111 protein-coding genes, 11 tRNA genes, 6 rRNA genes, 3 pseudogenes and 2 other annotated features (2 of these 133 cut by a window edge) are annotated in these 115,343 nt (G+C 42.6%); of the genes and pseudogenes, 3 read left to right on the top strand and 128 right to left on the bottom strand.

Annotated elements, in window-relative coordinates; translation table 11 throughout:
- The 96 genes and pseudogenes from rplQ to spoIIE all read right to left on the bottom strand — a co-directional run.
- On the bottom strand, nucleotides 1-104 hold the start of the coding sequence (gene rplQ, locus AC3ZVC_RS03795) for a 50S ribosomal protein L17 (protein WP_214727162.1). It extends 259 nt beyond the left edge of the window; only the first 104 of its 363 coding nucleotides appear in the window; its start codon is at nucleotides 102-104; the stop codon falls past the left edge of the window.
- A gap of 78 nt (nucleotides 105-182) precedes the next feature.
- Nucleotides 183-1,127, bottom strand: a complete 945-nt coding sequence (locus AC3ZVC_RS03800; protein ID WP_159869776.1) for a DNA-directed RNA polymerase subunit alpha — start codon at nucleotides 1,125-1,127, stop codon at nucleotides 183-185.
- A gap of 174 nt (nucleotides 1,128-1,301) precedes the next feature.
- On the bottom strand, nucleotides 1,302-1,691 hold the full coding sequence (gene rpsK, locus AC3ZVC_RS03805; RefSeq protein ID WP_264806442.1) for a 30S ribosomal protein S11: 390 nt from the start codon (nucleotides 1,689-1,691) through the stop codon (nucleotides 1,302-1,304).
- A gap of 21 nt (nucleotides 1,692-1,712) precedes the next feature.
- On the bottom strand, nucleotides 1,713-2,078 hold the full coding sequence (gene rpsM / locus AC3ZVC_RS03810) for a 30S ribosomal protein S13 (RefSeq protein WP_110067561.1): 366 nt from the start codon (nucleotides 2,076-2,078) through the stop codon (nucleotides 1,713-1,715).
- Nucleotides 2,079-2,100: 22 nt separating this feature from the next.
- On the bottom strand, nucleotides 2,101-2,214 hold the full coding sequence (gene rpmJ / locus AC3ZVC_RS03815) for a 50S ribosomal protein L36 (RefSeq protein ID WP_000868344.1): 114 nt from the start codon (nucleotides 2,212-2,214) through the stop codon (nucleotides 2,101-2,103).
- 35 nt (nucleotides 2,215-2,249) lie between these two features.
- Nucleotides 2,250-2,468, bottom strand: coding sequence for a translation initiation factor IF-1 (infA, locus tag AC3ZVC_RS03820; protein WP_066192222.1), 219 nt, complete (start codon nucleotides 2,466-2,468; stop codon nucleotides 2,250-2,252).
- A complete protein-coding gene (locus AC3ZVC_RS03825; protein WP_490066317.1) occupies nucleotides 2,446-2,781 on the bottom strand; it encodes a KOW motif-containing protein in 336 nt (111 codons plus the stop codon). Before AC3ZVC_RS03825 ends, infA begins: the two co-directional genes overlap by 23 nt.
- Nucleotides 2,782-2,797: 16 nt before the next feature.
- Nucleotides 2,798-3,544: a type I methionyl aminopeptidase gene (map, locus tag AC3ZVC_RS03830; protein WP_490066318.1), complete on the bottom strand. Its 747-nt coding sequence runs from the start codon at nucleotides 3,542-3,544 to the stop codon at nucleotides 2,798-2,800.
- Nucleotides 3,541-4,191 carry an adenylate kinase gene (locus AC3ZVC_RS03835; RefSeq protein WP_214727158.1) on the bottom strand — a complete coding sequence of 217 codons (651 nt, stop codon included), beginning with the start codon at nucleotides 4,189-4,191 and terminating at the stop codon, nucleotides 3,541-3,543. Before AC3ZVC_RS03835 ends, map begins: the two co-directional genes overlap by 4 nt.
- Before the next feature lie 59 nt (nucleotides 4,192-4,250).
- Entirely contained in the window at nucleotides 4,251-5,546 is a 1,296-nt protein-coding gene (gene secY / locus AC3ZVC_RS03840; RefSeq protein WP_214727157.1) for a preprotein translocase subunit SecY, read from the bottom strand.
- Nucleotides 5,546-5,986 carry a 50S ribosomal protein L15 gene (rplO, locus tag AC3ZVC_RS03845; RefSeq protein WP_214727156.1) on the bottom strand — a complete coding sequence of 147 codons (441 nt, stop codon included), beginning with the start codon at nucleotides 5,984-5,986 and terminating at the stop codon, nucleotides 5,546-5,548. The genes secY and rplO overlap by 1 nt, the downstream gene beginning before the upstream one ends.
- 32 nt (nucleotides 5,987-6,018) lie before the next feature.
- The gene (gene rpmD, locus AC3ZVC_RS03850) at nucleotides 6,019-6,201 is read right to left on the bottom strand and encodes a 50S ribosomal protein L30 (protein WP_009336598.1); all 183 of its coding nucleotides are present in this window, start codon (nucleotides 6,199-6,201) and stop codon (nucleotides 6,019-6,021) included.
- Between the two features lie 13 nt (nucleotides 6,202-6,214).
- Nucleotides 6,215-6,715, bottom strand: a complete 501-nt coding sequence (gene rpsE, locus AC3ZVC_RS03855) for a 30S ribosomal protein S5 (protein ID WP_026583677.1) — start codon at nucleotides 6,713-6,715, stop codon at nucleotides 6,215-6,217.
- Between the two features lie 24 nt (nucleotides 6,716-6,739).
- On the bottom strand, nucleotides 6,740-7,102 hold the full coding sequence (gene rplR, locus AC3ZVC_RS03860) for a 50S ribosomal protein L18 (protein ID WP_110067556.1): 363 nt from the start codon (nucleotides 7,100-7,102) through the stop codon (nucleotides 6,740-6,742).
- A gap of 32 nt (nucleotides 7,103-7,134) precedes the next feature.
- Nucleotides 7,135-7,671 (bottom strand): 50S ribosomal protein L6, encoded by a 537-nt coding sequence (gene rplF / locus AC3ZVC_RS03865; RefSeq protein WP_144546245.1) that lies wholly within the window; start codon nucleotides 7,669-7,671, stop codon nucleotides 7,135-7,137.
- Between the two features lie 31 nt (nucleotides 7,672-7,702).
- Entirely contained in the window at nucleotides 7,703-8,101 is a 399-nt protein-coding gene (gene rpsH / locus AC3ZVC_RS03870; protein WP_110067554.1) for a 30S ribosomal protein S8, read from the bottom strand.
- A gap of 29 nt (nucleotides 8,102-8,130) precedes the next feature.
- Nucleotides 8,131-8,316: a 30S ribosomal protein S14 gene (gene rpsN, locus AC3ZVC_RS03875; protein ID WP_009336593.1), complete on the bottom strand. Its 186-nt coding sequence runs from the start codon at nucleotides 8,314-8,316 to the stop codon at nucleotides 8,131-8,133.
- Nucleotides 8,317-8,341: 25 nt separating this feature from the next.
- Nucleotides 8,342-8,881 (bottom strand): 50S ribosomal protein L5, encoded by a 540-nt coding sequence (gene rplE, locus AC3ZVC_RS03880; protein WP_144546243.1) that lies wholly within the window; start codon nucleotides 8,879-8,881, stop codon nucleotides 8,342-8,344.
- A 26-nt stretch (nucleotides 8,882-8,907) separates the two neighbouring features.
- Nucleotides 8,908-9,219, bottom strand: a complete 312-nt coding sequence (gene rplX / locus AC3ZVC_RS03885; protein WP_214727154.1) for a 50S ribosomal protein L24 — start codon at nucleotides 9,217-9,219, stop codon at nucleotides 8,908-8,910.
- Between the two features lie 36 nt (nucleotides 9,220-9,255).
- On the bottom strand, nucleotides 9,256-9,624 hold the full coding sequence (gene rplN / locus AC3ZVC_RS03890; protein WP_009336590.1) for a 50S ribosomal protein L14: 369 nt from the start codon (nucleotides 9,622-9,624) through the stop codon (nucleotides 9,256-9,258).
- Nucleotides 9,625-9,664: 40 nt separating this feature from the next.
- Nucleotides 9,665-9,928 (bottom strand): 30S ribosomal protein S17, encoded by a 264-nt coding sequence (rpsQ, locus tag AC3ZVC_RS03895; RefSeq protein WP_214727151.1) that lies wholly within the window; start codon nucleotides 9,926-9,928, stop codon nucleotides 9,665-9,667.
- Nucleotides 9,929-9,949: 21 nt separating this feature from the next.
- Complete coding sequence (gene rpmC / locus AC3ZVC_RS03900) at nucleotides 9,950-10,150, bottom strand: 50S ribosomal protein L29 (RefSeq protein ID WP_009336588.1); 201 nt, start codon at nucleotides 10,148-10,150, stop codon at nucleotides 9,950-9,952.
- On the bottom strand, nucleotides 10,140-10,574 hold the full coding sequence (rplP, locus tag AC3ZVC_RS03905) for a 50S ribosomal protein L16 (RefSeq protein WP_009336587.1): 435 nt from the start codon (nucleotides 10,572-10,574) through the stop codon (nucleotides 10,140-10,142). Before rplP ends, rpmC begins: the two co-directional genes overlap by 11 nt.
- A 1-nt stretch (nucleotide 10,575) precedes the next feature.
- On the bottom strand, nucleotides 10,576-11,232 hold the full coding sequence (rpsC, locus tag AC3ZVC_RS03910; protein ID WP_035332293.1) for a 30S ribosomal protein S3: 657 nt from the start codon (nucleotides 11,230-11,232) through the stop codon (nucleotides 10,576-10,578).
- A gap of 3 nt (nucleotides 11,233-11,235) precedes the next feature.
- Nucleotides 11,236-11,577, bottom strand: a complete 342-nt coding sequence (gene rplV / locus AC3ZVC_RS03915; protein ID WP_009336582.1) for a 50S ribosomal protein L22 — start codon at nucleotides 11,575-11,577, stop codon at nucleotides 11,236-11,238.
- Between the two features lie 18 nt (nucleotides 11,578-11,595).
- Nucleotides 11,596-11,874 carry a 30S ribosomal protein S19 gene (rpsS, locus tag AC3ZVC_RS03920; protein WP_009336580.1) on the bottom strand — a complete coding sequence of 93 codons (279 nt, stop codon included), beginning with the start codon at nucleotides 11,872-11,874 and terminating at the stop codon, nucleotides 11,596-11,598.
- A gap of 60 nt (nucleotides 11,875-11,934) precedes the next feature.
- A complete protein-coding gene (rplB, locus tag AC3ZVC_RS03925) occupies nucleotides 11,935-12,765 on the bottom strand; it encodes a 50S ribosomal protein L2 (RefSeq protein WP_490066319.1) in 831 nt (276 codons plus the stop codon).
- A 29-nt stretch (nucleotides 12,766-12,794) separates the two neighbouring features.
- On the bottom strand, nucleotides 12,795-13,079 hold the full coding sequence (gene rplW / locus AC3ZVC_RS03930; RefSeq protein WP_490066320.1) for a 50S ribosomal protein L23: 285 nt from the start codon (nucleotides 13,077-13,079) through the stop codon (nucleotides 12,795-12,797).
- A complete protein-coding gene (gene rplD, locus AC3ZVC_RS03935) occupies nucleotides 13,079-13,702 on the bottom strand; it encodes a 50S ribosomal protein L4 (protein ID WP_214727147.1) in 624 nt (207 codons plus the stop codon). The genes rplW and rplD overlap by 1 nt, the downstream gene beginning before the upstream one ends.
- A gap of 28 nt (nucleotides 13,703-13,730) precedes the next feature.
- Nucleotides 13,731-14,357, bottom strand: coding sequence for a 50S ribosomal protein L3 (gene rplC / locus AC3ZVC_RS03940; protein WP_490066321.1), 627 nt, complete (start codon nucleotides 14,355-14,357; stop codon nucleotides 13,731-13,733).
- A gap of 39 nt (nucleotides 14,358-14,396) precedes the next feature.
- Entirely contained in the window at nucleotides 14,397-14,705 is a 309-nt protein-coding gene (gene rpsJ / locus AC3ZVC_RS03945) for a 30S ribosomal protein S10 (RefSeq protein WP_009336571.1), read from the bottom strand.
- 676 nt (nucleotides 14,706-15,381) lie between these two features.
- Nucleotides 15,382-16,569, bottom strand: coding sequence for an elongation factor Tu (gene tuf, locus AC3ZVC_RS03950; protein WP_144546235.1), 1,188 nt, complete (start codon nucleotides 16,567-16,569; stop codon nucleotides 15,382-15,384).
- A gap of 121 nt (nucleotides 16,570-16,690) precedes the next feature.
- Nucleotides 16,691-18,768, bottom strand: a pseudogene (gene fusA / locus AC3ZVC_RS03955) (elongation factor G).
- A gap of 51 nt (nucleotides 18,769-18,819) precedes the next feature.
- A complete protein-coding gene (gene rpsG / locus AC3ZVC_RS03960) occupies nucleotides 18,820-19,290 on the bottom strand; it encodes a 30S ribosomal protein S7 (protein ID WP_113885244.1) in 471 nt (156 codons plus the stop codon).
- Nucleotides 19,291-19,331: 41 nt separating this feature from the next.
- Nucleotides 19,332-19,754 (bottom strand): 30S ribosomal protein S12, encoded by a 423-nt coding sequence (gene rpsL / locus AC3ZVC_RS03965; RefSeq protein WP_009336562.1) that lies wholly within the window; start codon nucleotides 19,752-19,754, stop codon nucleotides 19,332-19,334.
- Nucleotides 19,755-19,856: 102 nt separating this feature from the next.
- Nucleotides 19,857-20,105 (bottom strand): 50S ribosomal protein L7ae-like protein, encoded by a 249-nt coding sequence (locus tag AC3ZVC_RS03970; protein WP_490066322.1) that lies wholly within the window; start codon nucleotides 20,103-20,105, stop codon nucleotides 19,857-19,859.
- Nucleotides 20,106-20,260: 155 nt separating this feature from the next.
- Nucleotides 20,261-23,860 (bottom strand): DNA-directed RNA polymerase subunit beta', encoded by a 3,600-nt coding sequence (gene rpoC / locus AC3ZVC_RS03975; protein ID WP_490066323.1) that lies wholly within the window; start codon nucleotides 23,858-23,860, stop codon nucleotides 20,261-20,263.
- Nucleotides 23,861-24,009: 149 nt separating this feature from the next.
- The gene (rpoB, locus tag AC3ZVC_RS03980; protein WP_490066324.1) at nucleotides 24,010-27,573 is read right to left on the bottom strand and encodes a DNA-directed RNA polymerase subunit beta; all 3,564 of its coding nucleotides are present in this window, start codon (nucleotides 27,571-27,573) and stop codon (nucleotides 24,010-24,012) included.
- A 261-nt stretch (nucleotides 27,574-27,834) separates the two neighbouring features.
- Nucleotides 27,835-28,437 carry a class I SAM-dependent methyltransferase gene (locus tag AC3ZVC_RS03985; protein WP_490066325.1) on the bottom strand — a complete coding sequence of 201 codons (603 nt, stop codon included), beginning with the start codon at nucleotides 28,435-28,437 and terminating at the stop codon, nucleotides 27,835-27,837.
- A 222-nt stretch (nucleotides 28,438-28,659) separates the two neighbouring features.
- Entirely contained in the window at nucleotides 28,660-29,025 is a 366-nt protein-coding gene (rplL, locus tag AC3ZVC_RS03990) for a 50S ribosomal protein L7/L12 (RefSeq protein ID WP_490066326.1), read from the bottom strand.
- A 57-nt stretch (nucleotides 29,026-29,082) separates the two neighbouring features.
- Nucleotides 29,083-29,583 (bottom strand): 50S ribosomal protein L10, encoded by a 501-nt coding sequence (gene rplJ, locus AC3ZVC_RS03995; RefSeq protein WP_490066327.1) that lies wholly within the window; start codon nucleotides 29,581-29,583, stop codon nucleotides 29,083-29,085.
- Between the two features lie 33 nt (nucleotides 29,584-29,616).
- Nucleotides 29,617-29,758: a sequence feature (ribosomal protein L10 leader region), on the bottom strand.
- 52 nt (nucleotides 29,759-29,810) lie between these two features.
- A complete protein-coding gene (gene rplA, locus AC3ZVC_RS04000) occupies nucleotides 29,811-30,554 on the bottom strand; it encodes a 50S ribosomal protein L1 (RefSeq protein ID WP_490066328.1) in 744 nt (247 codons plus the stop codon).
- Nucleotides 30,555-30,685: 131 nt separating this feature from the next.
- Entirely contained in the window at nucleotides 30,686-31,111 is a 426-nt protein-coding gene (gene rplK, locus AC3ZVC_RS04005) for a 50S ribosomal protein L11 (RefSeq protein ID WP_009336545.1), read from the bottom strand.
- A 240-nt stretch (nucleotides 31,112-31,351) separates the two neighbouring features.
- A complete protein-coding gene (nusG, locus tag AC3ZVC_RS04010) occupies nucleotides 31,352-31,885 on the bottom strand; it encodes a transcription termination/antitermination protein NusG (RefSeq protein WP_110067537.1) in 534 nt (177 codons plus the stop codon).
- Between the two features lie 148 nt (nucleotides 31,886-32,033).
- A complete protein-coding gene (secE, locus tag AC3ZVC_RS04015; protein WP_110067536.1) occupies nucleotides 32,034-32,216 on the bottom strand; it encodes a preprotein translocase subunit SecE in 183 nt (60 codons plus the stop codon).
- 136 nt (nucleotides 32,217-32,352) lie between these two features.
- The gene (gene rpmG, locus AC3ZVC_RS04020; RefSeq protein ID WP_490066329.1) at nucleotides 32,353-32,496 is read right to left on the bottom strand and encodes a 50S ribosomal protein L33; all 144 of its coding nucleotides are present in this window, start codon (nucleotides 32,494-32,496) and stop codon (nucleotides 32,353-32,355) included.
- A gap of 98 nt (nucleotides 32,497-32,594) precedes the next feature.
- A complete protein-coding gene (gene sigH / locus AC3ZVC_RS04025) occupies nucleotides 32,595-33,317 on the bottom strand; it encodes an RNA polymerase sporulation sigma factor SigH (RefSeq protein ID WP_181396140.1) in 723 nt (240 codons plus the stop codon).
- Between the two features lie 4 nt (nucleotides 33,318-33,321).
- The gene (locus AC3ZVC_RS04030; RefSeq protein ID WP_490066330.1) at nucleotides 33,322-33,831 is read right to left on the bottom strand and encodes an NYN domain-containing protein; all 510 of its coding nucleotides are present in this window, start codon (nucleotides 33,829-33,831) and stop codon (nucleotides 33,322-33,324) included.
- A 2-nt stretch (nucleotides 33,832-33,833) separates the two neighbouring features.
- Nucleotides 33,834-34,577 carry a 23S rRNA (guanosine(2251)-2'-O)-methyltransferase RlmB gene (gene rlmB / locus AC3ZVC_RS04035; RefSeq protein ID WP_490066331.1) on the bottom strand — a complete coding sequence of 248 codons (744 nt, stop codon included), beginning with the start codon at nucleotides 34,575-34,577 and terminating at the stop codon, nucleotides 33,834-33,836.
- Nucleotides 34,574-34,999: a Mini-ribonuclease 3 gene (locus AC3ZVC_RS04040; protein ID WP_490066332.1), complete on the bottom strand. Its 426-nt coding sequence runs from the start codon at nucleotides 34,997-34,999 to the stop codon at nucleotides 34,574-34,576. Before AC3ZVC_RS04040 ends, rlmB begins: the two co-directional genes overlap by 4 nt.
- 3 nt (nucleotides 35,000-35,002) lie before the next feature.
- Nucleotides 35,003-36,406: a cysteine--tRNA ligase gene (cysS, locus tag AC3ZVC_RS04045; protein ID WP_490066333.1), complete on the bottom strand. Its 1,404-nt coding sequence runs from the start codon at nucleotides 36,404-36,406 to the stop codon at nucleotides 35,003-35,005.
- Nucleotides 36,387-37,054, bottom strand: a pseudogene (gene cysE, locus AC3ZVC_RS04050) (serine O-acetyltransferase). Before cysE ends, cysS begins: the two are co-directional and overlap by 20 nt.
- Before the next feature lie 211 nt (nucleotides 37,055-37,265).
- Nucleotides 37,266-37,527 (bottom strand) — a binding site (T-box leader).
- A 251-nt stretch (nucleotides 37,528-37,778) separates the two neighbouring features.
- Nucleotides 37,779-39,236 (bottom strand): glutamate--tRNA ligase, encoded by a 1,458-nt coding sequence (gene gltX, locus AC3ZVC_RS04055; protein ID WP_490066334.1) that lies wholly within the window; start codon nucleotides 39,234-39,236, stop codon nucleotides 37,779-37,781.
- Nucleotides 39,237-39,385: 149 nt separating this feature from the next.
- Nucleotides 39,386-39,901, bottom strand: a complete 516-nt coding sequence (gene ispF, locus AC3ZVC_RS04060; protein ID WP_490066335.1) for a 2-C-methyl-D-erythritol 2,4-cyclodiphosphate synthase — start codon at nucleotides 39,899-39,901, stop codon at nucleotides 39,386-39,388.
- Between the two features lie 50 nt (nucleotides 39,902-39,951).
- The gene (gene ispD, locus AC3ZVC_RS04065) at nucleotides 39,952-40,641 is read right to left on the bottom strand and encodes a 2-C-methyl-D-erythritol 4-phosphate cytidylyltransferase (protein ID WP_490066336.1); all 690 of its coding nucleotides are present in this window, start codon (nucleotides 40,639-40,641) and stop codon (nucleotides 39,952-39,954) included.
- A 93-nt stretch (nucleotides 40,642-40,734) separates the two neighbouring features.
- Nucleotides 40,735-41,823, bottom strand: a complete 1,089-nt coding sequence (locus AC3ZVC_RS04070) for a PIN/TRAM domain-containing protein (RefSeq protein ID WP_490066337.1) — start codon at nucleotides 41,821-41,823, stop codon at nucleotides 40,735-40,737.
- A 238-nt stretch (nucleotides 41,824-42,061) separates the two neighbouring features.
- The gene (disA, locus tag AC3ZVC_RS04075) at nucleotides 42,062-43,135 is read right to left on the bottom strand and encodes a DNA integrity scanning diadenylate cyclase DisA (protein ID WP_490066338.1); all 1,074 of its coding nucleotides are present in this window, start codon (nucleotides 43,133-43,135) and stop codon (nucleotides 42,062-42,064) included.
- Between the two features lie 2 nt (nucleotides 43,136-43,137).
- Nucleotides 43,138-44,517, bottom strand: coding sequence for a DNA repair protein RadA (gene radA, locus AC3ZVC_RS04080; RefSeq protein WP_490066341.1), 1,380 nt, complete (start codon nucleotides 44,515-44,517; stop codon nucleotides 43,138-43,140).
- Between the two features lie 314 nt (nucleotides 44,518-44,831).
- The gene (gene clpC, locus AC3ZVC_RS04085) at nucleotides 44,832-47,282 is read right to left on the bottom strand and encodes an ATP-dependent protease ATP-binding subunit ClpC (RefSeq protein ID WP_490066345.1); all 2,451 of its coding nucleotides are present in this window, start codon (nucleotides 47,280-47,282) and stop codon (nucleotides 44,832-44,834) included.
- 4 nt (nucleotides 47,283-47,286) lie between these two features.
- Nucleotides 47,287-48,366 carry a protein-arginine kinase McsB gene (mcsB, locus tag AC3ZVC_RS04090; RefSeq protein WP_490066347.1) on the bottom strand — a complete coding sequence of 360 codons (1,080 nt, stop codon included), beginning with the start codon at nucleotides 48,364-48,366 and terminating at the stop codon, nucleotides 47,287-47,289.
- A gap of 2 nt (nucleotides 48,367-48,368) precedes the next feature.
- A complete protein-coding gene (gene mcsA / locus AC3ZVC_RS04095; protein WP_490066349.1) occupies nucleotides 48,369-48,917 on the bottom strand; it encodes a protein-arginine kinase activator protein McsA in 549 nt (182 codons plus the stop codon).
- A 28-nt stretch (nucleotides 48,918-48,945) separates the two neighbouring features.
- Entirely contained in the window at nucleotides 48,946-49,407 is a 462-nt protein-coding gene (locus AC3ZVC_RS04100) for a CtsR family transcriptional regulator (protein WP_490066352.1), read from the bottom strand.
- Between the two features lie 626 nt (nucleotides 49,408-50,033).
- Nucleotides 50,034-50,150: ribosomal RNA gene (gene rrf / locus AC3ZVC_RS04105) — 5S ribosomal RNA — on the bottom strand.
- Nucleotides 50,151-50,226: 76 nt separating this feature from the next.
- A 23S ribosomal RNA gene (locus AC3ZVC_RS04110) occupies nucleotides 50,227-53,161 on the bottom strand.
- Nucleotides 53,162-53,470: 309 nt separating this feature from the next.
- A 16S ribosomal RNA gene (locus tag AC3ZVC_RS04115) occupies nucleotides 53,471-55,020 on the bottom strand.
- Between the two features lie 162 nt (nucleotides 55,021-55,182).
- Nucleotides 55,183-55,258, bottom strand: a tRNA-Ala gene (locus AC3ZVC_RS04120).
- Nucleotides 55,259-55,266: 8 nt separating this feature from the next.
- Nucleotides 55,267-55,343 (bottom strand) — tRNA-Pro (locus AC3ZVC_RS04125).
- A gap of 6 nt (nucleotides 55,344-55,349) precedes the next feature.
- Nucleotides 55,350-55,426 (bottom strand) — tRNA-Arg (locus AC3ZVC_RS04130).
- 17 nt (nucleotides 55,427-55,443) lie between these two features.
- A tRNA-Leu gene (locus tag AC3ZVC_RS04135) sits at nucleotides 55,444-55,532 on the bottom strand.
- Nucleotides 55,533-55,539: 7 nt separating this feature from the next.
- Nucleotides 55,540-55,614 (bottom strand) — tRNA-Gly (locus AC3ZVC_RS04140).
- Between the two features lie 7 nt (nucleotides 55,615-55,621).
- Nucleotides 55,622-55,706 (bottom strand) — tRNA-Leu (locus AC3ZVC_RS04145).
- 15 nt (nucleotides 55,707-55,721) lie between these two features.
- Nucleotides 55,722-55,797, bottom strand: a tRNA-Lys gene (locus AC3ZVC_RS04150).
- Nucleotides 55,798-55,839: 42 nt separating this feature from the next.
- Nucleotides 55,840-55,915: transfer RNA gene (locus AC3ZVC_RS04155), tRNA-Thr, on the bottom strand.
- A gap of 7 nt (nucleotides 55,916-55,922) precedes the next feature.
- Nucleotides 55,923-55,998, bottom strand: a tRNA-Val gene (locus tag AC3ZVC_RS04160).
- A gap of 9 nt (nucleotides 55,999-56,007) precedes the next feature.
- Nucleotides 56,008-56,124 (bottom strand): 5S ribosomal RNA (gene rrf, locus AC3ZVC_RS04165).
- 77 nt (nucleotides 56,125-56,201) lie between these two features.
- Nucleotides 56,202-59,136 (bottom strand): 23S ribosomal RNA (locus AC3ZVC_RS04170).
- Nucleotides 59,137-59,445: 309 nt separating this feature from the next.
- Nucleotides 59,446-60,995: ribosomal RNA gene (locus AC3ZVC_RS04175) — 16S ribosomal RNA — on the bottom strand.
- The 16S, 23S and 5S rRNA genes sit together here with 9 tRNA genes alongside, the layout of an rRNA operon.
- Before the next feature lie 441 nt (nucleotides 60,996-61,436).
- The gene (gene lysS / locus AC3ZVC_RS04180; protein WP_490066353.1) at nucleotides 61,437-62,927 is read right to left on the bottom strand and encodes a lysine--tRNA ligase; all 1,491 of its coding nucleotides are present in this window, start codon (nucleotides 62,925-62,927) and stop codon (nucleotides 61,437-61,439) included.
- Between the two features lie 210 nt (nucleotides 62,928-63,137).
- Nucleotides 63,138-64,138, bottom strand: a pseudogene (dusB, locus tag AC3ZVC_RS04185) (tRNA dihydrouridine synthase DusB).
- Nucleotides 64,139-64,260: 122 nt separating this feature from the next.
- Nucleotides 64,261-64,476 carry a helix-turn-helix domain-containing protein gene (locus tag AC3ZVC_RS04190; RefSeq protein WP_144546071.1) on the bottom strand — a complete coding sequence of 72 codons (216 nt, stop codon included), beginning with the start codon at nucleotides 64,474-64,476 and terminating at the stop codon, nucleotides 64,261-64,263.
- Nucleotides 64,428-64,955, bottom strand: coding sequence for a 2-amino-4-hydroxy-6-hydroxymethyldihydropteridine diphosphokinase (folK, locus tag AC3ZVC_RS04195; protein WP_490066357.1), 528 nt, complete (start codon nucleotides 64,953-64,955; stop codon nucleotides 64,428-64,430). Before folK ends, AC3ZVC_RS04190 begins: the two co-directional genes overlap by 49 nt.
- Nucleotides 64,955-65,314 (bottom strand): dihydroneopterin aldolase, encoded by a 360-nt coding sequence (gene folB, locus AC3ZVC_RS04200; protein ID WP_490066361.1) that lies wholly within the window; start codon nucleotides 65,312-65,314, stop codon nucleotides 64,955-64,957. Before folB ends, folK begins: the two co-directional genes overlap by 1 nt.
- The gene (gene folP / locus AC3ZVC_RS04205) at nucleotides 65,307-66,143 is read right to left on the bottom strand and encodes a dihydropteroate synthase (RefSeq protein WP_490066365.1); all 837 of its coding nucleotides are present in this window, start codon (nucleotides 66,141-66,143) and stop codon (nucleotides 65,307-65,309) included. The genes folB and folP overlap by 8 nt, the downstream gene beginning before the upstream one ends.
- Nucleotides 66,144-66,154: 11 nt before the next feature.
- On the bottom strand, nucleotides 66,155-67,009 hold the full coding sequence (pabC, locus tag AC3ZVC_RS04210; protein WP_490066367.1) for an aminodeoxychorismate lyase: 855 nt from the start codon (nucleotides 67,007-67,009) through the stop codon (nucleotides 66,155-66,157).
- A 3-nt stretch (nucleotides 67,010-67,012) separates the two neighbouring features.
- Entirely contained in the window at nucleotides 67,013-67,606 is a 594-nt protein-coding gene (pabA, locus tag AC3ZVC_RS04215) for an aminodeoxychorismate/anthranilate synthase component II (RefSeq protein WP_490066370.1), read from the bottom strand.
- Nucleotides 67,603-69,018, bottom strand: coding sequence for an aminodeoxychorismate synthase, component I (gene pabB / locus AC3ZVC_RS04220; protein ID WP_490066375.1), 1,416 nt, complete (start codon nucleotides 69,016-69,018; stop codon nucleotides 67,603-67,605). The genes pabA and pabB overlap by 4 nt, the downstream gene beginning before the upstream one ends.
- A gap of 164 nt (nucleotides 69,019-69,182) precedes the next feature.
- Entirely contained in the window at nucleotides 69,183-70,112 is a 930-nt protein-coding gene (cysK, locus tag AC3ZVC_RS04225; protein ID WP_490066378.1) for a cysteine synthase A, read from the bottom strand.
- A 230-nt stretch (nucleotides 70,113-70,342) separates the two neighbouring features.
- Complete coding sequence (locus AC3ZVC_RS04230; RefSeq protein ID WP_490066381.1) at nucleotides 70,343-71,221, bottom strand: peptidyl-prolyl cis-trans isomerase; 879 nt, start codon at nucleotides 71,219-71,221, stop codon at nucleotides 70,343-70,345.
- Between the two features lie 33 nt (nucleotides 71,222-71,254).
- Nucleotides 71,255-72,133: an Hsp33 family molecular chaperone HslO gene (gene hslO, locus AC3ZVC_RS04235; protein ID WP_490066385.1), complete on the bottom strand. Its 879-nt coding sequence runs from the start codon at nucleotides 72,131-72,133 to the stop codon at nucleotides 71,255-71,257.
- 62 nt (nucleotides 72,134-72,195) lie between these two features.
- Nucleotides 72,196-72,975: a type III pantothenate kinase gene (locus AC3ZVC_RS04240; RefSeq protein ID WP_490068817.1), complete on the bottom strand. Its 780-nt coding sequence runs from the start codon at nucleotides 72,973-72,975 to the stop codon at nucleotides 72,196-72,198.
- Nucleotides 72,976-73,135: 160 nt separating this feature from the next.
- Entirely contained in the window at nucleotides 73,136-75,172 is a 2,037-nt protein-coding gene (gene ftsH, locus AC3ZVC_RS04245) for an ATP-dependent zinc metalloprotease FtsH (RefSeq protein WP_490066388.1), read from the bottom strand.
- Nucleotides 75,173-75,266: 94 nt separating this feature from the next.
- Nucleotides 75,267-75,812, bottom strand: coding sequence for a hypoxanthine phosphoribosyltransferase (hpt, locus tag AC3ZVC_RS04250; RefSeq protein ID WP_490068818.1), 546 nt, complete (start codon nucleotides 75,810-75,812; stop codon nucleotides 75,267-75,269).
- Between the two features lie 23 nt (nucleotides 75,813-75,835).
- Nucleotides 75,836-77,224 carry a tRNA lysidine(34) synthetase TilS gene (gene tilS, locus AC3ZVC_RS04255; RefSeq protein ID WP_490066390.1) on the bottom strand — a complete coding sequence of 463 codons (1,389 nt, stop codon included), beginning with the start codon at nucleotides 77,222-77,224 and terminating at the stop codon, nucleotides 75,836-75,838.
- Nucleotides 77,225-77,449: 225 nt separating this feature from the next.
- Nucleotides 77,450-78,427, bottom strand: a complete 978-nt coding sequence (locus tag AC3ZVC_RS04260; protein ID WP_490068820.1) for a serine/threonine protein kinase — start codon at nucleotides 78,425-78,427, stop codon at nucleotides 77,450-77,452.
- A complete protein-coding gene (locus tag AC3ZVC_RS04265) occupies nucleotides 78,396-79,136 on the bottom strand; it encodes a vWA domain-containing protein (RefSeq protein ID WP_490066394.1) in 741 nt (246 codons plus the stop codon). Before AC3ZVC_RS04265 ends, AC3ZVC_RS04260 begins: the two co-directional genes overlap by 32 nt.
- An 87-nt stretch (nucleotides 79,137-79,223) precedes the next feature.
- Nucleotides 79,224-81,710, bottom strand: coding sequence for a stage II sporulation protein E (spoIIE, locus tag AC3ZVC_RS04270; RefSeq protein ID WP_490066398.1), 2,487 nt, complete (start codon nucleotides 81,708-81,710; stop codon nucleotides 79,224-79,226).
- A gap of 359 nt (nucleotides 81,711-82,069) precedes the next feature.
- Between spoIIE and AC3ZVC_RS04275 the strand changes: the two genes are divergently transcribed.
- Nucleotides 82,070-82,143 (top strand) — tRNA-Met (locus AC3ZVC_RS04275).
- 141 nt (nucleotides 82,144-82,284) lie between these two features.
- Nucleotides 82,285-82,356, top strand: a tRNA-Glu gene (locus AC3ZVC_RS04280).
- Nucleotides 82,357-82,517: 161 nt separating this feature from the next.
- On the opposite strand, the gene AC3ZVC_RS04285 is transcribed toward AC3ZVC_RS04280, so the two are convergent.
- The 26 genes from AC3ZVC_RS04285 to metG form a co-directional block, all read right to left on the bottom strand.
- The gene (locus tag AC3ZVC_RS04285; RefSeq protein ID WP_214725919.1) at nucleotides 82,518-82,976 is read right to left on the bottom strand and encodes a S1 domain-containing RNA-binding protein; all 459 of its coding nucleotides are present in this window, start codon (nucleotides 82,974-82,976) and stop codon (nucleotides 82,518-82,520) included.
- Between the two features lie 83 nt (nucleotides 82,977-83,059).
- Nucleotides 83,060-83,470 carry an FtsB family cell division protein gene (locus tag AC3ZVC_RS04290; RefSeq protein WP_490066403.1) on the bottom strand — a complete coding sequence of 137 codons (411 nt, stop codon included), beginning with the start codon at nucleotides 83,468-83,470 and terminating at the stop codon, nucleotides 83,060-83,062.
- A gap of 15 nt (nucleotides 83,471-83,485) precedes the next feature.
- Complete coding sequence (yabQ, locus tag AC3ZVC_RS04295; RefSeq protein ID WP_490066406.1) at nucleotides 83,486-84,118, bottom strand: spore cortex biosynthesis protein YabQ; 633 nt, start codon at nucleotides 84,116-84,118, stop codon at nucleotides 83,486-83,488.
- Nucleotides 84,115-84,417, bottom strand: a complete 303-nt coding sequence (yabP, locus tag AC3ZVC_RS04300; protein WP_026583004.1) for a sporulation protein YabP — start codon at nucleotides 84,415-84,417, stop codon at nucleotides 84,115-84,117. Before yabP ends, yabQ begins: the two co-directional genes overlap by 4 nt.
- Before the next feature lie 345 nt (nucleotides 84,418-84,762).
- A complete protein-coding gene (locus AC3ZVC_RS04305; protein WP_214725916.1) occupies nucleotides 84,763-85,029 on the bottom strand; it encodes an RNA-binding S4 domain-containing protein in 267 nt (88 codons plus the stop codon).
- 29 nt (nucleotides 85,030-85,058) lie between these two features.
- A complete protein-coding gene (gene yabN, locus AC3ZVC_RS04310) occupies nucleotides 85,059-86,513 on the bottom strand; it encodes a bifunctional methyltransferase/pyrophosphohydrolase YabN (RefSeq protein WP_490066407.1) in 1,455 nt (484 codons plus the stop codon).
- A gap of 8 nt (nucleotides 86,514-86,521) precedes the next feature.
- Nucleotides 86,522-88,129, bottom strand: coding sequence for a putative polysaccharide biosynthesis protein (locus tag AC3ZVC_RS04315; RefSeq protein ID WP_490066410.1), 1,608 nt, complete (start codon nucleotides 88,127-88,129; stop codon nucleotides 86,522-86,524).
- A gap of 233 nt (nucleotides 88,130-88,362) precedes the next feature.
- Nucleotides 88,363-88,899: a stage V sporulation protein T gene (gene spoVT / locus AC3ZVC_RS04320; protein WP_214725913.1), complete on the bottom strand. Its 537-nt coding sequence runs from the start codon at nucleotides 88,897-88,899 to the stop codon at nucleotides 88,363-88,365.
- Nucleotides 88,900-89,377: 478 nt separating this feature from the next.
- The gene (gene mfd, locus AC3ZVC_RS04325; protein ID WP_490066414.1) at nucleotides 89,378-92,914 is read right to left on the bottom strand and encodes a transcription-repair coupling factor; all 3,537 of its coding nucleotides are present in this window, start codon (nucleotides 92,912-92,914) and stop codon (nucleotides 89,378-89,380) included.
- A gap of 363 nt (nucleotides 92,915-93,277) precedes the next feature.
- Complete coding sequence (gene fin / locus AC3ZVC_RS04330) at nucleotides 93,278-93,508, bottom strand: anti-sigma-F factor Fin (RefSeq protein WP_490066418.1); 231 nt, start codon at nucleotides 93,506-93,508, stop codon at nucleotides 93,278-93,280.
- A 130-nt stretch (nucleotides 93,509-93,638) separates the two neighbouring features.
- The gene (gene pth, locus AC3ZVC_RS04335; protein ID WP_490068822.1) at nucleotides 93,639-94,199 is read right to left on the bottom strand and encodes an aminoacyl-tRNA hydrolase; all 561 of its coding nucleotides are present in this window, start codon (nucleotides 94,197-94,199) and stop codon (nucleotides 93,639-93,641) included.
- A 232-nt stretch (nucleotides 94,200-94,431) separates the two neighbouring features.
- On the bottom strand, nucleotides 94,432-95,082 hold the full coding sequence (locus AC3ZVC_RS04340) for a 50S ribosomal protein L25/general stress protein Ctc (protein WP_490066422.1): 651 nt from the start codon (nucleotides 95,080-95,082) through the stop codon (nucleotides 94,432-94,434).
- Nucleotides 95,083-95,257: 175 nt separating this feature from the next.
- Nucleotides 95,258-96,214: a ribose-phosphate diphosphokinase gene (locus AC3ZVC_RS04345; RefSeq protein ID WP_214725909.1), complete on the bottom strand. Its 957-nt coding sequence runs from the start codon at nucleotides 96,212-96,214 to the stop codon at nucleotides 95,258-95,260.
- A 20-nt stretch (nucleotides 96,215-96,234) separates the two neighbouring features.
- Nucleotides 96,235-97,602, bottom strand: a complete 1,368-nt coding sequence (glmU, locus tag AC3ZVC_RS04350; RefSeq protein ID WP_490066427.1) for a bifunctional UDP-N-acetylglucosamine diphosphorylase/glucosamine-1-phosphate N-acetyltransferase GlmU — start codon at nucleotides 97,600-97,602, stop codon at nucleotides 96,235-96,237.
- 448 nt (nucleotides 97,603-98,050) lie between these two features.
- Nucleotides 98,051-98,341, bottom strand: coding sequence for a septation regulator SpoVG (spoVG, locus tag AC3ZVC_RS04355; RefSeq protein WP_009336662.1), 291 nt, complete (start codon nucleotides 98,339-98,341; stop codon nucleotides 98,051-98,053).
- 545 nt (nucleotides 98,342-98,886) lie between these two features.
- Entirely contained in the window at nucleotides 98,887-99,261 is a 375-nt protein-coding gene (locus tag AC3ZVC_RS04360) for a RidA family protein (protein WP_490066432.1), read from the bottom strand.
- Between the two features lie 119 nt (nucleotides 99,262-99,380).
- Nucleotides 99,381-100,199, bottom strand: coding sequence for a pur operon repressor (purR, locus tag AC3ZVC_RS04365; protein WP_490066434.1), 819 nt, complete (start codon nucleotides 100,197-100,199; stop codon nucleotides 99,381-99,383).
- Between the two features lie 60 nt (nucleotides 100,200-100,259).
- On the bottom strand, nucleotides 100,260-101,129 hold the full coding sequence (ispE, locus tag AC3ZVC_RS04370; RefSeq protein WP_490068824.1) for a 4-(cytidine 5'-diphospho)-2-C-methyl-D-erythritol kinase: 870 nt from the start codon (nucleotides 101,127-101,129) through the stop codon (nucleotides 100,260-100,262).
- A gap of 525 nt (nucleotides 101,130-101,654) precedes the next feature.
- On the bottom strand, nucleotides 101,655-101,828 hold the full coding sequence (locus AC3ZVC_RS04375; protein WP_026582990.1) for a small, acid-soluble spore protein, alpha/beta type: 174 nt from the start codon (nucleotides 101,826-101,828) through the stop codon (nucleotides 101,655-101,657).
- 325 nt (nucleotides 101,829-102,153) lie between these two features.
- The gene (gene veg, locus AC3ZVC_RS04380; protein WP_110067675.1) at nucleotides 102,154-102,417 is read right to left on the bottom strand and encodes a biofilm formation stimulator Veg; all 264 of its coding nucleotides are present in this window, start codon (nucleotides 102,415-102,417) and stop codon (nucleotides 102,154-102,156) included.
- A gap of 310 nt (nucleotides 102,418-102,727) precedes the next feature.
- Nucleotides 102,728-103,612 carry a sporulation peptidase YabG gene (gene yabG / locus AC3ZVC_RS04385; protein WP_490066438.1) on the bottom strand — a complete coding sequence of 295 codons (885 nt, stop codon included), beginning with the start codon at nucleotides 103,610-103,612 and terminating at the stop codon, nucleotides 102,728-102,730.
- A gap of 238 nt (nucleotides 103,613-103,850) precedes the next feature.
- Nucleotides 103,851-104,732, bottom strand: coding sequence for a 16S rRNA (adenine(1518)-N(6)/adenine(1519)-N(6))-dimethyltransferase RsmA (gene rsmA, locus AC3ZVC_RS04390; protein ID WP_490066440.1), 882 nt, complete (start codon nucleotides 104,730-104,732; stop codon nucleotides 103,851-103,853).
- Nucleotides 104,725-105,285 carry a ribonuclease M5 gene (gene rnmV / locus AC3ZVC_RS04395; RefSeq protein ID WP_490066442.1) on the bottom strand — a complete coding sequence of 187 codons (561 nt, stop codon included), beginning with the start codon at nucleotides 105,283-105,285 and terminating at the stop codon, nucleotides 104,725-104,727. Before rnmV ends, rsmA begins: the two co-directional genes overlap by 8 nt.
- A 275-nt stretch (nucleotides 105,286-105,560) precedes the next feature.
- Nucleotides 105,561-106,754 carry a ubiquitin-like domain-containing protein gene (locus AC3ZVC_RS04400; protein ID WP_490068825.1) on the bottom strand — a complete coding sequence of 398 codons (1,194 nt, stop codon included), beginning with the start codon at nucleotides 106,752-106,754 and terminating at the stop codon, nucleotides 105,561-105,563.
- Nucleotides 106,755-107,247: 493 nt separating this feature from the next.
- A complete protein-coding gene (locus AC3ZVC_RS04405; RefSeq protein ID WP_490066445.1) occupies nucleotides 107,248-108,015 on the bottom strand; it encodes a TatD family hydrolase in 768 nt (255 codons plus the stop codon).
- Between the two features lie 391 nt (nucleotides 108,016-108,406).
- Entirely contained in the window at nucleotides 108,407-110,371 is a 1,965-nt protein-coding gene (gene metG / locus AC3ZVC_RS04410; RefSeq protein WP_490066448.1) for a methionine--tRNA ligase, read from the bottom strand.
- 655 nt (nucleotides 110,372-111,026) lie between these two features.
- On the opposite strand from metG, the gene abrB reads away from it, so the two are divergent.
- A complete protein-coding gene (gene abrB / locus AC3ZVC_RS04415; protein WP_026585206.1) occupies nucleotides 111,027-111,311 on the top strand; it encodes a transition state genes transcriptional regulator AbrB in 285 nt (94 codons plus the stop codon).
- 40 nt (nucleotides 111,312-111,351) lie between these two features.
- Here the strand turns inward: abrB and rsmI are convergent, their stop codons facing one another.
- From rsmI to holB, 6 genes are all read right to left on the bottom strand, one after another.
- Nucleotides 111,352-112,227, bottom strand: coding sequence for a 16S rRNA (cytidine(1402)-2'-O)-methyltransferase (gene rsmI, locus AC3ZVC_RS04420; RefSeq protein ID WP_490066451.1), 876 nt, complete (start codon nucleotides 112,225-112,227; stop codon nucleotides 111,352-111,354).
- 158 nt (nucleotides 112,228-112,385) lie between these two features.
- The gene (locus tag AC3ZVC_RS04425; RefSeq protein WP_490066453.1) at nucleotides 112,386-112,649 is read right to left on the bottom strand and encodes a GIY-YIG nuclease family protein; all 264 of its coding nucleotides are present in this window, start codon (nucleotides 112,647-112,649) and stop codon (nucleotides 112,386-112,388) included.
- Complete coding sequence (locus AC3ZVC_RS04430) at nucleotides 112,639-113,379, bottom strand: tRNA1(Val) (adenine(37)-N6)-methyltransferase (protein WP_490066457.1); 741 nt, start codon at nucleotides 113,377-113,379, stop codon at nucleotides 112,639-112,641. The genes AC3ZVC_RS04425 and AC3ZVC_RS04430 overlap by 11 nt, the downstream gene beginning before the upstream one ends.
- Before the next feature lie 324 nt (nucleotides 113,380-113,703).
- Nucleotides 113,704-114,078, bottom strand: a complete 375-nt coding sequence (gene yabA / locus AC3ZVC_RS04435) for a DNA replication initiation control protein YabA (protein WP_214728517.1) — start codon at nucleotides 114,076-114,078, stop codon at nucleotides 113,704-113,706.
- 12 nt (nucleotides 114,079-114,090) lie between these two features.
- Entirely contained in the window at nucleotides 114,091-114,918 is an 828-nt protein-coding gene (locus tag AC3ZVC_RS04440; RefSeq protein ID WP_490066463.1) for a PSP1 domain-containing protein, read from the bottom strand.
- On the bottom strand, nucleotides 114,911-115,343 hold the 3' portion of the coding sequence (gene holB / locus AC3ZVC_RS04445) for a DNA polymerase III subunit delta' (RefSeq protein WP_490066467.1). The gene runs 575 nt beyond the window's last position; the window shows 433 of its 1,008 coding nt (coding positions 576-1,008); its start codon lies beyond the right edge, outside the window; the stop codon is at nucleotides 114,911-114,913. The genes AC3ZVC_RS04440 and holB overlap by 8 nt, the downstream gene beginning before the upstream one ends.

Raw genomic sequence — 115,343 nt, forward strand, 5'->3', positions numbered from 1 at the left:
GCTTCAGTTGTTTCGATGCGCTCATTGATGATTAGATCTGTTGCTAAGTCACGCAGCATAGCTTTACGTTGTGCACTAGTGCGTCCTAACTTTCTGTATCCCATGAAAGTTTCCCTCCTTTGTTGAAGTCATTCAATCTGCTGAAAGCATACATAAATTGATAATTAACTAATGTTAACTTATCAATCGTCTTTACGTAAGCCCAGTCCAAGATCTTCTAATTTATGTTTTACTTCCTCAAGAGACTTTCTGCCCAAGTTTCGAACCTTCATCATATCCTCTTCAGTCTTATTAGCTAACTCCTGAACAGTGTTGATGCCAGCACGCTTTAAACAGTTGTAAGAACGTACAGAAAGATCCAGTTCTTCAATTGTCATCTCAAGTACTTTCTCTTTTTGATCTTCTTCTTTTTCAACCATGATTTCGGCATTTTGAGCTTCATCAGTCAAACCGACAAATATATTCAAATGCTCAGTTAAGATCTTCGCTCCAAGTGCAACCGCATCTTGAGGACCTGTACTTCCGTCAGTCCAAACATCGAATGTTAACTTATCATAGTTAGTCATTTGCCCCACACGTGTATTCTCTACCTGATATGAAATACGAGCTACTGGAGTGTAGATGGAATCGATCGGAATCACACCAATCGGCTGATCTTCTCTCTTGTTTTGGTCAGCTGGTGTATAGCCGCGTCCACGCTTCGCAGTTAAGCGCATGCGCAAGTGGGCATTTGAACCAAGAGTGGCGATATGAAGATCCGGATTAAGGATTTCAACATCACTGTCATGGGTTACGTCAGCTGCTTTTACTACACCTTCACCCTGTACATCTATTTCTAATGTCTTTTCTTCATCAGAGTAGATTTTAAGTGCTAGTTTTTTAATGTTTAAAATGATAGATGTTACATCTTCTACGACGCCTTCAATTGTTGAGAACTCATGAAGTACCCCATCAATTTGGATCGATGTGACAGCGGCACCTGGGAGTGAGGATAAAAGGATACGACGTAAGGAGTTACCCAAAGTTGTACCATATCCACGCTCAAGTGGCTCTACGACGAACTTGCCGTACTTGGCATCATCGCTGATCTCAACCGTTTCGATTTTTGGTTTTTCTATTTCGATCATCAAAATATACCCTCCTTCAAAACGTCGAAACCCCGGCTAGCAATCTCTAACCGAAATTCCCCCATGTATACGTTCCCGTTTTGTGCACAACAACTGGAATAATTGTTCTGTATGAGCTAAAAAATTAGTATCATATCCCATTATAGACAAGGATACAAAATCTATACAGAAAAATTATACACGGCGGCGTTTTGGTGGTCGACATCCGTTATGTGGAACAGGAGTTACGTCTCTGATTGCAGTAACCTCAAGGCCGGCAGCTTGAAGAGCACGGATAGCAGCTTCACGTCCTGCACCAGGTCCTTTTACAGTTACTTCAAGGGATTTCATACCATGTTCCTGAGAAGTTTTAGCTGCAGTTTCAGCTGCCATCTGAGCTGCGAATGGAGTAGATTTACGAGAACCTCTGAATCCAAGAGCTCCGGCACTTGACCAGGAAACAGCATTTCCATGAACATCAGTAATAGTTACGATTGTGTTATTGAAAGTAGAACGGATATGTGCAATACCTTGTTCAATATTCTTTTTCACACGACGTTTACGTGTATTAGTTTTACGAGCCATTTATAGTACCTCCTTTACCGATTATTTCTTCTTGTTCGCTACAGTCTTACGAGGACCTTTGCGTGTACGTGCGTTGTTTTTAGTGTTTTGTCCGCGAACCGGTAAACCACGGCGATGACGTAGACCGCGATAGCTTCCGATCTCCATTAAACGCTTGATGTTAAGTGAAACCTCACGGCGAAGGTCACCTTCAACTTTTAGTTTGTCAATGATGTCACGGATTTTGTTTAATTCATCTTCCGTTAAATCACGAACACGAGTGTCTTCAGAAACACCAGCTTCAGCTAGAATCTTCTGAGCTGTAGATTTACCAATACCAAAGATATAAGTTAATGAGATTACTACACGCTTTTCACGTGGAATATCTACACCAGCAATACGTGCCATTCGTTAGCGCACCTCCTTCATTTTAGCCTTGTTTTTGTTTATGTTTAGGGTTTTCACAGATAACCATTACTTTTCCACGTCTGCGGATAACTTTACACTTTTCGCAGATTGGTTTAACTGATGGTCTTACTTTCATTATCCTAACCTCCTTAATAGTACGGAGTGCAATGATTATTTAAAACGATATGTGATTCTACCGCGTGTTAAATCATATGGAGATAGCTCAACTGTTACTTTATCTCCAGGTAAGATACGGATGAAATGCATACGGATTTTACCGGAAACATGAGCCAGCACTGTATGACCATTTTCTAATTCTACCTTAAACATTGCATTTGGCAAAGTATCAATAACTGTGCCTTCTATTTCAATTACATCGTCTTTCGCCATTGAACGATTCTCCCTTCTTTATATCATATACGAATTCCTTTACATACTTTGCAAGAGCAAAGCGCAACTTTCCGTTTGTTACACGGCCGGTCTCTTTGAGACTGCTCTGAACTTCTGGAGAGATATAATTACGCAATTGCAGATGCTGAATGTTCTTTTTCTTTGGGTGATCGAACTTCTTCTTCTCACCGTCAGCAAGCAAAACAAACCTTTCATCCAACAACCTTATAATTATAGCATATTGACCAGCATCGCGCCCGCGTTTGATCAAAACAATTTGACCAGGCTGCGGATTCGAATCAGAATCAACCAATGGAATCACCTGCACCTTAGGCTTTTGTTAATATTTCATAACCGGATTCAGTGATCGCTATTGTATGCTCAAAGTGTGCACACATTTTACCGTCAACCGTCACAACAGTCCAGTTATCGGCTAACGTTTTCACATAACGACTTCCTGCATTCACCATCGGTTCAATTGCAAGTACCATACCCGGCTTTAAACGCGGCCCTCTGTTGGGCGGTCCATAATGAGGAATTTGGGGGTCCTCATGTAAGTCTTGCCCTACACCATGGCCGACATACTCGCGCACAATGGAAAAGCCATTAGATTCCGCATACGTTTGGATAGCATGGGAGATGTTCGACAAGCGCTCACCCGGTTTTGCTTCTGCCAGGCCTTTATATAATGATTCCTCCGTCACATCCATAAGACGCTGGGCATCCTCATCAATTTTGCCTACCGCATAAGTCCAGGCTGAGTCACCATGATAACCGTTATATTTAGCACCAATATCAATGCTGATTATATCACCATTATTTAATACTCTTTCACCAGGAATGCCATGAACAAGTTCATCATTGACTGAAGCACATATACTTCCGCGGAATCCATTATACCCTTTGAAAGATGGGATTGCATCGTGTCTACGAATAAACATGTCAGCAATTTCATCTAATTCCAAGGTTGTGATTCCAGGTTCAATGTGTTTCTTCAGTTCCTGGTGTGTAAGTGCTACGATCCGGCCGGCCTCACGCATTATTTCAATTTCACGCGGGGTTTTGCAAATGATCATTGTAAGCCCCCGAGCAAAGCATCAAGATCAGAAAATACTTTATTAATATCTTGCTGACCATCAATATTGCGCAGATATCCTTTCGTTTCGTAGAAATCAAGCAACGGTTTTGTTTGTTTAATATTAACGTCAAGTCTATTCTGAACAGTAGCTTCGTTATCATCTGCACGCTGGTACAATTCTCCGCCGCAGCGATCGCACACTCCATCTTTCGCTGGAGGATTGAATACCAAATGATAAGTAGCTCCGCAATCTTTACAAATGCGGCGTCCTGTAAGACGTTCCATTAGAATGCTCTGATCGACATCAATATTAATAACATAATCGATTTTTTTATTCAAATCAGAAAGGATGTCTTCAAGGGCATCAGCTTGGGCTACCGTTCTTGGGAAGCCATCAAGCAAAAAGCCTTTTTCGCAATCATCCTTGCTTAAACGTTCACGGACAATGCCGATTGTAACTTCATCAGGTACAAGTTCACCTTTATCCATGAATGATTTAGCTTTAAGGCCTAGTTCCGTTTCGCCTTTAATAGCCGCACGGAACATATCTCCAGTAGAGATATGAGGGATGCCGTATTTTTGGACGATCTTCTCAGCTTGTGTACCTTTGCCGGCACCAGGGAGCCCCATTAATACTAAATTCACGTCAATTTCCCCCTAGTCTCTAAATGGTTTTAGGGAACACGCTGTCCCCTTCAACCAAATTATTTTATGAAACCTTTATAATGACGCTTAACCAGCTGTGCTTCAAGCTGCTTCATTGTTTCAAGTGCAACACCGACTACGATTAGCAGGCTTGTGCCCCCGATTTGTGCAGATTCAGGCAATCCAGCGATATTAATGAAGAATACCGGCAGAATTGAAATAACTGTTAGGAACAGCGCACCAACAAATGTTAAACGGTATAAGACGCGAGTCAAATATTCCTGCGTGTTATTTCCTGGACGAATGCCCGGAATATAACCGCCCTGCTTCTTCAAGTTTTCCGCAACTTGTTCCGGATTCACCTGAATGAAAGCATAGAAATAAGTAAAAGCAATAATTAATGCACTATAAATGACCATTCCGATTGGAGTCGTATAGTCAAAAATTCTCTGAACCCATAACGTGACATCATTTTGTTCGAAGAAACCTGCAATGGTTCTTGGAGTAATGATAAATGATATGGCAAAGATTACCGGAATTACTCCAGCTGCATTAACTTTTAAAGGAAGATGTGTTGATTGTCCGCCAGCAGAATTTTTTCCTGCTGTCACACGCTTAGCGTATTGAATAGGAATTTTTCTTAATGCTTGCTGGATAAAGATTGTACCCACAACAATAGCAACAACTGCGATTAAGATAAGCAATACTGTCACAATGCGAAGGAATAGCTGTTCTCCTGCATTTTCAAACTGCTGTGCATAGATCTGGTTTACCGTTGAAGGAATACCAGCTACGATACCAGCAAAGATAATGATGGAGATTCCATTGCCTACGCCTTTTGAAGTAATTTGCTCCCCAAGCCACATTAAAAATGCAGTTCCGGCAGTCAATACTACAGCAATTAACAAATATGATCCTATTCCCGGATTCTCAATCAGCATTCCGCCTGCAAGGTTATTAAACCCATAAGACATACCGAGAGCCTGGATAAAACCAAGCACGATTGTAAAGTAACGGGTAAACTGAGCTAACTTACGGCGTCCAACCTCACCTTGCTTAGACCATTCCGTAAACTTAGGAACGACATCCATCTGCAAAAGCTGCACAATAATGGAAGCAGTAATATACGGCATGATCCCCATAGCAAGGATCGAGAAGTTAAGGAGCGCCCCGCCGCCGAATGTATTCAGGACACCGAATACATTAAGTTCATCCTGGGCTTTTAACAGATCAGCATTTACGCCCGGTACAGGAATAAATGTACCGATGCGAAATACGATCAGCATTAAAAGGGTGAAAATAATCTTTCGTCTTATATCACCCACACGCATAAAATTGGAGATTGTCTGAAACATTAAATCACCTCAGTTTTACCGCCGGCCGCTTCAATAGCTTCCTTTGCAGCAGAGGAGAATTTATGAGCTTTTACTGTAAGCTTTTTCTCAACTTTGCCTTTTGCAAGAATCTTGATTCCTGCTTTTTCATTGCTTACTACACCAGTTTCGATAAGAAGCTCAGGTGTTACTTCTGCTCCGTCTTCGAAACGGTTTAGAGCATCAAGGTTCACAACCGCGTATTCTTTACGGTTGATGTTAGTGAAACCGCGCTTAGGTAAGCGTTGGAATAAAGGTGTTTGACCACCCTCGAATCCAGGACGGACACCGCCGCCAGAACGAGCGTTTTGACCTTTATGACCCTTACCAGCAGTTTTACCATTACCGGAACCGATACCACGGCCTTTGCGTTTGCGTTCTTGACGAGAACCTTCTGCAGGCTTTAATTCATGAAGTTTCATGTTGGCACCTCCTTATTTGTAGAAGAATAGAATTATTTTTCTTTTACCACAACAAGGTGAGCAACTTTGTTGATCATTCCGCGGATAGCAGGATTATCTTGATGCTCAACTGTTTGGTGCATTTTACGTAAGCCAAGAGCCTTAACTGTTTCGCGCTGGTCTTGCGGGCGACCAATCACGCTGCGAGTGAGGGTAACTTCTAGTTTATTCGCCATTTGATATCCCTCCTTATCCTAACAGTTCTTCTACTGATTTACCACGTAATTTCGCTACGTCCTCAGCACGTTTTAATTGTGTTAAACCGTTCAAAGTGGCGCGAACCATGTTGATTGGTGTGTTTGTACCTAAAGATTTAGATAGGATATCACCAACACCAGCTAATTCTAGAACCGCACGAACTGGACCGCCGGCGATTACACCAGTACCTTCAGAAGCAGGCTTAAGAAGGATTTCTCCAGCACCGAAATGTCCGATTACCTGGTGAGGAATTGTAGTTCCAACCATAGGCACTTCGATTAAGTTTTTCTTAGCATCTTCAATTGCTTTGCGGATCGCTTCAGGAACTTCCTGTGCTTTTCCTGTACCAAAGCCAACGTGACCGTTTTTGTCACCTACTACTACAAGAGCAGAGAAACGAAAACGACGTCCACCTTTAACAACCTTTGCTACACGATTAACCGTAACTACGCGCTCTTCAAGTTCAAGTTTGTTTGGATCAATACGACGCATCTTTTTGTGTCCCTCCTTTGTCTATTAAAATTCTAAACCATTTTCACGTGCTGCATCTGCTAATGCTTGAACACGTCCATGATATAGATAGCCACCACGATCGAAAACGATAGCTTTAACGCCTTTTTCGACTGCGCGTTTTGCAACTAATTCTCCAACCTTAACTGCTGCATCAACGTTGCCAGTAGCATCAAGGTTTACTTCTTTATCTAATGTAGAAGCACTTGCTACAGTAACTCCGTTTACATCATCAATAAGTTGAGCATAAATGTGTTTGTTTGAACGATACACATTTAAACGAGGACGAGCCGCAGTTCCAGAAAGCTTCGCACGCACACGAGCATGTCTTTTCTTACGAACTGCATTTTTATCAGCCTTCGTAATCATTTCGGTCACTCCTTTCGTTTACCTATGCGGCATTACTTACCTGTTTTACCTTCTTTACGACGAACATATTCGCCTTCATAACGGATACCTTTGCCTTTATAAGGCTCTGGAGGACGAACTTCACGGATGTTGGCAGCTAATGCTCCAACACGCTCTTTGTTAGTACCTTTAACAATGATCTTTGTGTTAGATGGTACTTCAACTTCAAGACCTTCTTCAGGCTCGATTTCAACAGGATGAGAGTAACCAACGTTTAAAACAAGCTTTTTGCCTTGTTTTTGAGCACGGTAACCGACGCCGATAAGCTCAAGTCCTCTTTCAAATCCCTTAGACACACCCTCAACCATGTTAGCAAGAAGTGCGCGAGTAGTTCCGTGCAATGCGCGGTGTTCTTTTGCTTCAGATGGACGGGAAACGTTAATTACGTTTTCTTCCACCTTAATTTCGATATCTGGGTTGAATGAACGTGAAAGTTCACCTTTAGGACCCTTTACAGTAACTGTGTTCTTGTCAAGAGTAACAGTAACACCAGATGGAATTTCGATTGGTTTTTTACCTATACGAGACATTTAATTGCACCTCCATTCATGAAAAACTCTATTACCAAACGTATCCTAAAACTTCTCCGCCGACTTGTTTAGCGCGAGCTTCTTTATCAGTAAGAACTCCTTGAGAAGTAGAAACTAGTGCGATTCCAAGACCGTTAAGTACACGAGGTACTTCATCAGCCTTTGCGTATACACGAAGACCAGGCTTACTGATACGCTTAAGACCAGTGATAACGCGTTCGTTGTTTGAACCGTATTTCAAGAAAATGCGGATGATACCTTGCTTGTTGTCTTCGATAAGCTCAACATCACGTACAAAACCTTCACGCTTTAAGATATCAGCAATTTCTTTTTTGATATTAGAAGCAGGAACTTCTAATTTTTCGTGACGAACCATATTCGCATTACGGATGCGAGTTAGCAAGTCTGCAATTGGATCTGTCATGACCATTGTTTTTACCTCCTTCCCATACTTGGGGTTTACCAGCTAGCTTTTTTCACGCCAGGAATTTGTCCTTTATATGCTAATTCACGGAAACAAATACGACAAAGCTTAAATTTACGGTATACAGAATGTGGACGTCCGCAACGTTCGCAGCGTGTGTATTCTTGTACCTTATGTTTAGGCGTGCGTTTTTGCTTCGCAATCATTGACTTTTTAGCCACGTTTTCGCCTCCCTCTATTTAGCGATTACTTTTGGAATGGCATTCCAAATTGAGTTAAAAGTTCACGAGCTTCTTCATCAGTGTTAGCTGTAGTTACGATAACGATATCCATACCACGAACTTTGCTTACTTTATCGTAATCAATCTCAGGGAAGATCAACTGTTCTTTGACACCTAGAGTATAGTTACCACGGCCGTCAAATGACTTTTTGGAGATACCGCGGAAGTCACGTACACGTGGAAGAGATACAGATACTAACTTATCAAAGAATTCATACATGCGCTCTCCACGAAGAGTAACTTTTGCACCGATTGGCATACCTTCACGAAGGCGGAAACCAGCGATTGATTTCTTAGCACGAGTGATAACAGGCTTTTGGCCAGTAATCAACGTTAATTCCTCAACTGCTTTATCAAGTGCTTTTGCGTTTTGAACAGCGTCACCAACACCCATGTTGATAACGATTTTATCAAGCTTAGGTACTTGCATAACTGATTTATAGTTAAACTTGCTCATTAGAGCAGGAGTAATTTCTTTTACTTGCTTTTCTTTTAGGCGGTTCATTCATTGTACCTCCCTTCTTCTTTAAACTATTTATCTAGAACTTCACCGGATTTTGTTGCTACACGTACTTTTTTGCCATCAACCGTTTTATAGCCTACACGAGTTGGTTCACCAGACTTAGGATCGATAGGCATAACGTTTGATACATGAACAGGTGCCTCTTGGCTGATAATTCCGCCTTGCGGATTCATCTGTGAAGGCTTTGAGTGTTTTTTTACAATGTTCACACCTTCAACAAGTACTCGACTTTGTTTAGGGAACGCTGCAAGAATTACGCCCGTTTTGCCTTTATCCTTACCAGAGATGACCATAACTTTGTCACCTTTTTTCACATGCATCTGTGCGCACCTCCTTAAAGGCAATTTAATTTGTTTTTATAATACTTCTGGAGCTAAAGATACAATTTTCATGAAGTTGTTTTCGCGAAGTTCACGAGCAACAGGTCCGAAGATACGAGTTCCGCGCGGGCCTTTGTCATCACGAATAATTACACATGCGTTTTCATCGAAACGAATGTAAGTACCGTCATTACGGCGAACACCGCTCTTTGTTCGAACTACTACCGCTTTAACAACATCACCTTTTTTAACAACGCCACCAGGTGTTGCTTGTTTCACTGTACAAACGATAACATCGCCGATATTAGCAGTTTTGCGGCCAGAGCCACCAAGAACTTTAATTGTAAGTACCTCACGAGCACCAGAGTTGTCAGCAACTTTTAAACGTGATTCTTGTTGAATCATGTGTGTAACCTCCCTTCGGGATAAAGCTTATTCCGTACAATTAGATAATTACTGCTTTTTCAACAACTTCTACAAGACGGAAGCGTTTAGTCGCAGATAGTGGACGAGTTTCCATAATACGAACGATATCGCCCATTTTTGCTTCGTTTTGCTCATCATGAGCTTTAAACTTTTTAGAGTACTTAACGCGTTTACCGTATAAAGGATGCTTTTTATAAGTTTCTACAAGGACTGTAACTGTCTTATCCATTTTGTCAGAAACGACGCGTCCAGTGTAAACTTTGCGTTGGTTGCGTTCACTCATTGTGCGAACCTCCTCTCAATATCACTTGCTAAAGCCGATTTCTCTTTCACGAATTACAGTTTTCATGCGGGCAATCGCTTTGCGTACTTCACGAATACGAGCTGTATTTTCAAGTTGTCCAGTCGCCAATTGAAAGCGAAGGTTGAATAGCTCTTCTTTTAATGATTTAACTTTTTGTTCTATTTCGGCAGTGGTAAGGTCACGAATTTCATTAGCTTTCATTTGATTCACCACCAATTTCTTCTCGTTTTACAAACTTGCACTTAACAGGAAGTTTGTGTGATGCAAGACGTAATGCTTCACGAGCGATCTCTTCAGATACACCTGCGATTTCAAACATTACTTTACCAGGCTTTACTACTGCTACCCATCCTTCTGGAGCACCTTTACCGGAACCCATGCGGACTTCTAGAGGCTTTGCAGTGTAAGGCTTATGCGGGAATATTTGAATCCAAACTTTACCGCCACGTTTCATGTAACGAGTCATTGCGATACGTGCAGATTCAATCTGTCGGTTTGTGATCCATGAAGCCTCAAGAGCTTGTAAACCATATTCACCGAAGTTCACTTCAGTGCCGCCTTTTGATTGACCACGCATTTTTCCGCGGTGTACACGACGATATTTTACGCGTTTTGGCAATAACATATTATTTGCCTCCTTCCCCAGTTTTCTTCTTCGTAGGAAGGACCTCTCCACGATAGATCCATACTTTTACGCCTAATTTACCGTAAGTTGTATCAGCTTCAGCTGTAGCATAATCGATATCAGCACGAAGAGTATGAAGTGGAACTGTTCCTTCGCTGTATGATTCTGAACGAGCGATATCAGCACCGCCTAAACGACCAGATACCATTGTTTTGATACCCTTAGCGCCAGCGCGCATTGCACGTTGAATAGTTTGTTTTTGAGCACGACGGAAAGATACGCGGTTTTCTAATTGACGAGCAATATTTTCCGCTACCAATTTCGCATCGATATCAGCTCTCTTAATTTCAAGAATGTTGATATGAACACGCTTGCCAGTTAATGAGTTAAGAGATTTACGAAGCGCTTCAACCTCAGTACCACCTTTACCGATAACCATACCTGGTTTCGCAGTGTGGATTGTGATGTTCAGGCGATTAGCAGCACGTTCGATTTCTACTTTAGAAACAGAAGCATCGCTTAGACGCTTTGTGATGTACTCACGAACCTTAAGGTCTTCGTGTAAAAGATCAGCATAGTCTTTGCCTGCGTACCATTTTGACTCCCAATCACGGATGACACCGATACGCAAACCGACTGGATTTACTTTTTGACCCACTGATTATCCCTCCTTCTTTTCTGATAAAACGATAGTAATATGACTAGTACGTTTGTTAATTTGGCTTGCACGGCCCATAGCGCGAGGACGGAAACGTTTTAAAGTTGGTCCTTCGTCTACGAACGCTTGAGCAACCACTAAATTATTAACGTCCATTTCGTAGTTGTGCTCAGCGTTAGCTAGTGCAGATTTTAATACTTTTTCTACGATTGGAGAAGCAGCTTTAGGTGTAAGGTTTAAAATCGCCACTGCTTCGCCTACTTGCTTTCCTCGAATTAAATCTACGACTAAACGAGCTTTACGAGGAGCAATACGAACTGTTCTTGCAACAGCTTTAGCTTGCATTAGAATGCCCTCCTCTCATTAACGTCTTGTTTTCTTATCATCATTGCCATGGCCTTTGTACGCACGAGTTGGAGCAAATTCTCCAAGCTTGTGGCCTACCATGTCTTCAGTGATGTATACAGGCACATGTTTACGACCATCATAAACTGCGATTGTGTGTCCGATGAATTGTGGGAAGATCGTAGAACGGCGAGACCAAGTTTTAGTAACTTGTTTGCTTTCTGTTTCGTTTAGCTTTTCGATCTTTGTCATTAAATGTTCATCAACAAAAGGTCCTTTTTTTAAGCTGCGACCCATGATTGAACCTCCCTTCGTGATTGCTCTACGGTTCTTATGTGGAACCGTAGTACAATCCCGTTATTTTTTACGACGACGTACGATAAATTTATCCGATTTGTTGTTCTTCTTGCGTGTCTTGTAACCAAGTGTTGGCTTGCCCCAAGGAGTCATAGGAGACTTACGTCCGATTGGCGCACGTCCTTCACCACCACCGTGTGGGTGATCGTTAGGGTTCATTACAGAACCACGTACAGTTGGGCGCTTGCCTAACCAGCGTGAACGTCCTGCTTTACCAATGTTAATAAGCTCGTGCTGCTCGTTGCCGACTTGACCAACAGTAGCGCGGCACTCAGCAAGAATCATGCGAACCTCACCAGAGTTTAAACGAACTAGTACGTATTTGCCCTCTTTACCAAGAACCTGTGCAGAAGTACCTGCAGAACGTACTAATTGTCCGCCCTTACCAGGCTTTAATTCGATGTTGTGGATTACAGTACCCACTGGAATGTTGATAAGTGGAAGTGCATTACCCACTTTGATGTCAGCTTCTGGACCAGACATTACTTCCATGCCCACTTGTAAATTCTTAGGTGCAAGGATGTAACGCTTTTCTCCATCTACATAGTTAATTAGTGCAATATTTGCAGAGCGGTTTGGATCATACTCGATTGTGGCAACGCGTCCTGGAATGCCATCTTTGTTACGTTTAAAATCGATTAAACGATATTGACGTTTATGACCGCCGCCTTGATGACGAACTGTCAACTTACCTTGGTTGTTACGGCCGCCTTTTCTCTTTAAAGGAGCAAGTAAAGACTTTTCCGGTTGATTAGTCGTGATTTCCGCGAAATCAGAAACCGTCATGCCGCGACGACCATTAGAGGTAGGTTTATACTTTTTAATCGCCATTTCGTTTCCCTCCTCTTCTAGTTATAGTATTAAGCTTCAAATAGCTCGATTTCTTGGCTGTCAGATGTTAATTTAACGATTGCTTTGCGGCGTTTGTTAGTGTAACCGCCGAATTTGCCCATACGCTTGAACTTGCCTTTGTAGTTCATGATGTTAACTTTCTCAACCTTAACGCCAAAGATTTGCTCTACAGCGTCTTTAACTTGAGTTTTGTTAGCTCTAACGTCAACTTCGAACGTATATTTTTTATCAGCCATAATATCAGTAGAACGTTCAGTGATAACGGGGCGCTTAATGATTTCGCGTGCATCCATTATGCAAGCACCTCCTCTACTTTTTCAACCGCTGCTTTTGTCATGATTAGCTTATCATGGTTTAAAACATCTAAAACAGTGATTCCAGAAGCAGATACAACTGTTACTCCAGGGATGTTGCGAGCAGATAATGCTACGTTTTCATCTAGGTCAGCAGTAACGATTAGTGCTTTTGAATCAACAGAAAGACCAGTTAATACACCTTTGAAGTCTTTTGTTTTAGGAGTTTCGAAAGCAAGGCCTTCTAATACTAGGATGTTTTCTTCTAATGCTTTAGAAGATAACGCAGATTTGATTGCCAAACGGCGAACCTTTTTAGGTAATTTGTAGCTGTAGCTGCGTGGTACAGGACCAAATACAGTACCGCCTCCGCGCCATTGTGGTGAACGGATGGAACCTTGACGAGCACGGCCTGTGCCTTTTTGGCGCCATGGCTTGCGTCCTCCGCCCGCTACTTCAGAACGAATTTTAGTTTTATGAGTCCCTTGACGTAATGAAGCTCTTTGCATAACAACAGCTTCAAATAATACGTGCTGGTTAGGCTCAACACCAAAGATCGCATCATTAAGTTCGATATCACCAACTTTAGATCCGCTTTGGTTAAACAATGCTACTTTCGGCATTCTGTTTTCCTCCTTTCCGGTTTAATTATTATGCTTTTACCGCACTTCTGATTTTTAGTAATGCTTTTTTAGCACCAGGTACGTTTCCTTTGATCAATAGCAAGTTGCGCTCAACGTCAACTTTAACGATTTCAAGGTTTTGTACAGTGATTTGCTCTCCACCCATACGTCCAGGCAATAACTTACCTTTGAATACACGGTTTGGAGCTACAGGACCCATTGAACCCGGGCGACGGTGGTAACGAGAACCGTGAGCCATTGGTCCGCGAGATTGTCCGTGGCGCTTGATAGCACCTTGGAAACCTTTACCCTTCGAGATTCCTGTTACATCAACAGTTTCGCCTTCAGCGAATATATCAACTTTGACTTCTTGACCAACTTCATATTGTCCTAAATCAGCTCCGCGGAATTCACGAACGAAGCGCTTAGGAGCAGTGTTTGCTTTAGCAACATGTCCTTTTTCAGGCTTGTTGGATAGCTTGTCGCGCTTATCTTCAAATCCGACTTGGATTGCTTCGTATCCATCAGTTTCAACTGATTTCTTTTGAAGAACAACGTTCGCAGCAGCCTCAACAACTGTTACCGGGATAACATCACCGTTTTCAGCAAATACTTGAGTCATACCAATCTTTCTTCCTAAGATTCCTTTGGTCATTTCAGTCACACCTCCTAAGTTTCTTTTTCTTATTTATTATTAAAGTTTGATTTCGATATCTACACCAGACGGCAAGTCTAAACGCATTAATGAATCAACCGTTTGTGGTGTTGGGTTAACGATGTCGATAAGACGTTTATGCGTACGCATTTCGAATTGTTCACGAGAATCTTTATACTTATGAACCGCACGAAGAATTGTGTAAATTGACTTTTCGGTTGGCAATGGAATCGGACCAGATACAGCCGCACCAGAACGCTTTGCAGTCTCAACAATCTTTTCAGCAGATTGATCAAGGATTCTGTGATCATACGCTTTTAAACGAATACGAATTTTTTGTTTTGCCATTATTTTCCCTCCTTTTCGCCTATTTTAATATAGACATTCTCCGTGAAAATTTCCCACACACTCGCCATGGCAAAGCGGCCGGGTGTGTCAGCAACCTTTCACATCATCGCAGTCAAAGACCAACATTGTCTATTATACAGAAACAATAAATGAAATGCAACATCAATATGTTATTTCTTTATGTTTCGCACACTTTTACTATTATAACGACTATACCAGAAGTTTTCAATAGGAATAGAAGAAGTCTAAATATTTCATTTAGACACACTGCAGTAAAATGAAATGAATTAATTGGAGAATCTATACTATAGAAGAAACTCGGAAAACCGAGTTATCAAAAGGGAGCAGAAACACCAAATAAATACATTGAAATTCAATAGCATTTTTAATAATTATGAGTTCACCTTACGCTGATCGGAACTATTATCACCAGTTAGTTACCTTAATAACTAAATTCATGTTTCTGCAGGACAAAATTAAACTTTTCATTTGTGTTTAAATACTTAAGTTTTTTCTTTGCAAAATTTTATGCAGGTATGACGCTATTCACGGCTTACCTATGAATCATTTTCCTTCAAGGATGAAACCGAAAATATATCCTCCCTTTCGGACACAGAAATTGTTTATAAGAATGCAAAAAAAAACAGATGGGTCGTCACCCATCTGTTTAATATAATTATTCTTGGATTGTAGCAACTACGCCAGCGCCAACAGTACGTCCACCCTCACGGATAGAGAATTTAGTACCTTCTTCAATAGCGATAGGAGCAATTAGTTCTACAGTCATTTCAATGTTATCTCCAGGCATAACCATTTCTACGCCTTCAGGAAGATTACAAATACCAGTTACATCAGTTGTACGGAAGTAGAACTGAGGACGGTAGTTTGTGAAGAATGGAGTATGACGTCCACCTTCTTCTTTTGATAAAACGTAAACTTCTGCTTTGAACTTTGTGTGTGGTGTGATTGTACCTGGCTTAGCAAGCACCTGTCCACGTTGGATATCTTCACGAGCAACCCCACGAAGAAGGGCACCAATGTTGTCTCCAGCTTCAGCATAATCAAGAAGCTTACGGAACATTTCAACACCTGTTACAGTAGTAGATTTTGGTTCTTCAGCTAAACCGATGATTTCGATTACGTCACCGACTTTAACTTGTCCACGCTCTACACGTCCAGTAGCAACAGTTCCACGACCAGTGATTGAGAATACGTCCTCAACTGGCATCATGAATGGTTTATCAGTGTCACGAGTTGGTGTTGGGATGTACTCATCAACAGCAGCCATAAGTTCTTCAATTTTAGCTTCCCACTCTGCTTCTCCTTCAAGAGCTTTAAGAGCAGAACCTTTGATTACAGGGATGTCATCGCCTGGGAAGTCGTATTCAGAAAGAAGGTCACGTACTTCCATTTCTACTAACTCAAGAAGTTCTTCATCGTCAACCATGTCGCACTTGTTCATGAATACAACAAGGAAAGGTACACCAACCTGACGAGATAGAAGGATGTGCTCACGAGTTTGCGGCATTGGGCCGTCAGCAGCAGAAACAACTAGGATTCCGCCGTCCATTTGTGCAGCACCAGTGATCATGTTTTTAACATAGTCAGCGTGACCTGGGCAGTCAACGTGTGCATAGTGACGGTTTTCAGTTTCGTACTCAACGTGAGCAGTTGAGATTGTAATTCCACGCTCGCGCTCTTCTGGAGCTGCGTCGATTTGATCGTATCCGCGTGCTTCACCGCCGCCCTTCTTAGAAAGAACAGTTGTGATAGCTGCAGTTAAAGTAGTTTTACCATGGTCAACGTGTCCGATTGTACCGATGTTAACATGGGGTTTTGAACGGTCAAATTTAGCTTTTGCCATTTTGAAAAATCCTCCTTTAGATTATAAAAGTTAAGTATTTTATTGCTGCGGAGAGGTTACCCTATCCACAGCACATTTTGCCTACAATAGTAGTTATACTTGATTAAAAAGGTAAAATCAATTATTCACCTTTATTTTTTTTAATGATTTCTTCAGAAATTGATTTTGGTACTTCTTCATAGTGATCGAAATGCATAGAGAACACTCCACGACCCTGTGTGCTTGAACGCAGGGATGTTGCATAACCAAACATTTCAGAAAGTGGTACCATAGCACGAACAACTTGAGCGTTACCGCGAGCTTCCATACCTTCTACTCGACCACGACGGGAAGTAACATTACCCATGATATCTCCCAGGTATTCTTCAGGAATAATTACTTCTATTCTCATAACTGGTTCAAGGATAACTGGGTTACATTTTGATGCAGCATTTTTAAGTGCCATTGATGCTGCGATTTTGAATGCCATTTCAGATGAGTCAACATCATGGTAAGATCCATCAAACAATCTTGCTTTAATATCGACTAATGGGTATCCAGCAAGTACTCCTCTATCAAGTGAATCTTCAAGTCCAGCTTGTACAGCAGGGATGTATTCGCGAGGAACCACACCACCAACAATGCCGTTTTCAAATTCGAAGCCCTTACCTTCTTCGTTTGGAGAGAATTCTATCCAAACATGGCCGAATTGTCCGCGTCCACCTGATTGGCGTGCAAATTTACCTTCAACCTGTGCTGAAGCACGGAAAGTTTCACGGTATGCAACCTGAGGTGCACCAACGTTAGCTTCCACTTTAAATTCACGTCTCATACGGTCAACAAGGATATCAAGGTGAAGTTCACCCATACCGGCAATGATAACCTGTCCAGTTTCCTGGTCAGTATGCGCGCGGAATGTTGGATCTCTTCTTGTAATTTTTGTAGAGCAGTTGTCATTTTATCTTGGTCAGCTTTTGACTTAGGCTCGATAGATAGTTGGATAACCGGCTCTGGGAATTCCATAGATTCAAGAATAACAAGATTCTTCTCATCACATAGAGTATCACCAGTTGTAGTATCTTTTAGGCCTACAGCTGCAGCGATATCTCCAGCGTGTACTTCTGAAATCTCTTCACGGGAATTAGCGTGCATTTGCAGGATACGTCCTACACGTTCGCGCTTTCCTTTAGTAGAGTTTTGCACATATGAACCTGAGTTCAAAGTACCAGAGTATACACGGAAGAATGTAAGTTTACCAACATAAGGGTCGGTCATAACTTTAAATGCTAATGCAGAGAATGGTGCGTCATCGCTAGAAGGACGCGTAACCTCTTCATCTGTATCCGGAAGTGTACCTTTGATAGCTGGTACATCAAGCGGAGAAGGAAGGTAGTCAATTACAGCGTCAAGCATCTTTTGAACACCTTTGTTTTTGAAAGCTGAGCCACAGATTACAGGATAAAATTCAACATTAACAGTACCTTTACGAATAGCTGCTTTAAGCTCATCGTTAGTGATTTCTTCACCACCAAGGTATTTCTCCATTAATTCTTCATCAAGCTCAGCTACCGCTTCAATTAACTTTTCACGGTATTCTTCAGCTTGTTCCATGTATTCTTCTGGAATTTCACGATCTTCGATATCCGTACCTAAGTCGTTACCGTAGAAAGTTGCTTTCATTTCAATTAAGTCAATGATACCTTCGAACTGATCTTCAGCACCAATCGGTAATTGGATAGCTGCTGCATTTGCTTGTAAACGGTCATGAAGTGTCTTCAATGAATACAAGAAGTCAGCACCTAGCTTATCCATTTTATTTACGAATACCACACGTGGCACTCCGTAAGTAGTTGCCTGGCGCCAAACTGTTTCAGTTTGAGGCTCAACACCTGATTGCGCATCAAGTACAGCTACCGCACCATCAAGTACACGCAGGGAACGTTCAACTTCAACCGTGAAGTCTACGTGACCTGGAGTGTCGATGATGTTTACGCGGTGGCCTTTCCACTGTGCAGTTGTAGCAGCAGAAGTGATTGTAATTCCGCGCTCCTGCTCTTGCTCCATCCAGTCCATCTGCGAAGCACCTTCGTGCGTTTCACCGATTTTATGGATACGGCCAGTGTAGTAAAGTACACGCTCGGTTGTTGTTGTTTTACCGGCATCAATGTGAGCCATGATACCGATATTACGAGTATTTTCTAAGGAGAACTCTCTAGCCATTGGGTCTTTCTCCTTCCTAGTATGAGTGTTATTTTAATAAAGCTATTAATCTTACCAGCGGTAGTGAGCAAACGCTTTGTTTGCTTCTGCCATTTTGTGTGTATCTTCACGCTTCTTAACAGATGCGCCAGTGTTGTTAGCTGCATCTAGAATTTCGTTAGCTAAACGCTCTTCCATTGTTTTCTCACCGCGAAGACGAGAATAGTTTACTAACCAGCGAAGACCAAGAGTTGTACGACGATCTGGGCGCACCTCAACTGGTACTTGGTAGTTTGCTCCACCTACACGGCGTGCTTTTACTTCAAGTACAGGCATGATGTTCTTAAGTGCTTGATCGAATACTTCCATTGGCTCTTTGCCAGTACGTTCGCTAATGATATCAAATGCAGAGTAAAGAATTGCTTGAGATTTACCTCTTTTACCGTCAACCATCATTTTATTGATAAGGCGGCTAACAAGCTTAGAGTTGTAAATCGGATCAGGCAATACGTCTCTTTTTGCTACAGGACCTTTACGTGGCATGGATTTTTCCTCCTTTCAACATTCTTTACTATTTAATAGAATTATTTTTTAGCTGCTTTCGGACGCTTAGCACCGTATTTAGAACGGCCTTGCATGCGGTTGTTAACACCAGCAGTATCTAATGCGCCGCGCACGATGTGGTAACGTACACCCGGTAAGTCTTTTACACGACCTCCACGGATTAACACTACACTGTGCTCTTGCAAGTTGTGTCCGATACCAGGAATGTAAGCATTAACCTCGATACCATTTGTTAAACGAACACGTGCATACTTACGTAATGCTGAGTTCGGCTTCTTAGGAGTCATTGTACCAACACGAGTACATACACCACGCTTTTGAGGTGAAGCTACATTAGTTTGTGCTTTCTTGAAGCTGTTGTAACCTTTGTTAAGCGCTGGTGAATTAGACTTCTCAGATTTAGTTTGACGCGGTTTGCGCACTAATTGATTAATAGTAGGCATTTTATTTTTCCTCCCTTCGATTTTGTTTAAGCCCACACATCCAGGTGGTTCATTTTGATGCAAAAACAAAGTTCTTGCAATCTCAATCTACAAAAACAGTTTTTAAAGAGTTATGGCAACAGCTGCCGCACACACTTCAATCCCGCATGCTTTTCCGAGTTTTTTCATCGAATCCACATATAAGATCGGAACATTCATATCATTCGCTGTACTTACCACTTTCGCTGTGACTCTCGCATCAGCGTCTCTGGCAACTACCACTTCTTTGATTGTTCCAGTTTTGAGAGCTTTAACTGTTTGCTTTGTTCCTACAATAAAACTTTTTGCCTGCAATACTTTATCATAAGACATTTAATGTATCCTCCAAAGTATCCGGTGAATAGGAGCACCTTTGCTATAGTAACATCTTCATTTTTTGATGTCAACAAGCAAAACGATTTTTATTTAATTTATTCACTTTAAAATGCGGTGCCTGCTGCAAGTCAGCAAACACCGCAATGAATAATTTACTCAACTGTTACCGTATCTTCTGTTGCCTCTTCATTTGTATAAGGCTCTGCTCTTCTGTAACGCTGCATACCTGTTCCTGCAGGGACAAGTTTACCAATAATTACATTCTCTTTAAGGCCAAGGAGCTCATCACGCTTGCCTTTGATTGCTGCATCAGTAAGAACTCTTGTCGTCTCCTGGAACGATGCTGCAGATAAGAAGGAGTCTGTTTCAAGAGATGCCTTCGTGATACCAAGAAGCACCGGACGCCCTGTTGCAGGCATTTTCCCAGCCAGAAGGGCTTTTTCATTGGCATCTGTGAACTGATGGACATCAAGGAGTGTACCAGGCAGTACATCTGTTTCTGCCGCATCAATTACACGCACTTTGCGAAGCATTTGGCGTACCATAACTTCGATATGCTTATCGCCAATTTCAACCCCCTGCATACGGTATACTTTTTGAACCTCACGCAGCAAGTATTCTTGAACAGCTGTAACATCTCTAACTTTTATTAACTCTTTAGGGTCAATAGAACCTTCTGTCAATTCCTGACCACGTACTACCTCATCGTTAACAGAAACTTTTAGGCGTCCTGTATATGGTGCAGTATAAGTTTTAGATTCCACTTCACCTTGTACCACAATTTCATGCTGGCGGTCACGGCCTTCATTAATGCCGACCACAACACCATCGATTTCAGAAATAACAGCTTGACCCTTAGGGTTACGAGCTTCAAATATTTCCTGGATACGAGGTAAACCTTGAGTGATGTCATCTCCCGCCACACCGCCGGTATGGAAGGTACGCATTGTTAACTGTGTACCAGGTTCTCCGATGGATTGGGCAGCAATGATACCTACAGCCTCACCAACTTCAACCTCTTGTCCAGTAGCAAGGTTGCGGCCGTAGCACTTCTTACATACACCATGACGAGTGTTACAAGTAAATGCAGAACGGATCCAAACCTTCTCAATGCCAGCTGTAACAATCTCATTGGCAATGTCCTCAGTGATCAAACCGTTTTCAGCAACAATCACTTCGCTGGTTTCAGGATGTTTGATATTTCTTCTTGCATAACGGCCGATTAAACGTTCTTCAAGTGCTTCGATTACTTCTGTTCCATCTTTAAGGGAAGCGATCAACAAGCCGCGATCTGTTCCGCAATCGTCATCACGTACGATAACATCCTGCGCAACGTCTACAAGACGGCGAGTCAGGTAACCTGAGTCAGCAGTTTTAAGAGCCGTATCTGCAAGACCTTTACGGGCACCGTGAGTAGAAATAAAGTACTCGAGAACCGTTAAGCCTTCTCGGAAACTTGATTTAATCGGTAATTCAATAATACGTCCAGCCGGGTTGGCCATAAGTCCGCGCATACCAGCTAACTGAGTGAAGTTAGATGCGTTACCACGGGCACCCGAGTCACTCATCATAAAAATCGGATTGGATTTATCCAAAGACTTCATCAGCTTGGACTGAATATTATCCTTCGCTGCACTCCAGATTGAAATAACACGATCATAACGCTCATCTTCTGTAATAAGACCGCGCCTGAACTGCTTCATTACATTATCAACCTTGCCCTGTGCTTCCTGGATAATTTCCTGCTTCTCCCCTAATACCACGATATCGGCCACACCGACAGTGATACCGGCTTTTGTGGAGTGTCTGAAACCAAGGTTTTTCATGCGGTCAAGCATTTTGGATGTTTCAGTAATTTTAAAACGTTTAAATACTTCCGCAATGATATTACCAAGAATCTTTTTCTTAAACGGATCAACAAGAGGCATTTCCTTGATGACAGCTGCGACATCGGTAGCAGGCTCTACAAAGTACTTTTCAGGAGTTTCAATCTCAAGATTTTCTTTTGTAGGCTCATTGATATACGGGAATGTCTCTGGCAAAATCTCGTTGAAAATAAGCTTACCAACCGTAGTTAATAATAGCTTTTTATTTTGATCTTCAGTAAACGTCTGGTTATTTAAGGATCCAGCATGGACAGCTACTCTAGTATGCAAATGAACATAGCCATTCTGGTAGGCCAGTAATGCTTCACTAGTATCATTGAAAATCATGCCTTCACCAACAGCGCCTGCTCTTTCAAGTGTCAGGTAATAGTTACCTAATACCATGTCCTGTGAAGGAGTAACAACTGGTTTTCCATCTTTCGGGTTCAGAATGTTCTGTGCTGCAAGCATTAATAAACGCGCTTCAGCTTGTGCTTCTGCGGATAAAGGTACGTGAACAGCCATTTGGTCACCATCGAAGTCTGCGTTATAAGCAGTACATACAAGCGGGTGAAGACGGATAGCGCGTCCTTCTACCAATGTAGGTTCAAACGCCTGAATACCGAGTCTGTGAAGAGTCGGTGCGCGGTTCAGCAATACAGGGTGTTCTTTAATAACACTTTCAAGAACGTCCCAAACTTCCGGCTGAACTCTTTCGATTTTGCGTTTTGCAGACTTGATGTTATGGGCTAACCCTTTTTCCACCAATTCTTTCATAACAAATGGCTTGAATAATTCCAATGCCATTTCTTTTGGAAGTCCACACTGATACATTTTTAAGTTTGGTCCCACTACGATAACAGAACGGCCAGAGTAGTCAACACGCTTACCAAGCAAGTTTTGGCGGAATCGTCCTTGCTTACCTTTTAGCATGTGTGACAAAGACTTCAACGGACGGTTTCCTGGTCCCGTTACCGGTCTGCCGCGTCGTCCATTATCGATTAGCGCATCAACAGCTTCCTGAAGCATTCGCTTTTCATTTTGGACGATAATGCTTGGAGCACCAAGATCCAATAAACGCTTTAAGCGATTGTTTCTGTTGATTACACGGCGGTACAGGTCATTTAAGTCAGAAGTGGCAAAACGTCCGCCATCAAGCTGTACCATCGGACGAAGCTCCGGAGGGATAACTGGCAGAACGTCTAGGATCATCCAGGAAGGTTCATTTCCAGAACCACGGAAAGCTTCAAGAACTTCAAGGCGCTTAATAGCACGTGTACGGCGCTGGCCTTGTGCAGTTTTCAATTCCTCTTTCAGGGTGTCTACTTCTTTGTTGAGGTCAATATCAGAAAGAAGCTTCTTAATGGATTCAGCGCCCATGGATGCCTGGAACTTGTTTCCGTATTTTTCGCGATATGCGCGGTATTCTTTTTCAGAAAGCAGCTGCTTCTTTTCAAGAGCCGTATCGCCTGGATCAGTTACAACATAAGAAGCAAAGTAAATAACTTCTTCAAGCGCACGAGGGGACATGTCAAGAACAAGGCCCATGCGGCTTGGAATGCCTTTAAAGTACCAAATGTGAGATACAGGAGCTGCAAGTTCAATGTGGCCCATTCTTTCACGGCGCACTTTTGCGCGGGTTACTTCAACACCGCATCGATCACAGACAACACCTTTGTATCTGACGCGCTTATATTTTCCACAGTGACATTCCCAGTCCTTTGTTGGTCCGAAAATGCGTTCGCAGAACAAACCGTCTTTTTCAGGTTTTAATGTACGATAGTTAATCGTTTCAGGTTTTTTGACCTCACCGTGTGACCATGAACGAATCTTATCCGGTGAAGCAAGACCTATCTTCATATACTCGAAATTGTTTACATCTAGCAAGGGGCCTACCTCCCTTTTGATCTCCGGGTTTTACCCTTATTGCTCAATACAGCAGCATGATTGCCGGTACAAATTCCTCTGCGGCTTCGCCTGGATTAGGCGAAGCGCGAAGAAATTTAGGAACTTTGGATTCCATTTTTATATGAAAGTTATTCTTTGGTAACTACTTGCTCTTCATTTTGCGTTTCCGGGGCAATTGTAAGTGATTCAGCCTGCTGAACCTCTTCATCATCCTCCATGTCGCGCATTTCAATTTCCTCTTCATCGCCTGAAAGGATCTTAACGTCCATACCCAAGCTTTGAAGTTCCTTGATTAGTACCTTGAATGACTCAGGTACACCTGGCTCAGGAACATTCTCGCCTTTAACGATTGATTCGTAAGTCTTAACACGTCCTACAACATCATCCGATTTGACCGTTAAAATTTCCTGAAGAGTATATGCTGCACCATATGCTTCAAGTGCCCATACCTCCATCTCACCGAAGCGCTGTCCGCCGAACTGAGCTTTACCGCCCAGCGGCTGCTGCGTAACGAGTGAGTAAGGTCCAGTTGAACGGGCATGCAGCTTGTCATCAACCATGTGTGCCAGTTTGATCATGTACATGACGCCTACTGATACACGATTGTCAAACGGCTCGCCGGAGCGTCCATCATAAAGGACTGTCTTTGCATCACGGGCCATGCCTGCTTCTTGAATCGTTGACCAAACGTCTTCCTCACGGGCACCATCAAATACAGGGGAAGCTACATGAATGCCAAGAGCTCTGGCAGCCATACCAAGGTGAAGCTCGAGCACCTGTCCGATGTTCATACGTGACGGAACCCCTAATGGGTTTAGCATGATGTCTACTGGAGTGCCGTCTGGTAAATATGGCATATCTTCTTCCGGCAAAATACGGGAGATAACACCCTTGTTACCATGGCGCCCGGCCATCTTGTCCCCTTCGGAGATTTTACGCTTTTGAACGATGTATACACGTACAAGCTGGTTCACACCTGGAGGAAGTTCGTCGCCATCTTCCCTGTTGAACACTTTAACATCAAGTACAATACCGCCGCCGCCATGTGGCACACGGAGGGATGTATCGCGTACTTCACGTGCTTTTTCACCAAAGATTGCATGTAATAGCCTTTCTTCAGCTGTTAGTTCTGTTACCCCTTTAGGAGTAACTTTACCAACTAGAAGATCGCCGTCTTTTACTTCCGCACCCGTACGGATAATTCCGCGCTCATCAAGGTTGCGAAGAGCATCTTCCCCAACGTTAGGGATATCGCGGGTGATTTCTTCAGGCCCTAGTTTTGTATCGCGGGACTCAGATTCGTATTCTTCAATATGGATAGATGTATAAACATCATCTTTTACGAGACGCTCACTCATAATGATCGCATCCTCGTAGTTATATCCATCCCATGTCATAAATGCTACAAGAACGTTTCGGCCAAGGGCTAATTCCCCAAGTTCCATTGAAGGTCCATCCGCAAGGATTTCTCCCTTTGTTACACGGTTTCCGACGGCAACAATTGGACGCTGGTTGTAGCATGTTCCCTGGTTGGAACGGATAAATTTAAGCATTCTGTATTTATCAAGATCGCCTTTTACTTCCTGTCCATCTACATTTTGAATGCGGCGCACCCAAACTTCGCGTGCTTCAACATGCTCAACGATTCCTTCATGTTTACAGATGACTGCAGCACCAGAGTCTTTACCTGATACGTATTCCATACCAGTCCCGACTCTAGGCGCTTCCGGCTGCATCAAAGGCACAGCCTGACGCTGCATGTTCGCTCCCATTAAGGCACGGTTGGAGTCATCGTTTTCCAAGAAAGGAATACAAGCTGTCGCTGCAGAGACTACTTGCTTAGGCGATACATCCATGTAATCAACACGATCGCGTTTTACAACAGTGTTTTCACCCTTGAAACGGGCAACTACTTCTTCATCAAGGAATGAACCATCATCACCAAGAAGTGCATTCGCCTGAGCAACTACATAGTTATCCTCTTCATCAGCTGTTAGATAGTCGATGCGGGAAGTAACTTTTCCTGTCTCAGGATCTATGCGGCGATAAGGTGTTTCAATGAATCCAAAACGGTTCACCTTCGCGAAGGAAGATAAAGAGTTAATCAATCCGATGTTAGGTCCCTCAGGCGTTTCAATCGGACACATACGGCCATAGTGAGAGTAGTGAACGTCACGCACTTCAAAACCGGCACGTTCACGAGTCAAACCGCCAGGCCCTAACGCTGAAAGACGGCGTTTATGTGTTAATTCAGCAAGCGGATTTGTTTGGTCCATGAACTGGGACAACTGAGAACTTCCGAAGAACTCTTTAATTGAAGCAATTACCGGACGAATGTTAATCAGCTGCTGAGGTGTAATTGTATTTGTATCTTGAATAGACATTCTCTCGCGGACAACACGCTCCATACGGGATAAACCAATACGGAACTGGTTTTGCAATAGTTCGCCAACGGAGCGAAGGCGTCTGTTTCCAAGATGGTCAATATCATCTGTGTCTCCCACAGAGTGAAGAAGATTGAAGAAATAACTGATTGAAGCAATAATGTCTGAAGGTGAAATGTTCTTCACTGCTTCTTCAACATAGGCATTGCCAATCACATTGATGACCTTTTCTCCGTCTTCGTTTGGCGCGTAAATTTTGATGGATTGCAGCAATACATCATCATCTACTACTCCGCCTAAAAGGCTAACTGTTTTAAAACCGATATCTTTCTCCAAATTAGGAAGAATGCGGTCCAATGTACGGCGGTCAAGAGTAACGCCTTTTTCCGCAATAATTTCGCCTGTTTCTGGATCCACAAGTGTTTCAGCCAGTTTCTGGCCAAATAAACGGTTTTTAATATGAAGCTTTTTATTAATTTTGTATCGGCCGACATTAGCTAAATCATAGCGTTTAGGATCGAAAAATCTTGAAACAAGCAAGCTTTTCGCATTTTCGACTGTCGGAGGCTCACCCGGACGAAGGCGTTCATAAATTTCAAGCAACGCCTTATCCGTGCTTTCGGTGTTATCTTTTTCGAGAGTATTGCGAATGTACTCGTTGTCTCCAATCAAATCGATGATCTCTTGATCAGAGCCGAACCCAAGTGCACGCAAAAGAACCGTAACGGGCAGTTTCCGAGTACGATCTATTCTGACGTATACGACGTCTTTGGCATCAGTTTCATACTCAAGCCAAGCGCCGCGGTTCGGGATTACGGTTGCGGTATATCCTTTTTTCCCGTTTTTATCAAGCTTTCCACTGAAATATACGCTCGGTGAACGTACAAGCTGGGATACAATGACACGTTCCGCTCCATTAATAACGAACGTACCTGTCTCTGTCATAAGCGGGAAGTCACCCATAAAGACATCCTGGTCTTTAACTTCGCCTGTTTCTTTGTTTACAAGACGCACTTTCACACGTAAAGGTGCAGAATATGTAACATCTCGTTCTTTCGATTCCTCAACGGAATATTTTGGTTCGCCAAGGCTGTAATCAATAAATTCAAGCGACAAATTACCAGTAAAGTCTTCAATCGGAGAAATATCATGGAACATTTCTCGTAAACCCTCATCAAGAAACCATTGATAAGAAGAGGTTTGGATTTCGATTAGATTTGGTAATTCTAAAACTTCACTGATTCGTGCGTAACTTCTACGTTGGCGGTGTCGTCCATACTGAACTAGTTGACCTGTCAACTGATTCACCCCTCAAATCAAGCGTTATTGTTGCTAATAGCAATTTATTATCATCCTATAAGAAAAGCGGGAACGTAAGCCAAACATCCATTCTTATAAGACAAAAAGAAAAAGGGTTTTCACTTCAAAAACCACATTTTCACAATACGACTATTATTTTGTTAGCTTTCCCATTAAAACCAAATTTATACAACTATTAGTTAAATTTAGTTATAAATAGAAATATAATATGTTGGCATTTTACAATACTATCATAGCGAAAAAGTCAAGTCAATCTTTTTTTGCTTTTAAAATAAAATAGCCTTTTTTCTTTTCTACAGTCTCAACCTCGCCAAACAGCTCTTTCAGTTTATCAATGGCAGAAGGCGCTCCCTGCTTTTTCTGGATGACCACCCATAGATCCCCTCCAGATAGCAACGCTTCAAAGCTTTGCTCAAAAATATCATGAACAACTTTTTTACCTGCTCTGATCGGCGGGTTTGTCAGGATTGCAGCGAACTTATTTCCTTTTGTATTTTCAAGGCGATCGCTTTCATAGATTGACACATTTTTGATGCAATTTAACTCAGCATTCTCTTTTGCCAACCCAAGCGCCCTCTCATTTACATCGACCATATGTATAGTCCGTTCCGGCATAAGCTTCGCTGCTGTCAGGCCGATAGGCCCGTACCCGCACCCAACATCAAGAATGTTCCCCTCGACTTCCGGGTGTTCAAAGGTTTCAATTAATAGTCTTGAACCAAAATCCACTTCATTTTTTGAAAAAACGCCATTATCTGTTTTAAAGCGGAATGATTGATCCTTCAGGGTATAACTCCAGGTTTTGGGACTGCTTTCGACTTTTTGTGTTTGGGAATAATAGTGTTCGGACATGAAATCACCTCCATAGGAGAATATCAATTGAAGAATTTCGGAGAACAACAATAAAGTGTTTTCGAACGAATTATAAAGGATTGCTTTTTAAAAAGCAAAAATCTTAAGACCTTATATTAATAGAGATAGAAATCAGAAGGTTTGAAAATATAAAAGTATATACTTTTCACTTGATTGCAAAATAAAAAGCCCGCCTAAGCAGCGGGCCTTTCATCAATTATATTACTTAACTTCAACGCCAGCTCCAACTTCTTCAAGCTTAGCTTTAACTTCTTCAGCATCTTCTTTAGAAACGCCTTCTTTAAGAGCTTTAGGAGTGTTATCAACAAGTTCTTTCGCTTCTTTAAGTCCAAGACCTGTGATTTCACGAACAACTTTGATAACCTTGATTTTTTGGTCGCCTGCAGAATTAAGAATTACGTCAAATTCAGTTTGTTCTTCAGCAGCAGCGCCAGCAGCAGCTCCACCAGCCATTGCTACAGGAGCAGCAGCAGTTACACCAAATTCTTCTTCGATTGCTTTTACTAAGTCGTTTAGTTCTAAAACAGTCATAGATTTAACTGCTTCAATGATTTGTTCTTTAGTCATGATAATGTTTCCTCCTTATATTTGGTTAGAGTCTATTAGTTTAACGCTAAAATTAACTTACGCGCCTTGTTCTTCTTTTTGGTCTGCAACAGCCTTTGCAGCAAGAGCAAGATTGCGGATAGGTGCCTGAAGTACGCTGAGTAGCATAGATAGTAAGCCTTCGCGTGATGGTAGTTCAGCAAGAGCTTTAACATCTTCTACTGAAGCGATATTCCCTTCGATTACACCTGCTTTGATTTCAAGTGCTTCATGCTTTTTCGCGAAATCATTTAAGATTTTCGCTGGAGCAACTACATCTTCTGTGCTGAACGCAATTGCGTTAGGACCAGTTAAAGAATCGTTTAAACCGGATAGTTCAGCAGCTTCAGCAGCACGGCGAGTCATTGAATTCTTGTATACCTTGAATTCTACGCCAGCTTCACGAAGCTGTTTACGAAGTTCTGTAACTTCAGCAACAGTAAGACCGCGGTAGTCGACAACAACTGTAGATAAACTTGATTTAAATTTATCAGCAATTTCTTCTACGATTTGTTTCTTTTGTTCGATAACGCTGCTCATCCTTACACCTCCTGTAGAATTTCTACATTCATACCGTCCAATAAAAAACCTCCACACCTTAGCAGACATGGAGGAAGTATACAATAGCAAGTTAAACAAGCATTCTATCGTAATACCTCGGCAGGAAATTAAGCTTTGCAGCACCTGCTGTCTACGGCACAAATGTTATTATATTTTCACAACAAAATACATATTACTATATGCATATTACGTTGTCAATTGTTTTTTTATTTTACTGCAACAGATGAAGGATCTACTTTTACGCCAGGTCCCATAGTAGAAGTAACAGAAACGTTCTTCATGTAAGTTCCCTTAGCAGCTGCAGGCTTAACTTTCATCATTGTATCGAAAATAGTGTTGAAGTTTTCAACAAGCTTTTCGTTTTCGAATGATACTTTACCGATTGGCACGTGGATGTTTCCGGCTTTGTCAACGCGGTATTCTACTTTACCTGCTTTGATTTCGTTAACTGCTTTTTCTACGTCAAAAGTAACTGTACCTGTTTTAGGGTTAGGCATTAAACCTTTAGGTCCCAATACGCGGCCAAGTTTACCAACTTCACCCATCATGTCAGGTGTAGCAACGATCACATCAAAATCGAACCAGCCTTGGTTGATTTTGTTGATGTATTCTGAATCTCCTACGAAATCTGCTCCAGCAGCTTCTGCTTCTTTCGCCTTTTCACCCTTAGCGAAAACAAGAACGCGCTGAGTTTTACCAGTTCCGTTTGGAAGCACAACTGCTCCACGGATTTGCTGGTCAGCTTTCTTAGGGTCAACTCCTAAACGGAATGCTACTTCAACAGTTGCATCAAATTTAGCAAAATTAGTTTTCTTCGCAAGATCAATCGCTTCGTCGATTGGGTAAGCTTTTGAAGAGTCGATAAGCTTTGCAGCTTCTACGTACTTCTTACCTTTTTTAGCCATTTTTATTTCCTCCTTGAATGTGGTTTTAGCGGAATAACCTCCCACGAATAAAGGTTGCGAGTGAAACCAAATTCAGCGTCGCAACCTCAATCATAAACAGAAATGCGTTAAAATTTCTGAAGCTGGACAGTTGTCCAACATTCAAAGTGCACACATTATAAATTTACATGCATGGATTAGTCTTCGATAACGATACCCATGCTGCGTGCAGTACCTTCAACCATACGCATTGCAGCTTCAACACTTGCAGCGTTTAGGTCAGGCATCTTTGTTTCAGCAATCTCGCGTACCTTGTCACGCTTGACTGTTGCTACTTTATTACGGTTTGGTTCACCAGAACCAGACTCGATTCCAGCCGCCTTCTTAAGAAGAACTGCAGCAGGAGGAGTTTTCGTAATAAATGTAAATGAACGGTCTTCAAAAACCGTGATTTCAACAGGAATGATTAAGCCAGCTTGTTCAGCTGTACGAGCGTTAAATTCCTTACAGAATCCCATGATGTTAACACCCGCTTGACCTAGTGCAGGTCCTACTGGTGGTGCAGGGTTAGCTTTACCTGCAGGGATTTGTAACTTAACAAGTTTGATTACTTTTTTAGCCACGAGACACACCTCCTTAAAGTCCGTGATGTGGTAATAGGGAAATTCCCTCCCACTCAACTTATAGTCTTTATATTAAGATAAAGAACTTGACAAATGTCCAGCCTCATTGTCGAGACATACTGACCTATGAAATATTATCACTTTTTAAAGACGATTTCAAGTTTTTTTACAAAGATCTATAAAAGTACTTTCACAGAGCAAGCATTATCCAACCAATGCATCAAGCATTTTGGCAGTTTCCTACAGCTTTTCAATCTGTGAAAAATCAAGTTCTACCGGAGTATCACGGCCAAACATGTTTACAAGCACTTTGATCTTTGCCTTATCTTTATCAATATCTTCAATGGTACCTGTGAAGTTTGCAAACGGGCCTTCTTTGACTTGAACCGTTTCACCGATTTCAAAGTTAATATCGAATCGTTTTTCTTCAACACCCATATGCTTAAGAATGTTTGTCACTTCTTCCGGCAATAATGGAGTAGGCTTTGAACCTGAACCCGCAGAGCCGACGAAACCAGTTACGCCAGGAGTATTCCTTACAACATACCAGGAATCATCTGTCATAACGATTTCCACTAGTACATAACCAGGGAAAACCTTTCGCTTTACTACTTTCTTCTTGCCGTTTTTCAATTCTGTTTCTTCTTCTTCCGGAACCACTACACGGAAGATTTTGTCTTGCATACCCATAGATTCAACACGTTTCTCCAAGTTGGCTTTTACTTTATTTTCATAGCCAGAGTACGTATGAACAACATACCAATTCTTTTCCATTCAAGAGGACTTGATCGTCCTTCCCTCCCTGTATTAAACAAATTATTTACCATCACAACATAACTTTTTGACCAAATGAAAAAACCCGTTTCCGGGCTTTGCAAATGTTTCCTGTGTTATTCTCCATTATACCATGGAAACTCAGGGGTTATTCAAGAATAAAACGAATCAATTCAGAAATACCCAGGTCAAGCACTGCAAAAAACAAAGCAAAGAATGTAACTGTAGCAAGAACCGTCACAGTATAGTTTGTTAATTCTTTGCGTTTAGGCCAGCTGACCTTTCTCATTTCTCGTCCAACTTCACGGAAAAAATTCACGATGCGCTGCATTTCGTAACCCCCAACTTTCAAGAGATATATCCTTCAACAGAAAAGCGTAAACGGCATCATAACATACTCCTAGTCCGCAAGACACCATTAAGCTTTCTGGCTATTAAAAGGGTACTTCTTCTAATCTATATCTAAACTACTTTGTTTCTCTATGGATCGTATGAGTACTGCATGTACTGCAAAACTTCTTCAGTTCCAGCCTTTCAGAATCATTCTTGCCTGCCGTGGAGTAATTTCTCGAACCGCAAACAGAACAGGCCAAAATTGCTTTTTTAGTCATATTCCCACCTACTAGTCTCTTTACGCCCTTAAAACTTTAACACGCTCCCTAAAACATGTCAATAACTGCAAAAAGAGTGCGGGTTTGGAAGATAATGTCTATAATGAAAATTCACGCACTTCCAAATATCTTTCCAGCTTTCTTTTTACACGCTGCAAGGCATTGTCAATTGATTTAACATGGCGGTTGAGTTCCTCGGAGATTTCCTGATAAGACTGCCCGTCCAAATATAAGGCAAGCACTTTTCTTTCCAGATCGCTCAGAAGCTCGGACATTTTTATTTCGATATGGTCAAACTCTTCCTGGTTAATAATAAGCTCTTCAGGATCCATGACCTTTGCACCTGAAATTACATCCATTAAGGTTCGGTCAGATTCCTCATCATAAATAGGCTTGTCCAAAGAAACATACGAATTCAGCGGAATATGTTTTTGGCGCGTCGCCGTCTTGATGGCCGTGATAATCTGCCTGGTAATGCATAATTCGGCAAATGCTTTAAAGGAGGATAACTTGTCCTCTTTAAAGTCACGAATTGCTTTATATAAGCCAATCATTCCCTCTTGCACAATGTCTTCTTTATCTGCGCCAATTAAAAAATAGGATCTTGCTTTTGCCCGCACGAAATTGCGATACTTATGAATCAGATAATCCAGTGCTTCACTTTCTCCTTTATGCACCAGATCAACTAACTCTTCGTCCTCAAGCTGAATAAAGTCTATTAGATTTTCGTCGATTGTCTTGAAGTCAGCACTCACTAGGATCCCCCCGACCGTACAAGCATGGTTAGAAATATTATACAGCAGGGCTTTTTCAAGCGTCAACCGCTCATTGGCCTCCTCTGCGCCATTTTTCAAAAATTTCTGCCACTTCGTCACTTAGGGGAATTTTGGAAACAGGCTTTCTTTGCTGAATTTTTTTAACCTTTTTTTCAATGCTGCTTTCGATCAGATTCATTTCATTAAGCAATTCTCTTGCAGACTTCCTTAGAGCGCCTTGGCCAAAGATGACCCATTGCTCTGTAAAATCCGAAGTGGCTACATGGATTTGCGTTTTAATGTTGCTTAAATCGATCGCCAATTTTTCAATGCGCTCATCGGCTGTTTCATTATTTCTGGTAAAAATTACCTCAACTTTTGAATTCTTAAATTTTTTTTCTGTTCCCTTTACATAGTGGGCATCAAAAACGACTATAACTCTGTAACCGGAATATCCCTGGTACTCGGCCATTTTTTCAATCAGGCGGTCTCTGGCAGACGATAAATCTTTATCTTTCAGCTCCCTGAGTTCTGGCCATGCACCAATTATGTTGTACCCGTCAACAATAAGGATGTCCATTTTTATCCCTCAAGAGGATGCCGTTTCCGATAAACCTCATACATAAGAAGAGCAGCCGCAACTGATGCATTTAGCGAGGTAACATGTCCAGCCATTGGCAATTGGATAAGAAAATCACATTTATCCCGAATAAGTCGGCCCATGCCTTTTCCTTCGCTTCCGATAACAAGCCCTATTGGCATTGTTCCATCGAATTGGCGGTAATCTTCTTTCCCTTTCGCATCTGTACCCGCGATCCATACGCCTCTTTCTTTCAATTCATCAATTGTCCTTGCCATATTGGTAACGCGCACGACGGGAATATACTCAATCGCTCCAGTGGATGCCTTGGCCACAGTTGCGGTAAGCCCCACAGCCCTCCGCTTCGGAATAATAATCCCATGTGCCCCGACAGCATCGGCCGTTCTCATAATGGATCCGAGGTTATGTGGGTCTTCTATCTCATCAAGCAATAGAAAGAATGGGGCATCGTTTTTCTTTTCAGCTGCTGCGAAAAGGTCGTCGATCTCTGCATACTGATACGCTGCAACCTGGGCAATGACTCCCTGATGGTTTCCTTCTGCCATCTGATCGATTTTCTTTTTAGGGACAAACTGGACAAGCACACCGGCTGATTTTGCCAAACCGATTACCTGCTGCATCTGGCCGCCTTGCGAACCTTCAGCAATAAATATCTTATTAATATCCCTCTCTGATTTTAATGCTTCAATAACAGGGTTTTTCCCAATGATAAAATCCTGGCTCATTTTACCGCTCCTCCTTTCTTCTCCTCGACTAAACTAATTGATTTTATAATCAGCTCTTCCATCCGCTCTTTACTTTTGGATAAAAACAAATATCCGATCAAGGATTCAAAAGCCGTACTGTACCTGTACGTTTGTACATCGGTATTTTTTGGGACAGAACCAGATTTGGCATTCCTGCCCCTGCGCACAACCGCCAATTCCTCTTCTGTCAGAATATCGAAATTAATCAATTCATGTATGATCATGGATTGTGCTTTTGCAGAAACATACCATGTTGCCTCCTTGTGAAGAAGGTGAGGCCTGACCCGTCCGTTTTGTATCAGATGGTGGCGTATATAGGTTTCAAAAACAGCATCCCCCATATACGCCAAAGCAAGACTATTCAATTGTTTTTCATCTACTTTATTATCATAGTGAAGCATCCTTTAGCCTCTTTTCCATCTAATTCCCTGCGGTGTATCTTCAAGGATGATATTCATCTCTTTCAGCTCGTCGCGGATCTTGTCAGCCAGTACAAAATTGCGTTCTTTTCTGGCCTGCTGGCGCTGTTCGATTAACTGCTCGATCTCCTCATCCAAAAGTTCCCCATTGGCTTCCTCAAGAGTAAGGCCCAAAACTTCAAATAGTGTTTCAAACTCATTCGTGAATGCGTCAATCACTTCAACAGCAGTGTTCTTCTCCATCAAATAATAATTTGCTAATTTTGATAGCTCAAACAAGATGGAAACTGCATTGGCTGTGTTAAAATCATCATCCATATCTTTAATGAATTGTTCATGAAGAGCGGTTATTTTACCAATCCACTCCTGATTGTTGTCAGGCAGATTTACGCTTGTTTCCTTGCGGTGTTTCAAATTTTGATAAGAAGTTTTGATTCTCTCAAGCCCTGAGCGTGTATTTTCAAGCAATTCATCACTGTAATTGATTGGGTGCCTGTAGTGTACAGAAAGCATAAAAAATCTGAGAACCTGAGGGTCATGTTTCTGGATAATGTCATGAACCAAAACGAAATTCCCAAGTGATTTAGACATTTTTTCATTATCTATATTAATATAGCCATTATGCATCCAATAACGGGCAAATGTTTTCCCTGTCAAAGCTTCTGACTGCGCAATTTCATTTTCATGGTGCGGGAAAGCCAAATCCTGTCCGCCAGCATGGATATCAATGGTTTCCCCCAGGTATTTCTTTGCCATAGCAGAGCATTCAATATGCCAGCCAGGTCTTCCTTTACCCCATGGGCTATCCCAGGAGATTTCCCCTTCCTTCGCTGCTTTCCAAAGCACAAAATCAAGGGAATCCTGTTTCTTTTCTCCGACTGCAATACGGGCTCCGACACGCAATTCGTCAATGGACTGGTGTGAGAGTTTTCCATACTCATCGAATTTACGGGTATGGTAATACACATCCCCCTCTGACTCATAAGCATAGCCTTTGTCAATCAAGGTCTGGATAAAATCAATAATAATTTCCATGCTTTCAGTCACTCTCGGATGGACATCCGCTTGTCTGCAGCCAAGTGCTGAAACATCTTCAAAGTAAGCGTTGATAAAACGTTCCGCAATGCTTGGAACATCCTCTCCAAGCTCATTCGCTACACGAATCAGCTTATCATCAACATCTGTAAAATTGGAGACATACTGAACATCATAACCACGAAATTCAAGATATCTCCTTACTGTATCAAATACAATTGGCGGACGGGCATTTCCTATATGGATATAGTTATATACGGTTGGTCCGCACACATACATTTTCACTTTTCCCTCTTCTAACGGGATAAACTCTTCTTTTTGCCGTGTAAGTGTATTATAAATCTGAATGGCCATGCACCTGGCTCCTTTCTTTCCTTAAGGTCTCAACTTCACTTTTTAAAGCTTGCAGCTCATTTTCCATTTCCTTGAAACGGTCTGCAATTGGATCCGGAGATCCGTATGATTTAAGTCCTTTTTCACTTTTACACCATCCCGGATTTTTACTCTGCCAGGAATACCGACTACAGTTGAATTGGGCGGAACCTCATGGAGGACAACTGACCCTGCTCCTACTTTTGAATTTTCCCCAATGGTAATGGAACCAAGAACTTTCGCCCCGGTAGCAATTAGCGCATTGTCTTGAATAGTTGGATGCCGCTTTCCTTTTTCTTTACCGGTTCCGCCTAGTGTAACACCCTGAAAAACAGTTACGTTATCGCCGATTTCACACGTTTCCCCGATTACCACACCCATGCCATGATCGATAAAAAAACGTCTGCCGATTTTTGCACCTGGATGGATTTCAATTCCTGTGAAAAATCGGCTGATTTGGGAAACAACTCTTGCAAGGAAATAAAACTTCCGTTTGAAAAGCGCATGGGCAATACGGTGTGACCAAATCGCATGAAGCCCAGAATACGTTAATACTACTTCCAAATAGCTTCTTGCCGCCGGGTCTTGTTCAAATACTACTTCGATGTCTTCCTTCATTCTTGCAAACATCGTTCTTTCCCCTCCTAACATAATCTCCATTTATTTTTTATATACGGCCTAAGAAGGCCAGGTATTTTCCCCATATAGTATTTTCTGGGAAATAGGCTGTATTTCCCTTTAAATCCGCCTGTTGATTTCGCTCCAATCAATAGAGTGCCAAAATCAATAATGAGCTTTAACTTAGCCTCAAGAAAATGAAAAAGCGCCCCTGCCACAATAGGACAGAGACGCTTAACACGCGGTTCCACTCTGTTTAGACTTCAGAAGTCTCAACTTTAACCTGTTAACGGAAGGAGCTCCGCCCAAATCTACTTGAGAAACATGAATTCACCGAGAATTATTATCTGGGAAGGATGTTTCATCCGTTCAATATGGGGCTCAGAGGCGCACTTCGGAAAAAGAGAGGCTTAAACCACTTTCAGCCGGTGATGGTTCTCTCTAAAAAGCTTCTTTTTCTTACTTTTCCTCTTCAACACTTTCATTTATGAATTTACTTTATCCCGCATTAACGGGCAATACGCCCCCTGCAGGAAAATCGTTTTTGTAATTAAAATAATCCGACCGGGGTCAACTGCCCCTAAGAGCCCGTATAGCAGAACTCAGACTAATATCGACACTCTGTGGCAACGTCTGAGTGACCCGCATTATTACGGGCCTCAACTAACCCTAAGCGGGGGCAAGCCTCTGCTGAGGTAAGTTTTACTTTATACTATATTACATTTTCTCCAAGATGTTAACCAATAATGCTCATCAAACGGCTTTTTACTTTTTCTTTTCCTAAAAGCTCGATTGCTTGAGGCAGATCAGGGCCATGCGTTTGCCCGGTTGTTGCAGAGCGGATTGGCATAAATAGCTTTTTGCCCTTATGACCTGTTGCCTTTTGGACAGCCTTCATTGCTGCTTTAATTTCGTCAGCTTTGAATTCTGCAAGTGTTTCTATTTCCTTCAAAAAGGCAGATAGCACTTCAGGTACTTGCTCTTCCGCAAGAACCGCCTTGGCTTCTTCATCTACGGTCATTTCTTCTGTGAAGAACAATTCCGATAGTTCCACAATCTCAGCGCCAAAGCTCATTTTTTCCTGGTAAAGAGTAATTAGCCTTCGAACCCATTGTTCGTTTTCCTGATTCCAGTTTTCGCTGATTTTTCCGGCTTTAACTAAATGAGGCGCAGAAATGGCCACTAAACGATCTTCATCCAGCTTCTTAATATACTGATTGTTCATCCAAGTTAGCTTTTGCTTATCAAACAAGGCAGGTGATTTGGATAAACGGCTTTCATCAAAGATTTCAATGAATTCTTCCTTGGAGAATACTTCTTCCTCTCCAGCTGGAGACCAGCCAAGCAAAGCAATAAAGTTAAAAAGAGCCTCAGGTAAATAGCCCAAGTCTTCATATTGTTCGATAAACTGAATAATTGTCTCATCACGCTTGCTTAGCTTTTTACGGCTTTCATTGACAATCAAAGTCATATGGCCAAATTTAGGAATTTCCCAACCCAATGCTTCATAAATCATCTGCTGCTTAGGCGTATTGGAGATATGGTCATCGCCGCGCAGAACATGAGAGATTTTCATTAAGTGGTCATCCACTGCTACCGCAAAATTATAAGTAGGTGTACCGTCCTTTTTGACGATTACATAATCGCCAAAGCCATCAGATTCGAATGATACCTCACCTTTTACCATATCATTGAATTTGAACACCTTGCCTTTTGGCACTAAGAAGCGGATGCTCGGTTTTCTGCCTTCTGCTTCCAGAGCAGCTCTTTCTTCTTCTGTCAAATGGCGGCATTTACCTGAATAAGCAGGTGTATCGCCTTTTGCAGATTGAGCTTCACGCTCAGCTTCCAGTTCTTCTTCCGTACAGTAGCATTTATAGGCATGCCCTTTCTCAAGTAATTCCTTATAGTATGTTTCATAGATATGATTTCTTTCAGATTGGCGGTATGGACCATATTCGCCTTCTTTGTCAATGCTCTCGTCCCAATCAATTCCGAGCCATTTCAAATAATGAAGCTGACTTTCCTCTCCGCCTTCAATATTGCGTTTTTTATCTGTATCTTCAATGCGGATAATGAACTTCCCGCCTTTGCTTCTTGCGAATAAGTAGTTGAATAGCGCGGTTCTAGCGTTTCCGATATGTAAGTGCCCGGTTGGGCTCGGAGCGTAGCGAACGCGGATTTCGTTTGACATAATTATTGCCTCCTCAAAATCTCGATAAAGTGAAACTCAATCAGTTGGGGTTTTCGACGCACAGGACATGCTGGTGAGACGTTGCGACATGATGTCGTGCTGCTTATCCTCAGAGTCTTACTGCCCGTTAGACTGCGATAAGCTATATTTTAACACTCTGGATTTTCATCTGAAAGAATTTTTTGGTTGTCTTTCTTTTTCAGCAAAACAACTGCCTGTGAAGCAATCCCCTCTTCTCTTCCTGTAAAACCAAGCTTCTCGGTTGTTGTTGCTTTTACATTGATATTTACAGCTTCAGTTTCCAGAAGCTGAGCAATCCGCTCCTGCATTTTGGCAATATGTGGAGCCATCTTTGGCTTTTGGGCAATAATAGTGCAATCTGCATTCACTAGCTCATACCCTTTTTCTTTTACAATCCCCCATATATATTCAAGTAATTTTGCTGAATCAGCATCCTTAAATTCAGGATCTGTATCAGGGAAATGCCGCCCAATATCGCCTTCACCAATGGCACCAAGACAAGCATCAGCAACAGTATGAAGCAGCACATCCGCATCCGAGTGGCCGAGTAGCCCTTTCTCATATGGTATCTCTATTCCGCCAAGGATCAAAGGGCGCCCTTCAGCGAATTGATGAACATCAAAACCTTGTCCAATCCGAAACATATTCTAATCCCCTTTTTTCTATTTAGTGATGAGCAATATCGTCCAAAAGGCTATTGCTTATTCTTTCTTTTCTTCATTATCGCTTCAGCAAAATATATATCTTCAGGTGTTGTCAGCTTAATATTATCGTAACTTCCCTCAACAATCATCACTTCTTTGCCTAACCGCTCCACAAGACTGGCATCATCGGTGCCAAAAAAATGCTCCTCTTCCGCTTTCTGGTGAGCTTCTTTTAAGGCAGAAATACGAAAAGCCTGCGGAGTTTGAACAGCCCACAGGCAGGAACGTTCAAGAGTTTCTGCGATCAAATTTCCATCTGCTTTTTTAACCGTGTCTTTTAGCGGGACAGCCAAAACAGCAGCCCCCTTTTTTTCCGCCATCTTCACAAGCGGCCTCAGCAATTCCTGGGTTATAAAAGGGCGGGCGGCGTCATGGACAAGTACAATCCCTTCACCAGCCACTGCTTTTGCGGCATTATAAACACTGTGCTGCCTTTCCTCTCCGCCAGGAATCATTGCAGTTACTTTTGTGATATTATGCTCTTCTAAGAGAACCTGCATCTCTTCCTTATCCTGTGGGTTTATAGCCAAATAAATGCCTGTGCATTCTGAATCATTCTCAAAGACTCTTAAAGTATGTATAAAAACAGGTATCTCACCGATCTTCAGCAGAAGTTTATTCTTTCCTGCTCCCATTCTTTTTCCCTGGCCAGCAGCTGGTAGGATTACTTGGTAACTCATAAAAGATTACTCCTATCTCCTAAAAAAGGTAGGGCAAAAAGGCGGAGGAAAATCATTCCCCGGCACAATCTGTCCTACTTTTTTGAGCATACATTATAAAGCTTTTTCTAAAAGCTTGGGTTTTGCAAAGATCATTCTTCCCGCTGATGTCTGCAGAACGCTTGTGACAAGAACATCAATATGTTTGCCAATATAGCTGCGACCCTCTTCAACAACGATCATAGTGCCATCATCCAGGTAAGCAATTCCCTGGTTCTGTTCCTTCCCATCTTTAATTACCTGCACCTTCATTTCTTCTCCAGGAAGCACAACAGGCTTCACGGCGTTAGCCAGGTCATTAATGTTCAGGACAGCCACCTTTTGCAATTCACAAACTTTGTTTAAGTTAAAGTCATTGGTTACAACCACACCATTTGTTATTTTCGCAAGTTTGACAAGCTTGCTGTCAACTTCCTGAATCTCTTCAAAGTCACCTTCATAAATCTCAACTTTAATGGAAAGCTCTTTTTGGATTCTGTTTAAAATATCCAGCCCTCTTCGTCCGCGGTTGCGTTTTAATACATCTGATGAATCAGCAATATGCTGAAGCTCTTCCAGCACAAACTGCGGAATAACAATCGTGCCCTGCAGGAAACCGGTTTGACAGATGTCAGCAATACGCCCGTCAATAATAACGCTAGTGTCAAGAATTTTAAGCTCGTTTTTAGCCGCTGCTTCCGGCTCTGGCTCTTCTTCACCTGTTTTCTTTTTCTTGCTTGTGAACAAGGTTAAAAGTTCATCGCGCTTTTTAAATCCCACCTGAAAACCAAGGTAGCCAAACAGCAATGTCAATACAATCGGTGCCACTGTATTCAGGATGGGCACCTCAATCGCATTCAGCGCATATCCGATTAAAAAAGCAATAACTAATCCAAAAACAAGGCCGACACTTCCGAATATAATATCAGTTATAGGTACTTTTACGAGTGATTCTTCTGCCCATCTCACAAAATTGACGACATGATCAACCGCCCAAAAAGTTATAAGATAAAAAATAATAGCACCTAAAATGGCGGACACATATGGATTATTTAAAAGAGGAATGTCGTTTAAATTAATTAATTTCAATAAGTCAGGAATCAAAAATATACCAAGCGTTACCCCGATAATAAGGAAGCATGCCTGTACAATACGTCTTAACATTCCTTCACCTCCTTTTACTCATTATAAACAAATTCCCAAAATTGAAACCTTCAATTACAGAGATTTTTATCTTTCTAATCAAAAGTTATCTTAGGATACTAATTATGCACTTAAGTGAAGATACATTTGTTGCATATTTTATACCTTGATACAACCTAAGGGTAGCATCATTGGCAATAAACTGTCAAATAAATAACTTACCATTTTAGCATAACCTTTTACATAGTTCAATGGTCTGTTATAGCTGCCGATCTGCAAAAACCTGTTCTTTTATAAGCTTAAGCCCTTCCTTAATCTTTCTGGCTCTCACTTCTCCAATTCCTTCCACTTCATCCAAGTCCTCTACGGATGCCGCAATAATATTAGGAAACTCTTCGAAACGATTTATTAGATTTTCAATAATAATAGGCGGAAGGCGCGGGACTTTATTCAGCACCCGATAGCCGCGGGGACATTTGAATTCCTCCGTGTGAATATAACCGTTATAGCCTAAAAGCTTTAGTATTACTGAGTCCTCCAGCATTTCCCCCTTTGAAAGTTCCTGAAGCTTAATAATCGTATCCCTGGAATCAATATCTTTTGACTGGGCATAATCTCTGATAATCCACTCTGCTTCTCTTTCAAGCTCTGTTAACAGTTCATTCATTTGAAGCCTAATAAGCCTTCCCTCTGTTCCTAGTTCGCTTAAATAGGTTAGAAGTTCATTTTTAATGCGCAGCACCATTTCAATATTATGAAAAACATGAAGGATATCACTATATGTAACAAGTTCCTCAAATTCCAAAATGCTCAGGTTGCCTATACTTTGTTCAAGAACCACTTTATACTTTTCAAGTGTCTGAACGGCAACATTTGCCTTCGTTAGAATAACGCCAATATCCCTTAATGCATAACGTGCATGCCCCTTATACAATGTAATGACATTGCGCCTTTGGGAAATGGCAATCACCAAAGCGCCCGTCTGCCTGGCAACTCTTTCAGCAGTCCGATGCCGCATTCCTGTTTCTGTAGAAGGAACACCTGGATCAGGAACAAGCTGGGCATTGGCAATTAAGATTTTATTTCCTTCTTCATTTAAAATAATGGCTCCATCCATTTTAGCCAGCTCATACAAATAACTTGGTGTGAATGGACAATTGATCAAGAAGCCCCCATCCACAAGGCTATTCATCTTTTCTTTTGAACCTAAAACAATTAAGCCGCCAGTATTGGCTCGAAGGACATTATCAATTCCTTCCCTGATAGGTGTACCCGGAGCCATAAATTGAAGGATTTCGCTCATTGTTTTTTCGCCCAATTTTTTTGTCTCCATCTTTATCCTCCTAACGCAGCCTTTAGTGCTTCACTGACAGAATTTACTCCGATTAATTCAATCCCTTTCGGCGCACTCCAGCCTCCAAGATTATTCGCAGGCATAATGACTCTCTCAAACCCCAGCTTTGCCGCTTCTTGTACCCTTTGTTCAATTCTTGACACTCTGCGGACCTCTCCTGTCAGCCCTACTTCGCCAATAATGCAATCAGTCGCTTTTGTTGGTTTATCCCGAAAACTTGAAGCGATACTTACAGCAATTGCTAAATCAATGGCCGGTTCATCAAGCTTTACTCCTCCTGCTACTTTCAGGTACGCATCCTGATTTTGCAGCAGCATTCCGACTCTTTTTTCCAAGACGGCCATAAGAAGCGGTACACGATTATGGTCAATTCCCGTAGCCATACGCCTTGGGTTCCCAAAGCTTGTTGGTGAAATCAGTGCCTGAATTTCAACCAGTACAGGTCTTGTCCCCTCCATCGAAGCCACCACTGTAGAACCTGCTGCCCCCTGAGATCGTTCTTCAAGGAAAATTTCCGATGGATTTGCGACTTCCTCGAGCCCAAATTCCTTCATTTCAAAAATGCCCATTTCGTTTGTTGATCCAAACCTGTTTTTTACAGCCCGTAAGATTCGGTATGTATGATGGCGCTCGCCTTCAAAGTATAAAACCGTATCAACCATATGTTCTAAAAGTCTTGGACCTGCGATCGACCCTTCTTTTGTAACATGACCAACGATAAAAATGGCGATGCCTTTTGTTTTGCCAATCCTCATCAGTTCGGCTGTACATTCCCTTACCTGGGACACACTTCCGGGTGCGGATGTGACTTCCGGATGGAAGATCGTTTGAATGGAGTCGATAATAACAAAGTCAGGATCCACACTATCAATTGTTCTGCTGATTTCATCAAGACTTGTTTCCGAATACACCAGCAAACTTTCCGAAGAAACGCCTAAGCGATCAGCACGCAGCTTTGTCTGGCGCATTGATTCTTCACCTGATATATATAAAACTGAATGCTTCTTAATCGCCAGCTGTGATGAAACCTGAAGAAGAAGCGTTGATTTCCCGATACCAGGGTCTCCTCCAATTAACACTAGAGAACCACGGACAATTCCGCCGCCCAATACTCGGTTTAATTCATGTAAATCAGTGTAAATACGCGGTTCGCTCACAGTTTCTATTGATGTAATAGGTGTTGCTTTCGCAGCAATAGCTGATCCTTGTGAATGGGCAAAAGCTCCTCTTCTCGTTGATGCTGGCTTTTCCACTTCTTCGACCATTGTATTCCACTGGCCGCATCCCGGACATTTCCCCATCCATTTTGGTGATTCATAGCCGCATTCCTGGCACATAAACTTTGTTTTTCTTTTAGCCATCCTTCTTCTCCTTCTCTGAACATCCATTTCAGCCGCCATAAAGGAATCTTAATGACTTTGCAGAGAAGCCAGTGATGTGAGAAGTTCCGTTTACTCCCCTATTCCCTTTTTCACGCGTCTTAAAATGTTTTCGTGATGAAATATATTAAATAATCCTCGTTATCTCTTTTAAAATTAACATAAAACTGCCAAATAAACCTGTTTGAACACTGCATATTTTATTTTAACGATCATGTCCAAAAGAGTACAAAAAGGTACACGTATAACAGGGACGTGTACCTTTTTGCTGTGTTCAGTCTTTGGATGTAAGATATTTATTTTTGAAGGTTTGGTGTGCCGCTGGCTTCAGCGGTTTTAACAACAAATTCTCCATCCTTTACATCTATTACAACGCTTTGCCCAGTTAGGACTGTTCCCTTTAACAGTTCCTCGGATAAGCGGTCCTCTATATGCTTTTGAATCGCTCTGCGGAGCGGACGTGCACCGTATTCCGGATCATAGCCCTCAACAGAAATTTTCTCTTTGGCCGCATCTGTTAATTCCAGTGAAATATCCTGTTCTTTAAGTCGTTTTGTTAATGTGTCAGACATAAGCGTAACGATCTCCTGAAGGTGCTTCCTTTCCAATGCATGGAAAACAATAATTTCATCGATACGGTTAAGGAATTCCGGACGGAAGGATTTCTTCATCTCTTCCATTACTTTTCCTTTCATATCTTTATAATCCTGTTCTCCATCCTGAATATTGAAGCCCACATATTTGTTGCGCTTAAGCGCCTCAGCACCAACATTGGATGTCATAATAAGTACGGTATTGCGGAAATCGACGGTTCTTCCTTTTGAATCTGTTAATCTTCCGTCTTCCAATACCTGCAATAGGATATTGAACACATCTGGATGCGCCTTTTCGATTTCATCCAGAAGAACAACTGAATATGGCTTTCTCCGAACCTTTTCCGTTAACTGTCCGCCTTCTTCATAGCCAACATAACCTGGAGGCGATCCTACCAAACGGGATGTGGAGTGCTTCTCCATGTACTCGGACATATCGATGCGAATCATGGCATCCTCATCACCGAACATCGCTTCTGCTAATGCACGTGCTAATTCTGTTTTACCAACCCCTGTTGGTCCAAGGAATACAAAGGAACCAATTGGGCGCTTAGGATCTTTAAGTCCTGCACGTGCCCGGCGGACTGCCTTAGAAATGGCCTTAACAGCTTCCTCCTGCCCAATTACACGGGAGTGAAGGATTTCTTCCAGATTCAGTAGCTTTTCTGTTTCTGTTTGTGCTAATTTGGAAACAGGAATACCAGTCCAGCTGGAAACTACATTGGCAATATCCTCTACAGTAACTTCACTATTCTCCTTGCCTTGTTTTTCTTTCCACGTTTTCTTTGTTTCTTCAAGCTGCTCGCGCAGACGCTGCTCTGTATCCCTTAAAGAGGCGGCTTTTTCAAACTCCTGGCTTTGAACTGCAGCATCTTTTTCTTTTCTGACGTCCTCCAGCTTAACTTCAAGCTCTTTTAAGTTAGGCGGCGTTGTATAGGAACGAAGTCTTACCTTTGAACCTGCTTCATCTATTAAATCGATCGCTTTATCCGGCAGGAAGCGGTCTGAGATATATCGGTCTGAAAGTTTTACAGCTGCCGCAATTGCTGCGTCTGTAATTGTTACGCGATGGTGGGCTTCATAGCGGTCACGGAGTCCCTCCAGAATCTGTACGGATTCTTCCGCAGTGGGCTCATCAACCGTAATTGGCTGGAAACGTCTTTCAAGCGCTGCATCCTTTTCAATATATTTTCTATATTCATCAAGTGTAGTTGCCCCAATACACTGAAGTTCACCGCGAGCAAGAGATGGTTTTAAGATATTTGACGCATCAATAGCACCCTCAGCTCCACCGGCTCCTATTAAGGTATGAAGCTCATCAATGAATAAAATAATGTTACCCGCCTGCCTGATTTCATCCATCACCTTTTTCAGGCGGTCCTCAAATTCACCTCGATATTTGGTACCTGCTACAACTGTACCCATATCCAGAGTCATAACCCTTTTATCACGAAGCGTTTCCGGCACTTCATTGTTAATGATTTGCTGTGCCAATCCCTCTGCAATTGCTGTTTTACCGACCCCTGGCTCACCAATAAGAACCGGGTTATTTTTCGTACGTCGACTTAATACTTCAATGACACGCTGAATTTCTTTGCTGCGCCCAATTACTGGATCCAAGCTTCCTTCCCTTGCAATAGCTGTTAGATCACGGGCTAATCCATCAAGAGTTGGCGTATTGGCATTAGCAGCCGAACCACCTTGATGGCCGCCTGACTCATTGCTGCCCAACAGCTGCAGCACCTGCTGGCGCGCTTTATTAAGGCTGACTCCAAGATTATTGAGAACTCTTGCTGCTACGCCTTCTCCTTCACGGATAAGTCCCAGCAGGATATGTTCGGTACCAACATATGAGTGTCCAAGCTTTCTGGCTTCATCCATGGATAGCTCAATTACCTTTTTAGCTCGCGGTGTATAGTGGATAGTCTGGGAAGCATCCTGTCCCCTGCCTATTAGATTTTCAACCTCTTTTTGGATCTTCTCAGAACCAAGACCCAATGCATATAGGGCTTTTGCGGCTATACCTTCTCCTTCGCGTACCAGTCCAAGCAGGATATGTTCTGTCCCAATGTTATTATGGCCTAACCGGATTGCTTCCTCCTGTGCTAAAGCCAATACCTTCTGAGCTCTTTCCGTAAATCGTCCGAACATCATAATTTCATCCTCCTAACTCTTGATCTTCCATTTTTAGTCTTTCCCTGATTATTGAAGCCCTGCGGATATCGCGTTCATGAGGCCTAAGCGGCCCGCCTGCATATTGCTGCAAAAAGCCAGGCTGTGTCAGGATCATCAGCTCATTTAAAATATTTTTTGATATGTTTTTTATATACTGCATATCTATTCCCAGGCGAACATCGGATAAGCATTGAGCGGCTTCCTTCGATTCAATAATTCGGCAATTTGATAAAACGCCATAAGAGCGGAAGACTCTGTCTTCTAATTGTATGTTAGAAGTCTTTGCTAATGCTTCCCTTGCTGATCTTTCCTGTGAAATTAGCTGGCTGACAACACTTTTCAAATCCTCTACGATATCCTCTTCTGATTTTCCGAGTGTGATCTGGTTTGAAACTTGAAAGATGTTACCTAATGCTTCGCTGCCTTCACCGTAAATTCCTCTAACTACTAAGCCAAGCTGATTAATCGCCGGGATAATCCGGTTCATTTGCTGGGTAAGCACAAGACCCGGCAAATGCATCATAACGGATGCCCTAAGACCAGTCCCCACATTTGTCGGGCAGCTTGTTAAAAAGCCAACATTTTCATCAAAAGCATAATCGGCTTCTTCCTCCAGCCAATCATCTATTTTATTTGCCATACTTAAGGCTTCCAAAAGCTGAAACCCTGGAAACAAACATTGAATCCGTATATGGTCTTCTTCATTAATCATAATGCTTACCTCTTCATTTTCTGAAAGAAGGCAGGCACCATGAGTTGAATTCTCAGCAAGGTGTGGACTAATTAGGTGTTTTTCCATTAATACTCTTTTTTGAAGAGGCTGAAGTTCATCCATTAATAGGAGTTCCAACTCTCCTAGTTTTGAAAAGGAAGAATGCTCCACCCTTTCCCTCACTTTTTGGATAACCGCTTTTGCTTCTTCGTTTGAAAATAAAGTTGGGAATTTATATTGTTTAATATTGCGAGCGAGCCTGATTCGCGAACTTAAGACAATATCGGAATCAGGGCCTTCAGCACTCATCCAGGAGCTAATAGCTTGATTCATGAAACGTTCCAGCGACAAGCTTATTCCCCTCCCTCATGATTGGCATTGAGCTGTTTTTCCAACTTCCTTATTTCGTCTCTTAATTCTGCCGCTTTTTCAAACTCTTCTTGGGCAATCATTTCTTTTAACTTATGTTTCAGTTCGTCAATATTCCTTCGCAAATGAATAGTTCCGCCTATTCTTGCAGGAATTTTTCCGTTATGTGAGGAATTCCCGCTGTGCAGCCTTCTAAGTATAGGATTCAGATGTTCTTTAAAGGTTTCATAGCAATGAGCACATCCAAATCTCCCTACTTTAATAAACTGTTGAAAGGTCATGGAACATTGTTCGCACTGCAATACCTTTTCCTGCTGGAAAGGATCCTGATTCGATCCTTGAAACGCAGGTTCAATATTCAGCAGGCCTGCCAGCAAATTATTTATTGAAAAACCGGAACCGCTGCCAAGCATGAACATTTCACCTTTCTCCTGCGCACACTTTTCGCAAAGATGAAACTCTGCTTTCTCACCATTTACTACCTTTGTAAAATGCAGCGTTGCCGGCCTTTGATTACACTCCTGACAAATCATGAATTCACCTCTCCAGCTCGCTAAAACTTTATTTATATTTCAAAGTAGTTAACATCGCCTTCAACATCCGTGCCCGTAGTTCATCCCTGTATGGCAGATCGATATAAAGTACAGAACGGTCAATTACACTAAGCATTATTTTTGCTTCCCTATGTGTAATGATTTCTTCTTCAACCAGGCGATAAATTACATTTTCGGCACTGCTTTGGGCGATTCGGCCTTGCACTAATGAAATCAACTGGTCGACTAAATCAGCGTGGTCATAAGACTGTACTTTCATAATCCGGATATAGCCTCCGCCGCCCCGCTTACTCTCCACGACATAGCCTTTTTCAATCGTAAAGCGGGTGTTGATAACATAATTGATCTGAGAGGGCACACATTGAAATTTATCAGCAATTTCACTTCTTTTTATTTCCACGATTTCCCTCTCACTTTTTTCTAAAACCTGTTTTAGATAACTCTCAATTATGTCGGATATATTTCTCACCAAGCCTCCCCCTATCTGACTTTGACTATATTTGACATTAATTATACATGATTTATGTAATTTCTTGCAATCGGCGGGTGTTAATAATTTTCCCCCATTTTTTGACTTCCCAAACCTGAATTTGGTAGTTAATGTCGATAACAATATATTTTGAGTTAGGCAGGTTTGTGCTTGAGCGGAGGATGTAATTTATACTTTTTATTAAAAGTATGATTATGAAGGCAATAATTTTGGATAGTATTTGCTTTTTGAAGATGTGAACATTAGATAGGGTTTTGTTTTGTGAAGAGCACTGCACTCAGTATAAAGACTTGCTTTTTGATTTTTTCCAGACATATAGGGATATAACTATTTATCTAACATCTGATCCAAATTTAAATTTTTCTGCTGGTGCAAAGTGGACGGGGATTTACATTGAAATTAGGTGGTTATAGCTATAAAAAGGCGCCATAGAGCCAACTGACCGATAAAATATGACCGATAAATCTAAGAAAGTAACCGATATTTGCTATAAAACAAAGATGAGTGGCCAAAAAAAATGTCTCCTCAATATAAATAAGCGATATTTATAAGCTAAAAATAAATAAAAACACAAAAAAGAGCACCCATCAGGTGCTCTTTCATTTGCCCGGCAGCGTCCTACTCTCACAGGGGGACAGCCCCCAACTACCATCGGCGCTGAGAAGCTTAACTTCCGTGTTCGGTATGGGAACGGGTGTGACCTTCTCGCTATCGCCACCAGACTATTTGGTTTGAAGAAAGTTCATTCCTTCAAAACTAGATAATGCATGAAGAAGTTGCCGAGTATTCACCAATAACTTGGTTAAGTCCTCGATCGATTAGTATCAGTCAGCTCCACATGTCGCCACGCTTCCACCTCTGACCTATCAACCTGATCATCTTTCAGGGATCTTACTAGCTTGACGCTATGGGAAATCTCATCTCGAGGGGGGCTTCATGCTTAGATGCTTTCAGCACTTATCCCTTCCGCACATAGCTACCCAGCGATGCCTTTGGCAAGACAACTGGTACACCAGCGGTGCGTCCATCCCGGTCCTCTCGTACTAAGGACAGCTCCTCTCAAATTTCCTGCGCCCACGACGGATAGGGACCGAACTGTCTCACGACGTTCTGAACCCAGCTCGCGTACCGCTTTAATGGGCGAACAGCCCAACCCTTGGGACCGACTACAGCCCCAGGATGCGATGAGCCGACATCGAGGTGCCAAACCTCCCCGTCGATGTGGACTCTTGGGGGAGATAAGCCTGTTATCCCCGGGGTAGCTTTTATCCGTTGAGCGATGGCCCTTCCATGCGGAACCACCGGATCACTAAGCCCGACTTTCGTCCCTGCTCGACTTGTAGGTCTCGCAGTCAAGCTCCCTTGTGCCTTTACACTCTGCGAATGATTTCCAACCATTCTGAGGGAACCTTTGGGCGCCTCCGTTACTTTTTAGGAGGCGACCGCCCCAGTCAAACTGCCCACCTGACACTGTCTCCCGCCCCGATAAGGGGCGCGGGTTAGAATTTCAATACAGCCAGGGTAGTATCCCACCGACGCCTCCACCGAAGCTGGCGCTCCGGTTTCTACGGCTCCTACCTATCCTGTACAAGCTGTACCAAAATTCAATATCAGGCTACAGTAAAGCTCCACGGGGTCTTTCCGTCCTGTCGCGGGTAACCTGCATCTTCACAGGTACTATAATTTCACCGAGTCTCTCGTTGAGACAGTGCCCAGATCGTTACGCCTTTCGTGCGGGTCGGAACTTACCCGACAAGGAATTTCGCTACCTTAGGACCGTTATAGTTACGGCCGCCGTTTACTGGGGCTTCGATTCAAAGCTTCGCTTGCGCTAACCTCTCCTCTTAACCTTCCAGCACCGGGCAGGCGTCAGCCCCTATACTTCGCCTTGCGGCTTCGCAGAGACCTGTGTTTTTGCTAAACAGTCGCCTGGGCCTATTCACTGCGGCTCATCAGGGCTATTCACCCTAATGAGCACCCCTTCTCCCGAAGTTACGGGGTCATTTTGCCGAGTTCCTTAACGAGAGTTCTCTCGCTCACCTTAGGATTCTCTCCTCGCCTACCTGTGTCGGTTTGCGGTACGGGCACCTTTTCCCTCGCTAGAGGCTTTTCTTGGCAGTGTGGAATCAGGAACTTCGGTACTAAATTTCCCTCGCCGTCACAGCTCAGCCTGTATGGTAACGGGATTTGCCTCGTTACCGGCCTAACTGCTTGGACGCGCATATCCAACAGCGCGCTTACCCTATCCTCCTGCGTCCCCCCATTGCTCAAACGGTAAAGAGGTGGTACAGGAATATCAACCTGTTGTCCATCGCCTACGCTTTTCAGCCTCGGCTTAGGTCCCGACTAACCCTGAGCGGACGAGCCTTCCTCAGGAAACCTTAGGCATTCGGTGGATGGGATTCTCACCCATCTTTCGCTACTCATACCGGCATTCTCACTTCTAAGCGCTCCACCAGTCCTTGCGGTCTAGCTTCAACGCCCTTAGAACGCTCTCCTACCACGGACATCGCAGATGTCCATCCACAGCTTCGGTGATACGTTTAGCCCCGGTACATTTTCGGCGCGGAGTCACTCGACCAGTGAGCTATTACGCACTCTTTAAATGGTGGCTGCTTCTAAGCCAACATCCTGGTTGTCTAAGCAACTCCACATCCTTTTCCACTTAACGTATACTTTGGGACCTTAGCTGGTGGTCTGGGCTGTTTCCCTCTTGACTACGGATCTTATCACTCGCAGTCTGACTCCCATGGATAAGTCTTTGGCATTCGGAGTTTGTCTGAATTCGGTAACCCGATGAGGGCCCCTAGTCCAAACAGTGCTCTACCTCCAAGACTCTTACTACATGAGGCTAGCCCTAAAGCTATTTCGGAGAGAACCAGCTATCTCCAAGTTCGATTGGAATTTCTCCGCTACCCACACCTCATCCCCGCACTTTTCAACGTGCGTGGGTTCGGGCCTCCATCCAGTGTTACCTGGACTTCACCCTGGACATGGGTACATCACCTGGTTTCGGGTCTACGACCACATACTCATTCGCCCTATTCAGACTCGCTTTCGCTGCGGCTCCGTCTTGTCAACTTAACCTTGCATGTAATCGTAACTCGCCGGTTCATTCTACAAAAGGCACGCTATCACCCATTAACGGGCTCTAACTACTTGTAGGCACACGGTTTCAGGTTCTCTTTCACTCCCCTTCCGGGGTGCTTTTCACCTTTCCCTCACGGTACTGGTTCACTATCGGTCACTAGGGAGTATTTAGCCTTGGGAGATGGTCCTCCCTGCTTCCGACGGGATTTCTCGTGTCCCGCCGTACTCAGGATCCACTCTGGAGGGAACGAAGTTTCAACTACAGGGCTTTTACCTTCTCTGGCCGGCCTTTCCAGACCTGTTCATTTACCTCGTTCCTTTGTAACTCCGTATAGAGTGTCCTACAACCCCAAGAGGCAAGCCTCTTGGTTTGGGCTAATCCCGTTTCGCTCGCCGCTACTCAGGGAATCGCGTTTGCTTTCTCTTCCTCCGGGTACTTAGATGTTTCAGTTCCCCGGGTCTGCCTTCCATACCCTATGTATTCAGGTAAAGATCCTATCCCATTACGGATAGGGGGTTTCCCCATTCGGAAATCTCCGGATCAAAGCTTACTTACAGCTCCCCGAAGCATATCGGAGTTAGTCCCGTCCTTCATCGGCTCCTAGTGCCAAGGCATTCACCGTGCGCCCTTTCTAACTTAACCTACTTCGGCCGCTGATCGACTGCGAATCTCTGCGTCAGCTTCGTCACTGTGCTCCTCACGTACTCTCGTACGCTCCGGTGCTCGTTCGGTCGCTTCCTTGAGCTTCTTGCCGCTCATCGTCCTCATGGTTTGTACTCTTACTTGGTTTCAAAAAACTTACATAAGAGAAAAAAACTAAGATGGCGATTACTCGGTTATTGCTTCTTCATTAACATTATCTAGTTTTCAAAGAACGAATAATTCAATGAGAGATTGCTCTCTCAAAACTAAACGAACAAAATACATCACGTCTCAAGTAAATATCCTTAGAAAGGAGGTGATCCAGCCGCACCTTCCGATACGGCTACCTTGTTACGACTTCACCCCAATCATCTGTCCCACCTTAGGCGGCTGGCTCCAAAAGGTTACCCCACCGACTTCGGGTGTTACAAACTCTCGTGGTGTGACGGGCGGTGTGTACAAGGCCCGGGAACGTATTCACCGCGGCATGCTGATCCGCGATTACTAGCGATTCCGGCTTCATGCAGGCGAGTTGCAGCCTGCAATCCGAACTGAGAATGGTTTTATGGGATTCGCTTAACCTCGCGGTCTCGCAGCCCTTTGTACCATCCATTGTAGCACGTGTGTAGCCCAGGTCATAAGGGGCATGATGATTTGACGTCATCCCCACCTTCCTCCGGTTTGTCACCGGCAGTCACCTTAGAGTGCCCAACTGAATGCTGGCAACTGAGATCAAGGGTTGCGCTCGTTGCGGGACTTAACCCAACATCTCACGACACGAGCTGACGACAACCATGCACCACCTGTCATCCTGTCCCCCGAAGGGGAACGCCCTATCTCTAGGGTTGTCAGGAGATGTCAAGACCTGGTAAGGTTCTTCGCGTTGCTTCGAATTAAACCACATGCTCCACCGCTTGTGCGGGCCCCCGTCAATTCCTTTGAGTTTCAGCCTTGCGGCCGTACTCCCCAGGCGGAGTGCTTAATGCGTTTGCTGCAGCACTAAAGGGCGGAAACCCTCTAACACTTAGCACTCATCGTTTACGGCGTGGACTACCAGGGTATCTAATCCTGTTTGCTCCCCACGCTTTCGCGCCTCAGCGTCAGTTACAGACCAAAGAGTCGCCTTCGCCACTGGTGTTCCTCCACATCTCTACGCATTTCACCGCTACACGTGGAATTCCACTCTTCTCTTCTGCACTCAAGTTCCCCAGTTTCCAATGACCCTCCCCGGTTGAGCCGGGGGCTTTCACATCAGACTTAAGGAACCGCCTGCGCGCGCTTTACGCCCAATAATTCCGGACAACGCTTGCCACCTACGTATTACCGCGGCTGCTGGCACGTAGTTAGCCGTGGCTTTCTGGTTAGGTACCGTCAAGGTACCGGCAGTTACTCCGGTACTTGTTCTTCCCTAACAACAGAGTTTTACGATCCGAAAACCTTCATCACTCACGCGGCGTTGCTCCGTCAGACTTTCGTCCATTGCGGAAGATTCCCTACTGCTGCCTCCCGTAGGAGTCTGGGCCGTGTCTCAGTCCCAGTGTGGCCGATCACCCTCTCAGGTCGGCTACGCATCGTTGCCTTGGTGAGCCGTTACCTCACCAACTAGCTAATGCGCCGCGGGCCCATCTGTAAGTGATAGCCGAAACCATCTTTCAGCTTTCCCTCATGTGAGGGAAAGAGTTATCCGGTATTAGCTCCGGTTTCCCGAAGTTATCCCAGTCTTACAGGCAGGTTGCCCACGTGTTACTCACCCGTCCGCCGCTGACTTCAGGGAGCAAGCTCCCATCCGTCCGCTCGACTTGCATGTATTAGGCACGCCGCCAGCGTTCGTCCTGAGCCAGGATCAAACTCTCCATATAAGAGTTGATTAAGCTCATAAGTTGTCTTTTCAAAAAAGACTAAAGAATTAACGTTGACGTTTTTGTTCGTTTAGTTTTCAAAGATCAATCCGTCGCTTAAGGCGACTTTATTATCTTATCAGATTCATTTATCTGAGTCAATAACTTTTTTAAAAATCTTTTTGGTGGAGCCTAGCGGGATCGAACCGCTGACCTCCTGCGTGCAAAGCAGGCGCTCTCCCAGCTGAGCTAAGGCCCCATATTAAATGGTCGGGAAGACAGGATTCGAACCTGCGACCCCTTGGTCCCAAACCAAGTGCTCTACCAAGCTGAGCTACTCCCCGTAAATATGGCGCGCCCGAGAGGAGTCGAACCCCTAACCTTTTGATCCGTAGTCAAACGCTCTATCCAATTGAGCTACGGGCGCATCATTATTAAATTAAATGGTGCCGAGGACCGGAATCGAACCGGTACGGTAGTCACCTACCGCAGGATTTTAAGTCCTGTGCGTCTGCCAGTTCCGCCACCCCGGCATAAAAATGGAGCGGAAGACGGGATTCGAACCCGCGACCCCCACCTTGGCAAGGTGATGTTCTACCACTGAACTACTTCCGCTTAAAAATGGTGCGGGTGAAGGGAGTCGAACCCCCACGCCTTGCGGCGCCAGATCCTAAGTCTGGTGCGTCTGCCAATTCCGCCACACCCGCATTATTAAATTAAAATGGTGAGCCATGAAGGACTCGAACCTTCGACCCTCTGATTAAAAGTCAGATGCTCTACCGACTGAGCTAATGGCTCATAATTTCATGAGAATTCCTAAATCTCGCAGAGATTAAAAAATGGTGCCGGCGAGAGGACTTGAACCCCCAACCTACTGATTACAAGTCAGTTGCTCTACCAATTGAGCTACACCGGCAATTTAATGGTGGAGGATGACGGGATCGAACCGCCGACCCTCTGCTTGTAAGGCAGATGCTCTCCCAGCTGAGCTAATCCTCCATTATTAAAGCCCGGCAGCGTCCTACTCTCACAGGGGGACAGCCCCCAACTACCATCGGCGCTGAGAAGCTTAACTTCCGTGTTCGGTATGGGAACGGGTGTGACCTTCTCGCTATCGCCACCAGACTATTTGGTTTGAAGAAAGTTCATTCCTTCAAAACTAGATAATGCATGAAGAAGTGTTGCCGAGTATCACCAATAACTTGGTTAAGTCCTCGATCGATTAGTATCAGTCAGCTCCACATGTCGCCACGCTTCCACCTCTGACCTATCAACCTGATCATCTTTCAGGGATCTTACTAGCTTGACGCTATGGGAAATCTCATCTCGAGGGGGGCTTCATGCTTAGATGCTTTCAGCACTTATCCCTTCCGCACATAGCTACCCAGCGATGCCTTTGGCAAGACAACTGGTACACCAGCGGTGCGTCCATCCCGGTCCTCTCGTACTAAGGACAGCTCCTCTCAAATTTCCTGCGCCCACGACGGATAGGGACCGAACTGTCTCACGACGTTCTGAACCCAGCTCGCGTACCGCTTTAATGGGCGAACAGCCCAACCCTTGGGACCGACTACAGCCCCAGGATGCGATGAGCCGACATCGAGGTGCCAAACCTCCCCGTCGATGTGGACTCTTGGGGGAGATAAGCCTGTTATCCCCGGGGTAGCTTTTATCCGTTGAGCGATGGCCCTTCCATGCGGAACCACCGGATCACTAAGCCCGACTTTCGTCCCTGCTCGACTTGTAGGTCTCGCAGTCAAGCTCCCTTGTGCCTTTACACTCTGCGAATGATTTCCAACCATTCTGAGGGAACCTTTGGGCGCCTCCGTTACTTTTTAGGAGGCGACCGCCCCAGTCAAACTGCCCACCTGACACTGTCTCCCGCCCCGATAAGGGGCGCGGGTTAGAATTTCAATACAGCCAGGGTAGTATCCCACCGACGCCTCCACCGAAGCTGGCGCTCCGGTTTCTACGGCTCCTACCTATCCTGTACAAGCTGTACCAAAATTCAATATCAGGCTACAGTAAAGCTCCACGGGGTCTTTCCGTCCTGTCGCGGGTAACCTGCATCTTCACAGGTACTATAATTTCACCGAGTCTCTCGTTGAGACAGTGCCCAGATCGTTACGCCTTTCGTGCGGGTCGGAACTTACCCGACAAGGAATTTCGCTACCTTAGGACCGTTATAGTTACGGCCGCCGTTTACTGGGGCTTCGATTCAAAGCTTCGCTTGCGCTAACCTCTCCTCTTAACCTTCCAGCACCGGGCAGGCGTCAGCCCCTATACTTCGCCTTGCGGCTTCGCAGAGACCTGTGTTTTTGCTAAACAGTCGCCTGGGCCTATTCACTGCGGCTCATCAGGGCTATTCACCCTAATGAGCACCCCTTCTCCCGAAGTTACGGGGTCATTTTGCCGAGTTCCTTAACGAGAGTTCTCTCGCTCACCTTAGGATTCTCTCCTCGCCTACCTGTGTCGGTTTGCGGTACGGGCACCTTTTCCCTCGCTAGAGGCTTTTCTTGGCAGTGTGGAATCAGGAACTTCGGTACTAAATTTCCCTCGCCGTCACAGCTCAGCCTGTATGGTAACGGGATTTGCCTCGTTACCGGCCTAACTGCTTGGACGCGCATATCCAACAGCGCGCTTACCCTATCCTCCTGCGTCCCCCCATTGCTCAAACGGTAAAGAGGTGGTACAGGAATATCAACCTGTTGTCCATCGCCTACGCTTTTCAGCCTCGGCTTAGGTCCCGACTAACCCTGAGCGGACGAGCCTTCCTCAGGAAACCTTAGGCATTCGGTGGATGGGATTCTCACCCATCTTTCGCTACTCATACCGGCATTCTCACTTCTAAGCGCTCCACCAGTCCTTGCGGTCTAGCTTCAACGCCCTTAGAACGCTCTCCTACCACGGACATCGCAGATGTCCATCCACAGCTTCGGTGATACGTTTAGCCCCGGTACATTTTCGGCGCGGAGTCACTCGACCAGTGAGCTATTACGCACTCTTTAAATGGTGGCTGCTTCTAAGCCAACATCCTGGTTGTCTAAGCAACTCCACATCCTTTTCCACTTAACGTATACTTTGGGACCTTAGCTGGTGGTCTGGGCTGTTTCCCTCTTGACTACGGATCTTATCACTCGCAGTCTGACTCCCATGGATAAGTCTTTGGCATTCGGAGTTTGTCTGAATTCGGTAACCCGATGAGGGCCCCTAGTCCAAACAGTGCTCTACCTCCAAGACTCTTACTACATGAGGCTAGCCCTAAAGCTATTTCGGAGAGAACCAGCTATCTCCAAGTTCGATTGGAATTTCTCCGCTACCCACACCTCATCCCCGCACTTTTCAACGTGCGTGGGTTCGGGCCTCCATCCAGTGTTACCTGGACTTCACCCTGGACATGGGTAGATCACCTGGTTTCGGGTCTACGACCACATACTCATTCGCCCTATTCAGACTCGCTTTCGCTGCGGCTCCGTCTTGTCAACTTAACCTTGCATGTAATCGTAACTCGCCGGTTCATTCTACAAAAGGCACGCTATCACCCATTAACGGGCTCTAACTACTTGTAGGCACACGGTTTCAGGTTCTCTTTCACTCCCCTTCCGGGGTGCTTTTCACCTTTCCCTCACGGTACTGGTTCACTATCGGTCACTAGGGAGTATTTAGCCTTGGGAGATGGTCCTCCCTGCTTCCGACGGGATTTCTCGTGTCCCGCCGTACTCAGGATCCACTCTGGAGGGAACGAAGTTTCAACTACAGGGCTTTTACCTTCTCTGGCCGGCCTTTCCAGACCTGTTCATTTACCTCGTTCCTTTGTAACTCCGTATAGAGTGTCCTACAACCCCAAGAGGCAAGCCTCTTGGTTTGGGCTAATCCCGTTTCGCTCGCCGCTACTCAGGGAATCGCGTTTGCTTTCTCTTCCTCCGGGTACTTAGATGTTTCAGTTCCCCGGGTCTGCCTTCCATACCCTATGTATTCAGGTAAAGATCCTATCCCATTACGGATAGGGGGTTTCCCCATTCGGAAATCTCCGGATCAAAGCTTACTTACAGCTCCCCGAAGCATATCGGAGTTAGTCCCGTCCTTCATCGGCTCCTAGTGCCAAGGCATTCACCGTGCGCCCTTTCTAACTTAACCTACTTCGGCCGCTGATCGACTGCGAATCTCTGCGTCAGCTTCGTCACTGTGCTCCTCACGTACTCTCGTACGCTCCGGTGCTCGTTCGGTCGCTTCCTTGAGCTTCTTGCCGCTCATCGTCCTCATGGTTTGTACTCTTACTTGGTTTCAAAAAACTTACATAAGAGAAAAAAACTAAGATGGCGATTACTCGGTTATTGCTTCTTCATTAACATTATCTAGTTTTCAAAGAACGAATAATTCAATGAGAGATTGCTCTCTCAAAACTAAACGAACAAAATACATCACGTCTCAAGTAAATATCCTTAGAAAGGAGGTGATCCAGCCGCACCTTCCGATACGGCTACCTTGTTACGACTTCACCCCAATCATCTGTCCCACCTTAGGCGGCTGGCTCCAAAAGGTTACCCCACCGACTTCGGGTGTTACAAACTCTCGTGGTGTGACGGGCGGTGTGTACAAGGCCCGGGAACGTATTCACCGCGGCATGCTGATCCGCGATTACTAGCGATTCCGGCTTCATGCAGGCGAGTTGCAGCCTGCAATCCGAACTGAGAATGGTTTTATGGGATTCGCTTAACCTCGCGGTCTCGCAGCCCTTTGTACCATCCATTGTAGCACGTGTGTAGCCCAGGTCATAAGGGGCATGATGATTTGACGTCATCCCCACCTTCCTCCGGTTTGTCACCGGCAGTCACCTTAGAGTGCCCAACTGAATGCTGGCAACTGAGATCAAGGGTTGCGCTCGTTGCGGGACTTAACCCAACATCTCACGACACGAGCTGACGACAACCATGCACCACCTGTCATCCTGTCCCCCGAAGGGGAACGCCCTATCTCTAGGGTTGTCAGGAGATGTCAAGACCTGGTAAGGTTCTTCGCGTTGCTTCGAATTAAACCACATGCTCCACCGCTTGTGCGGGCCCCCGTCAATTCCTTTGAGTTTCAGCCTTGCGGCCGTACTCCCCAGGCGGAGTGCTTAATGCGTTTGCTGCAGCACTAAAGGGCGGAAACCCTCTAACACTTAGCACTCATCGTTTACGGCGTGGACTACCAGGGTATCTAATCCTGTTTGCTCCCCACGCTTTCGCGCCTCAGCGTCAGTTACAGACCAAAGAGTCGCCTTCGCCACTGGTGTTCCTCCACATCTCTACGCATTTCACCGCTACACGTGGAATTCCACTCTTCTCTTCTGCACTCAAGTTCCCCAGTTTCCAATGACCCTCCCCGGTTGAGCCGGGGGCTTTCACATCAGACTTAAGGAACCGCCTGCGCGCGCTTTACGCCCAATAATTCCGGACAACGCTTGCCACCTACGTATTACCGCGGCTGCTGGCACGTAGTTAGCCGTGGCTTTCTGGTTAGGTACCGTCAAGGTACCGGCAGTTACTCCGGTACTTGTTCTTCCCTAACAACAGAGTTTTACGATCCGAAAACCTTCATCACTCACGCGGCGTTGCTCCGTCAGACTTTCGTCCATTGCGGAAGATTCCCTACTGCTGCCTCCCGTAGGAGTCTGGGCCGTGTCTCAGTCCCAGTGTGGCCGATCACCCTCTCAGGTCGGCTACGCATCGTTGCCTTGGTGAGCCGTTACCTCACCAACTAGCTAATGCGCCGCGGGCCCATCTGTAAGTGATAGCCGAAACCATCTTTCAGCTTTCCCTCATGTGAGGGAAAGAGTTATCCGGTATTAGCTCCGGTTTCCCGAAGTTATCCCAGTCTTACAGGCAGGTTGCCCACGTGTTACTCACCCGTCCGCCGCTGACTTCAGGGAGCAAGCTCCCATCCGTCCGCTCGACTTGCATGTATTAGGCACGCCGCCAGCGTTCGTCCTGAGCCAGGATCAAACTCTCCATATAAGAGTTGATTAAGCTCATAAGTTGTCTTTTCAAAAAAGACTAAAGAATTAACGTTGACGTTTTTGTTCGTTCAGTTTTCAAAGATCAATCCGTCGCTTAAGGCGACTTTATTATCTTATCAGATTCATTTATCTGAGTCAATAACTTTTTTTAAATCTTTTTTGGTATGTCGCTGTCTCGCAGCAACGAATATAAATATATCACCATAGCGGACAAGTTGCAATATGTTTTTATCTTTTTTATTCCTAAAAAACAAAGAAAAAATATTCCCATTATTCTGCTCGCAAAAAAAGAAATTGCATACAACCTGACTGTAGAATCGGTCTTATCTGAAGCCCGTTTTCCTCTTATAGTTCGATGATCTCCCGCACTCGGATTTAGACAAATAAAAAAGGCAAAACACATTACCTGTGCTTTGCCTTTATAAATAAAGCTAATTAATTAACGATGGCGCATTAATGGGAATAATAGAACATCTCTAATAGAAGGAGAGTTTGTTAATAGCATGACAATGCGGTCGATTCCGATGCCCAATCCCCCTGTTGGAGGCATACCGTATTCAAGAGCTTCAATGAAGTCATCATCCATCATGTGAGCTTCATCATTGCCTTGCTCACGTTCTTTAAGCTGAGCTTCAAAACGTTCACGCTGGTCAATTGGGTCATTTAGCTCTGTGAATGCATTTGCATGCTCACGCGCTACAATGAATAACTCAAAACGATCTGTAAAACGCGGATCCTCGTCGTTTTTCTTTGCAAGCGGAGAAATCTCTACTGGATGTCCATAAATGAATGTTGGCTGAATAAGCTTCTCTTCAACCTTCTGCTCGAAGAATTCATTAACAATATGGCCGTATTCCATGTTGTCTTTAATCTCTATCCCATGCTCTTTAGCAAGCTGCTGCGCCTCTTCCTTGCTTGTTTCCTTCCAGAAGTCAACGCCTGTATATTCTTTAATGGCATCTACCATATGAAGCCTTTTCCATTCAGGTTTAAGGTTTACCTCGTACTCACCATATTGAACAGTAGTCGTTCCAAGCACTTCCTGGGCGATATGGGCGATGAGGTTTTCAGTCAAACTCATGATATCTCTGTAGTCTGCATAAGCTTCATATAACTCAATCATCGTGAATTCAGGATTGTGACGGGTTGATACACCCTCATTCCGGAATACACGTCCAATTTCATAAACTTTTTCAAGGCCGCCGACAATTAGGCGCTTCAGATGGAGCTCAATGGCTATACGCATATAGAGCTCCATATCCAAAGCATTATGGTGTGTAATAAAAGGACGTGCGGATGCTCCGCCTGCAATCGAATGCATCATAGGCGTTTCCACTTCCAAATATCCATGGTCATCAAGATAGCGGCGCATTGATTGAATAATGCGGCTGCGCGTGATGAAAGTTTGCTTGCTTTCCTGGCTCATAATAAGATCCAGGTAACGCTGGCGATAACGCTGTTCAACATCTTTTAATCCATGGAACTTATCAGGAAGCGGGCGTAAAGATTTTGTCAGAAGTTCAAACTCCTGGGCTTTGACAGACAGTTCGCCCACTTTTGTTTTGAAAAGTGTTCCGGTAACCCCTACGATATCCCCCAGATCAGCAGATTCGAAAATAGAGTAGTTATCTTCTCCGACTGCATCTTTACGGACATAGATTTGGATTTGGCCTGATAAATCTTGTATATGAGCAAAGCCGGCTTTCCCTTTTCCTCGTTTAGTCATGATTCGGCCAGCCAGTGTGACAGAAACATCCTTTTCTTCAATCTCTTCCTTTTCCAGCTCTTCATATTCCGCTATTAAGTCATGGCTCTGATGGGAACGCTCAAAGCGTTTTCCAAATGGATCCATTCCTTTTTCGCGCAAGCTGTTCATTTTTTCGCGTCTTACTTTTAATTGGTCATTTAATTCTTCATGACTCTGGCTCACTGAAATCATCTCCATTTTGTAAATCTTTTTATGTACGCATAAGGACTGCGAGTTCAATAAATGTATATCTCTATTATTTTACACAATGACGTTAAAACAGACATCCTAAATATTTAAATAGAATAAAAACTGCCAGTTCACGCACTGGCAGTTTCTCTATATCAAAAGTATTATAGGCAAAGAACGACAGCATGTCAAACTTTCTGCCGCTTATCCAGCCTGGGTTTGGTTTCTTTCTTTTTCTTCTGCATCAATGACAAGAGCGTTTAGCAGCGTTACAAGTTCTTCTCTTGTATTGCACTCATTGATGGCATTACGGACTTTCGCATTGCCCCGGACTCCTTTAAGATACCATGCTGCATGCTTTCTCATTTCGCGTATTGCGATGTTTTCGCCTTTTAATGAAATCAGGCGGTCAAGGTGAAGAATACATACATCAATTTTTTCGCGTACTGGAGGCTCACCCATTAATTCTCCAGTTTCAAGGTATTTTACTGTCCGGTAAATCATCCATGGATTTCCTAGTGCGGCACGGCCGATCATGACTCCGTCACAGCCAGTTTCGTCTAGCATGCGCTTTGCATCCTGAGGTGTTTGCACATCACCATTTCCGATTAACGGAATGTTGATATTCTGTTTTACCTCGCGAATAATATCCCAATTTGCTTTTCCTTCATACATCTGTACACGTGTACGGCCGTGAAGGGCTACTGCTTTCCCGCCTGCACGCTCAACAGCTTGAGCATTTTTAACAGCATAGATGTGATCTTCATCCCAGCCCATGCGCATTTTCACTGTAACAGGCTTCTCAACAGCATCTGTTACTGCAGAAACCATTTCATAAATTTTATCTGGGTCAAGGAGCCATTTAGCACCTGCATCACATTTTGTGATTTTGGGAACAGGGCATCCCATATTGATGTCTATAATATCTGCATTTGTATTTTTATCAACGAATTTGGCCGCTTCAACAAGCGTTTCTCTTTTGCCTCCAAATATTGCAGGCTTAACGGCTTTTCTCTTTCATCGATGTAGAGCATGTTCATTGTTTTTTCGTTTTTGAAAACAATTCCTTTGTCGCTGACCATCTCAGCGCAGACAAGTCCGGCGCCGAATTCTTTTACAGTCAGACGAAAAGCGGAGTTGCACACTCCAGCCATGGGAGCAAGGACAACCCGATTTTTCATCTCAATATCGCCAATCTTGAACATTGCTGTACTGTACCTCCCGTTAATTTTAAGCTCTGTAAAACTTCTGTTGATTTACCGCTGCATTCAACAGGGGCTAATATTAACATTGAACTTTAACACAGCCAATTTTAGAAATGTATATATTAATCATGCTCCTGCTTTGGAGCCAATTCTTCTTGTGTAACATTAAGCGCAAAAGCAATCTGTTCAATTAAGGCCGGGGCCGGCAATCGGTTTCCTCTTTCAATTTCTCCTAAAATTGAAACCGATACACCCAGTTCTTTTGCAAAACCTTCTTGTGTAAAGCCTTTTAACTTTCGAAAAGCGCGAATACGTCTTCCCCATTTTTCCGCTTCCATATCCGAACTCCCTCTCTGTCAGGTATATCCTCCAGTATTGAATCAAGAGGCCTCTCCATCTTCGGAAGCCTGATGCTGGAGTCAATCTCTAAAAGAGGAATAAGGACAAATGCTCTTTCATGCATCCGAGGATGAGGAACAATAAGCTTCTCTGTTTCAATATTTTCGTGATTATACAGCAAAATGTCAAGGTCTAATGTGCGAGGACCCCACCGGATTTCCCTTTTTCTGCCAAGATCCAATTCTGTTTCAAGGCATGCATCCAGCAGTTCAAAAGGGTTTAAGGCTGTTGAAACTTGGATAGCCATATTTAGAAATTGTTCTTGATTTTCATAGCCGACCGGGTCGGTTTCATAGATAGAAGAAGTATTTACCACTTCAACTTCAGGAAGCTGACCAATCCTTTTGATTGCTTCTTTTAAATTATCATAACGGTTTCCAATGTTGGAACCAAGCGCCATATAAGCTGTATTTTCCATTATCGGCCCCTCGTAATTTCAACTGCAACCGATTTATAGTGGCCCGGAATGGGTGGATCTGGCTTAATCACTTTAACAGTCAGCTGGGAAACCAGCGGGAAACGTTCTAATAGGTCTCCTGCCAGCTTCTCTGCCACTGCCTCTATAAGTTTAAAAGGCTTTCCCTCTACAACTTCTTTGCAAGCCGTGTACAACTCACCATAATTAATGGAGTCATCAAGATTATCTGTTTCTCCTGCTTTTTTCAAGTCTGTTTCCACAATCAGGTCGACAACAAATCGCTGGCCGAGGCGGGTTTCTTCAGGAAAGACTCCATGGTACCCATAGAACTCCATTTGGCTAACATAGATTTTATCCATTGTACTCACCTTTTCCCATCATGGCATCCATCATTTTTGCCATCCTGCTCATTTCCTTCACATCATGAATGCGGATCATTTGGCAGCCCTTTTGGATTCCATAACAAACGGTTGCTCCTGTCCCTTCTGTCCGCTCCTCGACCGGAAGATCCAGGATTGTTCCAATCATCCGCTTTTTTGATGTTCCAAGCAGGACAGGATAGCCGATTGCCACAAGCTTGTCCAAGTCCCTCATCATTTCCAGGTTATAGTTAAGGTCTTTCGCAAAACCAATACCCGGATCAAGGATAATGTTCTCGTCCTTTACACCGGCTGACTTAACCAATGTGATACTTTCATATAAGTCATTCATGACGTCACGGAAAAATGATGTATATTCCATGTCTTTGCGATTATGCATTAAGATAATCGGTGCCTGTGTTTCCGCTGCGACGGTTGCCATATCAGGATCTGCCTTCGCACCCCACACGTCATTAATAATATGCGCTCCAGCTTCAATAGCCCGCTTCGCTACTTCAGCCTTATAGGTATCAATTGATAGGGGAACATCAACTTCCTTTGAAATCGCCTCGATAACAGGAAGAACCCTTTCCAGTTCCTCCTGTGCAGGTACTGCAGCAAACCCGGGACGCGTTGACTCTCCTCCAATGTCTATAATATCCGCTCCGTTTTCAACCATTTCAATTGCATGTTTGATGGCTTGATCTAGATGATTATATTTCCCGCCATCCGAAAAAGAATCAGGCGTTGCATTCAGAATTCCCATAACAAGTGTTTTGTTACCATAATCTAATGTATATGAACCGCATTGGATTGTTGTTTTAAACATTATGAAACCTCCTACATTTCCTTCCTGCTCCACAAACGTTCGCATTGCCGTTCATAGTGTGACAGGAGCTTTGATGTTATTTCACCGGAAAGACCAGGTAACGGGTGTTCATCAAACGAAGAGATCGGTACAATTTCCTGAATGGAATTGGTCACGAAAGCTTCATTCGCCTTCCAGACGTCCTCTGGCCTGTACAATCCTTCTCGCACACTCAACCCCATTGTTTCTGCCAGCCTAATAACAAATTTTCTGGTAATGCCATTAAGGATACCTGTTTCAATAGAAGGAGTGAATAGTAAATGATCTTTAATCCAGAATAGGTTTGATACAACCCCTTCGGCCAAAAAGCCTTCCTTTGTTAAAAATACGCCTTCTATACCAGGATCTTTTCCAGCTTCTCTTTTTGCAAGGATATTATTTAAGTAATGATGTGACTTTAAGCGTTCTTCTCCTTCAGGTGTATTGCGGGGAATGTTCAGCCGTACTGCCCGCTTTTCCTGCCTAGGCATTGGCGGAAGCGGTTTGCAAAATATGATTGTATTCGGTTTTGTATAAGCATCAGTCTGAAGGCCAATCTCTCCCGTCCCCGCTGATACATTCATCCTGATATACGCATTTTTAAGCCCGTTTTTTTCAAGAAGCTTTTCCAATGATTCGGCCACTTGTCCCCTTGTAAAGCTCGCTTCTATATTTAAAACCTCTAAACCTTGATTAAGCCGCTCCAGATGGTCATCAAGCAAAAATGGATGCCCGTTATATACCCGAAAAGTTTCAAAAAGCCCCATGCCATACAAGAACCCATGGTCAAAAGGAGATATCGCTGCCTCTTCTTTTTTAATCACATCGCCGTTCAAATAGATATACAAGGTTTATAGCCCCTCTGTCAGTAAAGTGGCTTTATAGTGATTAATAAAATTCTGCAGTAATTCCTTACCGGACGTAGTCATTATCGATTCGGGATGGAACTGGACTCCTTCAACCGGGAGCTCCTTATGGCGCAGGGCCATTACTTCGCCTTCAGCTGTCCAGGCAGATACCTCCAGACAAGAAGGGAGAGTTTCCCTTTTGACAATCAATGAATGGTAGCGGGTAGCCGGGAATGGGTTAGGCAGTCCTTTAAATATCGTCTTACCGTCATGAAAAATCTCAGATGTTTTTCCATGCATAAGCCGTTCTGCCTGCACCACATCACCACCAAACACCTGTGCAATCGACTGATGGCCAAGGCAAACGCCAAAAACAGGAATTTTCCCTGAAAATGCTTCAATCGCTTCTAGGCTGATGCCCGCTTCATTCGGACTGCACGGTCCCGGAGAGATCATTAAAAACTTGGGCTGCAAATCGCTAATTTCGGATATGGAAGTCTCATCGTTTCTTTTTACATGCAGCTCTTCGCCCAATTCACCTAGATATTGTACGAGGTTATAAGTAAAAGAATCATAATTATCGATCATATATATCATAGCTGATCCCCTTTTGCCTGTTCTGCGAGTTCTTTTGCTTTCCAAAGAGCAATTGCTTTTTTCAGCGATTCTTTATATTCATTCTTTGGATTGGAATCAATAACAATACCGGCACCTGCCTGAACATGCGCCTTTCCTTCCTTCACTACCATCGTCCGTATAATAATATTTAGCTCCAGATCACCGCTGAAGTTAATCCATCCAAGCGAACCTGTGTAAGGTCCCCTTGTAACCGGCTCCAGTTCTTCAATAATTTCCATCGTCCGAACCTTTGGAGCTCCTGTGATTGTACCACCAGGAAATACGGCATCGATTATATCAACTGCATTTTTACCTTCTGCAATTTGTCCCTTTACATTGGAGACAATGTGCATAACATGCGAGTATTTTTCAATCACCATAAACTCATCGACTGTAACCGTTCCATATTTACAGACCCTGCCCAGGTCATTTCGTTCTAAATCGACTAGCATAACGTGCTCTGCACGCTCTTTTTCATTTTCGATCAGCTCACAGGCAAGCTTAAGGTCCTCCTCATGGTCCTTCCCGCGGGATCTTGTCCCTGCAATCGGCCGAGTGCTGACTTCACTTCCCTTTTTCTTAATCAAAAGCTCCGGTGATCCGCTCACAAGCTGGTATTCAGGGGTATGAAAATAACCCATATACGGCGACGGATTTAAAGCCCTCAGCTGTTCGTACACTTCCATCGCTTCCAACTGAATGGGGCGGCTTTGGCGTACAGACAGGTTTACCTGGAATACATCTCCCTGTGAAATATATTCCTGTACTCTCCGTACAGCGGACATAAACTCTTCTTCATTCATAGATACATCAGAATCTATTTCATTCTGTTGCCGCCCCTCTTTAGCAGCAGGCTCCGTATCATTTTCTTGCCAGGTCTGTTCCCACTCCCTGGCCCTTTTATCAATTGATTGCTCTTCTCCTTTTTCATATAAGAAAAGCAGAGAAAGTGTTCCCTTCTCATGGTCAAAAACAAAGAACTCTTTAAATACGAAAAAGTGTATATCCGGTATTTGAAGATCATCTTTTGCATCATTCGGAAGCTTTTCAATATACCGTGCGTAATCATAGCTGATAAATCCAATAGCTCCTCCTTGGAAATCAGGGAGTTCGTCCAGCTTTTCCACTTGATAGTGGTTTAGCCAACTCTGCATTAAGTGAAGAGGATTTCCTTCAAGTATTTGTCTTTGGCCATTCTGGCGTATCTCAAGCTTGGAATCCTTACCTGTTAAAATCGCTTCCGGATCAAAAGCTGCGATGCTGTACCGGCCGCCTCTCCCGCTCTCAAGCAAAACATGATGCTCCCTTCCTTCTGCCAGCCTGCGGTATTGTCGGAAGAAATGATTATATGAAAAAGGTATCTCTTTTGCATGTATGTGAAGTTGATTCAATAGAAAAGTCACCCCTAAATATTTCTCTTTTTTCATCATACATGATGTAGGGCAAGCTTTCATAATTTTTGTCTAAAATTGCTTTTCTTCATACTGCCAGGAGTTGCATTCCATCCAAAATTAAACACAAAAAAGCAACGGATAAAAGACCGTTGCCTCTATTATTATTCGGTTTCGAATTGATATAAAGGAGTACTTAAATAACGCTCTCCGTTACTTGGAATAATTGCCAGCACCTTTTTGCCTCTGCCAAGCTCTTTAGCAACTTTTAATGCTGCACAGATGGCCGCACCCGAGGAAATACCGCCAAGGATTCCTTCCTCTTTGGCCGTGCGGCGGGCATATTCAAATGCCTCATCATTTGATATTTGAATGACTTCATCATAAATTTTTGTATCAAGAGTATCTGGAACAAACCCCGCACCAATACCTTGAATTTTATGTGGACCAGGCTTGCCGCCTGATAGTACAGGTGAATCAGTTGGCTCAACCGCATATATTTTAATGTTATCATATTTTTTGCGAAGCACTTCTCCTGCCCCTGTAATCGTTCCGCCCGTTCCAATTCCTGAAATAAAGGCATCAAGCTGGTCGCCCATTTGCTCTGCAATTTCTGGCCCTGTTGTTAAACGATGAACTTCGGGATTTGCAGGATTTTCAAACTGCTGTGGCATAAAATACCCATTTTCCTTAGCCAATTCTGTAGCTTTACGAATCGCTCCATTCATTCCTTCCGGTCCAGGCGTTAGTACAAGTTCTGCACCATAAGCACGAAGCAGGTTGCGTCGCTCCATACTCATCGTCTCAGGCATTACCAAAACCGCCTTATATCCTTTTGCAGCTGCGATCATAGCTAAACCAATTCCTGTGTTGCCGCTCGTTGGTTCAATAATCGTGTCTCCCTGCTTCAGGTTCCCATTTTTCTCTCCTGCATTGATCATTGCCAGGGCAATACGATCTTTAACACTGCTTCCCGGATTCATGTATTCCAGTTTTAGATAAACATCTGCACTATTTTCATCAACTAAACGATTTAGTTTCACAATTGGTGTCTGGCCTACAAGGTCTGCGATTGTATTTGCTACGCGTACCATCTTTCCCCACTCCTTATTTCCGAGTATTTTTATTGGTTTAATACAAATTTACCAATTTTTATTGGTGATGTCAATTATTTTGAAACATATAAACGCCCATTTAAAAGAAAATTCATACTTTTGTCATCTTGATTAAATTACCCTTAATTATTATTCATACTCACTTATCATAAAAACTTTCTTGTTTTTTATGTAGCAAAAAACACGGAAAGTTTCCGTGTTTTTCAAAACTATTGTGCTTCTTCTTCTCCGTAAAACCATTCAACATCCGTTTCTTCCCAAAAAGGTTTTGCCGAAACAGGAACATCCATTTGTTCAAGAGCAATTTGGCGGCGGATTAGATTTTTCACTTCTTTGTAGGAATAGCTCTCACCTTTAAGATGCTCATGAAGCATAACAACTGCATAGCCCTCTTCAGTTTTAATCGCCTCGCTCCATTCCTCCGGCTTTAGGCTTTTAACCTGCTCAAGGAAGTCTGCTGATATATGCTCATCATCTTCACTGATATAACCGGCGTTCCCTCCCTGATTGGCTGTAAATTCATCGATAGAACGTTCCATTGCCAGCACAGAAAAGCTTGATCCCTGCTCTAACTCCTTTAATGTCTGTTCCGCTTCTTCTTTTGTTTTAACGACAATCTGGGATATATGGTAAGAATCAGGCACATTAAATTGGCTGCTGTTTTGCTCATAGTATTGTTTCATCTCTTCTTCTGAAACAGCCACGTCCCTCGTTAAAAGCTCTTCAAGTGTCAAATTATTTTTAATTTGCTTTCTCCATTTATCTTCTGTTGTCTTTTCAGAAAAATCGCTTCCATACATTGTTTTTACCATTTTTAATTCCTGATCCACTGCCTGATCCGAGATTTTAATGCCATATTTTTTACCGGCGTTTTCAATAACCTTTTGGTCAACTAATTCATTTAAGGTACTTTTTCCATATCTTGCTTCCATTTCAGTCAGCCACTCCTGCCGAGTGATCTCTTCCTTGCCGACTTTTGCAACTGCTTCCCCATTGCTTCCCTCACCTTTAAAAAGCAAAAAAACCAATGTGACACAATTAAGTAAAATCAGTCCCGAAATAACCATCCATAGGTGTTTCTTTTTCAACTGCAACTGTTCCTCCCCCAAGAAGAACTGCAATTATTCAGCTTCTTTCTTTAGTTCTTCCAGCTCTTCTTTTGAATAATGATATTTTTCATTACAGAAATGACAGGAAGCCTCAGCTTCGCCATCTTCATCAATCATTTCCTGAATTTCATTTTCCCCTAAACTAATGATCGCATTGGCAAAACGATCTTTTGAACATGTACATGTAAAGGAAACAGGCATTTTCTCAAGGAATTTCACCTGGTCTTTGCCCAAAATGGTTTCCAGCAGCTCCTCTGGCTTCAACCCTTGCTGAATAAGCTTTGAAACCGGAGGGATCTCTTTAAGCCTGTTTTCAATTAACGATATGGTCTCGTCGTCAGTCCCAGGCATTAACTGCAGAATAAATCCGCCCGCAGCAAGAATTGTGTTATCTGGGTTAACTAGTACACCCACTCCAACTGAAGAAGGTACCTGCTCAGAAGTTACAAAATAGTATGTGAAATCTTCTCCCAGTTCTCCAGAAATAAGGGGAACTTGTCCAGTGAAATGGTCCCTCATCCCAATGTCTTTTACTACTGTTAATGTACCTTCCGTACCGACCGCACGGCGCACGTCAAGCTTACCTTGCTCGTTAAGGTCAAAGTGTGTTTGCGGGTTTGTAACATAACCGCGCACCTCTCCCTTTGGATTGCTGTCTACAAGAATAGCGCCAAGCGGGCCGCCGCCTTCAATTTTGATTGTCAGCTTATTATCACCTTTAAGCATAGCTCCCATCATAACGCCGGCGGTCATCGCTCTGCCCAGTGCAGCAGAAGCAGTGGGCCATGTATAATGTCTTCGCTGCCCCTCTCCAACTGTTTCCGTAGTGCGGGCCGCATAAGCACGAACCTGTCCATTATACGCGAGTGCTTTAACTAAATAATCGTTCATTTCTTGCTCCTTTCCAGAAAAACCGCCATTTGTTTTTAGCGGCTCTATGTTAAACTAACGTGCTATTTTTTTAGGGTTTCCATATTTCTTTTATAAATAATCTGCAAACCCTTTAATGTTAAAAATGGATCAACAATATCAATGATTTCAGACTCCTGGGCAATAAGGCTGGCCAGCCCCCCAGTCGCTATTACAGTTGGACTCTTGGCTGCCTGGTCCTTCATTCTTTTTACTATACCTTCTACCTGGCCAACGTAACCATATAGGATGCCTGCCTGCATGGCAGCCACTGTATTTTTCCCAACAATATGGTCAGGACGTGCAATTTCAATTCTTGGAAGCTTTGCGGCACGCGAATAAAGCGCCTCAGTTGAAATTCCTATTCCCGGAGCAATCGCTCCGCCCATATACTGCTTATTTTCATTTATATAACAATAAGTAGTTGCAGTTCCGAAATCAACAATAACAAGCGGGCTGCCATATTCATGAATCGCTGCGATTGCATTGACGATACGGTCAGCACCAACTTCTCTCGGGTTTTCATATTTAATATTTAATCCTGTTTTTATCCCTGGGCCTACAACAAGGGGCTTAACATGGAAATATTTCTGGCACATTCTTTCCAGTGAAAACATGATTGGCGGCACTACTGAAGAAATAATAATACCGTCTATATCAGAAAAAGAAAGGTTTACATGTTCAAACAAAGACTTAATAATCATTCCATACTCATCTTCTGTTTTATTGCGGTTAGTTTCGATTCTCCAGTGATGTTTTAATTCATCACGGTCATAGACACCCAGAACAATGTTCGTATTTCCTACATCAAAAACAAAGATCAACATTCTCACCACTTTATATTTATTTAGCAGAAGCGCCACTTAATTTTTTGTACACTGCAAACATCATATCATAACTCCTATAGATTCGTGTAATAGGAAATTTCAATTGCCGGAGCAAGTATGAAAACAAGCAAAAAAAGCGCCCAAAAGGGCGCTTTTCTTATTTATCCTTACGTTCCTCATCAATAGCAGGAGGCGTTTCCGCTTCTGCAGGGCTTGAACCTTCCCGTGCTTCAGGGATTTCTCCTGATTCAGCAGGATCATCTTTTTTAATGCTGATATTCACTTTAACGTCATCGGCACTTTCAATGGATGCCACTGAACGGTCTGGAAGTCTTCCTTTTTCCGATAAGTGCTTGATTTGTTCTGCATCAAGCGTTTCAACTTCAAGCAATGTGTTTGCGATCAGATTCAGCTTATCACGATTTTCTGTTAAGAGCTTTCTCGCTCTTTCATAAGATTCCTTGATGATACGCTGGATTTCAAGATCGATTTCATATGCGATAGCATCTGAATAGTTCTGTTCATTATGAAAGTCACGTCCAAGGAAGACCTGGCCGCCCTGAGACTGTCCGAACTGCAATGGCCCAAGCTTGTCGCTCATACCAAATTCGGTTACCATGCGGCGGGCAATGCCTGTCGCACGCTGGAAGTCATTATGGGCACCTGTACTCACTTCGCCGAACACGATTTCTTCCGCAACACGTCCGCCCAGCAAGCCGACAATCTTATCAAGAAGCTCCGGCTTAGTCTGGAAGTAGCGGTCTTCTTTCGGAAGCATAACTGCGTATCCGCCTGCCTGGCCACGAGGTACGATCGTTACTTTATGAACCATTTCAGCTTCATCAAGCACTAAACCAATAACTGTATGGCCTGCTTCGTGGAAAGCAACGATGTTTCTTTCCTTTTGGGAAATAACACGGCTTTTCTTAGCTGGTCCCGCAATAACGCGGTCTGTTGCTTCATCGATATCTTCCATATCGACTTTTTTCTTATTGCGGCGAGCAGCTACAAGCGCTGCTTCATTCAATAGATTTTCAAGGTCTGCACCCGAAAATCCAGGTGTGCGCATGGCGATGCTCTTTAAGTTAACTGACTCATCCAAAGGCTTGTTGCGGGCATGTACTTTAAGCACTGCTTCCCGGCCTTTGACATCTGGGCGGTCAACCGTAATCTGTCTGTCAAAACGTCCCGGACGCAATAATGCCGGGTCAAGAATATCCGGACGGTTAGTTGCAGCAATGATAATAATTCCCTCATTAGCTCCAAATCCATCCATTTCAACCAGAAGCTGGTTAAGGGTCTGCTCACGTTCGTCATGTCCGCCGCCAAGGCCGGCACCACGCTGGCGCCCTACAGCATCAATTTCATCGATAAAAATAATACATGGAGCGTTCTTTTTCGCATTTTCGAATAGGTCACGGACACGGGAAGCACCCACACCAACGAACATTTCAACGAAATCAGAACCGCTTATTGAAAAGAATGGAACGCCTGCTTCACCGGCAGCTGCTCGTGCAAGCAAGGTTTTACCTGTTCCGGGAGGTCCTACAAGAAGTACTCCCTTAGGAATTCTTGCTCCAAGTTCAGCAAATTTGCGCGGGTCTTTAAGAAACTCAACAACTTCTACCAGTTCTTGCTTTTCCTCATCGGCGCCAGCTACATCTTTAAAGCGTACTTTCTTTTTGCTTTCATCATAAAGCTTGGCTTTGCTTTTGCCGAAATTCATAACACGGCTTCCTCCGCCCTGCGCCTGGTTCAGCAGGAAGAAGAATAAAATAAAGATAATGATGAAAGGTATTATTGAAGTAAAGAATGTTACCCAGCCGCTTGTTTCCTTGGCAGGCATTACTTCAACCTCAGAAGTTTGAGCCATTTCATCAATTCGGTCAAGGATATTATCATTATTCATGATATAAGTCAGGAAGTATTTTCCTTCCTCATATCCTTCAAGCTGTCCCCGTACTTCAAAGACACCTCGCTCAGGCTGTAATGAAACTGACGTAATTTTGCCACTTTCTAATTCATCGACAAATTTATTATAAGAGATGTGCTCAGTTGGTTCATTGTTGCCGTTAAAAAAGCTGACAACTCCAATAATGACTAAAAATATTAATAAATAAAAGATGGTATTCCGGAAATCCGATTCATCCCTTACCTCCTCCCACGGTAAACAAACTATAGTGTATAGTATCATAGAAAATCATGCCAATACAAGGAATTAGACTTTTCAAAACCGGGTGTTTCTCTTTTCAGTAAAGGGCTTTAACTCAATATTCCTTATGGTTTACTTAATCATTATTGCTGTATACCTGTGGCTTAAGGACTCCAATATAAGGAAGATTACGGTACTTTTCTGCGTAATCCAATCCATAACCCACTACAAATTCATCTGGAACGATAAAGCCTACATAATCTGCTTTTATATCAGCTTTTCTGCCTGTCGGTTTATCAAGCAGCGTAACAATCTTGATGCTTTTAGCTTTTCTGTAACGGAAAAGCTCTACAAGATAGCTAAGCGTCAAACCGCTGTCGATAATATCTTCAATAATAAGGATATCTCTTCCTTCTACGGATGTATCAAGGTCTTTTAGGATTTTCACTTCACCTGAAGAAACCATTGCATTGCCGTAGCTTGATACATCCATGAAATCCATCTCAAGGTATGTATCCACGCGCTTCAAAAGGTCGCTCATGAAAGGCATAGCCCCTTTTAGAACTCCAATTGCCAGCGGGAATCGGTCCTTGTATTCTTCAGTAAGTTCAGCAGCAAGCGACTTAATTTTATCCTGCAGCTCCTCTTCTGAAATTAATACTTTTTCAATATCATTTTTCATCATTTATTGTGCCCCCTAGAAGATCATTGCTTTATGTATTTTAAAAAAATATAACTAGCACCAGACGTTTGCTGCATTGAATAGTGAGATTTTTTTAAGCCGGGGATCCATAAAATTTGGCCATGCTTATCTGTTACGATCGGCCATGTTTCCCTTTCCTGCAGCGGTATTTTATAATCAATAAAAATGTTCTTAAGTTTCTTGGTTCCACGCATTCCTTTGATAGTCATGCGGTCTCCGGCTTCTCTCGTTCTTATAATAAGCGGAAGAGAGACATCTTCCCTATCTAAAAGCAGTGCATCATTGTTTAGATTTCCATCAGGACAGTCAGTATATTCAAATATAATGGATCCGCCGTTTGGGAGTTGAATGATTGCAGGTTTGAAGACTTGAAACCGATAGGATTGTACAGGATCCTTCGGGAATTGGAAATGGCATTTCCGGTAGGAGCGTACAATATGTAAATCATTTGGGAAATTTAATTTTCTTGATGGATGAGGACTTTTCATTAAGGAAAAAATGCTCTCTATATGAGATGCGGATAAAGATGCAGGCATTTCCTTATAAAGATAGTTTAATATTAGTTGAATACCTCTCCTTTGTAAAGGCATTGGCATTGCCTCAAAAGCATCAATATCCAAGCTAATTTCCTCATCTGATTTCTTTTCCATTACTCTATTCATTTTTTGGACAGTTAATTCCTGCAGATACGCTTCATCACTTTGCAAATCTTCACTAAATCTTTGGAAATGCTCATGAACCTGAGGGTTTTCTTCTCTCAGGAATGGGAGCACCTCTTTTCTGAAGCGGTTTCGGCTGTAAATGCTTTTTTCATTGCTCGGGTCCCTTCGCGGGTTAAGCCCCTCTTTAAGGCAATACTGCTCAATTTCGTTTCTGTTCAGGCATAAAAACGGACGAATGATAGAGCAGTTTGCAAATGGACGCATAAAAGGTATTCCTGCTCTAGCTTTCCCGGTACTTCCCCTTGTTAACCGCATTAAAACAGTTTCTACTTGGTCATCTCCATGATGGCCTAATGCAATGTAATCCACATCATGTTTTTCAGCAATTTTTCTAAAAAAGCTGTATCTGCAATCCCTGGCTGCAGTTTGGGAACTCTTTCCCGTCTTCGCTATATACTCAGGCACATCAATTTGTTCCATTTCAAAGGTAATTTCCTTTTCCATGCAATAATTCCTGACAAACATTGCGTCCTGGTAGGATTCATCACCTCTAAACATATGATCGACATGTGCAGCTACTATTTCAACATTAAAAAGATGTTTAAAGCTCCAAAGATAATGGAGCAGGGCAATTGAATCGGGGCCGCCTGAAACCCCAATCAAGAGCCTCTTATTATTTAATTCAATTCCCTTTCTCTTAAGGAAAGCTCTAACTTTTTCTTCGAGCATAAGCTACTTCCTTATCCATTTTTAAATATATTTTTCTTTACCCTTGCCATGGGCCATATAATCCTTGTGCATAGAAAAGCATATCATTTTTCACATGCAAATATCAAAAGGGAATATGTAACCTTACTTTACGGCTTTTACACTAAAAGGTTTCATTTTTTTATAAATTGGCTATGCTAAAGCTCATTGTTGATCGGTGCGGACTAGTTTAACAGATCTAAGAGATTAAAGAAGCTGTCCATATATATATAAGAAATATAGTATTGTCACAATCAGAACGATTAAGACAGTTTCAATAAAGCCTCCTTTTTTCTTCTTTTGGATGTATGCCTGCCGGCTGACAGGCTGCCGGCTGGTTGTTTGGCTATTTTTCCGGTTAGGTGTATTCTTTTGACCTGAGCTTGTACGTGTAAGTTGGAGCAAATCATTTCTCATTTCATCAGCCGAGGCATAATGGCCTTGAAGCGCGTTTAAGATAACATCTTCATATTTCAAAAGTTCCTTCTTTTGGCGGACCATCAATTTTAACTGTTTGAGATCTCCGGTGCTTTTTGAGAACCTTTTCGGATAAGCTGTATTAATTAAAATCATTGCGGCAGCAAATAAATCATAAGCAGGATCAGCCTTCCGTGTCCCAAGTCCCCAATAGCCCCTGTCATAAAACTCGGTGAATTCTTTTATGGCCCTTCCCTGGACTGTGGTTCCTCCAACGTCGATTGTGCGTATTTTGGGCGGAGGCCCTGTTACAATCAAATTGTCGGGCTTTAAGTCTCCAAAAACCCACCCGGACTTATGCAATGCTTCCAGATCACTTAACAGCTGAACGATTAAGACACCCGTCCAGGATGGCCCCTTTTGTTGAATAAACGTCAATAAATCTGGGCCTTGTATGTATTCCATAACATAGAAGGAAACTTTTCCGCTCCTTCTTTCCCAATCATCTACATCAAGCAAAGAAGGTCCGAGGGCAGAGCCTTGGACCTTTGCAAAGGATTTGAGGACGTTCACTTCAGAGGTTATGGACATCCCGTTATCGCTCATTTTCAAAGCAACCTGCTGATTTTGGCCTTTTGCCAGATAAACAATCCCATTGGCACCGTAACCCAGTTCCTTCAAAATAGTGTAACGGTTGCGGTGCCACTTTCCTTCAATCACGGTACCAGGGTTGACTTTACACTGACTCTTCAAAGAATGATTCATCATCATCACGGGAAAGCAGACTCCTTAATGAACGTTTTTTCTTAAAATATGTGAGTGCTTCACGAATGGCAGGACCAGTTGGTGTAATGCCGCCTGTTGTCAATTTAGAGAAAATACTTGTGAGTGACTCAAGCTTCGGTGTCCAGTCCAGCAATTTTTCGACATCATTCTTTTTCCCGGGAAATACAAAAACGGAAAAACGATTATCACCGGAACGGGCATTCAGGCTTAAGGATAGATCTAACAGTGCTTCCTTTACTGTTGGGAGCTTATGCTTCATACTTGCACTTGTATCGACCAATACCAGCACTTCAAGTTCGACTGTTTCACCAAGTTCATCAACTACTTCCATGACCTCTCCCCGCTGTTCAGGAGGAAGGTCTTCCATTGTTTTCGCACCGCCCAAAATCTGCTGCAGCTCTTTGTTCACAACTCCCTGGAGAGTTTGGGTCATTGCTTTCCTTGTTACCATTTGCACCGTCTGCGACAGCTGCTGTGCATAGACAACCTGACTAACTCCGCCGCCAGACATAGCAATCCCTTCGATCTCGCTCAAACCCTGCTCATCAATTACATCATGCTCCATGACTCCTATTACATTGACTGTAATCCCCTGCTCCTTTGCCAAGGCAGCCATCGCAATTGGATCTTCACCCTGATTCGAACATCCATCTGTTATCAGCAAGATTTGCTTAAGTGTACCTGTTTTCATAATCTCCCCTCCACTTCTGAGTTGTTACCATTTTCGACTGAAAAAAAGGGAAATATACATAGAATGACTTTGTTATGAGCAAATTAATCAGTTGGCTTTTTGGCGGATTGCATGCACCGGGATACTTGTCCACTTAGGTGTATTATGTTTAATCCTTGATACCAATACGGTCATGTCATCTTCAATATTTCCTGATCTTGATCTAATGACTTCTTCCATAATTAAATCTGCCACTTCCTGAGGGTCTTCTGTCTTTAACTCTGTTATTTTCCGCTTCATCCACAAATCAAAATTCTCAACATGCTTCGGCCCTTCAAAAACGCCATCACTCATCATGATTAATAAGTCGCCGGCTTTGAGCTGCTCACTCACAACATCTACATCAAATTCCTGGATAATTCCCATTGGAAGATTGCTGGCCTGAATCTTCATCACCTTAGGGCCTCGTTTAACAAAACTTGGAGTTGATCCAATTTTCAAAAATTTTGCGTCAGCATTTTGCAGATCAATAATGGCCAAATCCAAAGTTGAAAAAATCTCATCTGTCGTCCTTAAAGATAGGACTGAATTAATTGACTTGATTGCAACCTGCTCCTCAATTCCGGATTGTAGAATTTTTTGCAGCAGCTGAAGTGTTTCTTTACTTTCCGCATGGGCACGCTCTCCGTTGCCCATACCATCACTGATGGCAATCGCATACTTGCCGCATCCCAATTCTATGGTTGAATAACTGTCACCTGAGATAAACCCTCCGTCTTTCGCTGCATGCGCAACTCCTGTTTCTACCGCATAGGCCTTGGCCGAACGGAAGGTTACATGGCAAAAGCCATTTGGAAATGCAGCGCATTCCTCTGAATTTACTAATATTGTTTCTCCGAGAATATCAGATAACATCGGGGCAATCAGCTTTTCACATTCTCCATGTCCCTGGCAGTACGGAATGGTCATATCTATGTCGACATTCCCCTGTTCCAGACTATATATTTCAACTTGCTCAATATGAATGCCAAATTCCTGAATTGCCTCCAGAATCTGCTCTTCCTGTTTATGGTGGTTCTCCCGTTCCCTTTGAATCTCTTTCGCAAAGTCGCCCATCACTTCTGAAACACCCATCAACTGGTCAGCCACAAGCCTTCTGCTTTCCTGGACCTGCTTTTTCAGCTTTTGGTTTGCCTTAAAGTAGGTCAGCTCCTGCTGGACTGCTTCTGTCACTTTTTTGGATCTAGTACAGTACTTTTCCCAATCCCTCGCAAGCTTTGGAGATAGGGCACCCTGATTATTATCCACATCATGCATAATATCCATCATATATTCATAGGTTGTATTAAAGTTCTTTGACCAGCAATGGTCTTTCTTGAAGCAAGTTTGACATGTTGTTTCTGTTACATTGCTTAAAAAATAATCCATTTCTCTATCATTTTCTTTACTGTCTTCCCATTCCGACGGCACATCGTGGGCAGAGAAGCTTTTGGATAAGGCTTGAAATACACTTGAAAACTGTGCAACCCGCTGTGCGGTCACATCCCGCATCTTTCGCATATAATGCTGCTGTTCTGCGGCATACTCCGGTGTTCCTGGTATATGCTTTGCTAACTTTGAGGTTAAAGCTTGAGGGGTTAAGAGAAATAATAATATCGCTGCGCCTGTTTCTGACAGGGTCTTCATCAAGTTTCCGCTTCCTTCACCATACATCCCCATCAGCAGCGTTGCTATCAGCAGCCCGAATGCCACACCGAACTTTTTCCCTTCTTTTAAGAGGCCGCCAAGTAACCCTGAAAATGCAAGCAAACTCATATGATAGAAACTTGATATATTGGCAAGGGAAAATATTAATCCAGTTACAACCCCTACAGTAGAACCGACCGTTGCACCTGCTACAAATGAAAACAGCAAGACAAGATACCGGGACATAATATGCTCTACCGAAAGATCATAGACTGTCCATCCGATCGTTCCTGTCATGACAGAAGCCAGCATAATAATAAGGCACACGATTTCTTCTGTTTTCAGTGATTGCCTGCGCTTATTAATTGACAGCAGCGGAAGGCCTTGAAGAAATATTAGAGTAAGAATGAAGCCCAGACTGGACTCAACACCAGCCATCATTCCATCATATAATGTCAGCTGGCTCTTAATAATAAACGTCTCAAGCAGCTTTCCCGACAAAATGGTGAAAAACACATAGAAGGGCAAAGCCCTAATTTCATTTTGCAGCCATTTCTTCGAAACCCTGAAGGCAAACAAAAATATGAATGTGATTCCAAAAGCGGAGACAGCGTTCGATATGGATAAAGTTGCGGCACCTGCAATTAATCCCACCAATGCGAGCGGAGCCTTATCTCTTCTAATAAAATAAACCGCAGCGAAAAACGGAAGACTGAAAGGGGTTAGTTTCGCTAATATCAAGGCTCTTCCAAGCAAAAAGCCAATGATCAAAAGAACATAGCCTTTTTTAAGAAAGAAATTCTCCAACCCGGATTGGAGTTTTTTTAAGCCTTTGGCAAATTCCAGTTTCGGTTTATTAAATGGTACTTCTCCGATCGGCTCCATTACATTCCTTTCTACCTTTTCCATTAAACTACACTCCCCATATTTTTATCGTTGCTGACAATTATAAAAGCCAGCGCATCAGAAGTTTGTCAAAATAGCGGACAAGCCCTGACTTTTCGTTCGACGGTTTTCCACCTTATATGGGGTCAGATAACAATATTTAAGTCTATTATTGCAGAAGATTTGCAGGCACATTTACAGAAAAAGTAAAGAAAAGCCTTGGGAAGATTGCTTTATGGAAAGTACAAATGATTGGAAAAAATTGACGAAGAATCTGGGTGGAATTGCGACATATTTCTTTTAATATTTTATTGACTTCCTTTTTAAATCTTTGTATTATAAATGTTGTGCTTTAAGGCACAACTGTGAATCTATAAAAATATGGCGGTGTAGCTCAGCTGGCTAGAGCGTACGGTTCATACCCGTGAGGTCGGGGGTTCGATCCCCTCCGCCGCTATCAAAGGATGCTGAAGTGCCTTGGTCAAGCACAAGACAATCCTCTCGGAAAGGTGTTCTTTACCTTTTTGGGAGGAGCGGCTTGTGACCTCGAGGGGGTAGGCGCTGAAGCTGGACACAGAAACATTCATACACTTATTACGGCCCGTTGGTCAAGCGGTTAAGACACCGCCCTTTCACGGCGGTAACACGGGTTCGAATCCCGTACGGGTCATATCAAAGAAGCGTCAGCCTTAGGCTGATGCTTTTTTGATATAAAGAAAAGTTTAATAACCAAACTAAAAAATTACTAAACATTTAAAAGAGCACAAAAAAAACAAGCCCGATCCGGACTTGTTTTAATTTACTCTGCTTTATATCAAGATCAGCAGCAAGTTATCCTCGTCTTGCGCCTCTTCCTCCACGTTTGGATTCAGTATTGCGCTTTAGCGATGACAGACGATCTTCACTATCCTTTAAGAATCGAGCCATTTTTGATTCGAAGTTCTCTTTGGATGGACGGTTATCGTTTGTTCTGCCATGACGCGGACGGCCAGAATTTGAATGTCCTCTGTATTCTTTTCTGTCGCCTCTTTCAGGTCTTTCAGATCGCTCAGGCCGGTCTTTTGCCTTCTTGATGGATAAACCGATCTTGCCATCTTTTTCGACATTAATGACTTTCACTTCGACCATGTCACCTACTTTTAGGTGATCATTAATATCTTTGACATAATTGTCTGCGACTTCACTTATGTGCACTAGACCGGTTGAGCCTTCCGGCAGCTCCACAAATGCTCCGAAATTTGTAATACCTGTGACCTTTCCTTGTAACTTGCTGCCTACTTCGATTGACATTAAAAAAATTGCCTCCTTGAAAGATATAAATCATACTTTCTATATATTATACAGAATTCAAAAAAAGAGTGTCAATACAGCCTCTATTCGGTTGATTTCTCCTTATTCTTTTTCTCTTTTTCTGTCTCTTCAGGGAGATTAAAAATGATCTCATTATTGTCGGATAAGAAATAATCCTTCCTGGCAAGCTTCGCTATATATTCATCATCATTCAATTTTACAATTTCCTCTTCAAGAATGACTTCCTTCTTCTTTAGCGCAGCAAGCTCCTTGTCAAGCTGGTTTTTCTCTTCCACTTTTTCCTCCAGAGCGGCAGATTGCGAAACGAGTGTAGAGATCATAAAAAAAGAAAGTACGGCTGCCAGTGTAAAAAAAGCTGCTAATCTTCTAAATAAAAGCTTTCTTTTCCGGCCCGCACTGACCTCTGCCGCTTCCTGCTGTCTGACATAGCTTGTTTCAATTTTGGCTATATTCCTCTTCTTGCTGACACTCACTTTCGCATTCCCTCCTTACTCTTTATGCTTTTTCCACTTTGCGATCCACTTTAAAACATAATTCTTTGTTTGCTGTAAATATCCTGCCAATTTATTATATAACTTCTCGACGGATTTTTTAATATTTTTCGGCAAAAGTTTCCACAAAAGTGACAAAATCCATTTGACAGGCATGAAAGCCACCTTCACAGTAAACCAAATGACCCTTAAAATTACCTTTAAAAGGGAATAAAGTCCCTTCCCAAGCATAACAGTTATGGCAATCAACGCAGTTATAAGTCCTTGGAAGGGTCTATAGATAACTAAAGTAAATGCCTTAACTAAAAAGCGGTATATGGAGATCGCCATTCTGATGGAAATCTCCAATACCCGCAAATACACTTTTTTAAATAGACTTTGGTAAGCGGCAAAACCGCATAGCAGAGCAACAAAGATATAAAACCTTAGTTCTCCTTTATTAACCAAGAATAAAATATAAAAGATAGCCAATCCCTGCAGCAGCCAAAAAAGGATGTCATTAATAAAAACAATCCAGCTCTTCCGCCTGGTCCTCTTGAGGAAACGATTATAGGTATCAAGGGCAGCACCAAAGACACTTCCCATGCCGATCATTGCCAGCATAGTTATAAATTGAGTGGTCAGTGTCATCGGAATAACTTGCTAAAGAAACCTTTAGCTTTATCTCCATTCTGATCGTCTATATAAACAAGGTCAAATACCTTCCCCTTAATGGAAACAATTCCCTTGTCCACATCCAAATTCTTCATCTGCAGATTCTGCCCTCTAATCGCCAGGAAGCCCATCACCGTTTCCAGTAAAAACTCTTCATTATCAAAGCTCTCTACCTGTTTGACTCCTGTGATATCCAGCAGCCTTCTGCCCCTCATAATGACATCATGCTCCTGGGTATTCACTTTGTTTGAACTTGACTCATAATATTGGCTCATCATTCATCCCTCGCAATCACATAGTACAACCTTTTTGTACATGTTTATGAATAGGGATATAAAAATAGAACAAGCCAACAAGAAAAGCGGTGGTGCCATTGAATCAGGACATTCAATCGGCATTACAGTTATCAGTATCAGCAGGGGATCAGAGCGATGCGGTTTTTGAATGGAATTCCGAAGCAATATAGTAGCAGAGGAACATCGTTTTTCTCAGCAAAACGGAAGATGATATTGGCCAAAATACAGCTTAGTGCCGATTAACGGCCAATATCAAGATTTTATCGGCCGGAAAACAGGAATTTATCGGCCAAACCCCGAAAGGTGCAAGCCCGGCAAAGTTTCTTACGCCTCTGATTCCACTTTCTCCTCTTTAAGAATTGAATACATTTCCGCAGCCTCTTCCTTCCTGGTCGTTTCCTGCAGACGCTCGACCTTTGCCGTTACCAGCTTCTGGCCAAAGCGGATTTGAAGCTCATCCCCAACTTTAACGGTCGAGCTGGCCTTAGCCTGCTGGCCATTAATTGAAATCCTTCCCTGATCGGAAACTTCTTTTGCCAGTGTTCTTCTTTTGATAAGCCTTGATACTTTTAAAAATTTATCCAATCTCATTTGTCCGCCACTCCTCTGGTTTCTCTTTTTTAGTATCCTTTTGCTTTTGCTTCATCCCAATACTCATCAAGCTGCTCCAGCGTATAGTCTTCAAAGTTTCTGCCGCTTTCCTTTACCCGCTCTTCCACATATGAAAAACGGCGGATAAATTTTTCATTCGTTTTTCTTGTCGCTTCTTCCGCATCTATTTTATAGAAACGGGCGATGTTGACCAGCGCAAAAAGAATATCGCCAAATTCCGCTTCCATCTGGCTGCTTTTATTCCTTGCTTCAGATTCGAATTCAGAAATCTCTTCCTTCACTTTCTCCCAGGCAGGCTCGATTTCCTTCCAATCAAAACCAACTTTTGCCGCCTTTTTTTGAATTTCTTCAGCCCTCATTAGGTTTGGAAAGGATTTGGGTACAGTATCCATGATGGATTTCTGTTGTTCACCTTTTTCTTCCTGTTTGATGCTTTGCCAATTTTTCAGAACTTCCTCTTCATTATCAGCCTGTACATTACCAAATACATGCGGATGGCGGCGCACCATTTTCTCAGAAAGTCCTTGAATGACATCATCAATGGTGAAATAGCCTTCGTCCTCCCCAATCTGGGCGTGCAGCATAACCTGAAGAAGGACATCTCCAAGCTCTTCAGTCATATGGTCGCTATCCTCATTATCAATCGCTTCGATCAGTTCGTATGCTTCTTCAATTAAATATTTTTTTAGTGATATATGAGTCTGCTTGAGATCCCATGGGCAGCCGTTCGGTCCGCGCAGCTCTGCTATAATGCTGCGAAGCTTTGAAAAATGCTTATATAAAATCGTTTCATCCTTCACTGGCGGCACATATACAGAGGTTAAGTTATTCAGCTCCATATTATGGTCAAGCTCATGGAGTGGGACTTTTCTGATTTTCTCTTCTTTGCTGCCAGCAGCAGTCACAATCAATACTTCGTAGTCATATGGCAGCTTTTCCATTAGCGTAAGCTTGACTTCACTGGCTACAAACTGGTCATACACTTGTCCTATAATGGCATGCTGTGCAACTTCGATTTCATCCCTTTTTAAATCGGTTCCATCAAGGAGTTGAAATCCTTCGATTGGATCGATTTTCAATGCCTGAAACAAAGGGTCAAGGAAACTCTGTCCTCCTCCGATTTCTATCTCAATATCCTTACTAGGCGCTCGCTCAATCAGAAGCTGAACTGTTCTTTCTGCCACAAGCGGATGGCCAGGCACTCCATATGTAATATCATTTGTCAGAGCAGCTTCCAGCAGGGATTCACATATTTCTTCATACACTTCCTCAAACTGATCGTGCTTTTCGTATACACTGTCAAAAGACTGATACTGAAGTCCTTCTTGTTCGAGGTCGCGGAGAACAGGATGTTCCTTCGTTCGTAAATAGAGGGTCTCTGAATTTTTAAGCTTTTTATAAATACCTAAAGGAAGCTGATCTATATCTCCCGCTCCAAGCCCGAGAATCGTTATTTTCTTCATAAAATTATTCATCTCCTATTTTTTTTAGGAAGCAAGAACATTAGTTTGCTGCCAAACGGAAGCAGAGCGAGCTCTTCCTCTCTAAAAGTATTGCCTTTAAGCACAATAAACAAATAAGTGAAGCCTCCTAAAGCCACAGCACTTAGTGCCTGGAAGCCGGCATAAAGACGGTCATGTCTAAAGTCGGCGACCACACCTGTTGCGTGAAGGTATAGCTGTAAAACAAGTGCCATGACGGCAGAAGCCAAACCAATGACAAATAAAAAGCGGTTGGAAAGCAGCGCTATTTTTAAATAACTCCGAAGCTTGAATATAAGAAAGAGCATAACCGATGCAAGAGCAAGGCAGGATGCTACTGCCGCCCCAATTGTCCCATAGGATGGGACTAATAGGAAGTTCAATCCATACTTAACAGCAAAGCCCAAAAGGATCGCAGCCGCCGGAAATAGGATAAAACCCAATCCCTGCAAAATAGCTGTAATGGTTATAATAACCGAACTTAAAAAGATTAAAATACTAAGAATTGAAAGGACATCCGATCCGGATACATTTTCAAAAAGCATAACATTTGCCGGCTCGATAATATTCCATAGCCCTACCGTTGCAGCAGCCCCGACGAGAATGCCTATTTGGAGAGCAAGCCTGATTTTATCATGCAGAAAAGCAGCCTGGTTTTTCATTTTTTCTTTGGAGATAAGCGGCACAAGCGACAAAGACATCGACGTTGCGACCACCGTGCCTAGCTGCACAATCGGCTGGCCGCGGTCATATACACCTTTCAGCTCTTTCGCCTGTTCACTCTCATAACCGGAGGCTAACAGGAGTGAGTACAGATTTAATGAATCCGCCAGCTGGATAAAAATGAGGACGAGACTGCTGATGCAAATCGCGAACCCCTGAATGATCAGGACCTTGGCAATTTTGACGCTCTTTTTGAAATCAATTTCAATTACAGAGGGAAGCTTCCTTCTTTGTTTTATATAAAAAAATGTTATTAATATAAGTGCGGCAGTAAACCCGCCGGTTATTGCCCCGAAAAGGGCGCCTCCTCCCACCATATAGAGGGATTGTCCTTCCCGTACCAACAGCAAGGCTGCAAGCAGAATGGTTGCGACTCTCACAAGCTGTTCCCCTACCTGTGAAACCGCTGTAGGAACCATATTACCTCTTCCCTGAAAGTAACCTCTTAGGATAGAGACGATAGGAAAAATGAGAAAAACAACCGCTACCACCCTAAGCAAAACAGCAAGCTGCGGATCGTTCATCCTGGCAGCCAGCCAATCTGCTCCCCAGTAAAGAACGGAGAATCCAGTAAATCCGATTATTGTCAGGACAAGAGCAGTAATCACAAATAAATTTTGAACATTTTTTTCCCTTTTTAAAGCAGCCTGTTCGGCATAAAGCTTGGAAATGACAACAGGAAATCCATATGTAGATAATACTAAAATAATCCCATAGAAGGGATATACCTGCTGATAAATATAAAAACCTACATCCCCTACAATGTTTTGAAAAGGTACACGATATATAGCGCTTAGAATTTTTATTACAAGTGCAGCGACCGTCAGGATAAAGGCTCCTTTAAATAAATCGCCTGATGTATGAACGGGCTTCAATTGCCCATCTCCTTCCAAATGAATTCGAAAGTATTATAGCATAACAGAGCTGACGCGTCGGATTGCTTTCACATTAAATTTAAAATACGAATTGTTTACAGCCAGCGGTAAACTTTGCAGACGGGTTCTTTTAATTGTCGCACGAAATCTCTGTTTTCTGCTCGGGTATCCCTTCTGCTGTATACAAAGAAAAAAGGCAGCGTTACGCTACCCCTTTCATAAAGTATTCATTTTTATGATTCCATTTGTCTGGCAAGGAAACCTGCCGCTGTTTCAACTGCTTTTTGTTCCACATCGCCTAATGAATCTTCTTTAGCAAAAATAATGACTGCGCCAATCGGGTCTCCGTTTGCGATGATAGGGCCAATTGTATAAGCGGAGGAAGGTTCTGTGTTCCCGTCTACAAGCGAGATATCGCCAGGCTGGTTGACAAGGACCGAAGTCCGCTCTTCCATTGTTTTTTCAACAAGATCGCTTATATTTTTGTTTAAGTAATCTTTTTTAGAACCTCCTGCAACAGCAATGTAAGTATCTCTGTCACAGATTAACACTGGATTTCCCAGGCTGTCATATAATGCTTCTGCATATTCTTTTGCAAAATCGCTCAGTTCACTTATTGGTGAATACTTCTTTAAGATGACTTCTCCATCACGATCTACGAAAATCTCCAGCGGGTCCCCTTCACGTATACGCAATGTTCTGCGGATTTCTTTAGGGATTACTACACGACCCAAATCATCGATACGACGAACTATACCAGTTGCTTTCATCCAACGTTGCCTCACTTTCATCTGATGATTTTTTAGAAAAGAGGAAGCGCACATCAAGATGTATGAACATCTGCTAAAAACCGCCACGTCCTGTGGCAAACGCAGATGCCAGCACATCCTGTGCCAGTCCGACAAGCATAAGACGAATCACGCAGGAAATGCTGATCTGGAGTGATTTGGCTTATGACTCGAGGGGCTAGGCGCTGGAGCTAGACATTTCTATCTTCAGCGCAGCACTTACTCTTTCCTCTTTTGGCTCTGACTCATATTGGGAGAAAATGAATACATCGCCATGTTTGAACTTAGTATCTTTCATATGGAAAGTTATATACGTGCGCAATAACTTTTTCTCATAGATGTTATAGATTCCAAAAACGGATAAACATTCCAAATGATCCCTCAACTAAAAATTACCCTTGAATAGATCAGATAAACATTATTATTGTTTCATTTCATTAACAGAAACATTTCCATATTTTTACGCAGTTGGATGTTGTTGCTCTTTTTTAGCTTCATGCATTCCTTTTATCACTTCGTACGCGATATTGAGCCACTCATTTGTTTTAATTCCTTTGATATGGAGGACAGCCTTCAATTTCTTGCCTTCCATTCCAAGGCCAATCATTCTTCCGTACTTGTTTGTGTTCTGGAATATTTTTTGGCCGTCAATATTTTCACTGGCATTTTCAGATAAGAGAATCAGCACTTCATTCTTCGACTGCTTTACAGTCTCAATGCCTGCAAGCTCTCCATAGACCTTCATTTCGGCAATCTGGAATAAATAAGCCACCTCTTCTGGATACTCGCCAAAGCGGTCGATCATCTCTTCCTGCAACTCTTCCACATCTTCGAGCGACGAAATTCCACGGAACCGTTTATACATTTCGATTTTCTGATGGCCATCAGACAAATAGAAGTCAGGAATATAAGCATCGACATCCAGATCGATTTCGATTTTCGGCGCTTTTTCTACACCGCTAATATCCTCTTTTCGTTCTTCGATCGCTTCTTTAAGCATTTGAGAATACAAATCAAAACCAACTGAATCTATGAATCCATGCTGTTCGGCACCCAATAAATTACCGGCACCCCTGATCGATAAGTCACGCATAGCGATTTTAAAGCCTGATCCGAGTTCCGTAAATTCTTTTATTGCCTGAAGTCTCTTTTCGGCTACTTCGGTTAATACCTTATCTTTTCGGTATGTGAAATACGCATAGGCAACCCTGTTGGAACGGCCAACCCTTCCCCTTAGCTGATAAAGCTGGGAAAGGCCCATTTTGTCAGCATCATGAACAATCAGCGTGTTGACATTTGGAATATCAACGCCTGTTTCTATAATCGTTGTGCTGACAAGAACGTCAGACTCCCCTTCAAGGAAGCTTAACATTACAGATTCTAACTCATTTTCCGTCATTTTCCCATGGGCATAAGTTACCCTTGCATCTGGAACTAACATGGATATTTCCTCGGCTTTTCGTTCTATATCCTCTACACGGTTATATAGAAAATAGACCTGCCCATCCCTAGCCAGTTCTCTTTCTATCGCTTCACGCACTAACGAACCGTTGTATTCCATTACGTATGTCTGGACCGGGAACCGGTTTTCTGGCGGAGTCTCGATGACAGATAAGTCTCGGACTCCAAGCATTGACATATGTAGGGTTCTAGGGATTGGCGTTGCAGTCAGAGTAAGGACATCCACATTCGTCTTAAGCTGCTTGATCTTCTCTTTATGTGTCACACCAAAGCGCTGCTCTTCATCTATAATGAGCAGGCCTAAATCTCTATATTGAATATCTTTTGACAAAATCCGATGTGTGCCGACAACTACGTCAATAGTCCCTGCTTTTAAACCTTTTAAGGTTTCTGTTTGCTGCTTTTTCGTTCTGAACCTGCTTAAAAGCCCTATTTCAATCGGATAATCCTGGAACCGCTCTCTCATTGTTTCATAATGCTGCTGGGCAAGAATGGTTGTTGGCACGAGGAATGCAACCTGTTTTCCATCTGCAATGGCCTTAAAAGCTGCACGAATTGCGACTTCTGTTTTACCATAACCCACATCGCCGCATAGCAAGCGGTCCATCGGGCGTTCTCTCTCCATGTCTTTCTTGATTTCATGGATGGAACGAACCTGGTCCTCAGTTTCCTGATAAGGGAACGCTGCTTCGAACTCCCTTTGCATATCTCCATCAGGGTTAAACGCATAGCCTTTTGATGCCTCACGTTCCGCATAGAGCTTGATCAGGTCATCAGCAATATCCTGTACAGATGACTGAACCTTTTTCTTAACCCTCTTCCAGTCATTTCCGCCCAATTTATAAATCTTTGGCTCTTTTGCTTCTGACCCAACATATTTTTGGACAAGGTCTATTTGCTCAACCGGGACATAAAGCTTATCGCTGCCCTGGTAACGTATATGAAGATAATCCTTATGGACCCCATTAATTTCAAGTGTTTCAATTCCCAGATACTTTCCTATACCGTGGTTTACATGCACGACATAGTCGCCGACTTTTAACTCGGAATAGCTTTTAATTCTCTCCGCATTTGATAACTTTTGCCTGCGCGCTTTCTTTTTTGTGCGCTTATTAAAGAGCTCCTCTTCCGTAATAATCGCAAGCTTTTGGCTCGGGAGCTCAAATCCTGTTTGCAGGCTTCCCTCCAAAATTTGGACTCTCCCCTGCAAAAGAGGCTGATTGGCACTTACAAAAGCTGCATCAATTTCATAATCCTCAAGGACTCTTTGAAGCTTTTTGACACGCTCTTCATCAGGTCCTAGGAAAACAACAGAATACTTGCCTTTCTTCCATCTTTCCATTTCACTTTTAAGCACGTGCATCTGGCCATGGAAATTCTGCATTTGCTTGCAGGAAATGTTGATGATGTTCTGCGGATTCGTGTTTGGTACATGCCTTAAGAACAAGGACATATAAGTAATCGGCTGCTGAGAACGATGCAGAAATTCCTTTAAGTTATGGGATACCTTAACATTATGGATAATCTGGCCTTCACCTAAAAGACTTGTATACCATTCCGCTTCTTCCTTCTCAAGGGAATCGTTCATTTCCTGCACACGACTGATTTCATCTATGAAGATCAAGCCATTGGCAGGAAGGTAGTCTATTAAACTACTTCCTTCATCAAATACAAACGATAAGTATTTGAAAAGCTGTTCAGGCTTGTTTCCCATTCTCAGCATTTCCAATTCATAGCCTACATTCTGTGCCAGCTGGGTTTTTGCTTTATCGTCCTTTAATTTTTTCAGGCTTGCACCTAATCCACTTTCCAGCTTTTCAATTAATTTATTAAAATGCTCAGCATCAAGCGGTATTTCAGTTGCTGGGCCAATTGTAATTTCGGTTAACTTTTCTTTTGACCTCTGGTCTTCCAAAGAAAATGTACGAATGGAATCAACTTCTGTATCAAAAAGCTCAATCCTGACCGGATCTGCCTCTGTTAAAGGATAAATATCAATAATCCCGCCTCTGACACTAAATTCTCCTGGTGAAGAAACCATCTCAGAACGAACATAGCCCATTTGAACAAAACTCTTTAATTGATCCTCAGTCAGTTCATCGCCAACCTTCAATGATAGCTGATATTTACTCCAATGGGATGGAGGCGGCAGAATCTTTCTTAACCCGGCCATCGGGACAATCATGATTCCTTTTTTATTTTTACTCCAATAATTCAAAGCCTCGATCCGCTGGGCCTTCAATTCAGGGCTTGCAATTCCAATCTCAGCTGCAATGAGTTCATTTGCAGGGTATAAAAATACATCTGTATCTCCTGCCAGACTGACAATATCATCGTATAATTTCTGGGCCTGCAGGAGATTATGGGTTACAACCAGCATCGGCCTTCCGGATTGCTCATATACGGAAGATAAAAACAGCGTGCGTGCAGATCCAGATAAACCCGCAAGCATCTGCTCCCTTAACCCTTCCTCTATTCCAGACAGAATGGAACTTACATCATCCTGCTGGCTTATAATCTGTTTTAGACCTAACATGAAAGCCCCTCCTAATAGAAAAACACAAGCGCCTCTTTCGCGCTCAAAGCTAGATAACTGCCTAATAAAAATAGTAATACTTTCGTATCTTAAAAGCCGTGACAGTTCACAGCCGCTTAGTTATCATAATCTTACTAAAAAAACGCGTTGTGCAACAAGCACTCTATAAATGGGTATCTATTAAAAACATCCGCAATAAAGCCCTGATATTGCAGGGAACGTAAGAGTTTTTCTTATAAAATAAATATAATGACAAACACAAGTATTCAGCCCATCCACCGGGGAAGATGAATCACCTCCCAGGTGATAAGACTGACATCAAAGTGGAAATAGAAAAATGCTTTGGATCCTCTCCAAAGCTTGTTAATGAATAATAAAGTCCTGCTGATGGTAATCAGGATTGCGTTCAAGTGATTCCTGGCAATCCTCACAAATAGCTTTTACATTTAAATCTCCGGACTGGTCATATGAGATCATTTCCCGGCGTTCCTCATCATTTAATTTGTGAAATCCAAGTTGCTCTGTATGAATAGAGTCATTCTCAATTGAACCAATCTTCGTTCCGCAATGACGGCAATGATAATGAATAGCCATGCCTGTCCCTCCCCGTCAAACTGTCCATAAGTCTATTATGAGCCTTTGAGCGGGAACTTATTCATTTAAGCCAATGCAGACGATGTTTAATGAACATTATTCTATGATAAAAATAAAGAAAATATGAAGTTTATTGATTAAAATCGTTCATTACCTGTAAAAATGGTTTTTTGAACCATTCTTCACAAGCATCCGCACATCTTTTAGCCACTTCGTCCATGACTTCCTGTTCCTCTTTTGTGAACCGCCCCAATACATAATCAGGGACCTTCATGCCGCTTGGAGGCCGATCGATGCCTACCCTTATTCTGTTAAACTCCTGTGTCCCCAAATGGGCGATTGTCGATTTAATGCCATTGTGCCCGCCAGCGCTGCCTTTTTGCCGCAGCCGAATCTTGCCCACTGGCAAGTCAAGGTCATCGTAAATGACAACCAGCTCTTCCTCATTGATATCAAAATAATCCATAACTGCCCGGATGGATTCACCGGATAAATTCATATATGTAAGAGGCTTGAGGAGAAAGACCTTTTCTCCGTTTACATAGCCTGTCCCAAATACTCCTTTCAATTTTGCTTGATTCAAAGGAATATTCAGCCGTTCTGATAAGACATTAATCACATCAAAGCCAATATTATGTCTTGTTTTATCATATTGCTTGCCAGGATTCCCCAACCCTACAATCAGCTTCATCATTTCACCCCATAATAGAAAAGCTCAGAGCCCTGCTTTTAGGCGAAAAGCCCCCAAAGCGATGGCGCTCGGAGCTAGACAACTGTTTATTCTTTTTAATTTTATTGAAAGTGCCACAACCATTTTTTGCGTTGCATTATTTACTCCGCGATCCTGCACCTAAGCAAGAAAACAGGGGCTGGCGATATGATGCCTATCGGGCCAGCCCCTGTTTGAAAAGGCTTCGCTCAGCCTATTCCTCACTTGTTTTATCTTCATCTGCTGTTGTTTCTCTACCTTCTTCGCTTTCAGGCGTTCCAGCTTCCTGTTCTTCGCCGCTATTAATTTCTTCTTCCTGTCTTGGAGGGAGAATTGAAGCAATAACCTGTTCTTCCTCGTTATTGATTTCATAACCGCGATTAACCTTAATGTCTGCAACCGTTAAAGTCTCATTCACCTGAAGATTGGTAACATCGACTTCAACAGCAGAAGGAATATTGCTTGGAGTAGCTGTGACAGAGACCTCATGCATGGACTGCTGCATTACGCCTCCATCCTTCACTCCTGCTGCATCCCCAACCAGCACAACTCGTACGTCAGCACTCATTTCCTTTTTCATATCCACAGCAAGAAAATCCGCATGGACAATTTCATTTTTCAAAGGATTGGATTGATAGTCACCTAACATTACATCAAATTTATTCCCATCCAAATCCAAGGAGAAAACACCATTTCTGCCAACCTCTTTAATCGTCTTTAGGAAATCAGCTCCACTTAAGTAGATGGATTTACTCTCAAGCTTAGACCCATACAATACAGCAGGAATATTGCCTTCCTCGCGCAATGCGGTTAAATGGGAATTACGTGCTCCTTTTCTTTCTTTCGCTTGCAATACAGCTGTCATAAATACGTCCCCTTCCTCATTTTAAAAATTATAAAGTCATTAACTGTCTATATAAAAAAATGCCCTAAAATGAGAAAGTCTAAACGTTTTAGTTTTTTAAGCTTGGTTATTTATTTGATGATAGCACACCAGGCTTGCTTTTCAGCAAGCCTGGTCTGTTTATTTAATTTTAATATCAATCGAACAGCGTGCTGACAGATTGCTCTTCATGAACGCGGATAATAGCTTCGCCGATAAGCGGTGCTACTGATAGTTCAACAATCTTATCTGTTTTCTTTTCTTCAGGAAGAGTAATTGAGTTTGTCACAACCAGCTCTTTAATGGTTGAGTTTTCGATTCTTTCGATGGCAGGGCCCGATAACACTGGATGCGTACAGCATGCATACACTTCTGATGCACCATTTTCTACAAGGGCATTTGCAGCTAGTGTAATCGTACCGGCAGTATCAATAATATCATCGATTAAGATGGCAATTTTCCCATCAATGTTACCTACAATGTTCATTACTTCTGCAACATTTGGTTTCGGCCGGCGTTTATCAATAATAGCAATTGGAGCCTTCAGGCGGTCTGCCATTTTACGTGCACGTGTTACACCGCCGTGGTCAGGAGAAACGATTACGATATCGCCATCCATGATTTTATTTTTAAAGTAATCGGATAGGATCGGCACACCCATTAGATGATCAATCGGAATGTCGAAGAAACCTTGAATTTGCGGTGCATGCAAGTCAAGCGTAATCACGCGGGTCGCACCTGCTGTTTCAAGCAAGTTTGCTGCAAGCTTAGCTGTAATCGGCTCTCGTGCTCTCGCTTTACGGTCCTGACGGGCATAGCCATAGTAAGGCATAACGATGTTGATTGTTTTTGCAGATGCACGTTTAAGCGCATCGATCATAATTAAAAGCTCCATTAAATGCTCATTAACTGGAGAGCTTGTTGATTGAATTACGTATACATCGCATCCGCGGATACTTTCTTCAATATTGATTTGGATTTCACCATCGCTAAAGCGGGTTACAGAACATTTCCCCAGCTCTACACCAATGACATTTGCAATTTCTTCAGCTAGTTTCCGGTTTGAGTTTAAAGTAAACAACTTTAAATTTGGATCTAAATACTGGTTAGACATGTTGGGCCTCCATCGCATTATTACTTGTTAAATTTTTGAGTGTAATTTTCCTTGTTTACCTGGCGTGCACGGGCAATGGAAAGGGCTTCACCCGGCACATCTTCTGTAATAGTTGATCCTGCTGCTACATACGCACCTTCGCCAATGGTTACCGGTGCAACCAGATTGGAGTTGCAGCCAATAAACACACCATCTTCTATTTTGGTCAGATATTTATTTTTTCCATCATAATTGACAGTAATTGAACCACAGCCCAAATTAACATCCTTGCCAATCTCTGCATCGCCAATATAGCTTAGATGAGATGCCTTGCTGCCTTTTCCAAAAACAGACTTTTTCACTTCAACAAAGTTGCCGATTTTCACTTCATCATGAATTTCAGATTGAGGACGAATATGAGCAAATGGCCCGATATTCACCTGTGAGCCGATATGGCTGTCATACGCTGCAGATTGGCGGATTACTGTCTGATTCCCTATTTGGCAATCGGATATTTCCGTATGAGGTCCAATTACGCAATCGGAACCAATCAGCGTACTGCCGGATAATATGGTTCCAGGGTAAAGCACAGTATCAGAACCAATTTTAACATCCGGACCAATGTATGTGTTTGAAGGATCGATTATTGTAACTCCATTACGCATATGTTCTTCATTTATCCGCTTTTTCATGAAAGTTTCTGCCTGGGAAAGAGCTACCCGGTCATTGACACCCAAAGTCTCTTCAAAATCGGCAGTTTGATAAGCCGTAACGACCTCACCCTCACTTTTAAGGATCTCAATGACATCCGGAAGGTAATATTCGCCCTGGACATTATCATTTGTCACCTTGTTCAAGGCTTCAAAAAGAGCTTTATTATCAAAGCAGTAAGTTCCAGTATTGATTTCTTTTATCTTCCGCTCTTGCTCGGAAGCATCTTTATGTTCTACGATCTTTTCAACCATGCCCACATCATTGCGGATTACACGTCCATATCCGAATGGATTTTCTGCATGGGCAGTTAAAATAGTTGCTTTTGCAGATAGTTCTTCATGATGCTTAAAAAGAGCTTCCATTGTTTCTTGCTTGATTAGAGGAGTATCTCCACAAACAACAATAGTGATGCCTTCCTTGCCTTCAAGCAGTTCACGAGCCTGCATTACGGCATGTGCTGTACCAAGCTGTTCCTCCTGAAGCGCATATTTGATGCTTGAACCCAGCTGTTCTTCAACCATCTCTGCGCCATGTCCAGTGATGGTGACAACTTCCTTTATATTAAGCTTTAAAACTTGATCAACAACATGTTGAACCATCGGTTTGCCGCACACAGGATGAAGGACTTTATAAAGCTTCGACTTCATTCTTGTCCCCTGGCCTGCGGCTAAAATTACCGCGTATCGATTAGACATTTACAGGCCTCCAATTTAACCTTTTTATCCATTAAGAATATATCTTAAATGGGCTCTTATTTCAAGGAATGATAACAAAGTACAAATATTTGTCATTACCGCAAACGGTATTTTTTAAAAAATGGTTTATATGCCAAAAAGTCAGGGTACAGAATATAACATAAAAGCATCATAATATTTGCCTGCTGATTACCGCTCAAGAAGTCATTTTAGCAGGAGTTTAGACCAGAATATCAGAATAGAACACCATTAAGGTATGCGAATACATTTTCGGGGAGTCGCATGACACCCAATCAAATAGTTTGAAATAATGCGAACGTTGTACTTTATCAACTCCAAAATAAAAAAGCCCTAAGCGCCATTAATATTTGGCAAGCTTAGAGCTAACAACGCTGAATAAATAAAAAAGAGCCTTACTTATGAAGTAGGCCCTTGTTGTTTTATTTTTTTAGGAAGCACCGGCTTCTTCAAATTCAACTTCTAATTCACCTAAACGGTGGTACTCGGCTAATACTGCCTCCTGGATTTTACCGCGCGTTCCTGAGTTAATAGGATGTGCAATATCTCTAAACTCTCCATCCGGAGTACGTTTGCTAGGCATAGCTACAAATAAGCCATTGTTTCCATCAATCACACGAATATCATGAACAACAAATTCATGATCCAGGGTAATAGAGGCAATAGCCCTCATTCGTCCATCCGTATTGACGCGGCGTAATCTAACGTCTGTCACTTCCATTCTGTTCACCACCTTTTCCAGAAGATATAATCCTAATTTTATAAATTCAACATTTTTCCTCATTCTCCTTCTTAATCGAAAAATATTTTTTGAATATTTTGTTCATGGGGTTTGCTTGTATAAAAAAAGCAGACAAAAGCTTTAGCTCTCCTTATATATCCCTCTTTTTTTCCGATAATACAAAACTGTTTTCTAGTATCCCACTATTCAAAAACAATAATCTTTTATAAAAGCTGTTTTCGGAAAATTTGTTGCTTACAAACTAGTTTTAATTACTGAGTTGATTGGAGTGGAAGGCACTTGATCCTCGTAAATGCTGCCGCATTTCCTTCGTGCGGTGCTTATTCGAGGGAGTTTATTCAATGTCCTGCGGGAAGAGAGGGAGCGGGAGACCCCGCAGGCGTGAAACGCCGAGGAGGCTCCCGTTCCTCCCCGCGGAAAGCAAGTGACTGGAGCGGAAATCAACGGGCAATCTTTATAGTCCAAAAACAACAATCTATACGAAAACAGCCTTTTGAAAAGAGCCTAATAAAAAAACGCCCGTTTTATTTAACGAGCGCTACTACTTCTATCTCCACCAATGCATCTTTTGGAAGGCGGGCGACCTCCACACAGGAACGTGCAGGCTTATGCGTGCTGAAATACTCTCCATACACTTCATTGATTGCGGAAAAATCATTCATGTCTTTTATAAATACAGTCGCCTTAACAACAGTATTTAAAGAAGCACCAGCCTCTTCTAAAACAGCTTGAAGGTTTTTAAATACCTGGTGGGTCTGAGCTTTCACATTATCCTCTACCATGACACCATCTGCTGTAAGTGGAATTTGTCCGGAGCTGTAAAAAAGATTATTGACTGTGATTCCTTGTGAATATGGCCCAATCGCTGCAGGAGCCTGATTCGTTTGAATGATTTTCATGGATTCTCCCCCTAAAAAATATCATTTGTTTTTAAGCTGGTGATTCTAGATACTCGTTTTCTGCGGGCGGCTAGGGAGCCTCCGCTAGGCTCCAAAGTAAAATTGTGCTTTAACTTAACCTATTTTTTAAAATAATTGCCTTCACTTACATTGATTTTCTTTTCCCGGACATCTACATCGGAGAGGCGTACAAGAGAAAGATACTCATCAACCAGTCGTTCTTCTGCTTTTTCAGCCTCAACCAGGACAGCAATTCCAGCCAGATTGGCTTTAAACTCCTCCAGCATACTGACCATGCCATTCACTGTTCCACCGGCTTTCATAAAGTCATCGATGATTAAGACATTGGATCCTTCTGCAAGGCTTCGTTTTGAGAGAACCATCGTTTGGATCCTTTTGGCCGATCCTGACACATAATTAATGCTTACTGTGGAACCTTCTGTCACCTTGCTGTCCCGCCTTACAATGACAACAGGTACATTAAGGTAGTTCGCTGCAGCATATGCGAGCGGAATCCCTTTGGTAGCTACAGTCATCACAACATCAATTGGCTTATCTGCAAATGCGGAGGCAAATAGTCTGCCGGCACGCTGGACAACCAGTGGATCTCCCAATATGTCAGTCATATACAGATATCCGCCTGGCAAAAGCCTCTCCGGACTGGCTATCAGGCCGCATAGCTCATCCACAAAAGGACGGGCCTCATCATCGGGTACCTTTACATTGAACTTAACTCCGCCTGCTGCTCCGGCCACAGTCTGGAGAGTGCCAATTCCCCTTTGTTCAAATGTCTCTTTAATAATTGTTAAATCCTCGCTTATGGAAGACTTGGCAGAACCATATCTTTCTGAAAAGAAAGTTAAGGATACCAGCTGACGCGGATGGTTTAATAAATAATTGGTCATATCTATTAACCGTTCGCTTCTGCGAAATTTCATTTGTGGAACCCCCATATAAATCCGAATATTTTAACGATAATATACCATTAATATACGGATTTAATCAAGCTTATGCCTTTCTCCAAGCATTCTGACCGCAAAAACCTGATCACAGAATCCTCTTAAGCCGTTATAAATCCGGTGCATTCTTGAATCATGATGAACAAGTCCAAACACGGTAGGACCGCTTCCGCTCATAAGGACAGCATCTGCCCCAAATCTTCTCATTTGGTCTTTAATTTGCGCCACCTCAGGATGCATCTGCAATGTTACATCCTCAAGGACATTCCCTAAGTTATGGCAAACCTCTTCATAGCTTCCGTTATGTATAGCTTCAATCATTCCGCCAGTATTCGGGTGCTGTATCTGGCTCACATCTAGCCTTCGATAAACATCCGCAGTCGATACACCGATAAATGGCTTGGCCAGTATGACCCAACAAGTAGGAGGTGCGGGAAGCTCTTTGATTATCTCTCCTCTTCCTTTCGCCAAAGCAGTCCCTCCATAAACGCAAAAAGACACATCAGAGCCTATTTCCGATCCAATTTCGGCAAGCTCATCCATTGAAAGACCCAATTCCCATAGCTTGTTAAGACCTCTAAGGGCAGCTGCGGCATCGCTGCTTCCTCCCGCAAGCCCAGCAGCAACAGGGATCGTTTTTTCAATTGTAATGGCTACACCTTTTTGCACTTGAAATCGTTCTTTAAGAAGATGCGCAGCCTGATAAGCCAGATTTCGCTGATCGTCCGGAACAAAACGGTTATGCGAGATAATTTTTATTTCATTTTTGTCTAAAAGCGTTAACTCCAGGCGGTCCGCCAAATCAATGGTTGTCATAATCATTTCAACTTCATGATAGCCATCTTCCCTTTTATGTAAAACATCCAATGACAAATTGATTTTAGCAGGTGCCTTAACCATGACCTTCAACATTTCCACCTACTTCTTAAAATATAGCTTTGTTAAACTTGCCTGTTGATTTCGCTCCAGACGTTCGATTTCCGCGGGCGGGCAGGATCACCCTCAGCCAAGCGTCTGCGGGGTCACTCTCTTCCCGCAGGACTTTGAATAAGCATCTCTGAGTAAACACCGCACGAAGGAAATGCGATAGCATTTTCGAGGAGCTCGCGCCTGCCACTCCATGGTGCTAAAATCATCATTGAGCTTTAACACAGCCTTAAATATAAAAATATTTAAATTAGACTTTGATAACTGTCTAGCTCCTGGTACCATGCTTGTCGCCGATAAGCAAGTGCCTTACGCCTTTCTTATAGAGCGTCTCCATTTTTTGTCCTATTTTACCACAAATTGAACAGAAAAGCGCAAGGGCCTGAATAATAAGGCTTTCTTAAAAACTTCGGGCCCTATTAGAGACAATAAATGCCGAAGCAAAAGCTCCGGCAGCCGCAGTACATTTTAATTGTTAATGATTGATACAAGGGTCAAAGCCAGGTTTTACTTGTTAAGGAGATTTTGCTGTGCCATTTCAATAGCCCGCTTCACCATGTTGCCGGCATCTTTGGCGCGGATGCCGCCCCAGCCTTCTTTTTGGACTACATCATAAAAACCAAGCTCTTTTGCAATTTCTTCTTTTAAGCCATCTGACATAATACCTCTTCTTCTGCCCAACACTAACATCTCCTTTCGCACTGCGGTACTTTTATTATGGAACAGGAGTGTTCTATTCATAAGACCCTTATTTATCCTTAGGAGCAGGCACGGTTAAACTTGCCTGTTCATTTCCACTCCAGGCACTCGCTTTTCGCGGGCATCCCGGGATCGTCCTCGGTGCCTGCGCGGGTACCGCTAGACTCGCTTCTCCCGCTGGCGTCTCGCGCACTCTGTTTCAATCAACAGAGTGCGTGTATCAACATTTAGCTTTAACCGCGCTTGGCAAAAAAGACAAAACAAAAAGCAGCAAACAAATGTTCACCGCTCCGCTGAAAAATATATGTTAGCTTAAAGCAACCTGTCCTGATGTATCTTCGTAGAATGTAATTTGAACCGTTTCTGTTAAAACATCCGCATAGCTGTAAGATACACGTTCAAATGCATTTTCATCTTGATCTAATTCAATCACAAATACGGAAGGGTACGTTTCTGCCAAAACACCTGAACGCTCAATGGTCTTTCTGCGTCCGCCATTCGCTTTTAGCAAGAGCCTTTTTCCAAGATTTGAATCAAGAGCTTTTTTAATATCCAATAATGTTTTTGCCATTCGGTCCACCTCACTATGTAAAGTATATCACACTGACACAATGCTGTCAAACAAAAATATAAATTATAACAGTCTTTAAAAATAAATGTCAATATGTTTTCTTCTACTTTTTCTTCTAATTTTCAACAATTTTAGGATTACCTTAAACTAACAAGAATATGTATATTTTTAAAAAAGGCGTTTGGAAAGCGATTTATCAGCTATTTCTCTTTCTCATGTAATGTCAAAACCCATCATAATTTGTAGTTTTATGATTTTTTAATTCAAATAAAAAAACAAGCCGTTTCATAAATATAAACGGCTCGCCGGATTATGATTCATTTAACTGTTCATCATTAAAAGGCATCCCTGTTCTCAAAACGCCGCGTGTTTCAATCCCTCCCAGTCCCCTTTCACCTGTTAATGTGTTTCTTAAGATATCCCACACATTAATTCTTTCCATAAAAGGAGTCAGGCTTACTTTCGCTACAATATAAACAGGATCGAGAGCATGGATGTTTACCCTTGAAGGTGAGCTCGCAAAGTTTGCCCCTGCATGAATCAGCGATTCGAAGTGGGATTGACAGGCCCCCGCAAAGATAACGAGCTGGTCCAGGTGCGGAATCTTTTTTCTGGCTGCTCTAACCGTTTGCACAAATTCCCTGGAATGCCTGTAAGCATTAATATCCGATTTCTTTCCTTTAGACTTGGAATAAGCATCATGACCGGTAACAACCAGGATATCAGGCCTGTAATGGTCGATGAGCTGTCCGATTTTCATCGGCATTTCCTTTTCATTGCAATGAATGCCTGTGACAGGGATGCCTATTTTGTCATATACAGCCAGGCATTTCTTTAAATACGAAGGATCCCCATCCAGGTGAAGCACTCTGCCTGGTATCTGAAAGTAATTAAGGGTCTTGCTGTATCCGTCTGTGACCTCATACTCCTGCTTTTCCCTTAAAAGAGCTATATCCTGTCTGAAAAGCTGAAAAGATTGCTCTTCCAGGGATCTATACTCCTGTTCGATCTTCATTCGTTCCGCCTGGTTGATAACGATTAAGTCCTCATAGGGGGCATCGGCAACAAGACGAATATCCTCTCCAAATAAAATGGCCATTTTTTTGCCATTCTGTTCTTTAATATCAATCACACGGAATAGAATATCACAGCGATAGGAAATTCTTCCGACAATATCCATAATATTTATAGTCAATGTCGTCACTCCAATTGGCCCACAACGAGAACACGGCCTTCTCTAATCCCTCTGGCTTTTATACCTCATGAACGGATTAAGACCGCTATGGGATTAATATTTATGTCATAAATTATGCATTTGTCTATAAACATGTGCGTATGAAAGGAGATTCGATGCCTGATTAAAGAGTAGACCTTGGCTAAAAAGAAAAAGCCTGCTTTTAGCAGGCCTTGGTTTAATTTATATCCGATTACATTTATTTAGAAAAGTAAGGCAGAAGGGCATCACTTAAACGCCCAAACTCTTCTATTGATAATGTTTCCCCTCTTCTCCCTGGTTCAATTTCAGCCAGTTCAAGTGCAGACAGGATTTGCTCCTTCTTTTGTTTTCCTTCCGGAAGCTGGCTTGTCAGATTATTGAGCAGCGTCTTACGTCTTTGCGCAAAGCTTGATTTCGTGACCTGGAAAAAGAACGGTTCGCTCTTAACCGCTACTGCCGGCTCTTTGCGTTTTGTCAGTTTGATGACCGCGGAATCCACATTGGGCTGTGGCACAAAAACCGTCTTTGGAACAATCATGGCTGTTTCCGCCTCTGTATAGTACTGGATAGCGATAGACAAGGAGCCGTAATCCTTCGTACCTGGGCGGGCAGAGATCCTGTCAGCAACCTCCTTCTGCAGCATACAGACAATTCCTCTGATTGGCAGCTTGTCCTCCAGCAGTTTCATTATAATTGGAGTTGTCACATAATACGGGAGGTTGGCAACAACCATAATATCTTGAATCCCATTAAATTCATTTTCAATTGCAGCGTTTACGTCTGCTTTTAATACATCTTTATTAATAATGGCTGTATTTGGGTATGGCGACAATGTTTCTTCTAAAATGGGCAGAAGGCGCTGATCAATTTCAAAAGCAAGCACTTTTTTGCTTCTTCGTGCCAATTGTTCAGTCAGGGCCCCTATGCCTGGGCCAATTTCAATTGCGCCGGATTCTTCTGTTAAATCTGCATGATCGACGATTCTTCTGAGTATATTGGTATCAATTAGAAAGTTCTGTCCAAGGCTTTTCTTAAAAGAAAAACCGTATTTATCCAAGATCGCTTTTGTTCTGGCTGGTGTTGCGATATCTTTATGCATTTTGTTCCTCCTTGCGAATAGCTTCTACTGCTGCCGCAAAATCCTCCGGGCTAACCTGAAACATCATCAGCCTTTTATGAAGCTGTTTCCCATTTGTATAGCCAATTTTAAGCAGCTTTCCAAGCTTTTCTCTTCTCTCTTTGGCACCATTTCCGCCAATCAGGCCAGCAGTTACGAGGTCTTCCTGAGTAATTGTCTCTTCATAGCTTACCTGCATCACCTGGGCATTTTTAAGAGCCTGGCGGATCATTTCAGGGGAAGCATGCTCAACGCCAACCCCTTTCCCATGCTTATGCAGGGCATCCGCTTTCTCTATAAAAGCATGCATGCAGCCCGGTACTTCATTTGTGATCGTATTTCTTATCTTCTGCCCTGGAAAATCTGGATCTGTAAATACGATAACACCTCTTGTTTGCTGTGCAAGCTTAATTTTTTCGATTGTTTCCTGATTAATGGCTGAACCATTTGTTTCAATTGTATCGGCATCTAGCGCCCTTCTGATGGCCGCTGTATCATCCTTGCCTTCTACAACAATGATCTCTTTTATCTTCATATTTCCTCCCCTATATTACAAACAAACAGCCGCCCTTTACCGGCCTGCCTTACTTTTTAAAAATTTATTAAAAAAATGAAAAAAACTTGAAACATTTCTGTAATGTAATTCGTCTAAATACATGAAAGAAGAATATATTTATAAAGAATATTTTTTATTATATCTGAAAGTGCCGGCAAAAGAAAAAATGTTATTTCTAACCTTCTCAGCTAAGCAATAAAAAATGCAGGGGAATAGCCCCTGCATTAAAAGAAAAATAAATATTAAAGCTAAAATTAATTCAAAATCTTAATCTTTACTGTTCTTCTTCCCCATTTATAAGCTTCTGCTTTAGTGGCGAAGAAAACATCAATTTTATTCCCTCGGATAGCTCCGCCTGTATCAGCAGCAACTGCATAGCCATAGCCTTCAACATAAACTTTCGTTCCAAGCGGAATTACACTTGGATCAACAGCTATTACCTTTGCACCCGGATTTGCACGCAGATCCAAACCAGTTGCCGTCTTGCCCGAGCAGCCGCTGCAATGGGCAGTATATGCGGTAGAGGATACGTAAATTTCTTTTCCGCCTTCCTTACTGCTGGTTCCACGGGACACTACCTGTGTTGCCGCAGCTACCTTTGTTCCAACAGCAACGACTTTATCCTGCTTTTCTTTAACTTTCTTTTCACTGATCAGTTTTCTGGAAATTTCTTTGCCATTTTCCAGAACGACTTCAAACTGTTTTGTCAGAAGGCCCGCTTTTCCGGCATTCACAACCTTTTCAGTGCCTTTAGCCAAATTTTTGTCTTTTTTCGTAACAACTGCGAAATTAATTGGTTCTTCCACTACATCGGTGACTTTTTCAACTCGAATGACTTTTATAGTGTCATTGGCTTTGACTGTCTCTTCCAACTTTGGTTCAACACGGTCTAATTCATTTACTTTGATTCCCTGCTGTGATAAAAAGTCAGCGACCGTAGTCGAAGTTGACCAAACCTGCTTTTCTTTTCCGCCATTATTCAGCGTTAAAGAAAATGCTTTCTCAATTTGTATTTCCATGTTGCTTTTAACTTTTTCTTCTGGCTTCGGCTGAATCTTATCGTGTTCATTCAAAGCAATATTCTGCTCTGTTAAAACTTCCTCAACCGTCTTTGCTGCGGTCCAAATCGTTTTCTTCTCGTTATCTGTTACAACTTGCACCTGTTTAGCCGGTTCATAAACAATTTCCAGATTGTCCTTAACCTGTGTGTTTACCGAGGGAAACACATAATCCTCTGAGCGCAATGAAATATTTAGATCATCGAATATATCTTGAATCGTTGTTGCATGCGTTTTGATGACTTTCTCTTGACCATCCAGCGTCAATGCCACTGTTTTCTTAGACGTTTCATATAGAACGAAACCGAAAGCAGCTGCAAAAACTATTAAACTAGCAGTAAAAATGGCCAATTTCTTTTTACTCAAAGACTTGGATAACAGGTTTTTCATGTTTTCAATCACGATGAAAAACGCCTCCTTTTCTCTTCGGAGTGATTATATAGAGTATCTTGCCGGCTGTCAACTCTTTCGTTTCCCCTTCAGCATATAGAGAATGGCAGATGTCAGGAAACTATTTGCTTGCCTATAAAGAACTGCACACTATCTTTATGTATGAAAGACAGTTCCCCACTATGCATCCCTTTCCTGTAAATATCCCGTTGCAAATTCAGCTTGCCTTGGTTTTATACTTTTCAACACTGCATTGAAAAATCCTTCTTTTCTTTTACTGGAATATATAAAGGCAGATCGCGATTCTGCTCTATTTTTTCTAGTAAATGGCAAGCGTCCTCGTAAACGTATTTCCTATTATGCAAAAAAATCAAGAGAAAGGAAAGAGAGACTTATCGACATGGTTATCCTATGAGACGAAGGAGGCATGTAGAACTTTTTAGAAACAGAAAAAATTTGGACAAGCTCCTACAGCATTCGACAAAAAGGGTTATCAGTTTATGCCGAATAATTTTTTTGCATTTTCGGTTGTCGCGCTTGCGACTTCTTCTACAGATATCCCTTTTATTTCTGCTATCTGCTCGGCAACTAGTTTTACATAGCTAGGTTCATTTCTTTTTCCTCTGTATGGGTGGGGAGTCAGATATGGGCAATCAGTTTCAATCAAAAGTTTATCCAATGGAATAGCATCCGCGACTTCCTTAGGCTTCTTTGCATTTTTAAAAGTTACTGGCCCTCCCAAAGAAATATAAAAGTTCATATCTACGCATTCTTTTGCAGTTTCAGGACTGCCGCTGAAACAATGCATGATTCCCCCTACTTCTCCGGCTCCTTCTTCTTTCAGTATTTCTACTATATCCGCAGTTGCATCACGGTTATGGATGACGATCGGAAGCTTTACCTTTTTCGCAAGCTGGATTTGCTTTCTGAAAACCTCTTTTTGCACATCCTTTGGAGACTTGTCCCAATAATAATCCAAGCCCATTTCTCCAAGGGCTACTACCTTTGGATGCTGAGAAAGTACTTCAATCCATTGAAGGTCTTCATCCGTCATATCAATCGCATCGACGGGGTGCCAGCCAATGCTTGCGTAAATAAAATCATATTCATTTGATAGTTCCATGGCTTTTTCGATTGTTGGGCGGTCAAATCCTACAACTACAATATTGGAGACTCCTTCACTTAAAGCCCTGTCCATAACCTCTTTTAAATCCTCGTTATATTGTTCTGCATTTAAGTGCGCGTGTGTGTCGAAAAACATGAAAAAAACTCCTTTTTGCTTATATTATTTTTCTATTACAATTCTTTCGCTCATGTAACATTCCGAATATGGTTTTAGGCCTTTTTTAGGAATCTTTTCGTTAAATACCATCCTATTTTACTTTTATAAAATAATATCCCTAAAGGGTCTTTATCTTATAATCTATGCCCGTTGATTTCCGCTGCAGGCACTCGCTTTCCACAGGGCTGCCGACGCTCCTCGACTCTCTGCTCCTGTGGAGCCCCTTTGTAAGCTACTTCCGTAGCAGTTTCGCAATTAACTCATTGGTGTAACGAAAACAGCCTTACTTAAAAAGAAAAACATAGAAATGCTTACGTTGAACGCTTAACACTTCTATGTTTTTAATATTTATCATGTAAATGAATAATTTTTATTTAACCCTTGCTCCTAATGGAAGAGATTCTGCAATTGTAGCAAGGGAAAGTTCGCCGTCTTTCCCTCCTGCTAAAATCATCCCCTCTGAAAGCTCGCCGCGAAGTTTAACAGGTTTCAAATTGGTTACACAAATTACTTTTCTGCCAACCAATTCTTCCGGCTTATAAAATTTTGCAATGCCAGAAACAACCTGGCGCTTTTCATAGCCAAGGTCCAGCTGCAGTTTTAGTAGCTTATCAGCCTTTTTCACTGGTTCAGCCTCGATAACCTGCGCCACTCTTAAATCGACCTTCATGAAATCATCAATGGTGATTTCTGCGCTTTCCGGTTTTTCTTCTGCTTTTGCTTCAGGCTTGGCTTCTTCTTTAGGAGCTGAACCCTGCATTTTTGTTTTAATGAATTCCACTTCTTCATTAATATCAAGGCGAGGGAAGATCGGTTCTCCCTTTGAGACCTTTGTGACTTCCGGGATCTGTCCGAAAGTTTCAAGGCTTTCCCAAGATGTTAAGGCTACTTCATTTACATTTAATTGCGTGAAAATTTCTTTCGGTGTACGGGTCAAGAAAGGTTGAAGAAGCACAGCAATTCTGCGGAGAGACTCTGCTAAATGTACCATTACACTTGCAAGCTCTTCTCTCTTTTCTTCTTCCTTGGCAAGCGCCCAAGGCTGCGTTTCATCTATATATTTATTCGTCCTGCTAACAAGCTGCCAAACGGCTGAAAGGGCAACAGAAAACTCCATTTTTTCCATTGCTTCCTCATACTTAGAAACAGTCTCACGGTTCATTTGAAGCAGCTGCTGGTCAAACTCGCCGTCGGAGCCTTTATAAGCTGGAATAACACCGTCAAAATATTTATTAACCATGGCAATCGTTCTGTTTAAAAGATTTCCTAAATCGTTTGCAAGGTCAAAATTGATTCTTTCCACAAAGCCTTCAGGCGTGAACACTCCATCTGCCCCAAATGGCACTTCGCGAAGTAAGTAGTAGCGGAGTGCATCCAGTCCATAGCGGTCAATTAACGTGACTGGGTCCACTACATTCCCTTTAGATTTGGACATTTTGCCGTCTTTCATTAATAACCAGCCATGCGCAAACACTTTTTTAGGCAGCGGGAGATCCAAAGCCATAAGCATAATTGGCCAATAAATAGTATGGAATCGTACGATTTCTTTTCCTACTAAATGAACATCTGCCGGCCAGTAGTTCAAGTACTTTGAATCATCATCGGTACCGTAGCCAAGAGCTGTAATATAATTGGACAAAGCATCAATCCACACATAAACAACATGCTTAGGATTATTTGGAACTTTCACACCCCAATCAAACGTTGTACGGGAAACAGCCAAATCCTCGAGTCCAGGCTTAATAAAGTTATTAATCATTTCATTCTTGCGGGATTCCGGCTGAATGAAGGATGGGTTTTCTTCATAATACTGCAGAAGCCTGTCAGCATACTTGCTGACCTTGAAAAAATAGGACTCTTCTTTTACTTTATGAACCGGACGTCCACAGTCAGGGCAGTTGCCATCTGACAGCTGGCGCTCCGTGTAGTAAGACTCACAAGGAGTACAGTACCAGCCTTCGTATTCTCCAAGATAAATATCTCCCTGTTCAACAAGCTGGGCAAATATTTTTTCTACAATCTGTTTATGCCTGTCTTGAGTTGTACGAATAAAATCATCGTAGGAAATATCGAGCTTCTTCCATAATTCCTGGATCCCTTCTACGATTTCATCTACATACTGCTGAGGAGTAACACCTTTTTCTTCCGCTTTCTCCTGAATCTTTTGTCCATGTTCATCTGTTCCAGTTAAGTACATAACATCATAGCCGCGCATACGCTTATAACGTGCCATTGCATCACCAGCTACAGTTGTATAGGCATGCCCTATATGTAAATTTCCGCTAGGATAATAAATTGGAGTGGTTAGATAAAAAGTCTTTAATTTTTCCTCCACAAGATTCCCTCCCTAATTTTAAGAAAGCATCGGTGCATATATATATGCATCTAAGCTTATTATGGACTCTTTTTAATAAAATCTCATCAACTATTAAAAAATCCCGCCCAATTTGGACGGAAGTAAAATCAGAAATTCGTGCCGTTATTGAGCCTGCTATAACTGTGTTTTTCAAGATGTTATATTCGTCATCATAACCTCTTATACCATCAAAATATACCTAAAAACTTGAAATTGTGCAACCAATAGGCAGATGTGAACTACTGAATCTTTTTTCTAAAATGTTAATCCTTAATAAAAAATTAAAATAAACTTCTTCTTTATCCCTATAAAAGGAAATGGGCCTTCGAATATTATTATATCGGCAATAAAGACTTTTGTAGAATTTTGTCGAAATGTCGAATCAAGTCATTTTAAGGTATATAGCAAAAACTTCGATTCTCCACTCTCCTTTTATTACATTTCAGCACCAAAACCTTATTATATCAATACTTCAATGCATATCCTAAAATTTTCTATTTGAATTAAACATAAAGTAATTGACGTATTTGGGAATGGCTGGTATTATGTAATTAATAAAGATTTTGTCGAATAATGACGAAACAACATAGATAGAGAAAAATATTATTTGGAGATTTGAGAGGAGAAATTTATTATGAAATCCACAGGTATTGTTCGTAAAGTTGATGAGCTTGGCCGCGTTGTTATCCCTATTGAATTAAGACGTACATTGGGAATTGCAGAAAAGGATGCTTTAGAAATCTATGTAGATGACGAAAGAATCATCCTTAAGAAGTACAAGCCAAACATGACATGCCAGGTTACCGGGGAAGTTTCTGACGAAAATATCTCTTTGGCTAACGGAAAATTAATTCTTAGCCGTGACGGTGCTGAACAGTTATTAAAAGAAATTCAAAGTACATTTGAATTAGTAAAATAATAAAGAGAAAAGCTTCTCACAACTGTGAGAAGCTTTTTTATTACTCGACATGGTAGGCATGATATACATCCCGTTTGTTTAATCCCCTGTCCTTTGCTGTTTGTTTAATGGCTTCTTTACTGGCCAATCCACTTTCTTCTATATAATGCTTTACATGATCCTCTATTGAAACATTTTCCCACCATACTGGTTCTTCTACCTTCATATCCTCAGAAGCCCCTTCAATAATGATGCAAAATTCTCCTCTTACTTCTCCACTGGCGGCCCATTCGATTGCTTCGGAGACTGTTCCCCTAATAAATTCTTCATATCTTTTCGTTAGTTCCCGGCACAAGGAGATGTTCCGGTTACCCATCAAATCTTCAATCAATGAAAGGGTCTCCTTAAGGCGATGTGGAGCTTCATATAAAATTGTTGTCGCGGATAGCTTCGCCAGCTTTTCCAGCTCCTGTTTTTTTATTTTCTTCTGCCTGTTTAAGAAGCCATAAAAATAAAAGGGCTGTGTATTAATTCCAGAAGCGATCAAACCGGTTAATGCAGCATTCGCACCAGGAAGCGGCACTACAGTCAGTTTTTCTTCAACAGCGGCTGTTACAAGGTCATAACCTGGATCTGAAATAGCCGGCATCCCTGCATCACTGACAAGGGCAACTTTCGCTCCATTGGCGACTTTCTCCAGAAGCTTGTGCCCGCTTGCTTCCTTATTATGTTCATGATAGCTAATAATTGGCGTCACAATCTCAAAATGATTGCAAAGCTTCTTTGTATTGCGTGTATCCTCCGCTGCAATAAAATCAGCCTCTTTTAAAATCCTTACGGCCCTAAAACTCATATCTTCAAGGTTTCCAATCGGAGTTGGAACTAAATAAAGGATTCCTTTTGTCTCTTCATTTTCAAAGCTTTTTTGCTGCCACATATGTACCACCCGTTTCCTTCGCGAAAAGCGCTGAGCGCCACCGAAGGTATTTTTACCTTCTAATAGGGATTTCCTTATGTCTCCAGTCCCTAGCGGTTAACTAGACATGCTTGAGACTTCGAGCCGATGGCGCTCGGAGCTAGACCGTTCTAAAATTTTTATAATGAAATATTATGTTGTTTTAAGAACTCATCCTTCTTTTTCCTTGGCCATTGTTTAAATTCATATTCAGCCCTCATAGCTTCACTCTTATCCGAAAATGATTTGGAGAATATCAGTTTAACCGGCCCTCTGCCTCTTGTATACTTGGCCCCTTTACCCTCGTTATGAACTTTTATTCTTTTTTCAAGATCATTGGTGTAGCCTGCATATAAACTGCCATCCCTGCAATGAAGAACATAAAAATAGTGGCTATTCTCCATATAAAATCTCTCTAATTTCAGGTGTGTATTCATTTTCATCATTATATACAAATAACGGCGGCAGGATTTTTAAATCCGGGCTTCCGTTTTTAACAGCTTCAATCAGCAGGGTATTCGCTTCCTTCCCTGCCTTTGGATACACAAATTGCACTTTTTTCGGTTCAAGCTTATATTTCCGCATTAAGGTGACGATATCCAGGAATCTGCCCGGCCGATGAACAAATGCAACCTTGCCACCCTGTCTCGCCAGCTGGCTTGATGCTTTAATGGCATCCTCCAGAGTACATAGAATTTCATGGCGGGCAATTGCTAAATGTTCATTTTCATTGATTTCATCACGGGATAGTGTAGGAAAATACGGAGGATTGCAGGTCACAACATCAAATTTCCCATACCCCAGCACATTGGGCATTTCTTTAATATCTCCATGGATCATTTGAATACGATCCTTAAGATTGTTGTATTCAATGCTCCTTACTGCCATATCAAATAATCGCTCCTGAATCTCCACCCCTGTAATTGTTCCCTTTGTTCTTACGCTTAAAAAGAGCGGAATCACCCCATTTCCGCTGCATAAATCAATAAGATTGCCTTTTTGAATAGGCACATATACAAACCGGGCCAGCAATACAGCATCCAGCGAGAAAGAAAATACAGCCGGGCTTTGAATAATACGCATATCCTCTGCCAGCAAATAGTCCAGCCGTTCACCTTCTTTTAAAAAGTCCATACTTGATCCTCCATGCTCTGTTTCCTAAATGTATTCTTTCTGAAAGCTTTGGTAAATAAACTTTTCTGTTGATTTCCGCTCCAGGCGCTCAGCGAACAGCGGGCGGTCCGGGCCCTCTTCGGCGATCTGCGCCTTGGCCAGCATTCTTGAACAGGCATCGGACGAAGAAAATGCGAATGCTTTTTCGCGGTCTTGCGCCTTCCGCTCTAATCAACAGAGAGCCAATATCAGCACTTTCGATTAACATTACCTTTTTGAAGAAGACTGATTAAGCCTCTTTCATATGGAAAAAATAGCCTTCCTTTAATCAGGAAGGCTAAAAGTTTACTTTTTATTAAGGAAAGACAAGCAAAACAGGCAGTCGCCCTCTTTTCTAGGGCTGCCAAAATGGAGATTACAAATGTGAAAACCTTCCTGATAGAGGCGGGCAAGATTATCATAGCCTTCTCCGATATCGATCACCTTATCATCATCCGTATCTCCGGCAGGCTGCACTGCTTTTTTCTTTTTAACCGATGTGCTTTCCTTTTCCGTAGATATGTCTAAATGGCGTCTTAAATGTTCATTTTCCAGCTTTAAAGAGTTATTCTCTTCAAGTATTTCTGCCAAATGCTGCTTTAACTCACCAAGCTGCTGATATAACTCTCCAATTTGGGTTTCCATGTTACTTACTGAGTCAAAGATTTCTTTTTTATCCACGCCTTCCACCTCTTAATCTGTGGACTGAACTGATACAGCACCTTGTTTTAAAATTTCATCGAGTGTATATTCGAGTACGCGCTCTTGTTCTTTAACATCCACTTGAAGAACACGCTCCAATATATTTAAGCCTACGACTTTTCCAGGTCCATCAGGAGTCTGAATCCATTCCCCAAGGTCCGGAAGCTGTTCCTTAGCTGCTTCGTATTCGTCATTCTCATATTTCAGGCAGCACATTAAGCGCCCGCATAAACCTGAAATTTTCGTAGGGTTTAACGAAAGATTCTGGTCCTTTGCCATTTTTATGGATACCGGATCAAAATCGCCAAGGAATGTGGAACAGCAAAGCATCCTTCCACACGGGCCAATGCCGCCCAGCATTTTTGCTTCATCCCTTACACCAATCTGGCGAAGTTCAATTCTTGTCCTGAATATGGCTGCAAGGTCTTTTACGAGTTCACGAAAGTCAACCCGCCCATCAGCCGTAAAATAAAATATGACTTTGTTTCGATCAAATGTATATTCAACATCCACAAGCTTCATATCAAGCTGATGTGTATTGACCTTCTCACAGCAAACCTCATATGCTTCTTTAGCGGCCTGCTTGTTCTCATCAACAATCATGCGATCCTTTTGATCTGCAATACGAAGGACCTTTTTTAATGGCAGGACTACATCATGTTCATCAACCTGTTTCGGGGCTATAACTACTTTTCCGTACTCTACGCCTCTAACGGTTTCGACAATGACAAAGTCATCCTTTTGTATTGAGAGATCTCCGGGATCAAAATAATATATCTTGCCCGCTTTTTTAAAGCGCACTCCTACTACATCATACAAAGGAAGATCCCTCCTGCAATTTTAACACAAGCTGTTCCATCAACAGCTGCGGATTCATATTTGCCTGCAATTTTCTTTTCGCTTCCAAAACAGCCGTCATCTGTTCTGTTAATCGCTTCGTAGAATATTGCAGTGCAAACTGCTCTAAACGATTCTTTTCGTTGAGATGGACAACCTGGTCTTGTTTCCCAAGCTGTATATATAATAAATCTTTAAAAATAAGAAGTAATAAATCTAAGCCGCGATCAATCTGCTCTTTCTCTTTAAAGTGCAAGAACCAATCCTCCTGAAGGGCAACCATTGCCTCAAGCGGATTTTTCTTAACCACTTCATATAATTTTAACACTATTTTTTGTGCTTGTACAAACCAATCATCAGAACTATATTCCAAAGCCTCATCCAAATTATTGGTAATTTGTGCAAGT

It is taken from the genome of Cytobacillus sp. C11.1 (assembly GCF_058145115.1).

Bases quoted from the DNA above. Each gene is read 5' to 3' on its own strand.
- AC3ZVC_RS03800 (WP_159869776.1), bottom strand. From the start codon at position 1,127: ATGATCGAAATAGAAAAACCAAAAATCGAAACGGTTGAGATCAGCGAT.
- rpsK (WP_264806442.1), bottom strand. From the start codon at position 1,691: ATGGCTCGTAAAACTAATACACGTAAACGTCGTGTGAAAAAGAATATT.
- rpsM (WP_110067561.1), bottom strand. From the start codon at position 2,078: ATGGCACGTATTGCTGGTGTAGATATTCCACGTGAAAAGCGTGTAGTA.
- rpmJ (WP_000868344.1), bottom strand. From the start codon at position 2,214: ATGAAAGTAAGACCATCAGTTAAACCAATCTGCGAAAAGTGTAAAGTT.
- infA (WP_066192222.1), bottom strand. From the start codon at position 2,468: ATGGCGAAAGACGATGTAATTGAAATAGAAGGCACAGTTATTGATACT.
- map (WP_490066318.1), bottom strand. From the start codon at position 3,544: ATGATCATTTGCAAAACCCCGCGTGAAATTGAAATAATGCGTGAGGCC.
- secY (WP_214727157.1), bottom strand. From the start codon at position 5,546: ATGTTTCAGACAATCTCCAATTTTATGCGTGTGGGTGATATAAGACGA.
- rplO (WP_214727156.1), bottom strand. From the start codon at position 5,986: ATGAAACTTCATGAATTAAAGCCTGCAGAAGGTTCTCGTCAAGAACGC.
- rpmD (WP_009336598.1), bottom strand. From the start codon at position 6,201: ATGGCGAATAAACTAGAAGTTACCCTCACTCGCAGCGTGATTGGTCGC.
- rpsE (WP_026583677.1), bottom strand. From the start codon at position 6,715: ATGCGTCGTATTGATCCAAACAAACTTGAACTTGAAGAGCGCGTAGTT.
- rplR (WP_110067556.1), bottom strand. From the start codon at position 7,102: ATGATTACGAAGGCTGATAAAAATGCAGTTCGTAAGAAAAGACATGCT.
- rplF (WP_144546245.1), bottom strand. From the start codon at position 7,671: ATGTCTCGTATAGGTAAAAAACCAATCGAAATTCCATCTGGTGTTACT.
- rpsH (WP_110067554.1), bottom strand. From the start codon at position 8,101: ATGGTCATGACAGATCCAATTGCAGACTTGCTAACTCGCATCCGTAAT.
- rplE (WP_144546243.1), bottom strand. From the start codon at position 8,881: ATGAACCGCCTAAAAGAAAAGCAAGTAAAAGAAATTACTCCTGCTCTA.
- rplX (WP_214727154.1), bottom strand. From the start codon at position 9,219: ATGCATGTGAAAAAAGGTGACAAAGTTATGGTCATCTCTGGTAAGGAT.
- rplN (WP_009336590.1), bottom strand. From the start codon at position 9,624: ATGATTCAACAAGAATCACGTTTAAAAGTTGCTGACAACTCTGGTGCT.
- rpsQ (WP_214727151.1), bottom strand. From the start codon at position 9,928: ATGAGTGAACGCAACCAACGCAAAGTTTACACTGGACGCGTCGTTTCT.
- rpmC (WP_009336588.1), bottom strand. From the start codon at position 10,150: ATGAAAGCTAATGAAATTCGTGACCTTACCACTGCCGAAATAGAACAA.
- rplP (WP_009336587.1), bottom strand. From the start codon at position 10,574: ATGTTATTGCCAAAACGCGTAAAATATCGTCGTGTACACCGCGGAAAA.
- rplV (WP_009336582.1), bottom strand. From the start codon at position 11,577: ATGCAAGCTAAAGCTGTTGCAAGAACAGTTCGTATTGCTCCTCGTAAA.
- rpsS (WP_009336580.1), bottom strand. From the start codon at position 11,874: ATGGGTCGCAGCTTAAAAAAAGGACCTTTTGTTGATGAACATTTAATG.
- rplB (WP_490066319.1), bottom strand. From the start codon at position 12,765: ATGGCGATTAAAAAGTATAAACCTACCTCTAATGGTCGTCGCGGCATG.
- rplW (WP_490066320.1), bottom strand. From the start codon at position 13,079: ATGGATGCACGCGAAATCATTAAGCGCCCCGTTATCACTGAACGTTCT.
- rplD (WP_214727147.1), bottom strand. From the start codon at position 13,702: ATGCCGAAAGTAGCATTGTTTAACCAAAGCGGATCTAAAGTTGGTGAT.
- rplC (WP_490066321.1), bottom strand. From the start codon at position 14,357: ATGACCAAAGGAATCTTAGGAAGAAAGATTGGTATGACTCAAGTATTT.
- rpsJ (WP_009336571.1), bottom strand. From the start codon at position 14,705: ATGGCAAAACAAAAAATTCGTATTCGTTTAAAAGCGTATGATCACAGA.
- tuf (WP_144546235.1), bottom strand. From the start codon at position 16,569: ATGGCAAAAGCTAAATTTGACCGTTCAAAACCCCATGTTAACATCGGT.
- rpsG (WP_113885244.1), bottom strand. From the start codon at position 19,290: ATGCCACGTAAAGGTCCTGTAGCAAAAAGAGACGTATTGCCTGATCCG.
- rpsL (WP_009336562.1), bottom strand. From the start codon at position 19,754: ATGCCTACTATTAATCAATTAGTGCGCAAACCGCGTCAAACTAAATCT.
- AC3ZVC_RS03970 (WP_490066322.1), bottom strand. From the start codon at position 20,105: ATGTCTTATGATAAAGTATTGCAGGCAAAAAGTTTTATTGTAGGAACA.
- AC3ZVC_RS03985 (WP_490066325.1), bottom strand. From the start codon at position 28,437: ATGTCCGAACACTATTATTCCCAAACACAAAAAGTCGAAAGCAGTCCC.
- rplL (WP_490066326.1), bottom strand. From the start codon at position 29,025: ATGACTAAAGAACAAATCATTGAAGCAGTTAAATCTATGACTGTTTTA.
- rplJ (WP_490066327.1), bottom strand. From the start codon at position 29,583: ATGAGCAGCGTTATCGAACAAAAGAAACAAATCGTAGAAGAAATTGCT.
- nusG (WP_110067537.1), bottom strand. From the start codon at position 31,885: ATGGAAAAGAATTGGTATGTTGTTCATACGTACTCTGGCTATGAAAAT.
- secE (WP_110067536.1), bottom strand. From the start codon at position 32,216: ATGCAGCGCATCGTGAATTTTTTCCGTGAAGTTGGACGAGAAATGAGA.
- rpmG (WP_490066329.1), bottom strand. From the start codon at position 32,496: ATGACTAAAAAAGCAATTTTGGCCTGTTCTGTTTGCGGTTCGAGAAAT.
- AC3ZVC_RS04030 (WP_490066330.1), bottom strand. From the start codon at position 33,831: ATGGACATCCTTATTGTTGACGGGTACAACATAATTGGTGCATGGCCA.
- rlmB (WP_490066331.1), bottom strand. From the start codon at position 34,577: ATGAGCCAGGATTTTATCATTGGGAAAAACCCTGTTATTGAAGCATTA.
- AC3ZVC_RS04040 (WP_490066332.1), bottom strand. From the start codon at position 34,999: ATGCTTCACTATGATAATAAAGTAGATGAAAAACAATTGAATAGTCTT.
- cysS (WP_490066333.1), bottom strand. From the start codon at position 36,406: ATGGCCATTCAGATTTATAATACACTTACACGGCAAAAAGAAGAGTTT.
- gltX (WP_490066334.1), bottom strand. From the start codon at position 39,236: ATGTCAAACGAAATCCGCGTTCGCTACGCTCCGAGCCCAACCGGGCAC.
- ispF (WP_490066335.1), bottom strand. From the start codon at position 39,901: ATGTTTCGGATTGGACAAGGTTTTGATGTTCATCAATTCGCTGAAGGG.
- ispD (WP_490066336.1), bottom strand. From the start codon at position 40,641: ATGAGTTACCAAGTAATCCTACCAGCTGCTGGCCAGGGAAAAAGAATG.
- AC3ZVC_RS04070 (WP_490066337.1), bottom strand. From the start codon at position 41,823: ATGTTAAGACGTATTGTACAGGCATGCTTCCTTATTATCGGGGTAACG.
- disA (WP_490066338.1), bottom strand. From the start codon at position 43,135: ATGGAGACAAAAAAATTGGGCGAAAAAACAATGAGCGAAATCCTTCAA.
- radA (WP_490066341.1), bottom strand. From the start codon at position 44,517: ATGGCTAAAAGAAAAACAAAGTTTATGTGCCAGGAATGCGGCTATGAA.
- clpC (WP_490066345.1), bottom strand. From the start codon at position 47,282: ATGATGTTCGGACGATTTACGGAAAGAGCTCAGAAGGTATTGGCTTTA.
- mcsA (WP_490066349.1), bottom strand. From the start codon at position 48,917: ATGATTTGTCAGGAGTGTAATCAAAGGCCGGCAACGCTGCATTTTACA.
- AC3ZVC_RS04190 (WP_144546071.1), bottom strand. From the start codon at position 64,476: ATGGAAGCGGAAAAATGGGGAAGACGTATTCGCGCTTTTCGAAAGTTA.
- folK (WP_490066357.1), bottom strand. From the start codon at position 64,955: ATGGAAAATACAGCTTATATGGCGCTTGGTTCCAACATTGGAAACCGT.
- folB (WP_490066361.1), bottom strand. From the start codon at position 65,314: ATGGATAAAATCTATGTTAGCCAAATGGAGTTCTATGGGTACCATGGA.
- folP (WP_490066365.1), bottom strand. From the start codon at position 66,143: ATGTTTAAAACAACAATCCAATGCGGTTCATATACATTAGATTATGGT.
- pabA (WP_490066370.1), bottom strand. From the start codon at position 67,606: ATGATATATATGATCGATAATTATGATTCTTTTACTTATAACCTCGTA.
- cysK (WP_490066378.1), bottom strand. From the start codon at position 70,112: ATGGTACGCGTAGCAAATACAATCGCAGACCTTGTAGGCCAGACACCA.
- hslO (WP_490066385.1), bottom strand. From the start codon at position 72,133: ATGAACGATTATTTAGTTAAAGCACTCGCGTATAATGGACAGGTTCGT.
- ftsH (WP_490066388.1), bottom strand. From the start codon at position 75,172: ATGATACTATACACTATAGTTTGTTTACCGTGGGAGGAGGTAAGGGAT.
- hpt (WP_490068818.1), bottom strand. From the start codon at position 75,812: ATGAAAAATGATATTGAAAAAGTATTAATTTCAGAAGAGGAGCTGCAG.
- tilS (WP_490066390.1), bottom strand. From the start codon at position 77,224: ATGCTCGAAGAAAAAGTTAGAGCTTTCCTTAAGAGAAAGGGAATTGAA.
- AC3ZVC_RS04260 (WP_490068820.1), bottom strand. From the start codon at position 78,427: ATGATGAATCATTCTTTGAAGAGTCAGTGTAAAGTCAACCCTGGTACC.
- AC3ZVC_RS04265 (WP_490066394.1), bottom strand. From the start codon at position 79,136: ATGAAAACAGGTACACTTAAGCAAATCTTGCTGATAACAGATGGATGT.
- spoIIE (WP_490066398.1), bottom strand. From the start codon at position 81,710: ATGGAAAAGGTAGAAAGGAATGTAATGGAGCCGATCGGAGAAGTACCA.
- AC3ZVC_RS04285 (WP_214725919.1), bottom strand. From the start codon at position 82,976: ATGTCAATCGAAGTAGGCAGCAAGTTACAAGGAAAGGTCACAGGTATT.
- yabQ (WP_490066406.1), bottom strand. From the start codon at position 84,118: ATGACACTGACCACTCAATTTATAACTATGCTGGCAATGATCGGCATG.
- yabP (WP_026583004.1), bottom strand. From the start codon at position 84,417: ATGAGCCAATATTATGAGTCAAGTTCAAACAAAGTGAATACCCAGGAG.
- AC3ZVC_RS04305 (WP_214725916.1), bottom strand. From the start codon at position 85,029: ATGAGATTGGATAAATTTTTAAAAGTATCAAGGCTTATCAAAAGAAGA.
- yabN (WP_490066407.1), bottom strand. From the start codon at position 86,513: ATGAAGAAAATAACGATTCTCGGGCTTGGAGCGGGAGATATAGATCAG.
- spoVT (WP_214725913.1), bottom strand. From the start codon at position 88,899: ATGAAAGCAACTGGTATAGTTCGTCGTATCGATGATTTGGGTCGTGTA.
- mfd (WP_490066414.1), bottom strand. From the start codon at position 92,914: ATGTTAGGTCTAAAACAGATTATAAGCCAGCAGGATGATGTAAGTTCC.
- fin (WP_490066418.1), bottom strand. From the start codon at position 93,508: ATGGCTATTCATTATCATTGCCGTCATTGCGGAACGAAGATTGGTTCA.
- pth (WP_490068822.1), bottom strand. From the start codon at position 94,199: ATGAAGCTGATTGTAGGGTTGGGGAATCCTGGCAAGCAATATGATAAA.
- AC3ZVC_RS04340 (WP_490066422.1), bottom strand. From the start codon at position 95,082: ATGACAGCTGTATTGCAAGCGAAAGAAAGAAAAGGAGCACGTAATTCC.
- AC3ZVC_RS04345 (WP_214725909.1), bottom strand. From the start codon at position 96,214: ATGTCTAACCAGTATTTAGATCCAAATTTAAAGTTGTTTACTTTAAAC.
- glmU (WP_490066427.1), bottom strand. From the start codon at position 97,602: ATGTCTAATCGATACGCGGTAATTTTAGCCGCAGGCCAGGGGACAAGA.
- spoVG (WP_009336662.1), bottom strand. From the start codon at position 98,341: ATGGAAGTGACAGACGTTAGATTACGCCGCGTCAATACGGATGGACGA.
- AC3ZVC_RS04360 (WP_490066432.1), bottom strand. From the start codon at position 99,261: ATGAAAATCATTCAAACGAATCAGGCTCCTGCAGCGATTGGGCCATAT.
- purR (WP_490066434.1), bottom strand. From the start codon at position 100,199: ATGAAATTTCGCAGAAGCGAACGGTTAATAGATATGACCAATTATTTA.
- veg (WP_110067675.1), bottom strand. From the start codon at position 102,417: ATGGCAAAAACATTATTGGATATTAAAAAAGCTCTTGATTCAAATCTT.
- rsmA (WP_490066440.1), bottom strand. From the start codon at position 104,732: ATGCATAAAGATATCGCAACACCAGCCAGAACAAAAGCGATCTTGGAT.
- rnmV (WP_490066442.1), bottom strand. From the start codon at position 105,285: ATGAAGATAAAAGAGATCATTGTTGTAGAAGGCAAGGATGATACAGCG.
- AC3ZVC_RS04400 (WP_490068825.1), bottom strand. From the start codon at position 106,754: ATGAAAAACCTGTTATCCAAGTCTTTGAGTAAAAAGAAATTGGCCATT.
- AC3ZVC_RS04405 (WP_490066445.1), bottom strand. From the start codon at position 108,015: ATGTTTTTCGACACACACGCGCACTTAAATGCAGAACAATATAACGAG.
- abrB (WP_026585206.1), top strand. From the start codon at position 111,027: ATGAAATCCACAGGTATTGTTCGTAAAGTTGATGAGCTTGGCCGCGTT.
- rsmI (WP_490066451.1), bottom strand. From the start codon at position 112,227: ATGTGGCAGCAAAAAAGCTTTGAAAATGAAGAGACAAAAGGAATCCTT.
- AC3ZVC_RS04425 (WP_490066453.1), bottom strand. From the start codon at position 112,649: ATGGAGAATAGCCACTATTTTTATGTTCTTCATTGCAGGGATGGCAGT.
- AC3ZVC_RS04430 (WP_490066457.1), bottom strand. From the start codon at position 113,379: ATGGACTTTTTAAAAGAAGGTGAACGGCTGGACTATTTGCTGGCAGAG.